This is a genomic window from Arthrobacter sp. ISL-48, from assembly GCF_018613805.1.
Taxonomy (GTDB): Bacteria; Actinomycetota; Actinomycetes; order Actinomycetales; family Micrococcaceae; genus Arthrobacter.
Map to the genome: position 1 here is coordinate 914,799 of NZ_JAGGPL010000003.1, position 112,965 is coordinate 1,027,763.

General features: G+C 62.6%; 117 protein-coding genes, 1 tRNA gene and 2 pseudogenes (2 of these 120 running past the window's edge). 43 read left to right on the forward strand and 77 right to left on the reverse strand.

Annotated features, from left to right (window positions below; all coding sequences use genetic code 11):
- The 14 genes from J7E83_RS08040 to J7E83_RS08105 form a co-directional block, all read left to right on the forward strand.
- Positions 1-572 carry the 3' portion of an RcpC/CpaB family pilus assembly protein gene (locus J7E83_RS08040; RefSeq protein ID WP_214960667.1) on the forward strand. 115 nt of this gene lie to the left of the window's left edge, so the window shows 572 of its 687 coding nt (coding positions 116-687); its start codon lies beyond the left edge, outside the window; it ends in the stop codon at positions 570-572.
- Entirely contained in the window at positions 569-1,774 is a 1,206-nt protein-coding gene (locus J7E83_RS08045; protein WP_214960669.1) for an AAA family ATPase, read from the forward strand. The genes J7E83_RS08040 and J7E83_RS08045 overlap by 4 nt, the downstream gene beginning before the upstream one ends.
- Positions 1,771-3,255: a CpaF family protein gene (locus J7E83_RS08050; protein ID WP_311379606.1), complete on the forward strand. Its 1,485-nt coding sequence runs from the start codon at positions 1,771-1,773 to the stop codon at positions 3,253-3,255. Before J7E83_RS08045 ends, J7E83_RS08050 begins: the two co-directional genes overlap by 4 nt.
- Before the next feature lie 2 nt (positions 3,256-3,257).
- Positions 3,258-4,208, forward strand: coding sequence for a type II secretion system F family protein (locus J7E83_RS08055; RefSeq protein ID WP_214960673.1), 951 nt, complete (start codon positions 3,258-3,260; stop codon positions 4,206-4,208).
- A 12-nt stretch (positions 4,209-4,220) separates the two neighbouring features.
- Entirely contained in the window at positions 4,221-5,096 is an 876-nt protein-coding gene (locus J7E83_RS08060; protein ID WP_214960675.1) for a type II secretion system F family protein, read from the forward strand.
- A 289-nt stretch (positions 5,097-5,385) separates the two neighbouring features.
- Positions 5,386-5,595, forward strand: a complete 210-nt coding sequence (locus tag J7E83_RS08065; RefSeq protein ID WP_214960677.1) for a Flp family type IVb pilin — start codon at positions 5,386-5,388, stop codon at positions 5,593-5,595.
- 120 nt (positions 5,596-5,715) lie between these two features.
- Positions 5,716-6,105, forward strand: coding sequence for a TadE/TadG family type IV pilus assembly protein (locus tag J7E83_RS08070; RefSeq protein WP_214960679.1), 390 nt, complete (start codon positions 5,716-5,718; stop codon positions 6,103-6,105).
- The gene (locus J7E83_RS08075) at positions 6,093-7,064 is read left to right on the forward strand and encodes a pilus assembly protein TadG-related protein (RefSeq protein ID WP_214960681.1); all 972 of its coding nucleotides are present in this window, start codon (positions 6,093-6,095) and stop codon (positions 7,062-7,064) included. The genes J7E83_RS08070 and J7E83_RS08075 overlap by 13 nt, the downstream gene beginning before the upstream one ends.
- A gap of 27 nt (positions 7,065-7,091) precedes the next feature.
- The gene (locus J7E83_RS08080) at positions 7,092-7,859 is read left to right on the forward strand and encodes an RcpC/CpaB family pilus assembly protein (RefSeq protein ID WP_214960683.1); all 768 of its coding nucleotides are present in this window, start codon (positions 7,092-7,094) and stop codon (positions 7,857-7,859) included.
- Positions 7,856-9,049 carry an AAA family ATPase gene (locus J7E83_RS08085; protein ID WP_214960685.1) on the forward strand — a complete coding sequence of 398 codons (1,194 nt, stop codon included), beginning with the start codon at positions 7,856-7,858 and terminating at the stop codon, positions 9,047-9,049. The genes J7E83_RS08080 and J7E83_RS08085 overlap by 4 nt, the downstream gene beginning before the upstream one ends.
- Positions 9,050-9,220: 171 nt before the next feature.
- On the forward strand, positions 9,221-10,576 hold the full coding sequence (locus J7E83_RS08090) for a CpaF family protein (RefSeq protein ID WP_396020523.1): 1,356 nt from the start codon (positions 9,221-9,223) through the stop codon (positions 10,574-10,576).
- A gap of 10 nt (positions 10,577-10,586) precedes the next feature.
- Positions 10,587-11,516 (forward strand): type II secretion system F family protein, encoded by a 930-nt coding sequence (locus J7E83_RS08095; protein ID WP_214960689.1) that lies wholly within the window; start codon positions 10,587-10,589, stop codon positions 11,514-11,516.
- A 7-nt stretch (positions 11,517-11,523) separates the two neighbouring features.
- Complete coding sequence (locus tag J7E83_RS08100; RefSeq protein ID WP_214960691.1) at positions 11,524-12,408, forward strand: type II secretion system F family protein; 885 nt, start codon at positions 11,524-11,526, stop codon at positions 12,406-12,408.
- An 89-nt stretch (positions 12,409-12,497) separates the two neighbouring features.
- Positions 12,498-12,998 carry an Hpt domain-containing protein gene (locus J7E83_RS08105; RefSeq protein WP_251043489.1) on the forward strand — a complete coding sequence of 167 codons (501 nt, stop codon included), beginning with the start codon at positions 12,498-12,500 and terminating at the stop codon, positions 12,996-12,998.
- Positions 12,999-13,010: 12 nt separating this feature from the next.
- Here the strand turns inward: J7E83_RS08105 and J7E83_RS08110 are convergent, their stop codons facing one another.
- Positions 13,011-13,799, reverse strand: a complete 789-nt coding sequence (locus tag J7E83_RS08110; RefSeq protein WP_214960692.1) for a response regulator transcription factor — start codon at positions 13,797-13,799, stop codon at positions 13,011-13,013.
- 407 nt (positions 13,800-14,206) lie between these two features.
- On the opposite strand from J7E83_RS08110, the gene J7E83_RS08115 reads away from it, so the two are divergent.
- Positions 14,207-15,766, forward strand: a complete 1,560-nt coding sequence (locus J7E83_RS08115; RefSeq protein WP_251043490.1) for a cell wall metabolism sensor histidine kinase WalK — start codon at positions 14,207-14,209, stop codon at positions 15,764-15,766.
- A gap of 8 nt (positions 15,767-15,774) precedes the next feature.
- Here J7E83_RS08115 and J7E83_RS08120 read toward each other — a convergent pair whose 3' ends face one another.
- The 9 genes from J7E83_RS08120 to J7E83_RS08160 form a co-directional block, all read right to left on the reverse strand.
- Positions 15,775-16,068, reverse strand: a complete 294-nt coding sequence (locus tag J7E83_RS08120; RefSeq protein WP_214960694.1) for a DUF4287 domain-containing protein — start codon at positions 16,066-16,068, stop codon at positions 15,775-15,777.
- 131 nt (positions 16,069-16,199) lie between these two features.
- A complete protein-coding gene (locus tag J7E83_RS08125; protein WP_214960696.1) occupies positions 16,200-17,042 on the reverse strand; it encodes a tRNA pseudouridine(38-40) synthase TruA in 843 nt (280 codons plus the stop codon).
- A gap of 80 nt (positions 17,043-17,122) precedes the next feature.
- Complete coding sequence (gene rplQ, locus J7E83_RS08130) at positions 17,123-17,743, reverse strand: 50S ribosomal protein L17 (RefSeq protein ID WP_214960698.1); 621 nt, start codon at positions 17,741-17,743, stop codon at positions 17,123-17,125.
- A 72-nt stretch (positions 17,744-17,815) separates the two neighbouring features.
- Positions 17,816-18,826 (reverse strand): DNA-directed RNA polymerase subunit alpha, encoded by a 1,011-nt coding sequence (locus tag J7E83_RS08135; RefSeq protein WP_131131310.1) that lies wholly within the window; start codon positions 18,824-18,826, stop codon positions 17,816-17,818.
- Positions 18,827-18,958: 132 nt separating this feature from the next.
- Positions 18,959-19,360, reverse strand: a complete 402-nt coding sequence (gene rpsK, locus J7E83_RS08140; RefSeq protein ID WP_018769149.1) for a 30S ribosomal protein S11 — start codon at positions 19,358-19,360, stop codon at positions 18,959-18,961.
- Positions 19,361-19,465: 105 nt separating this feature from the next.
- A complete protein-coding gene (gene rpsM / locus J7E83_RS08145; protein ID WP_214960700.1) occupies positions 19,466-19,840 on the reverse strand; it encodes a 30S ribosomal protein S13 in 375 nt (124 codons plus the stop codon).
- 175 nt (positions 19,841-20,015) lie between these two features.
- Positions 20,016-20,129: a 50S ribosomal protein L36 gene (gene rpmJ, locus J7E83_RS08150; protein ID WP_009358722.1), complete on the reverse strand. Its 114-nt coding sequence runs from the start codon at positions 20,127-20,129 to the stop codon at positions 20,016-20,018.
- Positions 20,130-20,198: 69 nt separating this feature from the next.
- Positions 20,199-20,420 (reverse strand): translation initiation factor IF-1, encoded by a 222-nt coding sequence (gene infA, locus J7E83_RS08155; RefSeq protein WP_009358723.1) that lies wholly within the window; start codon positions 20,418-20,420, stop codon positions 20,199-20,201.
- Between the two features lie 169 nt (positions 20,421-20,589).
- A complete protein-coding gene (locus tag J7E83_RS08160) occupies positions 20,590-21,531 on the reverse strand; it encodes a P1 family peptidase (RefSeq protein ID WP_214960702.1) in 942 nt (313 codons plus the stop codon).
- 217 nt (positions 21,532-21,748) lie between these two features.
- Here J7E83_RS08160 and J7E83_RS08165 point away from each other — a divergent pair, with 217 nt between their 5' ends.
- Genes J7E83_RS08165 through J7E83_RS08175 form a run of 3 tightly spaced genes read left to right on the forward strand, consistent with a single transcriptional unit; the run spans position 21,749 to position 25,026 of the window.
- The gene (locus J7E83_RS08165) at positions 21,749-22,708 is read left to right on the forward strand and encodes a carbohydrate ABC transporter permease (RefSeq protein WP_214960704.1); all 960 of its coding nucleotides are present in this window, start codon (positions 21,749-21,751) and stop codon (positions 22,706-22,708) included.
- Positions 22,705-23,625, forward strand: coding sequence for a carbohydrate ABC transporter permease (locus tag J7E83_RS08170; protein WP_214960705.1), 921 nt, complete (start codon positions 22,705-22,707; stop codon positions 23,623-23,625). The genes J7E83_RS08165 and J7E83_RS08170 overlap by 4 nt, the downstream gene beginning before the upstream one ends.
- Before the next feature lie 51 nt (positions 23,626-23,676).
- A complete protein-coding gene (locus tag J7E83_RS08175) occupies positions 23,677-25,026 on the forward strand; it encodes an ABC transporter substrate-binding protein (RefSeq protein ID WP_214960707.1) in 1,350 nt (449 codons plus the stop codon).
- Between the two features lie 90 nt (positions 25,027-25,116).
- Here J7E83_RS08175 and map read toward each other — a convergent pair whose 3' ends face one another.
- The 23 genes from map to rpsJ all read right to left on the reverse strand — a co-directional run bounded on the left by map (position 25,117) and on the right by rpsJ (position 38,129).
- Entirely contained in the window at positions 25,117-25,944 is an 828-nt protein-coding gene (map, locus tag J7E83_RS08180) for a type I methionyl aminopeptidase (RefSeq protein ID WP_214960709.1), read from the reverse strand.
- 71 nt (positions 25,945-26,015) lie between these two features.
- Positions 26,016-26,585: an adenylate kinase gene (locus tag J7E83_RS08185; protein ID WP_214961106.1), complete on the reverse strand. Its 570-nt coding sequence runs from the start codon at positions 26,583-26,585 to the stop codon at positions 26,016-26,018.
- A gap of 5 nt (positions 26,586-26,590) precedes the next feature.
- Positions 26,591-27,901 carry a preprotein translocase subunit SecY gene (gene secY / locus J7E83_RS08190; RefSeq protein ID WP_214960711.1) on the reverse strand — a complete coding sequence of 437 codons (1,311 nt, stop codon included), beginning with the start codon at positions 27,899-27,901 and terminating at the stop codon, positions 26,591-26,593.
- Between the two features lie 183 nt (positions 27,902-28,084).
- Positions 28,085-28,579 carry a 50S ribosomal protein L15 gene (gene rplO / locus J7E83_RS08195; protein WP_214960713.1) on the reverse strand — a complete coding sequence of 165 codons (495 nt, stop codon included), beginning with the start codon at positions 28,577-28,579 and terminating at the stop codon, positions 28,085-28,087.
- Positions 28,580-28,786 (reverse strand): 50S ribosomal protein L30, encoded by a 207-nt coding sequence (rpmD, locus tag J7E83_RS08200; RefSeq protein WP_056626615.1) that lies wholly within the window; start codon positions 28,784-28,786, stop codon positions 28,580-28,582. It abuts the gene before it with no gap.
- A 2-nt stretch (positions 28,787-28,788) separates the two neighbouring features.
- Positions 28,789-29,517, reverse strand: coding sequence for a 30S ribosomal protein S5 (gene rpsE / locus J7E83_RS08205; protein ID WP_214960715.1), 729 nt, complete (start codon positions 29,515-29,517; stop codon positions 28,789-28,791).
- A complete protein-coding gene (gene rplR, locus J7E83_RS08210; RefSeq protein WP_214960717.1) occupies positions 29,514-29,897 on the reverse strand; it encodes a 50S ribosomal protein L18 in 384 nt (127 codons plus the stop codon). The genes rpsE and rplR overlap by 4 nt, the downstream gene beginning before the upstream one ends.
- Before the next feature lie 2 nt (positions 29,898-29,899).
- Positions 29,900-30,436 carry a 50S ribosomal protein L6 gene (rplF, locus tag J7E83_RS08215; protein ID WP_214960719.1) on the reverse strand — a complete coding sequence of 179 codons (537 nt, stop codon included), beginning with the start codon at positions 30,434-30,436 and terminating at the stop codon, positions 29,900-29,902.
- A gap of 18 nt (positions 30,437-30,454) precedes the next feature.
- A complete protein-coding gene (gene rpsH / locus J7E83_RS08220; protein ID WP_018773673.1) occupies positions 30,455-30,853 on the reverse strand; it encodes a 30S ribosomal protein S8 in 399 nt (132 codons plus the stop codon).
- A gap of 93 nt (positions 30,854-30,946) precedes the next feature.
- On the reverse strand, positions 30,947-31,528 hold the full coding sequence (rplE, locus tag J7E83_RS08225; protein WP_050684389.1) for a 50S ribosomal protein L5: 582 nt from the start codon (positions 31,526-31,528) through the stop codon (positions 30,947-30,949).
- Complete coding sequence (gene rplX / locus J7E83_RS08230; RefSeq protein WP_066436866.1) at positions 31,528-31,887, reverse strand: 50S ribosomal protein L24; 360 nt, start codon at positions 31,885-31,887, stop codon at positions 31,528-31,530. Before rplX ends, rplE begins: the two co-directional genes overlap by 1 nt.
- 3 nt (positions 31,888-31,890) lie before the next feature.
- Positions 31,891-32,259, reverse strand: a complete 369-nt coding sequence (gene rplN / locus J7E83_RS08235; protein WP_024366126.1) for a 50S ribosomal protein L14 — start codon at positions 32,257-32,259, stop codon at positions 31,891-31,893.
- A gap of 508 nt (positions 32,260-32,767) precedes the next feature.
- Positions 32,768-33,079, reverse strand: a complete 312-nt coding sequence (gene rpsQ / locus J7E83_RS08240; RefSeq protein WP_311379609.1) for a 30S ribosomal protein S17 — start codon at positions 33,077-33,079, stop codon at positions 32,768-32,770.
- Entirely contained in the window at positions 33,076-33,405 is a 330-nt protein-coding gene (gene rpmC, locus J7E83_RS21385; RefSeq protein ID WP_214960721.1) for a 50S ribosomal protein L29, read from the reverse strand. Before rpmC ends, rpsQ begins: the two co-directional genes overlap by 4 nt.
- A gap of 2 nt (positions 33,406-33,407) precedes the next feature.
- Positions 33,408-33,824, reverse strand: a complete 417-nt coding sequence (gene rplP, locus J7E83_RS08250; protein WP_013601829.1) for a 50S ribosomal protein L16 — start codon at positions 33,822-33,824, stop codon at positions 33,408-33,410.
- Positions 33,825-34,655: a 30S ribosomal protein S3 gene (gene rpsC, locus J7E83_RS08255; protein ID WP_214960723.1), complete on the reverse strand. Its 831-nt coding sequence runs from the start codon at positions 34,653-34,655 to the stop codon at positions 33,825-33,827.
- The gene (gene rplV / locus J7E83_RS08260) at positions 34,656-35,021 is read right to left on the reverse strand and encodes a 50S ribosomal protein L22 (RefSeq protein ID WP_003803798.1); all 366 of its coding nucleotides are present in this window, start codon (positions 35,019-35,021) and stop codon (positions 34,656-34,658) included.
- 38 nt (positions 35,022-35,059) lie between these two features.
- Complete coding sequence (gene rpsS / locus J7E83_RS08265) at positions 35,060-35,341, reverse strand: 30S ribosomal protein S19 (protein ID WP_003803803.1); 282 nt, start codon at positions 35,339-35,341, stop codon at positions 35,060-35,062.
- Between the two features lie 12 nt (positions 35,342-35,353).
- Positions 35,354-36,193 (reverse strand): 50S ribosomal protein L2, encoded by an 840-nt coding sequence (gene rplB, locus J7E83_RS08270; protein ID WP_214960725.1) that lies wholly within the window; start codon positions 36,191-36,193, stop codon positions 35,354-35,356.
- 29 nt (positions 36,194-36,222) lie between these two features.
- On the reverse strand, positions 36,223-36,528 hold the full coding sequence (rplW, locus tag J7E83_RS08275; RefSeq protein ID WP_066293292.1) for a 50S ribosomal protein L23: 306 nt from the start codon (positions 36,526-36,528) through the stop codon (positions 36,223-36,225).
- The gene (gene rplD, locus J7E83_RS08280) at positions 36,525-37,148 is read right to left on the reverse strand and encodes a 50S ribosomal protein L4 (RefSeq protein WP_190987323.1); all 624 of its coding nucleotides are present in this window, start codon (positions 37,146-37,148) and stop codon (positions 36,525-36,527) included. The genes rplW and rplD overlap by 4 nt, the downstream gene beginning before the upstream one ends.
- 4 nt (positions 37,149-37,152) lie before the next feature.
- Positions 37,153-37,803, reverse strand: coding sequence for a 50S ribosomal protein L3 (gene rplC / locus J7E83_RS08285; protein ID WP_214960727.1), 651 nt, complete (start codon positions 37,801-37,803; stop codon positions 37,153-37,155).
- 17 nt (positions 37,804-37,820) lie between these two features.
- Positions 37,821-38,129 carry a 30S ribosomal protein S10 gene (rpsJ, locus tag J7E83_RS08290; protein ID WP_003803825.1) on the reverse strand — a complete coding sequence of 103 codons (309 nt, stop codon included), beginning with the start codon at positions 38,127-38,129 and terminating at the stop codon, positions 37,821-37,823.
- A gap of 422 nt (positions 38,130-38,551) precedes the next feature.
- Here rpsJ and J7E83_RS08295 point away from each other — a divergent pair, with 422 nt between their 5' ends.
- Positions 38,552-39,988, forward strand: coding sequence for a GH1 family beta-glucosidase (locus tag J7E83_RS08295; RefSeq protein ID WP_214960728.1), 1,437 nt, complete (start codon positions 38,552-38,554; stop codon positions 39,986-39,988).
- A 33-nt stretch (positions 39,989-40,021) separates the two neighbouring features.
- Here the strand turns inward: J7E83_RS08295 and J7E83_RS21390 are convergent, their stop codons facing one another.
- The 8 genes from J7E83_RS21390 to rpoB form a co-directional block, all read right to left on the reverse strand.
- On the reverse strand, positions 40,022-40,147 hold the full coding sequence (locus J7E83_RS21390) for a hypothetical protein (protein ID WP_285289314.1): 126 nt from the start codon (positions 40,145-40,147) through the stop codon (positions 40,022-40,024).
- A gap of 1,561 nt (positions 40,148-41,708) precedes the next feature.
- Entirely contained in the window at positions 41,709-44,351 is a 2,643-nt protein-coding gene (locus J7E83_RS08300; RefSeq protein ID WP_214960731.1) for a hypothetical protein, read from the reverse strand.
- Positions 44,352-44,516: 165 nt separating this feature from the next.
- A complete protein-coding gene (gene tuf, locus J7E83_RS08305; protein ID WP_050684398.1) occupies positions 44,517-45,707 on the reverse strand; it encodes an elongation factor Tu in 1,191 nt (396 codons plus the stop codon).
- Between the two features lie 265 nt (positions 45,708-45,972).
- Positions 45,973-48,087 carry an elongation factor G gene (gene fusA, locus J7E83_RS08310; protein WP_214960733.1) on the reverse strand — a complete coding sequence of 705 codons (2,115 nt, stop codon included), beginning with the start codon at positions 48,085-48,087 and terminating at the stop codon, positions 45,973-45,975.
- Between the two features lie 69 nt (positions 48,088-48,156).
- Positions 48,157-48,627 (reverse strand): 30S ribosomal protein S7, encoded by a 471-nt coding sequence (gene rpsG / locus J7E83_RS08315; protein ID WP_214960735.1) that lies wholly within the window; start codon positions 48,625-48,627, stop codon positions 48,157-48,159.
- Between the two features lies 1 nt (position 48,628).
- Entirely contained in the window at positions 48,629-49,003 is a 375-nt protein-coding gene (rpsL, locus tag J7E83_RS08320; RefSeq protein ID WP_018773658.1) for a 30S ribosomal protein S12, read from the reverse strand.
- 405 nt (positions 49,004-49,408) lie between these two features.
- Positions 49,409-53,308: a DNA-directed RNA polymerase subunit beta' gene (locus tag J7E83_RS08325; RefSeq protein ID WP_214960737.1), complete on the reverse strand. Its 3,900-nt coding sequence runs from the start codon at positions 53,306-53,308 to the stop codon at positions 49,409-49,411.
- Positions 53,309-53,428: 120 nt separating this feature from the next.
- Positions 53,429-56,938 (reverse strand): DNA-directed RNA polymerase subunit beta, encoded by a 3,510-nt coding sequence (gene rpoB, locus J7E83_RS08330; RefSeq protein WP_214960739.1) that lies wholly within the window; start codon positions 56,936-56,938, stop codon positions 53,429-53,431.
- Positions 56,939-57,390: 452 nt separating this feature from the next.
- Between rpoB and J7E83_RS08335 the strand changes: the two genes are divergently transcribed.
- Entirely contained in the window at positions 57,391-58,590 is a 1,200-nt protein-coding gene (locus tag J7E83_RS08335) for an acetyl-CoA C-acetyltransferase (protein WP_214960741.1), read from the forward strand.
- Entirely contained in the window at positions 58,590-59,087 is a 498-nt protein-coding gene (locus J7E83_RS08340) for an aminoacyl-tRNA deacylase (RefSeq protein ID WP_214960743.1), read from the forward strand. The genes J7E83_RS08335 and J7E83_RS08340 overlap by 1 nt, the downstream gene beginning before the upstream one ends.
- Positions 59,088-59,139: 52 nt before the next feature.
- On the opposite strand, the gene rplL is transcribed toward J7E83_RS08340, so the two are convergent.
- From rplL to J7E83_RS08385, 9 genes are all read right to left on the reverse strand, one after another.
- A complete protein-coding gene (gene rplL / locus J7E83_RS08345; protein WP_214960745.1) occupies positions 59,140-59,517 on the reverse strand; it encodes a 50S ribosomal protein L7/L12 in 378 nt (125 codons plus the stop codon).
- A gap of 77 nt (positions 59,518-59,594) precedes the next feature.
- Positions 59,595-60,209, reverse strand: coding sequence for a 50S ribosomal protein L10 (rplJ, locus tag J7E83_RS08350; protein WP_214960747.1), 615 nt, complete (start codon positions 60,207-60,209; stop codon positions 59,595-59,597).
- Between the two features lie 297 nt (positions 60,210-60,506).
- Positions 60,507-61,625 (reverse strand): GNAT family N-acetyltransferase, encoded by a 1,119-nt coding sequence (locus tag J7E83_RS08355; RefSeq protein ID WP_214960749.1) that lies wholly within the window; start codon positions 61,623-61,625, stop codon positions 60,507-60,509.
- An 8-nt stretch (positions 61,626-61,633) separates the two neighbouring features.
- The gene (locus tag J7E83_RS08360) at positions 61,634-62,761 is read right to left on the reverse strand and encodes a GNAT family N-acetyltransferase (protein ID WP_214960751.1); all 1,128 of its coding nucleotides are present in this window, start codon (positions 62,759-62,761) and stop codon (positions 61,634-61,636) included.
- Positions 62,762-62,927: 166 nt separating this feature from the next.
- The gene (gene rplA / locus J7E83_RS08365) at positions 62,928-63,635 is read right to left on the reverse strand and encodes a 50S ribosomal protein L1 (protein ID WP_214960753.1); all 708 of its coding nucleotides are present in this window, start codon (positions 63,633-63,635) and stop codon (positions 62,928-62,930) included.
- 202 nt (positions 63,636-63,837) lie between these two features.
- Positions 63,838-64,269, reverse strand: coding sequence for a 50S ribosomal protein L11 (gene rplK / locus J7E83_RS08370; protein WP_190987336.1), 432 nt, complete (start codon positions 64,267-64,269; stop codon positions 63,838-63,840).
- Positions 64,270-64,397: 128 nt separating this feature from the next.
- Positions 64,398-65,234, reverse strand: a complete 837-nt coding sequence (gene nusG, locus J7E83_RS08375) for a transcription termination/antitermination protein NusG (RefSeq protein WP_214960755.1) — start codon at positions 65,232-65,234, stop codon at positions 64,398-64,400.
- A gap of 116 nt (positions 65,235-65,350) precedes the next feature.
- Complete coding sequence (secE, locus tag J7E83_RS08380) at positions 65,351-65,635, reverse strand: preprotein translocase subunit SecE (RefSeq protein ID WP_214960757.1); 285 nt, start codon at positions 65,633-65,635, stop codon at positions 65,351-65,353.
- Positions 65,636-65,716: 81 nt separating this feature from the next.
- A tRNA-Trp gene (locus tag J7E83_RS08385) sits at positions 65,717-65,789 on the reverse strand.
- Between the two features lie 272 nt (positions 65,790-66,061).
- On the opposite strand from J7E83_RS08385, the gene J7E83_RS08390 reads away from it, so the two are divergent.
- Positions 66,062-67,279, forward strand: coding sequence for a pyridoxal phosphate-dependent aminotransferase (locus J7E83_RS08390; protein WP_214960760.1), 1,218 nt, complete (start codon positions 66,062-66,064; stop codon positions 67,277-67,279).
- Between the two features lie 199 nt (positions 67,280-67,478).
- Here J7E83_RS08390 and J7E83_RS08395 read toward each other — a convergent pair whose 3' ends face one another.
- Both J7E83_RS08395 and J7E83_RS08400 read right to left on the reverse strand, forming a co-directional pair.
- Positions 67,479-68,168 (reverse strand): response regulator transcription factor, encoded by a 690-nt coding sequence (locus J7E83_RS08395; RefSeq protein ID WP_214960762.1) that lies wholly within the window; start codon positions 68,166-68,168, stop codon positions 67,479-67,481.
- Positions 68,165-69,580: an ATP-binding protein gene (locus J7E83_RS08400; RefSeq protein WP_214960765.1), complete on the reverse strand. Its 1,416-nt coding sequence runs from the start codon at positions 69,578-69,580 to the stop codon at positions 68,165-68,167. Before J7E83_RS08400 ends, J7E83_RS08395 begins: the two co-directional genes overlap by 4 nt.
- A 124-nt stretch (positions 69,581-69,704) precedes the next feature.
- Between J7E83_RS08400 and J7E83_RS08405 the strand changes: the two genes are divergently transcribed.
- The 5 genes from J7E83_RS08405 to J7E83_RS08425 all read left to right on the forward strand — a co-directional run bounded on the left by J7E83_RS08405 (position 69,705) and on the right by J7E83_RS08425 (position 73,789).
- Positions 69,705-71,252 (forward strand): PspC domain-containing protein, encoded by a 1,548-nt coding sequence (locus tag J7E83_RS08405; protein ID WP_214960767.1) that lies wholly within the window; start codon positions 69,705-69,707, stop codon positions 71,250-71,252.
- Positions 71,253-71,301: 49 nt separating this feature from the next.
- Positions 71,302-71,538, forward strand: coding sequence for a hypothetical protein (locus J7E83_RS08410; RefSeq protein ID WP_214961110.1), 237 nt, complete (start codon positions 71,302-71,304; stop codon positions 71,536-71,538).
- Between the two features lie 3 nt (positions 71,539-71,541).
- Positions 71,542-71,799: a PspC domain-containing protein gene (locus J7E83_RS08415; RefSeq protein WP_214960769.1), complete on the forward strand. Its 258-nt coding sequence runs from the start codon at positions 71,542-71,544 to the stop codon at positions 71,797-71,799.
- A gap of 220 nt (positions 71,800-72,019) precedes the next feature.
- Positions 72,020-73,045 carry an ATP-dependent 6-phosphofructokinase gene (locus tag J7E83_RS08420; protein WP_214960771.1) on the forward strand — a complete coding sequence of 342 codons (1,026 nt, stop codon included), beginning with the start codon at positions 72,020-72,022 and terminating at the stop codon, positions 73,043-73,045.
- 27 nt (positions 73,046-73,072) lie between these two features.
- On the forward strand, positions 73,073-73,789 hold the full coding sequence (locus J7E83_RS08425; protein WP_214960773.1) for a GNAT family N-acetyltransferase: 717 nt from the start codon (positions 73,073-73,075) through the stop codon (positions 73,787-73,789).
- Here J7E83_RS08425 and J7E83_RS08430 read toward each other — a convergent pair.
- The 6 genes from J7E83_RS08430 to J7E83_RS08455 all read right to left on the reverse strand — a co-directional run bounded on the left by J7E83_RS08430 (position 73,777) and on the right by J7E83_RS08455 (position 79,264).
- Entirely contained in the window at positions 73,777-75,285 is a 1,509-nt protein-coding gene (locus J7E83_RS08430) for a DHA2 family efflux MFS transporter permease subunit (RefSeq protein ID WP_214960775.1), read from the reverse strand. The two genes, J7E83_RS08425 and J7E83_RS08430, sit on opposite strands and share 13 nt — an antisense overlap.
- 94 nt (positions 75,286-75,379) lie before the next feature.
- Positions 75,380-75,808, reverse strand: coding sequence for an ankyrin repeat domain-containing protein (locus J7E83_RS08435; RefSeq protein WP_214960777.1), 429 nt, complete (start codon positions 75,806-75,808; stop codon positions 75,380-75,382).
- A complete protein-coding gene (locus J7E83_RS08440; protein ID WP_214960779.1) occupies positions 75,805-76,890 on the reverse strand; it encodes a folate-binding protein YgfZ in 1,086 nt (361 codons plus the stop codon). Before J7E83_RS08440 ends, J7E83_RS08435 begins: the two co-directional genes overlap by 4 nt.
- 22 nt (positions 76,891-76,912) lie before the next feature.
- Positions 76,913-77,635 (reverse strand): flavodoxin family protein, encoded by a 723-nt coding sequence (locus J7E83_RS08445; RefSeq protein WP_214960781.1) that lies wholly within the window; start codon positions 77,633-77,635, stop codon positions 76,913-76,915.
- A gap of 81 nt (positions 77,636-77,716) precedes the next feature.
- On the reverse strand, positions 77,717-78,328 hold the full coding sequence (locus J7E83_RS08450) for an FABP family protein (RefSeq protein ID WP_214960783.1): 612 nt from the start codon (positions 78,326-78,328) through the stop codon (positions 77,717-77,719).
- A gap of 168 nt (positions 78,329-78,496) precedes the next feature.
- Complete coding sequence (locus tag J7E83_RS08455) at positions 78,497-79,264, reverse strand: permease (RefSeq protein ID WP_214960785.1); 768 nt, start codon at positions 79,262-79,264, stop codon at positions 78,497-78,499.
- A 350-nt stretch (positions 79,265-79,614) separates the two neighbouring features.
- Here J7E83_RS08455 and J7E83_RS08460 point away from each other — a divergent pair, with 350 nt between their 5' ends.
- Together J7E83_RS08460 and mshD are read left to right on the forward strand one after the other, a co-directional pair.
- Positions 79,615-80,313 carry a response regulator transcription factor gene (locus J7E83_RS08460; protein WP_214960787.1) on the forward strand — a complete coding sequence of 233 codons (699 nt, stop codon included), beginning with the start codon at positions 79,615-79,617 and terminating at the stop codon, positions 80,311-80,313.
- 294 nt (positions 80,314-80,607) lie between these two features.
- A complete protein-coding gene (gene mshD, locus J7E83_RS08465) occupies positions 80,608-81,591 on the forward strand; it encodes a mycothiol synthase (protein ID WP_214960789.1) in 984 nt (327 codons plus the stop codon).
- A 36-nt stretch (positions 81,592-81,627) separates the two neighbouring features.
- On the opposite strand, the gene J7E83_RS08470 is transcribed toward mshD, so the two are convergent.
- Positions 81,628-82,086 (reverse strand): T6SS immunity protein Tdi1 domain-containing protein, encoded by a 459-nt coding sequence (locus J7E83_RS08470; RefSeq protein WP_214960790.1) that lies wholly within the window; start codon positions 82,084-82,086, stop codon positions 81,628-81,630.
- A gap of 93 nt (positions 82,087-82,179) precedes the next feature.
- On the reverse strand, positions 82,180-83,013 hold the full coding sequence (locus tag J7E83_RS08475; protein WP_214960792.1) for a hypothetical protein: 834 nt from the start codon (positions 83,011-83,013) through the stop codon (positions 82,180-82,182).
- A gap of 237 nt (positions 83,014-83,250) precedes the next feature.
- On the opposite strand from J7E83_RS08475, the gene J7E83_RS08480 reads away from it, so the two are divergent.
- The 11 genes from J7E83_RS08480 (at position 83,251) to asd (ending at position 93,879) form a co-directional block, all read left to right on the forward strand.
- On the forward strand, positions 83,251-85,500 hold the full coding sequence (locus J7E83_RS08480) for an RNA degradosome polyphosphate kinase (RefSeq protein ID WP_214960794.1): 2,250 nt from the start codon (positions 83,251-83,253) through the stop codon (positions 85,498-85,500).
- Positions 85,501-85,510: 10 nt separating this feature from the next.
- A complete protein-coding gene (locus tag J7E83_RS08485) occupies positions 85,511-86,479 on the forward strand; it encodes an NUDIX hydrolase (protein ID WP_214960796.1) in 969 nt (322 codons plus the stop codon).
- Between the two features lie 80 nt (positions 86,480-86,559).
- Complete coding sequence (locus J7E83_RS08490; protein WP_311379611.1) at positions 86,560-88,209, forward strand: hypothetical protein; 1,650 nt, start codon at positions 86,560-86,562, stop codon at positions 88,207-88,209.
- A complete protein-coding gene (locus J7E83_RS08495; protein WP_214960798.1) occupies positions 88,206-88,655 on the forward strand; it encodes a GntR family transcriptional regulator in 450 nt (149 codons plus the stop codon). Before J7E83_RS08490 ends, J7E83_RS08495 begins: the two co-directional genes overlap by 4 nt.
- Positions 88,633-89,436 carry a thymidylate synthase gene (locus J7E83_RS08500; protein ID WP_214960800.1) on the forward strand — a complete coding sequence of 268 codons (804 nt, stop codon included), beginning with the start codon at positions 88,633-88,635 and terminating at the stop codon, positions 89,434-89,436. The genes J7E83_RS08495 and J7E83_RS08500 overlap by 23 nt, the downstream gene beginning before the upstream one ends.
- Positions 89,433-90,017, forward strand: a complete 585-nt coding sequence (locus J7E83_RS08505) for a dihydrofolate reductase (protein WP_214960802.1) — start codon at positions 89,433-89,435, stop codon at positions 90,015-90,017. Before J7E83_RS08500 ends, J7E83_RS08505 begins: the two co-directional genes overlap by 4 nt.
- A gap of 1 nt (position 90,018) precedes the next feature.
- Entirely contained in the window at positions 90,019-90,237 is a 219-nt protein-coding gene (locus J7E83_RS08510) for an NF038396 family protein (RefSeq protein WP_214960804.1), read from the forward strand.
- Between the two features lie 255 nt (positions 90,238-90,492).
- The gene (locus J7E83_RS08515; RefSeq protein WP_311379612.1) at positions 90,493-91,443 is read left to right on the forward strand and encodes a hypothetical protein; all 951 of its coding nucleotides are present in this window, start codon (positions 90,493-90,495) and stop codon (positions 91,441-91,443) included.
- Between the two features lie 19 nt (positions 91,444-91,462).
- Positions 91,463-92,125 (forward strand): hypothetical protein, encoded by a 663-nt coding sequence (locus J7E83_RS08520; RefSeq protein ID WP_214960806.1) that lies wholly within the window; start codon positions 91,463-91,465, stop codon positions 92,123-92,125.
- A 1-nt stretch (position 92,126) separates the two neighbouring features.
- Positions 92,127-92,549 (forward strand): hypothetical protein, encoded by a 423-nt coding sequence (locus J7E83_RS08525; RefSeq protein WP_214960808.1) that lies wholly within the window; start codon positions 92,127-92,129, stop codon positions 92,547-92,549.
- Positions 92,550-92,748: 199 nt separating this feature from the next.
- Positions 92,749-93,879 (forward strand): aspartate-semialdehyde dehydrogenase, encoded by a 1,131-nt coding sequence (gene asd, locus J7E83_RS08530; protein ID WP_214960810.1) that lies wholly within the window; start codon positions 92,749-92,751, stop codon positions 93,877-93,879.
- Positions 93,880-93,982: 103 nt separating this feature from the next.
- Here the strand turns inward: asd and J7E83_RS08535 are convergent, their stop codons facing one another.
- Complete coding sequence (locus J7E83_RS08535) at positions 93,983-95,089, reverse strand: winged helix DNA-binding domain-containing protein (protein WP_214960812.1); 1,107 nt, start codon at positions 95,087-95,089, stop codon at positions 93,983-93,985.
- Between the two features lie 97 nt (positions 95,090-95,186).
- Between J7E83_RS08535 and J7E83_RS08540 the strand changes: the two genes are divergently transcribed.
- The gene (locus tag J7E83_RS08540; protein ID WP_214960814.1) at positions 95,187-95,672 is read left to right on the forward strand and encodes a hypothetical protein; all 486 of its coding nucleotides are present in this window, start codon (positions 95,187-95,189) and stop codon (positions 95,670-95,672) included.
- On the opposite strand, the gene J7E83_RS08545 is transcribed toward J7E83_RS08540, so the two are convergent.
- From J7E83_RS08545 to J7E83_RS08570, 6 genes are read right to left on the reverse strand one after another with little or no spacing between them, the layout of a single operon-like run.
- Complete coding sequence (locus tag J7E83_RS08545; protein WP_214960816.1) at positions 95,669-96,736, reverse strand: UDP-N-acetylmuramate dehydrogenase; 1,068 nt, start codon at positions 96,734-96,736, stop codon at positions 95,669-95,671. The two genes, J7E83_RS08540 and J7E83_RS08545, sit on opposite strands and share 4 nt — an antisense overlap.
- A gap of 10 nt (positions 96,737-96,746) precedes the next feature.
- Positions 96,747-97,184, reverse strand: a complete 438-nt coding sequence (locus J7E83_RS08550; RefSeq protein ID WP_214960817.1) for a MaoC family dehydratase — start codon at positions 97,182-97,184, stop codon at positions 96,747-96,749.
- A gap of 2 nt (positions 97,185-97,186) precedes the next feature.
- Entirely contained in the window at positions 97,187-97,654 is a 468-nt protein-coding gene (locus J7E83_RS08555) for a MaoC family dehydratase N-terminal domain-containing protein (protein ID WP_214960819.1), read from the reverse strand.
- Between the two features lie 44 nt (positions 97,655-97,698).
- The gene (locus tag J7E83_RS08560) at positions 97,699-97,923 is read right to left on the reverse strand and encodes a DUF3188 domain-containing protein (protein WP_214960821.1); all 225 of its coding nucleotides are present in this window, start codon (positions 97,921-97,923) and stop codon (positions 97,699-97,701) included.
- 22 nt (positions 97,924-97,945) lie between these two features.
- Entirely contained in the window at positions 97,946-98,887 is a 942-nt protein-coding gene (locus J7E83_RS08565; protein WP_214960823.1) for a DUF2797 domain-containing protein, read from the reverse strand.
- Between the two features lie 41 nt (positions 98,888-98,928).
- Positions 98,929-99,792: a CoA ester lyase gene (locus J7E83_RS08570; RefSeq protein ID WP_214960825.1), complete on the reverse strand. Its 864-nt coding sequence runs from the start codon at positions 99,790-99,792 to the stop codon at positions 98,929-98,931.
- 332 nt (positions 99,793-100,124) lie between these two features.
- Here J7E83_RS08570 and J7E83_RS08575 point away from each other — a divergent pair, with 332 nt between their 5' ends.
- Positions 100,125-101,150: an ABC transporter substrate-binding protein gene (locus tag J7E83_RS08575; protein WP_214960827.1), complete on the forward strand. Its 1,026-nt coding sequence runs from the start codon at positions 100,125-100,127 to the stop codon at positions 101,148-101,150.
- A gap of 87 nt (positions 101,151-101,237) precedes the next feature.
- On the opposite strand, the gene J7E83_RS08580 is transcribed toward J7E83_RS08575, so the two are convergent.
- The 7 genes and pseudogenes from J7E83_RS08580 to pulA all read right to left on the reverse strand — a co-directional run bounded on the left by J7E83_RS08580 (position 101,238) and on the right by pulA (position 110,173).
- Positions 101,238-102,959, reverse strand: a complete 1,722-nt coding sequence (locus tag J7E83_RS08580) for a glycoside hydrolase family 13 protein (RefSeq protein WP_214960829.1) — start codon at positions 102,957-102,959, stop codon at positions 101,238-101,240.
- A 51-nt stretch (positions 102,960-103,010) separates the two neighbouring features.
- Positions 103,011-103,247, reverse strand: a pseudogene (locus J7E83_RS08585) (carbohydrate ABC transporter permease); the annotation flags it as partial.
- 54 nt (positions 103,248-103,301) lie between these two features.
- Positions 103,302-104,198, reverse strand: coding sequence for a carbohydrate ABC transporter permease (locus J7E83_RS08590; RefSeq protein WP_214960831.1), 897 nt, complete (start codon positions 104,196-104,198; stop codon positions 103,302-103,304).
- Positions 104,195-105,133, reverse strand: a complete 939-nt coding sequence (locus J7E83_RS08595) for a carbohydrate ABC transporter permease (RefSeq protein ID WP_214960832.1) — start codon at positions 105,131-105,133, stop codon at positions 104,195-104,197. Before J7E83_RS08595 ends, J7E83_RS08590 begins: the two co-directional genes overlap by 4 nt.
- On the reverse strand, positions 105,130-106,455 hold the full coding sequence (locus J7E83_RS08600; RefSeq protein ID WP_214960835.1) for an ABC transporter substrate-binding protein: 1,326 nt from the start codon (positions 106,453-106,455) through the stop codon (positions 105,130-105,132). Before J7E83_RS08600 ends, J7E83_RS08595 begins: the two co-directional genes overlap by 4 nt.
- Positions 106,456-106,965: 510 nt before the next feature.
- A complete protein-coding gene (locus J7E83_RS21395) occupies positions 106,966-107,091 on the reverse strand; it encodes a hypothetical protein (RefSeq protein ID WP_285289315.1) in 126 nt (41 codons plus the stop codon).
- Positions 107,092-107,239: 148 nt separating this feature from the next.
- Positions 107,240-110,173, reverse strand: a complete 2,934-nt coding sequence (pulA, locus tag J7E83_RS08605; RefSeq protein WP_311379613.1) for a pullulanase-type alpha-1,6-glucosidase — start codon at positions 110,171-110,173, stop codon at positions 107,240-107,242.
- Between the two features lie 309 nt (positions 110,174-110,482).
- Here pulA and J7E83_RS08610 point away from each other — a divergent pair, with 309 nt between their 5' ends.
- Positions 110,483-111,727, forward strand: coding sequence for an ROK family protein (locus tag J7E83_RS08610; RefSeq protein WP_214960837.1), 1,245 nt, complete (start codon positions 110,483-110,485; stop codon positions 111,725-111,727).
- A gap of 84 nt (positions 111,728-111,811) precedes the next feature.
- Here the strand turns inward: J7E83_RS08610 and J7E83_RS08615 are convergent.
- The 3 genes and pseudogenes from J7E83_RS08615 to J7E83_RS08625 all read right to left on the reverse strand — a co-directional run.
- Positions 111,812-111,919: pseudogene (locus tag J7E83_RS08615) on the reverse strand (transposase); the annotation flags it as partial.
- 100 nt (positions 111,920-112,019) lie between these two features.
- Positions 112,020-112,679 (reverse strand): SDR family oxidoreductase, encoded by a 660-nt coding sequence (locus tag J7E83_RS08620; RefSeq protein ID WP_214960838.1) that lies wholly within the window; start codon positions 112,677-112,679, stop codon positions 112,020-112,022.
- Between the two features lie 72 nt (positions 112,680-112,751).
- Positions 112,752-112,965, reverse strand: partial view of a dihydrofolate reductase family protein gene (locus J7E83_RS08625; protein ID WP_214960840.1) — the final stretch only. It continues 344 nt past the right edge of the window; only the last 214 of its 558 coding nucleotides appear in the window; its start codon lies beyond the right edge, outside the window; the stop codon is at positions 112,752-112,754.

A 112,965-nucleotide genomic window follows, 5' to 3' on the forward strand; every position in this document is an offset into this window, starting at 1 on the left:
TCACTGAGGGCACAGTCAGCAACCTGGCCGATCTGGGTTCGAAAGTTACTGCTGTCGCGCTGGTTCCGGGCGAGCAACTCCTTTCCAGCAGGATGGTGGACGCGGATTCGTTCCTGGGGCCCTCACGGGTCGCGGTCCCAAGCGGTATGCAGGAGATTTCGATAAAACTGCCCATCGATCGGGTCGTTGGCGGAAAGATCAATGCTGGCGACACCGTGGGGGTCTTTATCTCGCTGCAAGAATCCTCTACCAGCGGAGCAGTAGACGTTGCAACAAAAGCTCAAGGTACACAACTTACGTTCCACAAAGTCCTGGTCACGGCCGCCCAATTCAGCAACGGCACCCCAGCACAGCCCGACGCTGCCCAGCAAGGGCAAGCTCAGGCCTCACTCAATTCCAGCAATAGCAACCAAAATGACGGCACCTACCTGGTCACAGTCGCCCGAAACTCAGTCGACGCCGAGCGGCTGGTGTACGGAATCGAATTCGGCAAAATCTACCTATCCAAGGAACCGGCCGAAGCAACCGAAGGAACTGCCGGCGTTGTAGACAAGACGAGGGTGTTCCGATGAGCCGCTTTGTTCTAATCACACCGAACTCCGATTTTGAACGCCGTGTCCGGATGGCCACCGCCGGCATGCCGGGGTCCCTCCACTACTTCCAAGCGGATTACCTTCCGGCTGGCCCCGAGGAGGTCCTGAAGCAACTCGTCGGGGAGCCTCCGGAAGTCTTCATCCTCGGTCCAGGACTGCCGGAAGATGATGCCCTGAAGTTTGCCGCTGTCATGGATCTCCAATACCCGGAAATAAGCATGATTCTGGTGGCCGGGGAATCTTCCGACATCGCCATCCATGCAATGCGGGCAGGTGTAAGGGATCTCCTTGATCCCTCGGCGGAAGCGGACCACATCCGCATCATCGTGGAACGGGCTAGCCTGGCGGCAGCGGGCCGTCGCCGCGGCCTGGCGCCGAGCAGCTCTGAGCACCATGAGCACGCCGACGGCGGTCGTATCATCGCAGTCATTTCCCCCAAGGGCGGCGTGGGCAAGACCACTGTGGCGACCAACATCGCTATCGGCCTGGGTCAGTTCTCCCCTATGGGCGTAGTCATCGTGGATCTCGATCTACAGTTTGGCGATGTTGCAAGTGGCCTCATGCTGGATCCTGAACACACCATCACGGATGCCGTGGTGGGCGCAGCAAGCCAGGATTCCATGGTCCTCAAGACCTACCTCAGTGTGCACCCGGCAGGAATCTATGCCCTGTGCGCTCCACGGAACCCGGTGGAAATGGACAGGATCAGCGGCGAGAACATCACACACCTGCTGAACCAGCTTAAGCAGGAGTTCCAGTACATCGTCGTTGACACAGCACCGGGTCTCGGCGAGCACGTTCTGGCAACGTTGGACCTGGCTTCTGACGCGGTCTGGATCTGCGGTATGGATATCCCCAGCATCCGGGGCCTTCGCACAGGAAGCCAGATCCTAGCCGAACTGAACCTGCTGCCGGAGCGCCGTCACGTGGTGCTCAATATGGCTGACCGACGGAGCGGCCTCACCCTGCAGGACGTCGAAGCCACGATCGGAGCGCCAGTCGACGTCGTGTTGCCTCGGTCACGCAACCTTCCGTTTGCCACCAATAAGGGCGTACCTGTCCTTCAGGAGGGCAGTCGGGACCCGGCCGCCAAAGGACTTCGGCAGCTAGTAGACCGTTTCAAACCCAATTGGGAAGCCAGACCACATAAGAAATTGCACCGAAGGGCGGTAGTACAGTGAATCTCTCTCGCAGGCTCGATCAAGTGCGCGGCACGGACTCACCGCCGCCCCTCACCGAGGTCGTGCCACAAAATCCATTCACGGCATCGAGTGCCCCGTCCGAGCCGGCGACCCTTGGGCGGATCCACGAAGCCAAGGCGGCCGAGAGCGCCAGTGCCGCGGACCTCGTGGTACTGACCCAGACGGCTGCAGCATCCAGTGGTGCCCTAGGTGCCCTTAAGGAGCGTGCCAGCCAGGCACTCTATGAACGCCTTGGCGCGCGCATCACCGATTCCTCCCTTGAAGAGGCGGAGCTGCATCAATACGTCAAGGACGAACTCAAGATCGTGGTCGACGAGGAGCAGGTGCCGCTCACCACGTCCGAGCGTCAGCGGCTGATCCGCGAGATCATCGACGACGTCCTGGGCCACGGACCCATCCAGCGTTTTCTCGATGATCCGACAGTCACCGAAGTTATGGTCAACCGCTTCGACCAGGTGTACGTGGAACGCGATGGCATGCTCTTCATGACCGACACCAAGTTCGCTTCTGACGACGCATTGCGTCGCGTCATCGAGAGGATCGTTTCGAAAGTCGGACGACGGATTGATGAATCGTCGCCGCTGGTGGACGCCCGCCTAGCCGACGGGTCCCGCGTCAACGCCATTATTCCCCCGCTGGCCGTCAACGGGCCTGCCCTCACCATCCGGAAGTTCGGACGGGAGGCATTGACTGTGCAGAAATTGATTGCGTACGGCAGCCTGTCCCCGGATATGGCCGAACTACTTCACGCCTGCGTGCTGGCCCGGATGAACATCATCGTCTCGGGCGGCACAGGTACAGGAAAAACCACTCTCCTCAATGCGCTCTCTTCCTTTATCCCGGACTCTGACCGCATCGTGACGATCGAAGACGCCGTTGAGCTCCAACTGCAGCAGGACCATGTCGTCAGGCTCGAGAGCCGGCCGCCGAATATCGAAGGCAAGGGCGAAGTCGCTATCCGCGACCTCGTCCGGAACTCCCTCCGCATGCGTCCTGACCGCATCGTCGTCGGCGAGGTACGCGGCGGAGAATGTCTTGACATGCTCCAGGCGATGAATACCGGCCACGACGGATCACTGTCTACCGTCCACGCCAACTCCCCCAGGGACGCAATCGCCCGCCTGGAAACGCTTGTACTTATGGCCGGTATGGACATTCCACTCCGGGCCGTGCGGGAGCAGGTGGCCTCGGCCGTGAACCTCATCGTCCATATCTCCAGGCTCAGGGACGGTACCCGCCGCGTCACCCACATCACGGAAGTCCAAGGGATGGAAGGTGACATCGTCACCCTGCAGGATGCGTTCGTCTTCGATTACTCGGCGGGTGTGGACGCCAACGGGCGCTTCCTTGGTAAGCCGATACCCACCGGAGTGAGGCCTCGGTTCACCGACAGGTTTGTCGAGCTGGGTATCAAGATCTCACCCCATGTGTTCGGGGCCCAGCCAGTCAGGGGGCGGTAGCAATGCCCACCGACGTGCCTGCCAGCATACTGGTCATTGGACTGTTCCTGGTCTACCTTTCCGTTGGCCTTTTGCTCGGAGTGGTCTTCAAGGGCAAGGCGGGTGTCCCACTCTCACGGCGGCGCCCTGATTCCATCCACTATTCCTCCGGCCTGACCAGACTGACAGACCAAGCAGTGGGCGCGCTGAATAGGGGTATCAAGAAAAGGCCAACAAGCTTCCTCAGCCGTGTAAAGCTTGAACAGGCGGGTCTCAACAAAGAGCCAGGCGACTATCTCCTGATCGCCGGGGCAGCAACCTTGGTGGCGGCCGTGACGGGCTTCTTCCTGGGTGGCCTTGGGATCAGTATCCTGTTCTTACTGCTGGCCCCCTTCGTGCTCTACCTTGCACTGAACAAGCTTATTGCGCGGCGCCGCCGGAAGTTCGACGAGCAAGTCCCGGACACCCTCCAGATGTTTTCGGGTGGCCTCCGGGCCGGTCACAGCCTTCTGCGGGCAATAGACGCGGCGGCCCAGGAAAACGAGGCGCCCATGGCCGAGGAGTTGAGCCGAATACTCAATGAGACCAGGATCGGCCGCGACTTGGGGGAGTCCTTGGCGGATGTCTCCCTCAGGACTGCCAGCGAGGACTTTTACTGGATTGCTCAGGCCATCGAGATTCACCGCGAGGTGGGCGGAGACCTTGCTGAAGTCCTGGATCATGTGGGTGAAACCATAAGGGATAGAAACCAGGTTCGCGGCCAGGTGCGTGCCCTGAGCGCAGAGGGCAGAATATCGGCTCTGGTCCTGATGGCGCTGCCGATCCTCATGTTCATCGGTTTGGTGCTCTTCAACCCCCTCTACGCCAAGGTCTTCACGACTACTGTCGCCGGCTTTGCCATGCTGGGTGCAGCCGCGGTTCTTATGTCCGTGGGTGGGCTTTGGCTCAGCCGAATCATCAAGCCCAAATACTAGGAGGTGGAAGAGATGCAACCCATCGCACTGGCAGCAATCCTGGCCATCATAGTTCCGATTTCAGGCATGATTTGGCTGGCATTCACGAGCGACCGTGCAGGACTCCGCAACATACAAACCAACCTCGGCAGGCGGCAAAGCCAGGCCGGACAGTCATTAAGCGTCAATCAGCAGGTCGCCGCACTATCCCGCCGCCTCACACCGCACAGCTATGAGGCATGGCTGGACAAGCAGTTGGCGGGTGCGGGGAGGCCCAAGCAATGGCCACTGGCCCGAATCATCATGGTCAAACCAATGCTGGCGTTCGGGGGAGCCATCTTAGGCATCCTCATTTTCCTCCTTGCTCCGTCGGCGGGCCGGTTCATGCTTTGCCTGGGTATTGCGGCCCTTTGCTACTTCGTTCCCGACATCCTTATCCGGAACCGCGCGCAGAAACGCCGTGAGGAAATCAGGATGGAGCTTCCCAACGCGCTTGATCAGATGTTAATCTCCGTTCAGGCCGGCCTCGGATTCGAGACCGCAATGGGACGCGCAGGTGAGAACGGCCGTGGCCCGCTCGCGGACGAGCTGATCAGGACGTTGCAGGACATCCAGGTTGGCCGGTCACGGAAGGAGGCCTACCTTGCGCTCTCCGACCGGGTAGACGTCCCTGACGTGCGCAGCTTTATCCGGGCTGTTGTCCAGGCGGACGCCTACGGCATTGCAATCGCTGGTGTCCTGAAGATGCAAGCCAAGGATATGCGAATCAAGCGACGCCAGCGGGCGGAAGAACATGCGATGAAGATGCCGGTCAAGATGCTGTTTCCATTGATCTTCTTCATTTTGCCGACTCTATTCATCGTGTTGCTGGGGCCCGCCGTGCTCCAGATCATGGCCGCTTTCTCCTAGAAGAACCTCCCGCACTTCATCAGCACTCCTCCACCGCGCCGAACGGCGCCCCAAAGACCGGACCCCCTCGGCACCCAGAACCGAGGGGGTCCGCTTGCGTGTCCGCTAGTCCCGATTTCCAAGATTGAGCGCAGGATTCGCGAAGCGAAAGCGCAGGAAATCCGCAGGCGAGGAAGGTTTAGCACAGGATGCTGCAAGTTCCGGTCAACGCTCCGTCAAGCGTTGCTATTTTCTTTTCAGAGCCGGTGCAGGACCAGCTCCCTCCCCTCAACTCGCTCAGGAGTCTCAAATGCTTTCTCTCTACACCAACCTCGCAGTCCGCCTCCGCCTTGACGAAGAGGGCGCCACCGCCGTCGAATACGGCATCATGGTCGGCCTCATCGCCGTCGTGATTATCGTCGCCGTTACTCTCCTCGGAGGCACATTGCACGAGACCTTCATGGGCGTCTCTTGCAAGATCAGCGGCAAGACATGGACGGCCGGCGACGTCTGCAATTAGTAAGGGCACCGACTGTCACACCCAGATGTGTCCCGTACATCAACCATGCAAGCGGCGGCGGCGATCAGGCCGCCGCCACCCTGCTGTCGCGCACCATTGACCTGACGGAAGGCAGCACCCATGTCCAGGGCATCCGAACGCGGGGCCGTTGCGGTCGAGTTTGCGATTGTGGCTCCCGTCCTGGTCATGCTGCTGCTGGGCATCATGGAGTTTGGCCGCGCCTACAATGCCCAAGCTTCGCTTTCGGCCGCAGCCCGTGAAGCTGTTCGGGTTATGGCTATCACAGGCAAAACGGCAGACGCCACGAACATAGCTAAAAGCGCGGCCTCATCTTTGAGTCCCGGCTTGCAGGGGACAGATATGCATTTCGGTACACCGTGTCCAACAACGATTCCCCCCGGGACAAGCCCGCAGACCACCCTCACCATCACCTACAACCTGTCCACCATTACGGGAATTGCCGGCCCGTTCACCCTGACCGGCGCAGGAGCCATGCTATGCGTGGGCTAGGGAGCAATCGATTTAAGTACGACGGGGAGGGCGGCGCGGTAAGTGTGATTGTTGCCTTGATGCTGGTTGCCTTGCTTGGGTTTGGAGCCATAGCTGTGGACGCGGGCATGCTCTACTCGGAACGCACGCAGCTTCGAAACGGGGCCGACGCTGCAGCTCTGGCGATCGCTCAAACGTGCGCCAAGAGCGCCAGCGATCCGGACTGCTCCGTCAGCTCATCCTTGGCGGCAGGGTTCGCCAACGGCAACGCCAATGACGGCCTCAGCAACATCAAATCTACGGTGCTGGACAAGACCAACCGCACCGTGACCGTCACTGTTGGCGCCCAGGAATCCGGCCACACTCCCAATCAGGTGTCGCTCTTCTTCGCCCGCGTTTTTGGCCTGAAGACCACCGAGGTCAATGCGAGCTCCACCGTTAAGTGGGGCACGCCATCCAAGGGCCCGGTCATCCTCCCGCTCGCCATTGCCCACTGCAAATTGAATATTCTGCCGGGCGGTACGTCAGGCACCGAGCAGGTACTCGAGCAGACGGTGAACGGTTGCGTTGGGATGCCCGGCGGATTTGGATGGATCACCACAACGGGAACACAATGCACGATCACTATGACGGCAGGCCTCTCCAACATTCCAGGAATCTGGTTCGCCAGTGACCCCGGCGCCAGCGCGCCGACAGGGTGCTCTGCTGCAGACTTCACCCAGATGAACGATAAGACCGTTCTCCTGCCCTTGTATGACCTTGCTACGGGAGTTGGCTCCGCCGGCAAGTACTACGTCAAAGGATTCGCAGCATTTCACGTCACGGGCTACCACTTCGCGAGTAACAGCTGGTCCAGGGGCGGGACCGTCGCCAACAAAACGATCCGAGGCTATTTCGTAAAGTTCGTCTCCCTGTCCGAAGCCTTCGAACTCGGAACTGCCCCGGACTACGGTACGTCCGTTGTCCGTCTTGCCCCGTAGTCAAACCCATAGATTCAGGAGCAGTCAGTGAAGTCACGAATGTTGGCTGGAGTGGTGGCAGTGCTGCTGGCCCTCGTGGGTGCGGTCATCATCGTCACGTACGCCCAAGGCGCGGATCAGCGGGCGGTCAAGAATTTGGACCCGGTCGACGTTCTGGTGGTCAAAACTGCCGTACCGGCCGGAACCCCGGTGGAAGCCATGAAGGCATCAGTGGCCGTGGAGCAGTTGCCGGGCACCGCCGTCGGGAAGACCGCGCTCAAAACGCTTGACGATGCTACCGGCAAAGTGGCCGCCGTGGACCTGATCCCCGGTGAGCAGTTGGTGACCGAGCGACTTGTTGCACCCGAAGACCTCAAGACCTCAGGCTCGGTCAACGTGCCTGCAGGCCTCCAGGAAGTGTCCTTCCAGCTCGAGCCGCAGCGCGTCATCGGCGGCCGGTTGGAGGCCGGAGACCACGTTGGCGTCTTCATTTCCATGACTTCCGGCGGCCTTGAGTCCAAGCCCGGTGAAACCACGCAGCTTTCAATTCACAAAGTCCTGGTGACAGCAGTCCAGCGTGCCCCGGAAGGCGCAGCCGCCAAGCCGGCACCGTCCGCGAGCGCCGAAGCCGAGGCCGATCCGCGCGACGTCAATCTGCCGACGGGGTCGCTGATGATCACCGTGGCAGTCAACGACGTCAACGCGGACAAGGTTGTCTTCGCCTCCGAGTTCGCCAGTATCTGGCTGAGCAAGGAACCACTGGACGCGCAGGACAGCGGACCCAAAATCATGCAGAAGCAGGATCTTTACAAATGAGCCGCTTCGTCCTTATCACGCCCGACGCCGACTTTGACGGCCGTCTTCGCCAGGCCGTTGCCGGCGGTCTTCAGGGCGGCGTGCAGACTTTCTTCACAGCGGTACTGCCAGCCAGCCCTCACGAGCTCTTTGCTTCGCTGGACCAGGAACAGCCAGAAATCCTCATCCTAGGCCCCGAAGTACCGGTGGAGGATGGGCTGCGGCTGGCGACAGTGCTGAATGTCCAGTTTCCGGAACTCAGCGTTATCCTGGTCGGCCATCCGGACCCCGAAGTCCTCCTTCACGCAATGAGGGCCGGCATTCGGGACATGCTCGCCCCCGAGTCTGATCCCGCTCAGATCCGTGTGCTGTTGCAGCGCACCATCCAGTCCTTCCCGAGACGCCCCGTTCAGTCACCTTCGCTGGCGGCCGAATCCAACAAGGGACTGCTTATAGGAGTCTTCTCGCCCAAGGGCGGGGTGGGAAAGACCACCATCGCCACGAACATCGCCATTGGACTCGGCAAGATCGCACCTATGGGGGTAGTGATCGTGGACCTCGACCTGCAATTTGGCGACGTAGCGTCCGGGCTTTACCTCAACCCGGAGCACACAGTCACAGACGCTGTCTCCCCTGCCGCAAGCCAGGACTCCCTGGTCCTGAAGGCTTTCCTCACTGTCCACCCGGGCGGCATTTACGCACTGTGCGCTCCGCTTAGCCCGATCGACGCCGACGACATCACCCCGGATCAGGTCAGCCGCCTGCTCGAACAACTCTCAGTGCAATTCCAGTACGTTGTGGTGGACACGGCTCCCGGCCTGCCCGAGATCGGCCTCGCAGCCATGGAGCGCTGCACCGATGTGGTCTGGGTCAGCGCGATGGACATTCCAAGCGTCCGGGGCCTGCGTTCGGGCCTGGACATCCTCCGGCGCCTGGACATCCTCCCCGAAACCCGGCACGTGGTCCTGAACATGGCTGAATCCAAGTCCGGACTGACAGTCCAGGACATCGAGTCGACTATCGGCGCGCCTGTGGACGTGAGCATCCCGCGTTCCCGTGCCGTTGCGTTCTCCACGAACCGAGGCATCCCTGTCCTGCAGGAGCCGGTCAGGGACCCGGCGGTCAAAGGATTCAACCAGCTAGTAAACCGGTTCAACCCCGCCTGGAGGGCCAGGGCTCAAAAGAAACTTCACCGAAGGGTGGTTGTCTAAATGAAACTTTCAGAGCGCATCATGGCCGCCGAATCACGAACCCTGCCGGGAAACCATCCCGCTCCCGTGACGCCCCCGTTCCCCACCGATAGCAGGCGGACAGATGTCCGGAGGAGTGAGTCCCGGATGGCAGGACTCCAGACCCCTGCCCAGCGGCCGGCGTCGAACGGCATGGTTCCGGCGGCCGACATCGTCGTAGCCGAGCCGTCTGAGGAGGCCCGGCCGAAAGCCCAGCAGCCCGTGGACGCCTTTGCCGCAATGAAGGAGCGCGCCGCCACAGCCTTGTTCGAACGGATGGGAGCCCGCTTCAGCGACTCCGCGATCACCGAACACGAGCTCAGGACTTCTGCCCGCGAGGAACTTACACGCATCATCGATACGGAACAGGTGCCATTGTCTGCCGAGGAGCGGACGCGTCTGGTGCAGGATATCGCAGACGACGTGCTCGGTTACGGCCCATTGCAGCGTCTGCTAGACGATCCTGCGGTGACCGAGATCATGGTGAACCGCATGGACCAGATCTACGTAGAGCGCAAGGGACAGCTCACCCTTACCGATTCCCGTTTCAGCTCGGAGGAGCACCTGCGGAAGGTCATCGAACGCATTGTGTCGAAAGTGGGCCGCCGTATTGATGAGTCCTCTCCCCTGGTGGATGCCCGTCTGGAAGACGGCTCCCGGGTCAATGCCGTGATTCCGCCACTAGCCGTGGGTGGCTCTTCGCTCACCATCCGAAAGTTCAGCAAGGTGCCGCTGACCGTGCGCAACCTCATTGACTTCGGGACGCTGACTCCGGAAATGGCCGAACTCCTCAATGCCTGCGTCAAGGCCAAGCTCAATATCATCGTCTCGGGCGGTACCGGAACGGGAAAGACCACTCTGCTGAATGTGCTCTCATCCTTCCTTCCGGCCAATGAGCGCATTGTCACGATTGAAGACGCTGTAGAACTCCAGATCCAGCAGGAGCATGTGGTGAGGCTGGAAAGCCGCCCTCCCAACACAGAGGGCAAGGGCGAGGTGACCATCAGGGAGCTCCTCAGAAATTCGCTCCGTATGCGCCCCGACCGGATCGTTGTTGGAGAAGTCCGTGGCGGTGAGTCACTGGACATGCTCCAAGCCATGAACACCGGCCATGACGGGTCACTTTCCACCGTGCACTCCAACTCGCCGCGCGACGCCGTGGCCCGCCTTGAGACCCTGGTACTCATGGCGGGGATGGACCTGCCGCTGCGGGCCATCCGCGAGCAAATTGCGTCCGCGGTGAACCTCATCATCCAAATCTCACGGTTGCGCGACGGCACCCGCCGGATTACCCACGTCACGGAAGTCCAGGGCATGGAAGGCGATATCGTCACACTCCAGGATGCGTTTGTTTTCGACTACTCCGCCGGCGTGGATCAGCACGGGCGGTTCCTCGGTCGGCCAGTGGCAACGGGTATCCGTCCCCGCTTTATCGACCGCTTCGAGGACCTGGGTATCCATGTTTCGCCCGGAGTCTTCGCCACCCCCACCGGTGCGGGAACAGGCTAGGAAGCCTGCCATGCTGACATTCGGAGCCCTCCTCCTTTTCCTGGCAGCCATCCTGCTGGGTGTGGCCCTGGTGATGCCACGGGCACCTCAGATTGCGGTGGACCGCCGGCGCCCATACGAGTCGGAACCGCCGTCGCACCTGACGCGCCTGACGGGATCCACGGTCCGGGCCGTCGACCGGTTCATCGATTCGGGGAATGCCCGCCTGTTTAGCCGTGATGCGCTGGAAAACGCAGGAGTCAGGCTCAGCCAGGCGGAGTTCATCGTCCTGGTCATCGCCGGTGCCGTCGTGGGTGCCCTTCTGGGGCTGGTCATCGGCCTCCCTGTCCTTTCTGTCTTTCTCGTTGTCCTTGCGCCGTTCGCCGGGCATCTGGTCCTGTCCTTCCTGTCGGGGAAGCGGCGGTCCAAGTTCGATCAGCAACTAGGCGATACCCTGCAGTTGCTGGCCGGAGGCCTACGCGCCGGCCACAGCATCCTGAGGGCCATTGAGGCAGCAGCTGCCGAATCGCAAAGCCCGACGTCGGAAGAGATGCGGCGCGTAATCACGGAAACCAGCCTCGGACGCGATCTGCTGGCCTCATTAACCAATACGTCTGAACGCATGAAGAGCGAGGATTTCGTCTGGATCGCCCAGGCCATCCAGATCAACCGCGAAGTCGGCGGCAACCTCGCTGACGTCCTTGACCAAGTCAACGAAACGATCCGCGAACGAGCCGAAATCAAGGGCCATATCAAGGCCCTTGCCGCAGAAGGGAAATTTTCCGCCTACATCCTGATCGCCATGCCGATCGGTATTGTGCTCATGCTTCTGGCCGTGAATCCCGGCTACATGGATGCGATGTTCACTGATCCGCTGGGCTGGATCATGATCGGCGCGTCCATGGTCATGATGACCATTGGCAGCCTCTGGATGCGCAAAATTATCGATCTGAAGTTCTGAGGCCGCCATGAATCCATTCGTCCTTTCCTCTCTCCTGCTAGTGTGCGTTCCGATCGGCTATCTTGCCTGGTCAGCCCTCTCTGTCGACCGCAAGGCCCGAACGGCGACCCTGGAAATCCTGAACCGTGGCGGGCGCCCGGTTGAAGTGGTCGACAAGAGACAGACAGGCCTCCTGGACAGCATCGGCTATCGACTGACTCCGCCAGCGTATGTCCGGAAACTGGACAAGCTGCTCTCGCTGGCCGGCCGTCCCGGAGGGTGGCCCCTGGGTCGGATCCTGGCAGCGAAGCCCGTCCTCGGCCTGGTGGGAGCTTCACTGGGCCTGCTCATCGCCACGAGCAGCCCTCAACCCATCCTCAAACTCGCTGGTATTTTCGTCCTCTTCCTCGGCTACTTCATCCCGGATCTGCTCCTGTACAGCAAAGGACTGGAACGCCAGAAAGTCATCCAGTTGGAACTGGCCAACACCTTGGACCAAATGCTCATCTCGGTAGAGGCCGGGCTGGGCTTCGAGGGCGCCATGGCCCGGGCGGGAGCGAACGGCAGGGGGCCTCTGGCCGAGGAACTGGTGCGGACGCTGCAGGACATGCACGTCGGGCGGAGCCGGCGGGAATCCTATCTGGCACTCGCCCAACGGACCAACCTCCCTGAACTCCGCAGCTTCGTTCAGGCCATTGTCCAGGCAGATACCTACGGCATAGCAATCAGCAGGGTCCTCAGGGTTCAGGCAAAGGTGATGCGCGTGAAGCGGCGCCAGCGAGCCGAGGAAAAGGCCATGAAGCTTCCCGTGATGATCCTTTTCCCTCTGCTGTTCTTCATTTTTCCTGTGCTCTTTATCGCGATTCTCGGGCCGGCGGTAATCCACGCCGTTGCATCGTTCAGCGCCCAATAAGAAAGAGCCGGTCCGCGAAATCCCGCAAGATTTCCACAGGATTTTCCTAAAGCTAACTTTTGAAAACAATTGGGAAGTACCCTTGAACAATGAGCATCCCACAGCCTGGCCCCAGCGGTGGAGGTGTCCCCGCGGACAACTCCCCAGCAGGGTCGCGTGCCAATGCGGATGGTGGAATGTTCCATGAGACAGATGAACTTATCCCCCTGGTTGATGCCAGCATTCTTCAGGACTTGGAGCAGGAGCTGAACGGATCAGAACTCGCTGTCCGTTTTGCCCAGGATTATGCCGCGTTATGGGAGTTGCGTTACACCCGGCTGGCAGCCGCGGTGCAGAGCCAGGACCGGGCAGCTGCCCTTGACGCGATCATCAGCTTGAAGATTACGTCCAAGATGATTGGTGGCCTTCGCCTGGCACGGCTGGCGGAGACTCTGGAGACCGTGATTCGCCAAGGCGATTTCGGCCGAGGCCAGGAACTTATGGAACGCGTTGCAGATCACGGCGACCGGACAGTCGAGGAGCTCCAGGTCAGCTACATTCATCCTGAGGAACGGCTAGGTAAGGAGCCGGACGCACCCCCGGGGTGCTAGCTGCACATGCTACTAGCCCTGGGGATCCGATTTTTGCGGCGCCAGCCGATATCCGACCCCCCGAACCGTCTGAAGCCAACGTGGGGACAACGGGTCCTCCTGAAGCTTTCGCCGGAGGTTACCGATGTGAACTTCCACCGCCCGCTCATCGGCGTCACTGATGTAGGTGTCATCGTCGTAGAACTCGCCGCGGACTGCACGGACCAGATCAGCCCTGGTAGAGACCGCGCCTCGGCCCTTCAGTAGTTGGTGCAAGAGATCAAATTCGCTTCGGGTGAGCTGCAGTTGTTCGCCGCGAACCACCACCGAACGGGTCCGGGAATCAAGCATGAGTCCGTTGTGCCGCAGCACGCCGGCATCCGCTGGCGGCGCGGGGAACCCGGCAGGTGCCGCCCACGCTGCAGGAACCTGCAGCTGTCGACTGACCTCATGACGGGGCCTGCGCATCATGGCCGCCAGCCTTGCCCGGAGCTCCCGGGGCCTAAACGGCTTCGCAATGTAGTCGTCGGCACCCGCATTCAGCGCTGAGAGCAGATCCGGCTCCTCGGTCCTCCCAGTCAACATCACCACGTAGGCATCACTGAAATAGCGGATCCGCCGGAGCACCTCAAACCCGTCAATGTCGGGAAGGCCTATGTCCAGAGTAACGACGTTTGCCTGCTTATCCCGTACAATCTCAACGCCTTCCCGCCCGCCCACCGCAGTGTGGACTTCAAAACCCGCCTGACTCAGCACACCCTCCAGGAGGTTGCGGATGTCGGCGTCATCTTCGATGACTACTGCTACTCCGAGATCGTTCATGTGGTACCCCTACGCCAGGTGAAAATGCCCCCATTAGCCCAGCGCCAATGCCATCTCCACTCCAACTGTCTCTACGCTACAAGCAAGGATGACAGATGACACGTGTTTTCTCCTTTGATCTGCCAAAGTTGTTATCTCCTTTGATCGGCCAAAGTCAATTATCATGACAGCAGGTGTACATTGGGGACCATGAGGGGGGAGCACTGTGCGCTTCATTACATTCATTAAATCGCTCGGTTATTGGCCGCGGACGGAATTCGGTTCACCTACGAAGCTGGGCCGCAGGCATGGCTGAGCGGCTGGTTGATCGGCTTTCTGCGCGTGGAATGGGCCAGTTTTTCGGGGGGCACAATCTTCGCGCCCAAGTGACGCTGTGCCAACTACCGCTGACGTTGATCGTTACTGCAATGGCCATAGCAACTCCCTTTGCATGGCCCACCCTGTTGGAAAGTCCCTTGTATATCGCCGGAATTGTCCTCCACGGTGTTTTGTTCGTGGCAGGCTTCCTCATCCCTTGGGATCGTTTCAGTCCGAGGTCCTACCTGGTCATCCCCTTGCTGGACCTGCTGGCCATAGGGCTTTCGCGCAATGGAGCCACGCCGCTTCTCGCGGGACTAACGACACTTGCGATCTTTCCGATCATCTGGCTCTCCGCATCAGGAATGCTGTCCCGTACCAGCATGGTTTTAAGTATTGCTGGGCCGCTTCTGATCATGATCCCATCGCTGTGGGGCAGGTTCCCTAACCTCACGCCTTCAGAAACTACTACCTTCGCCCTTTTCCCGCTCATGACGCTGGCAGTCTGCCTAGCAATACGTTTCGCGAGCGTGAACATGAGGACCCAGCAGCGGCAGTTGCAGAAAAAGGACGAGGAGTTGATCAGACTGTTGGCATCCAGCCGCGAACGGGAAAAGTTGCTGGCGACGGTCCTGGACGCCACCGACGTGGCGATTGCCGCCGTCGACCGTTCCGGGCACTACCTGGTGGCGAATAGCCGGCAGCGCATCTTCCGCCGGGCCACCGGAGCCGCGGACTCGACGCCCGGCAAAGGACACCAGCTCATTTTCGGGCAAGACAGGCAGACCCTCCTGCCGCCGGAGAAGAGACCTATCAGCAGGGCCATCGCCGGTGAGTCCTTCGCCGACTACCTCGTCTGGGCGGGCGAGGAACCCTCCCAGCGGGCGTTCTCCACCGCCGCACGTCCGCTGATCAGCGAGGACGGCCACCTGACCGGCGCCGTGGTGGTCTACAGCGACGTGACAGGCTGGGTGGAGGCGCTGGCCGCCAACGAGGAGCTCATTTCCAACGTCTCACACGAGTTTAAGACACCCCTGAACTCCATCCTGGGCAACGTGGACCTGGTGCTGGAAGACATTGCCTCCCTGTCCCCACTTTCCGCGCAGCGCCTTGAAGTGGTGCAGCGTAATTCTGAGAGGCTCCTGGCCCTGGTATCGGACCTGACTTTCTCGGCTTCGTCAGCACTCAAGGTTTATCCGAAGCAGACGGACCTGGCGAGCCTTGTCGCGACCAGCATCGGCTCTGCGCGGGCCCAGGCGGACCAGTCCGCCATCTCGTTCGTTGCGGATGTTCCTTCGCCGCTATGGGCCTACGCCGATCCGCTGAGGATCGGCCAGGCGCTGGACAACCTGGTCTCGAATGCCATCAAGTACTCCCCCGAGGGTGGCGTAGTGAGCATCAGTGCTCAGGGAACCGCTGACTGGATCCAGTTACGGGTAAAGGACACGGGGATGGGAATGAGCCCCGAAGATTCCGCAAGAGTCTTCAAAAGGTTCTTCCGCACTGAATCGGCCCGTGATGCAGCCATCACTGGCGCAGGCTTGGGGCTGTCCATCACCAAAACCATCATTGAACGCCACGGCGGCGACATCTCTTGTGAAAGCCGCCCCGGGGAGGGCACCACTTTCACCCTGACGCTGCCGGCAGAGGGGCCTCCCCCATCGTTTTAGGCAGACCCTTACGCGAGAGGCTTTGTGGCCTTGCCGTCGAGCCAGAGGACGTTCGACGAGTCGCTGTGCGTTCCCCCGGTTCCGACATGCTTGCGGTCAATTTTCGGGCCCTTTTTGATGACATGGACGAGCGCCATGGCGTGCCCACGGCCGAGCCCGTAGTCTTCCGTCAACCAATCAACAATGGTTCCGGCTTTGGTGGCCGGGTCATCAAAGCCCCGCTTCCGCGCCTGGTCAACAAGTTCTCTCGGGGTGAGACCTGTCTTGTCCTCAGCGGCGTCAAGATATGCCTGGAATGACATTGTGTACCTTTCAGTGTTCAGCCGGTCGTCTGTTCGCCTGGCTCCCGCCAAATGTCCGGCAGTGCCTGCAGCCTAACCCTTACACAAGGGCTGAATCATGTCAGGACAATGCACGCCGGGACACCATTGAACTACTCCCGTACCGCCCGCGTCAGCTCGGCCCGCGCCAGCATCTCGCCCTCGGAAGGGTAGGCCACTTCCTCAAGTACCAGCGGGTGCGGCGCGGCGAGGATGGACTTGGCGTCCCGCTTCTTCGCCAGGAGCCGCTCGTGGAGCCAGCCCGGCTCCTCAATGCCCTCGCCCACGTACAGGGCCGAGCCAACCAGTGCCCGGACCATGTTGTGGCAGAAGGCGTCTGCCTGGACAGTGGCCACAATGACGCCATCCTCCCCGCGTGCAAACTCAAAACGCTGGAGCTCCCGGATGGTGGTGGCCCCTTCCCGAGGCTTGCAGAAGGACAGGAAATTCTGCAGGCCCAGCAGGTGTGAGGCCCCTTCGTTGAGAAGATCCACGTCCAGCGGATTCTTGTGCCACAGCGTGAAATAGCGCTCCAACGGATCCCAGAGGGCGGGACCGTCGGCGATCCGATAGCTGTAACGCCGCCACAGCGCGGAGAACCTGGCATCAAACCCCTCCGGGGCCACACTGACGAGATGAACCTCGATAGCCCCCGTCAGGTCACCGAGCCCCCGGCTGAGGGCCCCGCGCAGCCTGCGCAGCAGCGCGGCGGCGGGATCCAGTTCCACTCCCCTGTTGAGCCCCAGCCACTCGACCTGCGTCAGGTCAAGGTGGACCACTTGGCCCCGTGCGTGCACACCGGCGTCTGTTCGCCCTGCCACGGTGACCCGGACGGGCCTGCGGACCAGCAGCTCCAATGCTGCCTCCAGGACGCCCTGGACCGTACGCCGTCCCGGCTGCAGGGCCCACCCGCTGAAAGGGCCGCCGTCGTACGACAAATCAAGCCGGATACGCAAAAACCCGCCACCCCCCTGTAACGGGGGCCGCGGGTTTTTGGTCGTTCATAGACTCAAGTCTATGCGAAGGAATCAGCGAACTACTTCGCGTCCTTTTCCTCGGCAGCAGGCTCTTCAGCAGCTTCCTCGGCGGCAGGAGCCTCTTCGGTCGCGGCCTCGGCCTCGGGAGCCTCAACGGCTTCTTCAGCAGCAGGAGCCTCTACAACCTCGGCCTCGGGAGCTTCTTCAGCAGAAGTTTCCTCGGCAGCAGCCGGAGCGGCAGCTTCCTTCTTGTCGGCTGTCTTGTCCGCATCGCGTTTCGCAGCGGAAGTAGCCTCGGCTACAACGGCCTGCTTGGCGGAAACCGGCTCGAGGACCAGCTCGATGACAGCCATGGGAGCGTTGTCGCCCTTGCGGTTGCCGATCTTGGTGATGCGGGTGTAGCCACCGTCGCGGTTCTCCACTGCCTGTGCAATGTCGGTGAACAGCTCGTGGACGACGCCCTTGTTGCTGATCAGGCCGAGCACACGACGGCGGGAAGCCAGGTCGCCGCGCTTGGCGAAAGTCACCAGACGCTCTGCGTACGGCTTCAGGCGCTTGGCCTTGGTCACCGTGGTGGTGATCCGCTTGTGCTCGAACAGTGCTGCTGCCAGGTTCGCGAGCATAAGACGCTCGTGAGCCGGGCCGCCTCCGAGGCGCGGACCCTTAGTGGGGGTAGGCATAATTGTTTCTCCTCATATGGAAGCCGTGGGCCGGTCACACCATGGTGTCCGGCCCAACGGCCAAGATCTGTTTTAGAGTTCGTCGTCGCCGAAGGCGGCGTCGTCCTCTTCAATTGCTGCGGCGCGTGCTGCGAGGTCAAAACCGGGAGGCGAGTCCTTGAGGGACAGGCCCAGTTCAACCAGCTTTGCCTTGACCTCGTCAATGGACTTCGCACCGAAGTTACGGATGTCCATCAGGTCGGCCTCGGAGCGGGCTACGAGTTCACCCACGGTGTGGATGCCCTCACGCTTGAGGCAGTTGTAGGAACGGACGGTGAGGTCCAGATCCTCGATCGGCAGGGCCATGTCAGCTGCAAGGGCAGCATCAGTCGGCGACGGGCCAATCTCGATACCTTCAGCTGCGGTGTTCAGCTCGCGGGCCAGACCGAACAGTTCCACCAGGGTGGTACCTGCCGAAGCAACGGCATCGCGCGGGGCGATGGCCTGCTTGGTCTCGACGTCGACAATCAGCTTGTCGAAGTCGGTGCGCTGCTCAACACGGGTTGCTTCCACGCGGAAAGTAACCTTCAGTACCGGCGAGTAGATCGAGTCGACCGGGATACGGCCGATCTCGGAGTCGCCGGACTTGTTCTGAGCTGCCGAAACGTAGCCGCGGCCGCGTTCGATGGTCAGTTCGAGTTCGAACTTGCCCTTCGAGTTCAGCGTGGCAATGTGCAGATCCGGGTTGTGGAATTCGACGCCGGCCGGCGGAGCGATGTCCGCGGCGGTGACGACTCCCGGGCCCTGCTTACGCAGGTAGGCAACAACCGGCTCGTCGTGCTCGGAGGAAACCGACAGGCTCTTGATGTTCAGGATGATCTCAGTGACATCTTCCTTGACACCCGGAACCGTGGTGAACTCGTGCAGCACGCCATCGATCCGGATGCTGGTTACGGCAGCACCGGGGATGGATGAGAGCAGGGTACGGCGGAGGGAGTTTCCGAGGGTGTAGCCGAAGCCCGGTTCCAGCGGTTCAATGATGAAACGCGAACGGTTTTCGGAGACTACCTCTTCGGAGAGGGTGGGGCGCTGTGCAATGAGCACTTAGGTTTCCTTTCGGCGAGCATCCGCTATATGACGCAACACAGGTGGTGGAAATTCGGTCTGAAGACTTAACGCGGCTGGGCTTGCCCGGACCATCGACGGTCCGGGCAAGCTCCTGCAGCGGGAAAGGCCTTAGACGCGGCGGCGCTTCGGCGGACGGCAGCCGTTGTGCGCTGCGGGGGTGACGTCCTGGATGGAGCCAACCTCCAGGCCAGCGGCCTGCAGCGAGCGGATTGCGGTCTCGCGTCCGGAACCCGGTCCCTTGACGAAAACGTCAACCTTGCGCATGCCGTGCTCCTGCGCACGCTTGGCAGCAGCTTCGGCAGCCATCTGGGCTGCGAACGGGGTGGACTTACGTGAGCCCTTGAAGCCAACCTCACCTGAGGAAGCCCAAGAGATAACAGCGCCGTTCGGGTCCGTGATGGAAACGATCGTGTTGTTAAAAGTGCTCTTGATGTGCGCCTGGCCCAGCGCGATATTCTTCTTGTCCTTCTTACGCGGCTTGCGAACCGCGCCACGAGTCTTCGGGGGCATTTTTTCTCCTACAGAAAGTTATTGGGGGAAGGCCGTTGGATGGGCCCACACTTGCAGGGTTCCTTGAAATCGCGCCAGCGATTTTAGGGAGCAAGTGGGGAGGATTTAACGGGCCTTCTTCTTGCCTGCAACGGTACGCTTCGGGCCCTTGCGGGTACGCGCGTTCGTCTTCGTACGCTGTCCGCGTACGGGCAGGCCCTTGCGATGGCGAATACCTTCGTAGCTGCCGATTTCAACCTTGCGGCGGATATCAGCTGCTACTTCGCGGCGAAGGTCACCCTCAACCTTGTAGTTGCCTTCAATGTAGTCACGCAGCTCAACCAGCTGGTTATCAGTGAGGTCCTTGACGCGGACGTCAGCGCTGATGCCAGTGGCAGCCAGGGTTTCGTGTGCACGGGTCTTACCCACGCCGTAGATGTAAGTAAGCGCAATTTCCAACCGCTTTTCGCGGGGGATGTCTACGCCAGCGAGACGAGCCATAGTGGCAGTACTCCTTGAATAAACCGGAGGTCGTAGGCAGTACACCCGCACGTTCTGTGCGGCCCCAGCCTCCGACCGGGGGTTAGCTGTCCGGGCTCATACGTCCCAATTCAGCTTGTGCTGCCTTTATTTACTTGCGTGGGTTAGCAACCCAGGATTTCCTTCAGGAAGGAAATTAGCCCTGGCGCTGCTTGTGGCGCGGGTTCTCGCAGATCACCATGACCCGGCCATTACGGCGGATCACTTTGCACTTTTCGCAGATCTGCTTGACGCTCGGCTTGACCTTCATGGCGTTCCTTTGCGTGTGGCAGTTGGTCAACTGAAGCGACTGTTCCTAAAGCAGCAGCCGCCCAGCAATTTACTTGTAGCGGTAGACGATACGACCCCGGGTGAGGTCATATGGGCTCAGTTCCACCACTACCCGGTCCTCAGGAAGGATCCTGATGTAGTGCTGGCGCATCTTCCCTGAGATGTGTGCCAGAACGATGTGCTTGTTGGTGAGCTCAACGCGAAACATCGCGTTAGGCAGCGCCTCAGTCACAACGCCCTCGATCTCAATGACCCCGTCCTTCTTGGCCATACCCTCCGCTAACTGTTGTTGCCGCAGCCCTCCGGATTGCACCGGGCATGGCCACGAACATTTTGTGATTGATTGATCGTCAACAGCTGGACCACAAATGGGCGTGGCAGGGCAGACAACCAACAAGCAACACTACGCCACTTCGGCGTGAATGTTAAATCCAGCCATGTTAGCGCAATGATCCCCCGACCGCACCATATTCCCCGGCCGGAGTTGAAACCGCTTCTGCGCTTGACACCCCATCAAGGATGGCCAGGCGTACGACGTCGGCTGCCGCACTCTGCAGGGTAATAAGGCTCACTTGCCGGGCAGCTTCGGTGCTGCGGTCCAGATCAAGGGCGCGCGTCGCCAAGCAGAAAACGGTATCCCCGTCGGCCAACGTGTGGCTCGGATTTAGGGACCGCGCGATCCCAGCTTGAGCCGCCGAAGCCGTTCGCTTGCACTCGGTCTTGTCCAGGACAGCGTTGGTTGCGACAACAACGAGGGTTGTGTTCAGCGGTGGAGCGTCTGCTCCGGTGCCCGACACCCCCGGTTCCGGAGTACCGAACGGGAGACCGAGTGCATTGACCACGGCCAGCGCCCCGACCACCACGCCGTTATCGAGGGTGAGCGAGGCGGTGCCGACGCCACCTTTGTATGTTCTGCCGATGACCGCCCCGGTTCCGGCGCCCACGTTGCCGCGTCCGACGTCGTGCCGGTCCTCCTGGGCGGCGGCAGCAGCGGCTGCCTCGTAACCCATGCCGGCGTCGGGACGGGCGGTGAAGTCGCCTCCCCGGCCCAGGTCGAAGATGGCCGCAGCCGGAACGATTGGCACCACGCCGCCGGGGACAGCGAAGCCCCTGCCGTTTTCCTCGCACCAGCGCTGGACGCCATGAGCGGTCACCAGGCCGTAGGCACTGCCCCCGGTGAGAACCACGGCGTCCACGGCTGACGTGAGTGTGCTGGGTTCCAAGGCATCGGTCTCGTGGGTCGCGGGCCCTCCCCCGCCGACGTCGACCGACCCGACGGTGCCCTGCGGGGGAAGCACCACCGTCACGCCGCTCAGCCAGCCACCGTCTGTCTTCTGCTGGTGGCCCACACGGATTCCCGGCACATCGGTAATGGTTCCCATAGGCTCCATTGTGCTCTTTCCATGCGCACCTCTGCCGCATGGACGAACTTTGTGCAAGACTGCATGCCATACAGCATTAACGGGCGATGAAGCCTTGGGTAACAGTCCTCTGACAAGGGCTTTTACGGGTTTCGGCTACCCGACGGTCTGGTCAACTAGAGGCTGGACCCCGACCATGGCCAGCCACAAGCAGGCTCCGAACCCGTGAGAGACCCGCATGACCCGTCAGCTCGCCCCCCGACCCTCCGCCAGGCCTATAAGGCCCGCCGGACGGGCAGCCAAAGTTGCGCACCGGCGATGGACCGCAAGGACTCGCCGGGACTTCTTTGTTTTCCTTGCCATGGCATTACCCAACCTGGTGCTGATTGCCGTCTTCACTTATAGGCCGCTCTTCAGCAACATGTACTACTCGACGCTGGACTGGACCCTGGGTTCCCCGACGGCGACGGTGGTGGGCGTGAACAACTACATCATCTTTTTTGGCAGCAATGACGCACCGAAAGTCCTCGGCACCACGGCAATCTTCACCGTGGTGACGGTTGGCGGCTCCATGGTCCTGGGCCTGCTGATCGCCCTGGCCATGAACGCGAAGGTCCGCGGAACCACGTTTGCCCGGTCCGCAGTCTTTGCCCCATATGTGCTCTCCGGCGTCGGCGTGGGCCTGGTCTGGCTGTTCATCTTTGACCCTGGCTACGGCGTCCTCGCCTGGCTGCTGCGGGGCATCGGGCAACAAAGCCCGCAGTGGATCAACGATCCCCAGCTTTCCCTGGTGATGGTGATCATTGTCTACGTCTGGAAGAACCTTGGCTACTGTGCAGTGGTGTACCTGGCCGGGCTGCAGTCCCTCCCTCAGGACATCATGGAAGCTGCGTCGCTGGACGGGGCCAACGGTTTTCGACGCTTTTTCAGCGTTTCGCTGCCGCTCCTGTCCCCCACCACGTTTTTCCTCCTGATCACCACCATGCTCAGCTCACTGCAGGCCTTCGACCTGATCCGGATCATGACGCCGCTGGGCACCGGTACCAGCACCCTGATCTACGAGGCCTATCTTCAGGCGTTCGGCGCCTACAACAGGGCCGGTTACTCTGCAGCCATCTCGGTGGTCCTGTTCGCAATTCTTTTGGTCATCACCGTACTGCAGCTGCGGTTCGTGGAACGGAAGGTGCACTACTCATGAGCTCGCTGTCCCCGGTCAGCCCCGACCCTTCCATTCCCGCAGTCCCCAGGCCGGAACCAGTCCTGACCCGTGACCGCCCGTTATCCCGCCGGAACCTCATCCAAACCGTTGCCGGGGGCTACCTGCCCCTGATCGTGGCCACACTGGTTGTGTTCCTGCCGCTGCTGTGGATGGTCCTCAGCTCGTTCAAGCAGTCCGGCGAGATCGTCACCACGGACCTGAAGGTCCTGCCCGAGAGCCTGAACCTGCAGAACTACAGGACCGCCATGACCACTGTGCCGTTCGGGCAATTTTTCCTCAACAGCACCATCGTTACCCTGGTCGGGGCAAGCGTGAAGGTGCTGCTCGCAATCCTCACGGCCTATGCGTTGGTTTTTGTCAGGTTCCCGTTCCGGAACTTGATCTTCATGCTGATCCTGGTGGCCCTGATGGTACCGCCGCAGGTGTCCATCCTGCCCAACTTCATCCTGATCGCCGGGATCGGCGGAAAGAACACCCTGTGGGGCATCATCCTGCCGGGCCTGGGCACCGCGTTCGGTACATTCCTGCTGCGCCAGCACTTCCTCACACTTCCTAATTCGATCCTGGAGTCGGCTGAAGTGGACGGTGCCGGGCACTGGCGCCGCCTCTGGCGCATTGTGGTGCCCATTTCGGTGCCGTCCATCGCCACTGTGGCCCTGGTGACCATCGTCTCGGAGTGGAACGACTACATCTGGCCCCTGATCATCACAGACCGGCCGGAGACCATGACCCTTCCCGTAGGGCTGACCCTGCTCCAGAACAACGAAAGCAACGCCGCCGGCTGGGGGGTCCTCATGGCCGGGGCTGTCTTGGTTATCGTCCCGATCCTGATTGTCTTCGCGGCCCTGCAGCGTTACATCGTTGCTGGCCTCACCCAAGGCAGCGTGACGGGCTAAGCGCCGTCCGCCGTCGTGCACCCCACAAGGTAACAAACGAAAGGACCTGTCATGAGACTGAATCTGGACCGGAGACACTTCCTGGGACTCGCGGGCGCAACAGCCTCCGCAGCAGCCCTGGCAGCGTGCAGCGGACCCTCAACGAGCGGCGGGGGCCAAGCGACCACAGAAGCGGCCGACATTGATTTCAGCGGTGTCAAGCCGGCCGCCAAAATTGACTTCTGGTCGAGCCACCCCGGCCAGTCCCAGGACGTGGAGAAAAGCCTGATCGACAAATTCCACGCCCAGAACCCGGACATCAAGGTCAACCTGGTCACGGCTGGCGCCAACTACGAAGAGATCGCCCAGAAGTTCCAAACTGCGCAGGCGGCGAAGTCCGGCCTCCCGGGTGTTGTAGTGCTGTCTGACGTGTGGTGGTTCCGGTACTACATCAACGGCAGCATCATTCCGGTGGACAGCCTGACCAAGCAGCTGGACATGAAGATGGACGACTTCCAGCAGTCCCTGATCGATGACTACAAGTACGGCAACAAACACTGGGCACTCCCCTACGGCCGGTCCACGCCCCTGTTCTACTACAACAAGGACCACTTCGCCGCTGCTGGGCTGCCGGACCGGGCCCCTAAAACCTGGGACGAGTTCGGTGAGTGGGCGCCCAAACTGAAGGCCAGCTCCGGCGCACAATACGCCTACATCTATCCCGCCCTCGCCGGGTACGCCGGCTGGACGCTGCAGAACAACCTGTGGGGCTGGGGCGGCGGCTGGTCCAAGGACTTTGATATCACCTGCGACTCGGCTGAATCCGTGGCGGCACTCCAGTGGGCCCAGGACTCCATCTACAAGAATGGATGGGCCGGCGTTTCCTCCAAGGAGGCTGCGGACGACTTCTCCGCGGGGCTGACGTCGAGCACCATCTCCTCGACCGGTTCCCTGCTGGGTGTCCTGAAGTCAGCGAAATTCAATGTGGGCGTGGGCTTCCTGCCGGGAGGACCCAAGGCGCAGACCAACGTCTGCCCCACCGGCGGCGCGGGCCTGGGCATCCCGAGCGGGATCACCAAGGAGGAACAACTGGCGGCGGGCACCTTCCTGAAATTCATCACGCAACCCGAGAGCACCGCCGAGTTCTCGGCCGCCACCGGCTATATGCCCACGCGGAAATCGGCGGATATGAAGGCGGTGCTGGCCAAGACGCCCCAGATTCAAACGGCCATGGACCAACTGGCCGTTACGAAAGTCCAGGACAACGCACGCGTGTTCCTGCCGGGAGCCGACCAGGAAATGGCAAAGTCCGCGGCCAAGATCCTCACCCAGCAGGCTGACGTCAAGTCGACCCTGACGGATTTGAAGACCACGCTGCAGGGCGTTTACGAAAGGGACGTCAAGCCCAAGCTGAAGGCCTGACCCTCCCGACCCTCATCAACTCACCCAACTGGGTAACGCTATCTGTCGTTTTGGAGGTTCAGAGGACAAGATAGCGCCACCCAGTTGGGGCTACGGGATGGGGACGGGAACGACTCCGAGCGGCACCAGGTGCTCAGCGCCGCCGTCGGGGGCGGACAGGACCCAGATGCCCTTTTCATGGACCGCCACGGAATGCTCCCACTGGCACGAGCGCTGACCATCCGTGGTCACCACGGTCCAGTCGTCGTCGAGGACGGCGGTCTCAATGCTGCCGCGGACCAGCATGGGTTCGATCGCAAGGCACAGGCCGGCACGGAGTTTGGGCCCGCGGTGGTTGATGCGATAGTTGAGCACATCCGGTGCCATGTGCATTTCGGAGCCGATGCCGTGGCCCACGTAGTCCTCCAGAATGCCCAGCGATTTCCCCGGCACGGAGGACACGTAGTCATCGATGGCCGCGCCGATGTCACCCAGGTGGCTTCCCTTGGCCAGCGCTGCGATGCCCCGCCACATCGCTGCCCGGGTGACGTCAGAGAGCCGCTGGTCCTCAGGGTCAGCCTCCCCCACGATGACCGTGCGTGCAGAGTCGGAGTGCCAGCCGTCCACAATCGCACCGCCGTCGATTGAGATGATGTCGCCGTCCCTGAGGACCCGGCCGCCGGGGATGCCGTGCACCACCTCCTCGTTCACCGAGGTGCAGATGGTGGCCGGGAAGCCGTGATAACCCAGGAAGTTCGACTTGGCGCCGGCTTCATTGAGCACGGCGGCAAACACATCGTCGAGGTGCTTAGTGGTCACTCCGGGAACAGCCGCGGAGACGGCGGCATCCAAGGCACGGCTCAGGACAAGGCCTGCCTCGTGCATGGTGCGCATCTGGGCGTTTGTCTTGTATTCGATACGGGGCTGGCCGAAAGCCATGGTGTGTCCTCTCAATGGCTGAGGCTCCTCCCGGAAACCGGGAGGAGCCTCGAATAAACTCTGCGCCTGGATCAGGCTGCCTGCGCCGCCTTGATGGCCTGCATCACGCGGTCGGTGACTTCGTCGATGGCACCGATGCCGTCAACCTTGGTCAAGATGCCGCGCTCGGCGTACTTGGCCACAACGGCCTCGGTCTGCTCGTGGTAAAGGTCCAGCCGGTGGCGGATGACGGCTTCGTTGTCGTCGCTCCGGCCTGTTTCCTTGGCACGGCCAAGCAGGCGGGTAACGAGTTCCTCGTCGTCGGCGGTCAACTGCAGGACGACGTCGAGCTTCTCTTCGCCCTGGGCGAGAATCTCATCGAGGTAGTCCACCTGCGCTGTGGTGCGGGGGTAGCCGTCCAGGAGGAAGCCGCTCAGGACGTCGGACTCGCTGAGGCGGTCCCGGACCATTTTGTTGGTGACGCTGTCCGGGACGAAGTCTCCATTGTCCATGTACTTCTTGGCTTCGATGCCAAGGGGCGTCTCGCCCTTCACATTGGCGCGGAAGATGTCACCGGTGGAGATCGCAACAACGCCGAGGCGCTCCGAAATGCGTTCCGCCTGTGTTCCTTTGCCCGAGCCGGGTGGCCCAATAATCAACATTCTCGTCATCGCAAAAGCCCTTCGTAGTGACGTTGCTGTAGCTGCGCATCAATCTGCTTGACGGTCTCCAGGCCCACGCCCACCATGATCAGGATCGAGGTGCCACCGAACGGGAAGTTCTGGTTCGCCTGGATCAGTACCAGGGCCACCAGCGGAATCAGGGCCACGAAACCCAGATACATAGCACCTGGCAGGGTAATCCGGGAGAGCACGTATTGCAGGTAGTCCGCTGTCGGCTTACCGGCACGGATGCCTGGAATGAAACCGCCGTACTTCTTCATGTTGTCCGAGACCTCTTCAGGGTTGAAGGTGATCGCGACGTAGAAGTAGGTGAAGAAAACGATCATGACGAAGTACAACACCATGTAGATGGGGTGGTCGCCCTTGGTCAGGTTGTTGTTGATCCACTCAACCCAGGGCTGGACAGCTTCGCCCGCCTTCGGCTGGTTGAACTGTGAAATCAGGCCCGGCAGGTACAGCATCGAAGAAGCGAAGATCACTGGGACCACGCCGGCCATGTTCACCTTGATGGGAATGTACGTGCTGGTCCCCCCGACGGTGCGGCGGCCGATCATCCGCTTCGCGTACTGTACGGGGACGCGCCGCTGGGACTGTTCCACGAACACCACCAGGGCGACCGTCAACAGGCCGATGACGAGCACCAGGAAGAAGGTCCCCGGACCCTGGGTCTTCCAGATGGCGCCGAGGGACGTGGGGAAGCCGGCAGCGATCGACGTGAAGATGAGCAGCGACATGCCGTTGCCCACGCCCTTTTCGGTGACAAGCTCGCCCATCCACATGATCAGGCCGGTACCAGCAGTCAGCGTGATGATGATCAGGATGGTGGTGACGATGGTGTTATCGGGAATGATCGGGAGGTTACAGCCCGGCAGCAGCTGACCTGAACGGGCCAGCGAAACCAAAGTCGTCGCGTTGAGCAGGCCCAGGGCAATGGTGAGGTACCGCGTGTACTGGGTGAGCTTGGACTGACCCGACGCACCTTCCTCATACAACTGCTGGAACCGGGGAATTACCACCCGGAGCAGCTGCACGATGATGCTGGCCGTGATGTACGGCATGATGCCCAGGGCGAAGATGGACACCTGAAGCAATGCACCGCCGCTGAACAGGTTGACGAGCTGGTATAGCCCGCCTGCGGTCTGACCGTTCTGCAAGCATTGCTGGACATTCTGGTAGTTCACACCAGGCGAGGGGATAAAGGCACCCAAGCGGAAGATTGTGATGATTCCCAGCGTGAACAACAACTTGCGTCGCAGATCAGGCGTGCGAAAGGCCCGGCCAAATGCGCTAAGCAAGCGTCCTCCTGTGTTGTGAATAAGAGTGGTGTGATGGGAGTCAATAAATCCCAACAACCGAGTCTAACGGGTGTATGCGCAATGCGGACAATCCATTGGCTCCCGCGAATGGAAAAACTCCCGACGTGCGGGGCCGAGGCCCCACACATCGGGAGTTCAACAACGGGCGTCAGCCCACCGGCTCTAGAGAGCGGTGGTGCTTCCGCCTGCTGCGGCGATCTTTTCAGCGGCGCTGGCCGAGAATGCGTGGACCGTGACGTCAACCTTGACGGTGATGTCGCCGGTGCCAAGCACCTTCACGGGCTGGTTCTTGCGAACGGCACCCTTTTCGACCAGGTTCTCCACGGTGACTGCGCCACCTTCCGGGAACAGCTCGTTGAGCTTGTCCAGGTTTACCACCTGGAACTCCACCCGGAACGGGTTCTTGAAGCCGCGCAGCTTCGGCAGGCGCATGTGCAGCGGCAACTGGCCGCCGGCAAAGCCAGCCTTGATCTGGTAGCGGGCCTTCGTACCCTTGGTACCGCGACCGGCGGTCTTACCCTTGGAACCTTCACCACGACCAACGCGGGTCTTGGCGGTCTTGGCACCCGGGGCGGGACGCAGGTGGTGAACCTTCAGGGCGTTCTGCTTCTCAGCAGCGGCGCTCTGTGCCTTTTCGGCGGTGTTCTTCTCTGCCATTTACTTCGCCTCCTCTACCTTTACCAGGTGCGGAACCGTGTTGAGCATTCCCACGGTCACGGCGTCGGCGGTGCGGACAACGGTGTGTCCGATCCGCTTCAGGCCGAGGGACCGAAGGGTGTCGCGCTGGTTCTGCTTGCCGCCAATGGCGGACTTGATCTGAGTGATCTCCAACTGGGCGTCGGAGGGAATCAGGTTCTTAGCCATCCTTAGACACCCACCTTCTGGTTCAGGAGAGCCTTCACCATTGCCGGCGGAGCAACCTCGTCCAGCGGCAGGCCGCGGCGTGCTGCCACTGCTGCCGGCTCTTCGAGGCGCTTCAGGGCGTCAACAGTCGCGTGAACGATGTTGATGGCGTTGGAGGAACCGAGCGACTTGGAGAGGATGTCGTGGATTCCCACGCACTCCAGTACTGCACGGACCGGACCACCGGCGATAACACCGGTACCGGCGGAAGCCGGACGCAGCATAACGACGCCGGCAGCAGCCTCACCCTGAACACGGTGCGGGATGGTGTTGCCAATACGGGGAACGCGGAAGAAGGACTTCTTAGCCTCTTCAACGCCCTTCGCAATGGCGGCGGGAACTTCCTTAGCCTTGCCATAGCCAACGCCGACCATACCGTTGCCGTCACCAACGACGACCAGGGCGGTGAAGCTGAAGCGACGACCACCCTTGACCACCTTGGAAACGCGGTTGATGGTAACGACACGCTCTATGAACTGGCTCTTCTCGGCTTCACGGCCGCCATCGCGGCCGCCACGGCCACCACGGTCGCCACGGCCCTGGCCACGGTCGCCACGCTCGCCGCGACGAGCGCCACCACGGCGGTCGTCGGCAGCAGCGGGGGCAGTGGTCTCAGTGGCCGAAGCAGCTACGGCTTCAGTCGCCTTCTGATCTGCAGACACAGTGTCCTTTTCCTTGTTTGCTTCCGTCACAGTGACAGCCCACCTTCACGTGCACCGTTAGCGACGGCGGCAATGCGGCCGTGGTACTTGTTACCACCGCGGTCGAAGACAACAGCTTCGACGCCGGCAGCCTTCGCACGCTCGGCAACGAGCTCGCCAACACGCTTGGCCTTGGCAGTCTTGTCACCATCGAATGCACGAAGGTCGGCTTCCAGTGTGGACGCGCTCGCTACGGTGAGGCCCTTGGTGTCATCGACAACCTGGACGAATACGTGGCGTGCGGAGCGGTTGACGACCAGACGAGGACGTACAGCCGTTCCGGAGATGCGCTTGCGGATACGAAGCTGGCGGCGGCTGCGCGAAGCAGACTTGCTCTTGTTCGTACGCTTCTTATTGATTGAGATGGCCATGGTTACTTACCAGCCTTTCCGACCTTGCGGCGGATGACTTCGCCGGCGTAACGGATGCCCTTGCCCTTATAGGGGTCCGGCTTCCGCAGCTTGCGAATGTTGGCAGCAACCTCGCCGACCTGCTGCTTGTTGATTCCTGAAACAGAGAGCTTGGTCGGGGTCTCAACTGCAAAGGTGATGCCGTCCGGTGCGGAGACATTTACCGGGTGGCTGAAGCCGAGAGCGAACTCAAGGTCAGATCCCTTGGCCTGAACGCGGTAACCAGTACCAACGATTTCAAGCTTCTTCTCGTAGCCCTTGGTAACGCCCTCGATCATGTTGGAGATCAGGGTGCGGGTCAGGCCGTGGAGTGAACGGGAGGCGCGCTCGTCGTTCGGGCGGGCGACAGTCAGGGTGTCTGCGTCCAGGGAAACCTCGATCGGGCTGGCCACAGTGTGGTTCAGCTCGCCTTTGGAACCCTTGACGCTGACGACAGAGCCGTCAACCTTGACCTCAACGCCGGCAGGAACGGTGATGGGGAGACGTCCAATACGTGACATTATTCTCTTCCTTTCCCGTTACCAGACGTAAGCGAGGACTTCGCCGCCCACGCCCTTCTTGCCGGCCTGCTTGTCAGTCAGGAGGCCGGAAGAGGTGGACAGGATTGCGACACCCAGGCCACCGAGCACGTGCGGCAGGTTGGTGGACTTTGCGTAAACGCGCAGTCCCGGCTTGGAAATACGACGAACGCCAGCGATGGAACGCTCGCGGTTCGGACCGAACTTGAGCTCGAGGGTCAGCTTCTTGCCAACCTCAGCGTCTTCTTCTTTCCAGGAGGCTATGTAACCTTCGGCCTTCAGGATGTCGGCAACGCGTGCCTTGAGCTTGCTGTACGGCATGGTCACGGAATCGTGGTATGCCGAGTTTGCATTGCGCAGACGCGTAAGCATATCTGCGACAGGATCTGTCATAGTCATTTGGGCTCTTGCCCTTCCTCATAACGGTTTCCTCGGTCCGGCTCCGGCAGAAATCTGCGCGGGCTGCACCGAAGGACCTGTTACGTAGTTAGATTAGTCTTCGGCCTTGAACGGGAAACCAAGCGCCTTCAGCAGCGCGCGGCCTTCGTCATCGGTCTTGGCAGTGGTGACAACCGTGATGTCCATGCCGCGGACGCGGTCGATGGAATCCTGGTCGATTTCGTGGAACATAACCTGCTCGGTCAGACCGAAGGTGTAGTTGCCGTTGCCGTCGAACTGCTTGCCACTGAGGCCGCGGAAGTCGCGGATACGGGGCAGAGCCAGTGTGACCAGACGATCCAGGAATTCCCACATGCGGTCTCCACGCAGGGTAGCGTGTGCGCCGATGGGCATGCCTTCGCGCAGTTTGAACTGTGCAATCGACTTGCGGGCCTTGGTTACCTGCGGCTTCTGGCCGGTGATCAGGGTCAGATCGCGGACAGCGCCGTCGATCAGCTTGGAGTCCTTGGCGGCATCTCCAACACCCATGTTAACAACGACCTTCACCAGGCGGGGAACCTGGTTGACGTTCTCGTACTTGAATTCCTCAACGAGCGTGCTCTTGATGGAATCGGCGTACTTGGTCTTCAGACGAGGAACGATCTTCGTTGCCGGAGTCTCGAGAGTCTCAGTCATTAGATGTCCTTCCCGGAGCTCTTGGCCACGCGTACACGCACTTCACGCTTCACGCCATCGCGCTCAACGGTCTCGGTGCGGAAACCGACGCGGGTGGGCTTCTTGGTGGACGGGTCAACCAGAGCCACGTTGGAGATGTGGATCGAAGCTTCGACAACCTCGATGCCACCGGTCTTGGTGCCGCGCTGCGACTGACCGACCTTGGTGTGCTTGGTTACGCGGTTGATGCCCTCGACCAGCACGCGGTTGGTCTCCGGGAATACGCGCAGAACCTTGCCCTGCTTGCCACGGTCACCGCCGCGCTCAGCCTTGGCGCCAGTGATGACCTGAACGAGGTCACCCTTTTTGATCTTAGCCATGGACTAGAGCACCTCCGGAGCCAGAGAAACGATCTTCATGAACTTCTTGTCACGGAGTTCACGACCAACCGGTCCGAAGATGCGGGTACCGCGGGGGTCACCGTCAGCCTTCAGGATCACAGCTGCGTTCTCGTCAAACTTGATGTAGGAACCATCCGCACGGCGGCGTTCCTTCTTGGTACGGACGATGACTGCCTTAACAACATCGCCCTTCTTTACGTTGCCGCCCGGGATTGCATCCTTGACGGTAGCGACGATGACGTCGCCAATGCCTGCGTAGCGACGGCCAGATCCACCGAGAACGCGAATGGTAAGGATTTCCTTAGCACCCGTGTTGTCGGCGACCTTGAGTCGCGACTCCTGCTGAATCACTATTTACTCCTTGCGTCGCGCTGGTTCTCAGACCGAAAATCTTCCTACGGAATGAGCCTTGCGGAACGGTTGATCGGGGTGTCTCTTGACCTGCCTGGATTTTGCCAGACCAGGCCTAAACGCCCATGCCAAAAACATTTGCTTCCCAGGCTGATCCAGACGGTGCTGGAGCGCAAGGGGGCACTATGCCGTGGCACGATTGTTTACGAGGTAGATGACAGCGCACGAACGGCGCCATACAAACTCAATATCCTAGCACAGTCCGCGTCATCGCCCATATCACAGAGCCGGCACTGTCCCGCAACCCACGACGGCGTCACGCACCGCAGCCTTTTGGCCCGCCTGGGGCGCCACTCCCCCGTAAATCCAGGCCGCCGACGTCGTACGGACCCCAAAACGCTGCTCCCCGTGACGCGCGACCACCCGCTCCCCTATAAACGCGGAAACCCCCGCTCCCAAAGGGAACAGGGGTTTCCGGCGCAGCGCCTGAGAAAGCGGGCTGCAGGTGTTACTTGGCCTTCTCGAGGATCTCCACGAGCCGCCAGTTCTTGGTGGCAGACAGCGGGCGGGTCTCGGCGATGAGCACGAGGTCGCCGATGCCGGCGGTGTTCTGCTCGTCGTGGGCCTTGACCTTCGAGGTGCGGCGGATGACCTTGCCGTACAGAGCGTGCTTCACGCGGTCTTCAACCTGAACAACGATGGTCTTTTCCATCTTGTCAGAGACAACGTAGCCGCGACGCGTCTTACGGTAACCGCGCTGCTCAGCCGTAGCTGCCGCAGCAGAAACAGTTTCCGTCACGTTCTCGTCCTTTTCACTCACTTGGCGTCCTCCTCGGTCTCAACCGTTTCAGCCTTGTCGGCCTTCTTGGTTGCTGACTTCTTGGACTTCTTTTCTTCCTTGGCTTCCACAACCGGTGCGGCAACCTCGGCACGAATGCCCAGCTCGCGCTCACGGAGAACGGTGTAGATGCGTGCGATGTCCTTCTTTACCGCGCGCAGACGACCGTGGTTCTCCAGCTGACCGGTGGCGGACTGGAAACGCAGGTTGAACAGCTCTTCCTTAGCCTTGCGGAGTTCTTCAACGAGACGCTCGTTGTCGAAACCGTCCAGCTGTGCGGATGCAAGTTCCTTGGATCCTACTGCCATTTCTATTCACCACCTTCGCGACGCAGAATGCGTGCTTTCAACGGGAGCTTGTGGATTGCCAGGCGCAGGGCCTCGCGGGCTACCGATTCTTCGACGCCGGAGATCTCAAAGAGAACCCGGCCCGGCTTGACGTTAGCGACCCACCATTCCGGCGAACCCTTACCGGAACCCATGCGGGTTTCGGCAGGCTTCTTCGTGAGGGGACGGTCCGGGTAGATGTTGATCCAGACCTTACCGCCACGCTTGATGTGGCGGGTCATCGCGATACGTGCAGACTCGATCTGACGGTTGGTGACGTATGCCGGGCTCAGAGCCTGGATGCCGTACTCACCGAAGGAGACCTTGGTGCCGCCCGTAGCAGCGCCGGAACGACCCGGGTGGTGCTGCTTACGGTGCTTGACTCGACGTGGGATAAGCATTTAAGCCTGTCCTCCTTCTACTGCAGCAGCAGCCTCAACTGCCGGAGCCTCGGCAGCAGGAGCTGCTTCGGCGGCCGGACGGTCGGTACGACGGCGGCGGTCACCACGGTCAGCGCCACCCGGGCGGCCCGGACGGTCGCTGGCACCGCGGCCACGGGACGGAGCAGCAGCTGCCTGCTGTGCCAGTTCCTTGGCGGTGACGTCACCCTTGTAGATCCAGACCTTCACGCCGATGCGGCCGAAGGTGGTCTTGGCCTCGTAGAAGCCGTAGTCGATGTTCGCACGGAGGGTGTGCAGGGGCACACGGCCTTCGCGGTAGAACTCCGAGCGGGACATTTCGGCGCCGCCCAGTCGACCGGAGCAAGCAATACGGATGCCCTTGGCACCTGCACGCTGTGCGGACTGCATGGCTTTCTTCATCGCACGGCGGAAAGCCACGCGGGAAGTCAGCTGCTCAGCAACGCCCTGGGCAACAAGCTGTGCTTCCATCTCGGGGTTCTTGACCTCGAGGATGTTCAGCTGGACCTGCTTGCCCGTGAGCTTTTCGAGCTCGCCGCGGATGCGGTCTGCTTCTGCTCCGCGGCGGCCGATGACGATGCCGGGACGTGCCGTGTGGATGTCCACGCGGACACGGTCACGGGTGCGCTCGATCTCGACCTTGGCGATACCGGCGCGCTCCATGCCAACAGACATCAGCTGGCGGATGCGGATGTCTTCGCGAACGAAGTCCTTGTACCGCTGTCCGGCCTTGGTGCTGTCAGCGAACCAGTGCGATACGTGATCGGTGGTAATGCCGAGTCGGAACCCGTGCGGGTTTACTTTCTGTCCCACTTAGCGAGCCTCCTCTTTCTCCGGGGTAGCGACTACCACGGTGATGTGGCTGGTGCGCTTCTTGATCTGAAATGCACGACCCTGGGCGCGCGGCTGGAACCGCTTCATGGTCGGGCCTTCATCAACAAACGCTTCGCTGATGATGAGGTCACCTTCGTCAAACGCCACGCCGTCGCGGTCCGCGAGGACCCGGGCGTTGGAGATTGCCGACTGTACTACCTTGAATACCGGCTCCGAAGCTGCCTGGGGGGCAAACTTCAGAATTGCCAGAGCCTCATTCGCTTGCTTACCACGAACAAGGTTGACGACGCGCCGGGCCTTCATAGGCGTTACGCGGATGTGACGCGCAATTGCCTTGGCTTCCATTGCTTTCCTTCTCTCGTCTTTGACGTAAGTGCAGGCGCCTAGCGGCGCTTGCCCTTACGGTCGTCCTTGACATGGCCGCGGAATGTCCGCGTGGGAGCGAATTCGCCGAGCTTGTGCCCGACCATCGACTCGGTGACAAACACCGGAATGTGCTTGCGTCCGTCGTGCACGGCGATCGTGTGCCCGAGCATGTCGGGGATGATCATCGAGCGGCGGGACCAGGTCTTGATGACGTTCTTGGTGCCCTTTTCGTTTTCCCTGGCTACCTTCACAAAGAGGTGCTGGTCAACGAAAGGACCTTTTTTCAGGCTGCGTGGCATGTGTCCAGGCTCCTATCGCTTGTTCTTGCCAGTACGACGGCGACGAACAATAAGCTTGTCGCTCTCTTTGTTGGGACGCCGGGTGCGGCCTTCCCGCTTACCGTTCGGGTTGACGGGGTGACGTCCACCGGACGTCTTACCCTCGCCACCACCGTGCGGGTGGTCAACCGGGTTCATCGCGACACCACGGACGGTCGGGCGGACGCCCTTCCAGCGCATGCGGCCGGCCTTACCCCAGTTGATGTTCGACTGCTCGGCGTTGCCGACCTCGCCGATGGTTGCGCGGCAGCGCACATCAACGTTGCGGATTTCGCCGGAAGGCAGACGCAGCTGGGCGAACCGGCCTTCCTTGGCTACGAGCTGGATCGATGCGCCGGCGGAGCGGCCCATCTTGGCGCCGCCACCCGGACGCAGTTCAACTGCGTGGATAACGGTACCTACCGGGATGTTGCGCAGGGGCAGGTTGTTGCCAGGCTTGATGTCAGCGTTGGCACCTGCCTCTACGAAGTCACCCTGGGACAGCTTGTTCGGGGCGATGATGTAACGCTTGGTGCCATCAACGTAGTGCAGGAGGGCGATGCGAGCCGTGCGGTTCGGATCGTACTCAATTTCGGCAACGCGGGCGTTGACGCCGTCTTTGTCGTGGCGACGGAAGTCGATCAGACGGTACTGGCGCTTGTGTCCACCACCCTTGTGACGGGTCGTGATCTTGCCGGTGTTGTTACGGCCGCCCTTTTTGGGCAGCGGACGTACCAACGACTTTTCCGGCGTCGACCGCGTGATTTCGGTGAAGTCCGCTACGCTCGAGCCACGACGGCCCGGGGTAGTCGGCTTGTATTTACGGATTCCCATAATTTATTTCCTCGTTAAAGTGGTCTCCGCTACGCGAGCGGACCGCCGAAGATGTCGATAGTGCCTTCTTTGAGGGTGACAATCGCACGCTTGGTGTTCTTGCGGGTACCCCATCCGAATTTGGTGCGCTTGCGCTTACCGGCACGGTTGATGGTGTTGATCGAGTCGACCTTGACGGAGAAGATTTTCTCCACGGCCAGCTTGATCTCGGTCTTGTTCGAGCGGGGGTCCACCAGGAAGGTGTACTTGCCCTCATCGATCAGGCCGTAGCTCTTTTCCGAGACGACGGGTGCAAGCACGACGTCGCGCGGGTCTTTGATGGTGGCTGCACTCACTTGGCATCCTCCTCGTTCTTTGCCACTGCCTTGTCAGCAACGAATGCTTCGTAGGCAGCCTTGGTGAAGACAACGTCGTCAGAGACGAGAACGTCGTAGGTGTTCAGCTGGTCTGCGTACAGAACGTGAACACCGGCGAGGTTGCGCACGGACAGTGCTGCAACATCGTTGGCGCGCTCGATGACAACCAGCAGGTTCTTGCGCTCGGAAACTCCGCGCAGCGTTGCCAGTGCGGTCTTGACGGACGGCTTGGTGCCCTCCACCAGTTCGGCAACAACGTGGATGCGTCCGTTGCGGGCCCGGTCAGACAGTGCGCCGCGAAGTGCAGCAGCAATCATCTTCTTGGGGGTGCGCTGGCTGTAGTCACGCGGTGTGGGACCGTGGACAACGCCACCACCGGTCATGTGAGGAGCACGGATTGAACCCTGACGGGCGCGGCCGGTGCCCTTCTGCTTGAACGGCTTGCGACCTGCACCGGAAACTTCGGCGCGGGTCTTGGTCTTGTGGGTACCCTGGCGAGCAGCAGCGAGCTGGGCAACGACGACCTGGTGCAGCAGCGGCACGTTGGTCTGAACGTCGAAGATCTCTGCAGGCAGGTCAACCTTGACAGTGCTAGTCATTTAACTAGGCTCCCTTCACGGCGGTGCGTACGAGTACGACCTGGCCGCGGGCGCCGGGAACGGCACCCTTGATCAGGAGCAGCGACTTCTCGACGTCAACCGCGTGAACGGTGAGGTTCAGCGTGGTGTGACGAACGGCGCCCATGCGGCCGGCCATTTTCATGCCCTTGAAGACGCGGCTCGGGGTGGATGCGCCACCGATTGAACCGGGCTTACGGTGGTTCTTGTGGGCACCGTGGGAAGCTCCAACGCCGTGGAAGCCGTGACGCTTCATAACGCCGGCGAAGCCCTTACCCTTGGTGGTGCCGATGACGTCGATCTTCTGGCCGGCTTCAAAGAGCTCAACAGACAGCTCCTGGCCCAGCTCGTAAGAATCAGCATCTGCAGTGCGCAGTTCGACGACGTGGCGGCGAGGCGTGACGCCTGCCTTTTCAAAGTGACCAGCCAGCGGCTTGGTGACCTTGCGGGGATCGATCTGGCCGTAGCCGATCTGTACAGCGACGTAGCCATCAGCGTCTGCGTTGCGCAGCTGGGTGATGACGTTCGAATCTGCCTGGACCACAGTGACGGGGATGAGCTTGTTGTTCTCGTCCCAGACCTGGGTCATGCCGAGCTTCGTGCCCAGCAGGCCCTTTACGTTACGGGTTGCGGTCATAGTCTCTCAGCACCTCCCTACAGCTTGATTTCGATGTTCACGTCGGCCGGCAGGTCGAGGCGCATGAGCGAGTCGACGGCCTTAGGCGTGGGATCGATGATGTCGATAAGACGCTTGTGCGTGCGCATTTCAAAGTGCTCGCGGCTGTCCTTGTACTTGTGCGGAGAGCGGATTACGCAGTAGACGTTCTTCTCCGTAGGCAGCGGCACGGGGCCAACTACCGTTGCGCCTGCGCGCGTGACCGTCTCAACGATCTTCCGTGCTGAAACGTCAATGACCTCGTGGTCGTATGACTTCAGCCGGATGCGGATTTTTTGTCCCGCCATGTCGCCTGACTCTCTTTCAGTTAGTGCTGCTCCAGTTAGGGCTGCTCTGTTTACTTGCGTGTTGCATGTGGCTGCCGAAGCATTTGAAGTCTGAACTACCACCCGCCGCACAAACTGAATCCGGAAGAATCCGGGTTCCTCACCTTGCCGGCGTAACCGACCCCCGCGGTCGGGCGTGTCGCGCTTGGCACGCATACAAATCCGCAGTTCCATGGGGGTGGGTTATGTTTGGTCTTCCACTTGGACCCTGACACCCGGCATTATCCGGATCGGGACGCGAAGAAGCGCTTGAACAACTCATCTAGTATGCCGGAAATTGTCCATAGAAGCGAATCAGCCCATCCGTCAGGACCCAGCTTTTCGCCGCAGTCCTCCCGCCCCGGGTCATTGCCTTCGGCAACTTCCGAATGGATGATAGGAAAATGACGGTGGAGAATGCTGTTTCCATACGCGACCTCGCCGGCCGCCTGCCGCCCTCGTTCACCTTGGGCGTCGCCTCCGCGGCCTTTCAGATCGAAGGCGCCCTGGCCGCGGGTGGCCGTGGCCCTTCCGGCTGGGACGCCTTCGCTGAAAAGCCTGGTGTCATCGTGGACGGGCACTCACCTGCGGTGGCCTGCGACCACTACAACCGCTTCGCGGAAGACGTGGCACTCATGCGTGACCTCGGTGTGGATTCGTACCGGTTTTCCATCTCCTGGCCACGGATCCAGCCCGACGGCCGCGGCTCCTTCAATGAACAGGGCCTGGCCTTCTACGATCGCCTGATCGATCAGCTCCTTGCGGCCGGCATCTCCCCCATGGCCACCCTGTACCACTGGGACACACCGCTTCCGTTGGAGCACGACGGCGGCTGGATGAACCGTGCCACCGCTGAGCGCTTCGCGGAGTACTGCGCCGCTGCCGGCCGGCGATTCGGCGACCGGGTAGCGCAGTGGGTCACCCTCAACGAACCAGCCTCGGTGGTGCTGAACGGCTACGCGCTCGGTGTCCATGCACCAGGCCGGGACCTGCTGTTCAATTCCTTGCCCGCAGTTCACCATCAACTGCTTGCCCACGGGCTGGCCGTCCAGGCACTGCGCAGTGAAGGCGTGGCTGGCGGGATCGGCGTGACCAACCTGCACTCCCCCGTCCGGCCGGCAACCGGAAAGCTCATGGACAAGCTCATTGCCGGCGTGTTCGACCTGATGCTAAACCGGATCTACGCTGACCCGATCCTCCTGGGGCACTACCCGCGCCCGCCCCTGATCGCCAGGCCCTGGTTCCGTGCCCTGGGCAAAATCTCCGAAGCCGACCTGCGAACCATCCACCAGCCTTTGGACTTCTACGGGCTCAACTACTACTACCCCACGAAAGTGGCCGCCGGCAGGGGGCCGGCTGAGAGCCCCACGGGACCTGCGGAAGCCATGGTCCGGGTCCCATTCCATCAGGAGACCTTCCCGGAGTACAGCACCACCGGGTTCGGCTGGCCCGTGGCTCCCGAACACCTTGGCATCCTGCTACGGGAGCTGAAGGACCGCTACCGGGATTCCCTGCCCCCGTTGTACATCACGGAAAGCGGCGCCAGTTTTCCGGAACCCGACCATGTGACCGGCCCTATCCAGGACGATAACCGGATCAGCTTCATCGCGGGGCATTTGCGGCATGCCCTGGAGGCCACAGCCCCCGGCGGCATTGCCCATGACGTTGACCTGCGCGGCTATTACGTCTGGACGCTGCTGGACAATTTCGAATGGGCAGCGGGTTATTCACAGCGTTTCGGGCTGGTCCACGTCGACTTTGACAGCCTGGAGCGGACGCCCAAGGAGTCCTATTACTGGTACCAGGCCTTGGGGCGGGCCCGTAGGAAATCGGCTGGGTAGGGCCGGGTAAGCCCGGTTAAGCGGTCTTGCGGGTCATTGGTTCTTGTTTGCGCGGTTGATGCGCTTGGCGCGGTCAATCTCGTTCCGGAAATTCTTCTTGGCCCAGAACACTCCGGCAACCACGGCAACCACAACAATTAGAAAAATAAGCCATCCCATGATGAACTCCTCTCGATGCTGGCAACAGTATCAGGACCGGTTGAACGGTTCACGGTCCACGGCCTCATGCGGCGCTGGCTGCTCTGGTCCGGTTTCATCCAGCGGCTGCTCCGTGGCTGTCCCACGGTTCAGGCGCCACACAGCGACGATGATGAGTCCGACGGCGATGAGTGCCAGCAGCGCAAAAGTGTACTGCCGCATCGCCCACAGGATGCAGGCCGCCACCCCCGCGGCTCCCCACCAGACAAACAGCCGTTCTCCCAGGCCAAGCCCCGCCAGGAGGAGCGCCGCGAGAAGCACCAGCACCCACAGCTGCTGCCCGCCCGTGCCGCCGAAGACCACGGCAAGGCCGCTCAGCGATAGCAGGCCTGCTGCAGCCCCCACCATCAGCCTTCCGGCCACGTGATGGCCCGCCGCGTAGCGCAACGCGCCGAGGCCGGCGGCCAGGAGCACGTACCACTGGACCACCCAGAAAGGATCGGGAAGGGCAGAGGACAGGCCGTAGTAGACGAACGGCTGGTCCAGCTCAAAAATGGCAGCCCGCTGGACAGCCGCAGTCAGCGCCAGTGCGCCAACTTCCGCGACGATCCGCCGGGCCTTCGGCGGCGCTTCGAGATAGGAGACACCGGCGGCGGCTCCGAGCAGGGCCGCGGCGACCCAGGACGTCGCGTCGTGCCGGACCCCGGCCAGCGCGACCAGGCTGAAGCCCAGGAACGCCGCCCCGGCCAGCGACCAACGACGCACCAGGTCCCCTTGCAACGCCCGGCTCCGGTACAGCCGTGCGGCATAGTGTGCGGTGGCGGCAAGCCCGCCTCCGGTCAGCCATGGCAGGAATTCGCCCCACGAGCCGGGGACATCCTGCACAAATTCCCCAGCCAGGACTATGGAGCTACCGAGACCCGCCGCAGCTGCTGGCGGATAGAAGAGCGGCTGCCCCTCCACGTGGGAGCCTGTGAAACACACGGCGGCGAGGACCAGCACGGCTGCGCCCAGGACCCAGTCCGCCGCCCACGGTGAAACGAGCGCCCCCGCGAGGGTGAAGGACACTGCACTGACCAGCCACAGCCAATGCTCGATGTCCCCAACAGGAACATTCCGGCTGCGCCGCAACACCCCGGCAACAACCGCGAGGAGTGCCACGGACAGCAGCACCGCAGGAGTGCCCGTACCGTCCAGGACCGGTGAGCCGAGGAACGTTCCACCGAATGTGAAGAGTGGGCCCAGCGAAAGCACGCCGAACAGCGTTGCGTAAACGGCGAAGTACAGGGCGCCGCGGGCGCCGAAGAACCTCCTGGCCACAAGTGCGGAGACAAGCAGCAGGAACAATTCCAGAAGCACCACCCAGCGGCCGCCGTCGTCGTCCTGCCCCCAGACCCGAGCAGGAACTGTCCGCATCACGTACGCCAGCGGCAGCAGCGCCTGTCCCGCCAGCGTGATCCAGACAGCGGCCTGCTGGAAGGGGACTTTGGCGAGCCGTGACCGCATGGCCCAGCGGACCGCGTGCTGGACGGCAAGGACGAACGCAAACGTTACGGAAACGGCCGTTGGTGAGGCGGTGATGTCATAGCTCAGCACCAGGGCAAGGCCTGCCGTAAGTACCCGGGCCGCGACGAAGTACCAGCCCTTGCGCGCGGCCTGTGGCTCGGCCAGCACCATCACGGCACAAAAGACAGCGAAGACCGCCAGCACCAGTTCGACCTCGGCCAAGTCCCCGCCGCTGAGGGCCAGCAGGGCGCCGAAGGCCACGGGCGCGATCCAAACGGATCCTGCCTCCGCGCGGAGAACATACCCCGAGGCTGCCGCACCTAGCGCCGCTGCCACCGCAGCATACGTTCCCTGCCATTCCGCGACCCCCAGCGGAGCCAGAACCGCGCAGCCCGCCAGCTGCAGCAGCAGCACAGCACTGGCGTCGGCCAGGATCCCCTTCGGAGCCCGCCCGCGCGCGGCCGCCGCCAAGGGGAAGACAAGCTGAAGGGCCAACACCGTGATCAGCACCGTGGCCGGGAGAAGCACCTCTCCCCGCGATGACGGTTGGTCCGCCGTCCTGCTGCAACTGATTAAAGGCAGTCAAGGCCAGGACCGTGGCCGTTCCCCGGCCCAGCCACCAATAGGCCCATCGATGCTGCCTCAGCGGCAGGCGCGCGGCGGTGGAAAACAGGTAGCCTGCCGCCAGCAGCAGCGCGACGTTCCCTGCACCTTGGGACACGGCCTGGAAAGCGACCGGAATAGCCACCGCTGAGACCCCCAGCGGCAGGGCTTCCCACACGGTGGCGTGCCAGTCCGAGCTGGAGGCCGGCCGTGGCAGCAGCAGCCAACCGATCGCCAACGCGGCGAGCACCTGGGCGAGGAGCGCGAGTCCCGTCAATCCGTTGCCCGGAGTGGTGTCCAGGAACGGCAAACCGATCAAGGAGACGGCTGAGGCGACGGCGAAGCCTGCCAAGCTGACCTCCGGTGCCATCATCCTGACGCCCGAGCGCTGCAACAACGCAGTCAGCAGCTGCTGGCACACCAGCGCCACGAGCAGCCCGAAAAGCGCAGCCGCCGTCCGCCCCTCGCTATCGCCAACGACAGCAGCCACCGTCACGGGAACGGTCAGCGTGGCCGCCACCCGCGCTCCCAGGAGCATCTGCTGCCGCGGCACACCTGTCCCAAGGAACCCACGGTACGCCCAGAACGCGGAGCCAAGCAGCAGCATTCCGACCAAGGGCCAGGCCCCCATGGAATTGCCCACCATGGCGGCCAGGGCCAAGGCGGCCACCGGCGCCCATTCGGCCTTCCCCGTCAGCCTGAAAGCCACCGCCAGGCCAGTGATCACCGCCAGCAGAACCGGCACCCACAGCGCCACAGTACCGGCTGCTTCGACGCCGGCACTTCGGTAGACCCCGGTCAAAATACTCTGGACCGCAAATGCCATCGTTGCAACCAGCTGGGCCCCGAACGTCATCAAAGCGTCGAGCCGCCAGCGATTCCCAGCGTCTGCACGTACACTGCCTGCCCCAGGCTCCGGCCGGACGCGCACTGGAAACCAGCCGCCGAGCCGTCCCTGCGAGAAAGCCACAGCCGCGGCCTGGGCGCCAAAGAGGGCGGCCCCCGCCAAGAGGGCATCGACCGCACGTCCGGTCAGATGCCACACCTCGACGGCGGCAGCCACCGTCAACGAGATCCTCGCGGCATAGAAGTTGAGTAACCGAAGCGGGCCCGGTGCGGCCGCCACCAACGCAAAATACGATCCGCACAAGCAGATGATGAGGGCATACTCGGATTTGTCGAGCAGCAGCGGCACACACGTCGCAGCGATGGCGACGGCGGGAACCGCCCACGGGTGGAAGACCATCAGCGGTCTGACGTAGACCGGAGGCAGCCAGCCTGGACGGCCCAGAGCCAGCGCCGTCAGCAGCACTGCCAGCCCGATCAACGCCGCGAAGTACCAGACAAGCGGACCGCCCAGGACGGACACGCCAGACCATGCTGTGGAGACAAGGAAGGTGAGGGAAAGATACACCAGCACGCGGCTCTCGAGCCGAACGGCCGCGGTCACATAAGCCGCAGTCCCAACCAGCGACGTGATGAGCCATGCAGCAGGGCCATCGTGGAGCGCGAAGTTGTAGAGGGCAAGGCCCGCGACGGGAACCAGGGCAAGCCCGGTGCCGGCGAACGCAACAGCGGCCGGCCTCAGCCTGGGGACCCTGGCATGGAGGACAAACCCCGCCCCGTAGAACATCGAGGTAACTGCGCAGACCGCCGCGAACCGGAACACCGGCGGGAGGTTCGTTCCAATGAAGAGTGCCCCCGCCGCCACCAGCAGCAGGCTTGCCACATACAGTGTGATGTTGATGTTCTGGCGGTCCCGCTTCTCCCGCCGGGCCTGGCGCTCCGCTGGCGTCTCCGCCTCAAATCTCGAAGCCTGCCAGACCGGATTCGGCGACGATGGCACGGAAGAGGATGCCGCCGTCGTCCGTGGAGCGACCGGCAGGACGGGCACCTGGGTCCAAGCCGGGGTAGGGAACGCTAACGGTGCCTCCGAGGGCGGGAGCGCTGAGGGTGCGGCTGCTGGACCACCGGCCGGACGGCCAGCAACGGGACCAGCCGCAGGGCCGGCTTTTACTGCCGCCGCGGGTTCTGACGTTCCAAGCCTGGCCATGGCATCGAGCCAGCCTTGAAGGTGACCTGCGCGGTAACCGGCTTTGTACGACTCGTCCGTCATGATGCAACCTCTTTCGCGCAATCGGGAGCGCTACAATTAATCCATTGAGTGGATTAATTGTAGCAAAGAACAGCCCCGCTGCACCAGCAGCGGGGCTGTTCCGGAGCTCACGTCCGGCCGTCAGACGGCCAGCGATCGCAGATCTAGACGCAGATCAGCAAGTGACTACTTGTTGATCTTGGTGACGCGTCCTGAACCAACGGTGCGGCCGCCTTCGCGGATAGCGAAGCCGAGGCCCTCTTCCATGGCGATGGGCTGGATGAGCGCAACGGTCATCTCAGTGTTGTCGCCAGGCATAACCATTTCCGTGCCTTCCGGCAGGGTGATAACGCCGGTTACGTCCGTGGTGCGGAAGTAGAACTGCGGGCGGTAGTTGGAGTAGAACGGGTTGTGACGTCCGCCTTCGTCCTTGGAGAGGATGTAGACGTTGGCCTCGAAGTCGGTGTGCGGGGTGATGGAACCCGGCTTGACGACAACCTGGCCACGCTCTACGTCATCGCGCTTCAGACCGCGGAGCAGGAGGCCACAGTTCTCGCCGGCCCATGCTTCGTCGAGCTGCTTGTGGAACATCTCGATACCGGTAACCGTGGTCTTCTGGACCGGGCGGATGCCGACGATCTCGACCTCGGAGTTGATGGCGAGGGTTCCACGCTCGGCGCGGCCCGTTACAACGGTGCCACGGCCGGTGATCGTGAAGACGTCTTCGATCGGCATCAGGAACGGCTTGTCACGGTCACGTACGGGGTCCGGAACGGACTCGTCAACGGCTTCCATGAGGTCCTCAACGGACTTGACCCAAACGGGGTCGCCTTCGAGGGCCTTCAGGCCGGAAACGCGAACAACAGGAGCGTCGTCGCCATCGAAGCCCTGAGCGCTGAGCAGCTCACGAACTTCCATTTCAACGAGGTCCAGAAGCTCTTCGTCGTCAACCATGTCCGACTTGTTCAGCGCAACCAGCAGGTAGGGAACGCCAACCTGGCGGGCGAGCAGAACGTGCTCGCGGGTCTGAGCCATCGGGCCGTCAGTGGCGGCAACCACGAGGATTGCACCGTCCATCTGCGCAGCACCGGTGATCATGTTCTTGATGTAGTCAGCGTGACCCGGAGCGTCTACGTGTGCGTAGTGGCGCTTCTCGGTCTGGTACTCAACGTGGGAGATGTTGATGGTAATGCCGCGCTGACGCTCTTCGGGAGCAGAGTCAATAGACGCGAAGTCGCGCTGCTCGTTGAGAGTCGGGTACTTGTCGTACAGCACCTTGGAAATGGCGGCCGTCAGCGTCGTCTTACCGTGGTCAACGTGACCAATGGTGCCGATGTTGACGTGCGGCTTAGTCCGCTCGAACTTTGCCTTTGCCACAGGTTCCTCCTAGAACGTTTTCAAATGACTTACCTTCCGGCCGCGCTTGTCGCGGCAGAAACTCAGGCAAGTCTACTTGGGGGGCTTTGGATTGGTGAAATTGCAGATTCAGGAACTAATACTAGTGCCTCGAGCCTGTTCGTGCTGATGGCCGGGGCCCGGCTTGACCGGACTGCATCTAACCGGAACCCCGGCCACCTGCACCAGGTGTGCTTCCGTCAGACGGAAGCGCACCCGAGTTTGTTAGCAGTGAAAGTCCGAAGGACTATTCGCCGCGGTTCTTCTGGATGATCTCGTCGGCAAATGCCTTCGGGACCTCGGCGTAGCTGTGGAACGTCATGGAGTACACAGCGCGGCCCTGGGTCTTTGAGCGCAGGTCACCGATGTAGCCGAACATGCCGGACAGCGGGACGTGCGCACGGATGACCTTGACACCCTGTGCATCTTCCATGGACTGCATCTGGCCACGGCGGGAGTTGAGGTCACCGATTACTTCACCCATGTATTCCTCAGGGGTGCGGACCTCGACATCCATCAGCGGTTCGAGCAGGACGGGGTTCGCCTTGCGTGCGGCTTCCTTGAAAGCCATACGGCCGGCAATCTTGAACGCCATTTCCGAAGAGTCAACGTCGTGGTAGGCGCCGTCAATCAGCGTTGCTTTGATGCCGACAACCGGGTAACCGGCCAGGACGCCGTCGTTAAGCGCATCCTGGATACCGGCGTCAACCGACGGGATGTATTCGCGCGGAATACGGCCACCGGTCACCTTGTTCTCGAACTCGTACAGCTCGCCTTCGGACGTGTCCAGCGGCCCGATGGCAATCTGGATCTTTGCGAACTGGCCCGAACCACCGGTCTGCTTCTTGTGCGTGTAGTCGTGACGCGCAACAACGTTCTTGATGGTTTCGCGGTAAGCGACCTGCGGCTTGCCGACGTTTGCCTCAACCTTGAATTCGCGGCGCATGCGGTCCACCAGGATGTCCAGGTGGAGCTCGCCCATGCCGGCGATGATGGTCTGGCCAGTGTCTTCGTTGAGGGACACCTGGAAGGTGGGGTCCTCGGCGGAGAGCTTCTGGATGGCCGTGGAAAGCTTCTCCTGGTCACCCTTGGTGTTCGGTTCGATGGCAACCGAGATCACAGGCTCCGGGAAGCTCATGGACTCGAGGACGATCTGGTTGCTGGAGTCACACAGGGTATCGCCCGTGGTGGTGTCCTTCAGACCGATGGCTGCATAGATGTGGCCTGCGGTAGCGCCGTCAACCGGCATTTCCTTGTTGGCGTGCATCTGGAACAGCTTGCCGATGCGCTCCTTCTTGCCCTTGGTGGAGTTGACCACCTGCGCGCCTGCTTCCACGTGACCGGAGTACACGCGGATGAAGGTGAGCTGGCCGAAGAACGGGTGCGTGGCAATCTTGAACGCCAGAGCCGAGAACGGCTCTTCGGAAGACGGCTTGCGCGTCAGTTCCTTCTCTTCGTCGCGGGGATCGTGACCGATCATCGGCGGGACGTCGAGCGGGTTCGGCAGGTAGTCAACGACAGCGTCAAGCATCGGCTGGACACCACGGTTCTTGAAGGCAGAGCCACAGAACACCGGGTACAGCTCGGAATTGATCGTCATCTTGCGGATGCCGGCCTTGAGCTCGTCGATCGAAATTTCTTCGCCTTCGAGGTACTTCTCCATGAGTTCTTCGGAAGCCTCAGCAACGGCCTCGACGAGGGCTGCGCGGTATTCCTCAGCCTTCTCCTTGAGGTCAGCCGGGATCTCCTGGACCTCGTACTTGGCACCCATGGTGACGTCACCCTTGGAGTCGCCAGGCCAGACCAGCGCACGCATGTAGAGCAGGTCGACGACGCCGATGAAGTCGTTCTCGGCGCCGATCGGGAGCTGCATGACGAGCGGCTTGGCGCCGAGGCGGCTGATGATGGTATCTACGGTGAAGTAGAAGTCAGCACCCAGCTTGTCCATCTTGTTCACGAAGCAGATACGCGGAACGTTGTACTTATCGGCCTGGCGCCACACGGTCTCGGACTGCGGCTCGACGCCTTCCTTGCCGTCGAACACGGCAACAGCGCCGTCGAGGACGCGCAGGGAGCGCTCAACCTCAACAGTGAAGTCCACGTGGCCGGGGGTGTCGATGATGTTGATCTGGTTGTTTTCCCAGAAGCAGGTCACGGCGGCAGACGTGATGGTGATGCCGCGTTCCTTTTCCTGTTCCATCCAGTCGGTGGTCGAAGCGCCGTCGTGCGTTTCGCCAATCTTGTGGTTCACACCTGTGTAGAACAGGATGCGCTCGGTGGTGGTGGTCTTGCCGGCGTCAATGTGGGCCATGATGCCGATGTTGCGGACCTTACTAAGGTCGGTAAGCACGTCCTGTGCCACGGTGTCTCCCTTTCGGATGGACTACGCGTTCGCCGCCGGCTCGATCGAGCCGGCGGCGTCCGGGAAGTATTACCAGCGGTAGTGTGCGAAGGCCTTGTTGGACTCGGCCATCTTGTGGGTGTCTTCGCGACGCTTCACAGCGGCGCCGAGACCGTTGGAGGCATCCAGGATCTCGTTGCGGAGGCGCTCAGTCATGGTCTTCTCGCGGCGGGCCTTGGAGTAACCAACGAGCCAGCGAAGGGCCAGCGCAGTTGCGCGGCCCGGCTTGACCTCAACCGGAACCTGGTAGGTGGCGCCACCAACGCGGCGGGACTTCACCTCGAGGCTCGGCTTGATGTTCTCCATGGCCTTCTTCAGGGCAGCAACCGGGTCTCCACCGGACTTTTCCTGTGCACCGGCAAGGGCACCGTAAACGATGCGCTCCGCGGTGGACTTCTTGCCGTCGACCAGCACCTTGTTGATCAGCTGGGTGACCAGCGGGGACCCGTAAACGGGATCAATGACTAGCGGCCGCTTCGGGGCCGGACCCTTGCGAGGCATATTACTTCTTCTCCATCTTTGCGCCGTAGCGGCTGCGGGCCTGCTTACGGTTCTTGACGCCCTGGGTATCGAGGGCGCCACGGACGATCTTGTAGCGGACACCTGGGAGGTCCTTCACACGACCACCGCGGACGAGCACAATGGAGTGCTCCTGCAGGTTGTGGCCTACACCGGGGATGTAAGCGGTGACTTCAATGCCACCGTTGAGGCGCACACGCGCCACCTTACGCAGAGCCGAGTTCGGCTTCTTCGGGGTGGTGGTGTACACGCGGGTGCAGACACCGCGGCGCATGGGGCTGCCGTTCAGCGCGGGGGCCTTGGTCTTCTTGACCTTAGGCGTGCGGCCCTTGCGGACCAGCTGGTTAATCGTAGGCACTCTCGTGTTCTCCGTTGGTTTGATCTCTACCGGCGCATCGCGGCGTCAACCGTCACTGCACCGATTTGGCGTTGTTCCTGCAGCCTCGATGTCTAGGATCGAACTTAGGCGTGCAAAAGCGTGGCATTCGTTGCGCACCTAGCCCGCAACCCGGAAACAAGCTCACACCCAACATCATGAGAACAAAACCAAAATGATGCTGCGGCGGCCTTCATCCACTGCCACACAAACAATTACCAAAATTCTAGCACGGCTTGATCCTGCGGGTTAATTGGGTGTATACGAAAGGCCCCGCCTCCCCTCCGCCAGAAACTCAGGCAGAGGGGGAACGGGGCCGTCCTAAGGGCAGGGCGGTCGGGTCCCTACGTGGCGCGGAACGCGACACGAAAGGGTCCGCCGTGCCAGTTACCGGAAGTCGTTGCCGAGATCGTAGTCATCCAGCGGGATGGCGTGGAACTCGGGAGCTCCGTCGCCGCCCAGGGTGTCGTACGAGAAGTCACTGAATGCGCTGGGGCCGGTGAACAGGTTGGCCTTTGCTTCCTCAGTGGGCTCCACGGTGACCTCGGTGTAGCGCGGGAGACCCGTGCCGGCCGGGATCAGCTTACCGATGATGACGTTCTCCTTGAGGCCGAGCAGCGGATCGCTCTTGCCTTCCATGGCCGCCTGCGTCAGGACGCGGGTGGTCTCCTGGAAGGAAGCTGCCGACAGCCAGGACTCGGTGGCCAGGGACGCCTTGGTGATGCCCATGAGCTCAGGACGTCCGGAAGCCGGAGTCTTGCCCTCGGACACAACACGGCGGTTGGCATCCTCGAAGCGGCTGCGCTCGGCGAGCTCGCCGGGCAGCAGATCCGATTCGCCGGACTCGATGACCGTGACGCGGCGCAGCATCTGGCGGACGATAACCTCGACGTGCTTGTCGTGGATACCGATGCCCTGGCTGCGGTACACGCCCTGGACCTCGTCCACCAGGAACTTCTGCGCGGCACGGGGACCCATGATGCGCAGAACCTGCTTGGGATCCACGGGACCGTTGATGAGCTTCTGGCCCACTGTGACGTGCTCGCCATCCTCGATGAGGAGGCGCGAACGGCGCAGTACCGGGTAAGCGATCTCTTCGGACCCGTCATCGGGGGTGATGACCAGTCGCATCTGGCGCTCGGACTCTTCGATGGTGATGCGGCCGGCTGCTTCAGCAATCGGTGCAACACCCTTCGGGGTACGGGCTTCGAAGAGCTCCTGGATACGGGGCAGACCCTGGGTGATGTCGTCGCCACCGCTGGCGGAAACAGCACCACCGGTGTGGAACGTACGCATGGTCAGCTGGGTACCGGGCTCACCGATGGACTGTGCGGCGATGATGCCCACTGCCTCACCAATGTCCACGGTCTTGCCCGTTGCCAGTGAACGGCCGTAGCACAGGGCACAGGTGCCGACGCTGGACTCACAGGTGAGTACAGAGCGGACCTTGACCTCGGTGATGCCGGCCGCGAACAGTTCCGCGATGACGACGTCGCCGCAGTCAGTGCCGCCGGCAGCAAGGACATTGCCCTTGGAGTCCACGACATCAACGGCGAGCGTACGGGCGTAGGCGCTGTTCTCGACGTTCTCATCCAGGACCAGCTCACCGTTGGCGTCAGCGACGGCGATAGCCGTCACCAGGCCGCGCTCGGTACCGCAGTCCTCTTCGCGGACGATGACGTCCTGCGACACGTCCACCAGACGACGGGTCAGGTAACCCGAGTTGGCGGTACGCAGCGCGGTGTCAGCCAGGCCCTTACGGGCACCGTGGGTGGCGATGAAGTATTCCAGCACCGACAGGCCCTCACGGTAGGAGGACTTGATGGGACGCGGGATGATCTCACCCTTAGGGTTGGCCACCAGGCCACGGATACCCGCAATCTGGCGGACCTGCATCCAGTTACCACGTGCACCGGAGGACACCATGCGGTTGATGGTGTTCATCGGAGAGAGGCTGTCACGCATCGCCTGGGCGATTTCGTTCGTTGCCTTGTTCCAGATCTCGATCAGTTCCTGGCGACGCTCGTCGTCGTCGATCAGGCCCTTGTCGTACTGGCCCTGGATCTTGGCCGCCATGGTTTCATAACCGGCCAGGATTGCCGGCTTGTCCTTGGGAACTTCGATGTCAGAGATGGCAACGGTGACGCCTGAACGGGTTGCCCAGTAGAAACCGGCATCCTTCAGGTTGTCCAGCGTTGCTGCCGTAACCACCTTCGGGTAGCGCTCGGCAAGGTCATTGACGATCCGGGACAGTTCACCCTTGTCAGCAACATCCTCAACCCACGGGTAATCCTCGGGCAGGGTCTCGTTGAAGAGGACCTGGCCAAGCGAGGTCTCAACGAGCGCGGTCTGGCCCGGCTCCCAGCCCTCCGGAGCTTCCCAGCCTGCGTAAGGAACGAAGCCGTCAAGCCGGATCCTGACCTTGGAGTTAAGGTGCAGCTCGTGCAGGTCGTAGGCCATGATGGCTTCCGAAACCGAGCCGAAGACGCGGCCTTCGCCAGCTGAACCGACACGCTTGGTGGTCAGGTGGTAGAGGCCGATGATCATATCCTGCGAGGGCAGGGTGACCGGGCGTCCATCGGAGGGCTTCAGGATGTTGTTCGAGGACAGCATCAGGATGCGTGCCTCAGCCTGGGCCTCGGGGCTCAGCGGCAGGTGCACTGCCATCTGGTCGCCGTCGAAGTCAGCGTTGAAGGCGCCACAAACCAGCGGGTGAAGCTGGATTGCCTTGCCTTCAACAAGCTGCGGCTCGAACGCCTGGATGCCGAGGCGGTGCAGGGTAGGTGCACGGTTCAGCAGCACCGGGTGTTCGGTGATGATTTCCTCGAGCACGTCCCAGACCTGCGGACGGTAGCGCTCGACCATGCGCTTGGCCGACTTGATGTTCTGCGCGTGGTTGAGGTCAACCAGGCGCTTCATCACGAACGGCTTGAAGAGCTCCAGCGCCATCTGCTTGGGCAGGCCGCACTGGTGCAGCTTCAGCTGCGGGCCGACGACGATGACCGAACGGCCGGAGTAGTCAACGCGCTTGCCGAGGAGGTTCTGGCGGAAACGGCCCTGCTTGCCCTTGAGCATGTCGCTCAGGGACTTCAGGGGACGGTTGCCCGGTCCGGTGACCGGACGGCCGCGGCGGCCGTTGTCGAAGAGGCTGTCAACAGCTTCCTGAAGCATGCGCTTCTCGTTGTTGACGATGATCTCCGGAGCACCGAGATCAAGCAGTCGCTTGAGGCGGTTGTTGCGGTTGATCACGCGGCGGTAGAGGTCGTTGAGGTCGGAGGTCGCGAAGCGGCCACCGTCCAGCTGGACCATCGGGCGCAGTTCCGGCGGGATCACCGGGACGGCGTCCAGCACCATGCCGAGCGGGCTGTTGTTGGTGGTCAGGAACGCGTTGACCACCTTGAGGCGCTTCAGGGCACGGGTCTTGCGCTGTCCCTTGCCGTTGGCGATGATGTCGCGCAGCAGGTCCGACTCGGCCTGCATGTCAAAGCTCTCAAGACGCTTCTTGATTGCTTCGGCACCCATGGAGCCTTCGAAGTACATGCCGTAGCGGTCGCGAAGCTCGCGGTACAGGCCTTCGTCACCTTCAAGGTCAGCGACCTTGAGGTTCTTGAAGCGGTCCCAGACCTGCTCGAGGCGCTCGATCTCGGCGTCGGCGCGCTTGCGCACGTTGGCCATCTGACGGTCAGCGGAGTCGCGGGCCTTCTTCTTGTCGGCAGCCTTGGCACCTTCACCCTCGAGGCGTGCAATCTCGTTTTCGAGGTCGCGTGCGATCGTGGCGATGTCGGAGTCGCGGTTATCGATCAGCTGCTTCTTCTCGATGTCGTGCTCAACCTGCAGGTTGGGCAGTTCCTCGTGGCGGCTGTCGGCGTCGACGCTGGTGATCATGTAGGCAGCGAAGTAGATGACCTTTTCGAGGTCCTTCGGTGCCAGGTCAAGGAGGTAGCCAAGGCGTGACGGAACACCCTTGAAGTACCAGATGTGCGTGACCGGAGCGGCCAGCTCGATGTGGCCCATGCGCTCACGGCGGACCTTCGCACGGGTGACTTCAACGCCACACCGCTCGCAGATGATGCCCTTGAAGCGCACGCGCTTGTACTTGCCGCAGTAGCATTCCCAGTCCCGGGACGGGCCGAAGATCTTCTCGCAGAAGAGTCCGTCCTTCTCGGGCTTGAGCGTGCGGTAGTTGATGGTTTCCGGCTTCTTAACCTCGCCGTAAGACCAGCCACGGATGTCTTCCGCGGTGGCGAGGCCGATCTGCATGAGGCCGAAGGAGGATTCGCTGGACATATGGTCCCTGTTCTCTCTTGTTCTCTAAATTCTGAAGTCTTGGGTTACGGGAAGAGGGAGGTGAGGCCCCGGGAAAGGCAGCGCGGCGGGGCCGCGCGCCTTTCCCGGGACGCCCGCCTGCTAAACCTCTTCTACGGAACTTGGCTCTGCACGAGACAGATCGATGCCCAGTTCTTCCGCAGCCGTGAAGACTGCGTCATCAGAGTCACGCATTTCAATTGTGGTTCCGTCCGTGGAAAGCACTTCCACGTTCAGGCACAGCGACTGCATTTCCTTGATCAAGACCTTGAAGGACTCAGGAACGCCCGGCTCGGGGATGTTCTCGCCCTTGACGATTGCTTCGTAGACCTTCACACGACCGTGGATATCATCCGACTTGATCGTGAGGAGCTCCTGGAGCGTGTAGGCGGCGCCATAAGCTTCGAGCGCCCACACTTCCATTTCACCGAAGCGCTGGCCACCGAACTGTGCCTTACCACCCAGCGGCTGCTGCGTGATCATGGAGTACGGGCCGGTGGAGCGGGCGTGGATCTTGTCGTCCACCAGGTGGTGGAGCTTCAGGATGTACATGTAGCCGACCGAGATCGGATCCGGGAACGGCTCGCCGGAGCGGCCGTCGAAGAGGCGGGTCTTGCCTGAGGAGTTGATCAGGCGGTCGCCGTCGCGCGTCACGTTGGTGGAGTCGAGCAGACCGGTGATTTCTTCTTCACGGGCGCCATCGAACACCGGCGTTGCAACAGTGGTCTGGCCACTTTCGCGCGGCAGGTTCGGCAGCTGCTTGACCCACTCGGGCTCGCCTTCGATCTTCCAGCCGGTCTTGGCAACCCAGCCGAGGTGCGTTTCGAGCACCTGGCCGACGTTCATACGGCCCGGAACACCCAGCGGGTTCAGGACAATATCAACGGGGGTACCGTCGGCAAGGAAGGGCATGTCCTCGATCGGAAGGATCTTGGAGATGACACCCTTGTTGCCGTGGCGGCCGGCGAGCTTGTCGCCGTCGGTGATCTTGCGCTTGGCGGCCACGTAGACGCGGACCAGCTGGTTCACGCCCGGGGGCAGTTCGTCGTCGTTGTCGCGGTCGAAGACGCGGACACCGATGACGGTGCCGGACTCGCCGTGCGGAACCTTCAGGGAGGTGTCGCGCACTTCGCGGGACTTCTCACCGAAGATGGCGCGCAGCAGGCGCTCTTCCGGGGTCAGCTCGGTTTCACCCTTCGGGGTGACCTTTCCGACCAGGATGTCGCCGGCTTCAACCTCGGCACCAATGTGGATGATGCCGCGCTCGTCCAGGCCCGCAAGGACTTCCTCGGACACGTTGGGGATGTCACGGGTGATTTCCTCGGCACCAAGCTTGGTGTCGCGGGCATCGATCTCGTGCTCCTCGATGTGGATGGAGGAGAGAACGTCCTCGGCAACAATGCGCTGCGAGAGGATGATGGCGTCCTCGAAGTTGTGACCTTCCCATGACATGAACGCCACCAGCAGGTTCTTGCCGAGGGCGAGTTCGCCCTGGTCCGTTGCCGGACCGTCGGCGATAATGCCGCCGACCTCAAGGCGCTGGCCTTCATTCACCAGGACACGGTGGTTGTAGCAGTTGCCCTGGTTGGAACGGGCGAACTTGTTGATGCGGTAGTTGGTTTCCGTGCCGTCATCGTTGAGCATGATGACCAGTTCAGCGGAGACCTCGGTCACCACACCTGCCTTCTTGGCGATGACAACGTCACCGGCGTCGACTGCAGCCGCGCGCTCCATACCGGTGCCCACGAACGGAGCCTCGGAACGGACCAGCGGCACAGCCTGGCGCTGCATGTTGGCACCCATGAGTGCACGGTTAGCATCGTCGTGCTCCAGGAACGGGATCAGGGCGGTAGCCACGGACACCATCTGGCGCGGGGAAACGTCCATGAACTCGACGTCGGCGGCGGGAACCAGCACGGGCTCGCCTCCACCACCGCGGGCGCGGACCAGGACAGTCTCTTCGGCGAACTTCTTGTTCTCATCCAGCGGAGCGTTGGCCTGTGCGATCAGGACCTCTGCCTCGTCGTCGGCCGTGAGGTACTGGACCTCATCCGATACAACGCCTTCGGACACGAGACGGTAAGGCGTCTCGATGAAGCCGAACGGGTTGATGCGGCCGTAGGATGCCAGCGAACCGATCAGACCGATGTTCGGGCCTTCAGGGGTTTCGATGGGGCACATACGTCCGTAGTGGGACGGGTGAACGTCTCGGACTTCCATGCCTGCACGGTCACGGGACAGACCACCCGGGCCAAGGGCCGACAGGCGGCGCTTGTGGGTCAGGCCCGAGAGCGGGTTGTTCTGGTCCATGAACTGGGACAGCTGGGACGTTCCGAAGAACTCCTTGATGGCTGCGACCACGGGGCGGATGTTGATCAGGGTCTGAGGCGTGATTGCCTCGACGTCCTGGGTAGTCATACGCTCGCGGACAACGCGCTCCATACGGGACAGGCCGGTGCGGACCTGGTTCTCGATGAGCTCGCCAACGGCGCGGATTCGGCGGTTGCCGAAGTGGTCGATGTCATCGATCTCGACGCGCAGCTCGTGGTCCTGGCCGTCGCGCTTGCCCGTGAGGGTCTTCTCGCCGGCGTGCAACGCAACCAGGAACTTGATCATGGCGACGATGTCTTCAACGTGCAGGACCGACGCTTCCTTGTCGCCAAGGGAGCGGTCGATGCCAAGCTTGCGGTTGATCTTGTAACGGCCGACCTTGGCCAGATCGTAGCGCTTGGAGTTGAAGTACAGGTTGTCCAGCAGGGACTGGGCAGCCTCGACGGTGGGCGGCTCGCCCGGTCGCAGCTTCCGGTAGATGTCCAGCAAAGCGTCTTCGCGGGTCTCGGTGGCATCCTTCTCCAGCGTGGCGCGCATGGAGTCGTACTGGCCGAACTCTTCGAGGATCTGGCCTTCGGTCCAGCCCAGGGCCTTCAGCAGCACCGTGACGGACTGCTTGCGCTTGCGGTCGAGGCGGACGCCGACCTGGTCGCGCTTGTCGATCTCAAGCTCGAACCATGCACCGCGGGACGGGATGATCTTGGCAGTGAAGATGTCCTTGTCGCTGGTCTTGTCGGCGGTGCGCTCGAAATAAGCGCCCGGGGAACGGACCAGCTGGGAGACGACGACACGCTCGGTGCCGTTGACGACGAAGGTGCCCTTCTCGGTCATCAGCGGGAAGTCGCCCATGAACACGGTCTGCTGCTTGATTTCGCCCGTGTTGTTGTTCATGAACTCGGCCTTGACGTACAGCGGAGCCGAGTACGTTGCGTCCCGGTCCTTGCACTCGGCCATGGTGTACTTCGGGTCAGCGAACTCCGGATCGGAGAAGCTCAGGGACATGGTGCCCTGGAAGTCCTCGATCGGGGAGATCTCTTCGAAAATGTCCGAGAGACCTGACGTGGTGGCGACGCTGAGATCGTTTTCTTCGACGGCCTTCGCTACGCGTGCCTGCCAGCGTTCGTTTCCGACCAGCCAGTCGAAGCTGTCCGTCTGCAGGGCAAGAAGATTCGGAACGTCAAGAGGTTCGTGAATCTTTGCGAATGAGAGCCGGCGAGTGGCACCATCAGTGCTGTCGGCGGTGTTAGCGGTTTCGTTATTAGAGGTGCTCGAGGCGACCAAGAGGGATCCTTCCACAGACCTTCAGGCGTTTTCAGATCTCCCCCGCTGTGCACCCTGCAGAATGACTCCGCAGTGCTACCATCCGGTTCCGCTATATGACCCGGGGCCCGCGCTGCCCATAGTGTGACGTTGTTGACGGCACGTTGATGGTCAGCTGCTAGGCAAAGCCCACCGCTATATGAAGGCTGAAGGTAAACAGGGAAGACGCAAATATCTACGATACGGCAAAATAGCGCACCTGTCTACCCCACATCGGGCCTGATTGCAAGCACGTATATTGGCCGTTGGTTTGAAGCGTCTGCCCGCCGGTTTTCCCTCTGCACTCCGGGGCGCTGTTGGAGACAGCAGAGCGGATCGGCGGAATTAGCGGTGCCGCTCAAACGTTTGGATGGTTAGGTGATGAGGCTCACGATAGCCTTGGCCTACATCATTTCAGATCGGAAGAGACAACAATGGGCAACTCCGCAGACAACACTGACGTTGTCATCCTTGCAGCAGCGCGCACCCCGCAGGGCCGCCTCAACGGGCAACTGGCGAGCTTCACCGCCGTCGAACTCGGTGCCCACGCCATCAAGGCCGCCCTTCAAGCCAGCGGCGTGGAAGCCGACCGCGTTGATGCGGTCATCATGGGCCAGGTGCTTCAGGCCGGTGCCGGCCAGAACCCAGCCCGCCAGAGCGCCATCGGCGCCGGTATCGGCTGGAACGTCCCCACCGTCACCATCAACAAGGTGTGCCTCTCCGGGCTGACCGCCGTCATTGATGCCGCGCGCATGATCCGCAGCGGAGACGCCACTGTGGTGGTGGCCGGCGGCCAGGAATCAATGACCCGCGCGCCCCACCTGCTGCCCGGCTCGCGGCAAGGCTGGACGTATGGCGCCATCCAAGCCCTGGACGTAGCCGCGCACGACGGCCTGACCGACGCGTTCGACGGCCAGTCCATGGGCCTGTCCACCGAAACTAAGAACCTCACCCTGGGCATTGACCGGACGTCGCAGGACAACGTGGCGGCGCACTCGCACCAGCGCGCCGCCCTCGCTGCCAAGAACGGCGTTTTCGACGACGAGATCGCCCCGATCAACGTCATTCAGCGCAAGGGCGATCCCCTGGTGGTCTCCTCCGATGAAGGAGTCCGTCCGAACACGTCCGTGGAAACACTCGCGGGGCTGCGGGCCGCCTTTGTCAGCGACGGAACCATCACCGCTGGGAACTCCTCCCCCCTGTCCGACGGCGCCGCCGCACTGGTGCTGACCACGCGCGCTTTCGCTGAGGATAACGACCTCGAATACTTGGCGGTCGTGGGGAAACCTGGCCAGGTGGCCGGCCCGGACAACTCCCTTCACTCCCAGCCTTCAAACGCCATCAAGGAGGCCCTGGCGAGGGCTGGCTGGAGCGTAGCCGACCTGGACTTCATCGAAATCAACGAAGCTTTCGGCTCTGTTGCCGTGCAGTCCCTGAGGGACCTCGACTATCCCTTGGAGAAGTGCAACCTCCACGGTGGAGCGATTGCGCTTGGCCACCCCATTGGCGCTTCCGGTGCCAGACTTGCCCTGCACGCCGCGCACGAACTTAAACGGCGCGGCAAGGGCAAAGCCGCGGTTTCACTCTGCGGAGGCGGCGGCCAGGGCGAAGCCCTCCTGCTGTACCGGGACTGATGGCGGGGATGCCTGCAGACGGTACGGTCGGCGTCGGCCGGGAGCGTTTCCTCGCCGACGCCAGCGCACGCGGCCTGGACGTCCAGATCGTGCAGCGCCTCGCCGCCAAGAGCCTGGAGGAAGCCGCCAGCATCCTGGGCATCACGCCAGCCGACATCGTCAAGTCGCTGGTGGTCAAGCACAAGGACGGCAGCTTCCTGTTCGCCCTCATACCGGGCGACCGCCAGATCTCCTGGCCCAAGCTCAGGTCTTTGGTGGGCGTCAACAAACTCTCGCTGCCGCCGGCCGATGTCGCGCTGGACGCTACGGGTTATGAACGCGGAACCATCACCCCGCTGGGCAGCACCAATCCCTGGCCGGTGTATGCGGATGCCACAATCACCGGGCGCCGGATCTCGATGGGCGCCGGGGAACACGGCTACAGCGCGTTTGTCGACGCCGATGCCCTGACCGCGGCCCTGGATGCTGTGGTGGCTGACATCAGCGAACCCGGTTGACGCAGGAAGCCCCGCCCACCGAAGTGGACGGGGCTTCCAAAAAAGCAGCGAGCTACTTGAGGGTAACGCGTGCGCCGGCTTCTTCGAGCTGTGCAACAGCCTTTTCGGCTGCTTCCTTGGTGACGCCTTCGAGGACGGCCTTGGGAGCGCTGTCAACCAGGTCCTTGGCTTCCTTGAGGCCCAGGGAAGTGATTGCACGTACTTCCTTGATCACTGCGATCTTCTTGTCGCCAGCAGCTTCAAGAACGACGTCGAATTCGGTCTGCTCTGCTTCTTCTTCAGCAGCGCCGCCGCCGGCGGGGCCGGCAACTGCAACAGCAGCTGCGGTAACTTCGAAGGTCTCTTCGAAGAGCTTGACGAACTCGGAGAGCTCGATGATGGTCAGTTCCTTGAAAGCTTCAATGAGCTCTTCGTTGGTGAGCTTCGCCATGGTGTGGCGTCCTTCCTATAGTGGTGCTCGGCGGCCGGAGCCATTGCCTTCACACCGGAGTCTGGTTTGAAAGAGAATTACTTCTCTTCGGGGGCTGCTGCGTCGGCCGGAGCTTCGGCCTCTGCTGCTGCGTCTGCTGCGGGAGCTTCTGCTTCGGCTGCGGGGGCTTCTTCAGCGGCGGGCGCTTCGGCTGCTGCCGGTGCACCGTTCTCTTCTTCAAGCTTGAGGCGCAGCGCGTCGATGATGCGTACAGCGGCGGCGGCAGGAGCCTTGAGGATGCCTGCAACCTTGGCGAGCTGAAGCTCGCGGGACTCGAGTGCTGCCAGGGCAGCGACTTCGCTTGCGTTCAGTGCCTTGCCCTCGAAGTAACCGGTCTTGATAACCAGCTGCTTGTTGGTCTTGGCAAAATCCGTCAGGCTCTTGGCAGCGGCAACTGCGTCACCCTTGATGAACGCGATCGCAGTGGGGCCGGCAAGCTGGTCGTTGAATGCTTCGACACCAGCTTCCTTGGCTGCAATGGCGGTCAGGGTGTTCTTTACGACCGAGAACTTGGTGTCCTGGCCGAGAGAGACACGCAGCTGCTTGAGCTGTGCAACGGTGAGCCCACGGTATTCGGTCAGGACAGCGGCGTTCGATTCCTTGAAATCGTTAGTGATCTCAGCTACTGCTGAAACCTTGCTAGGCGTTGCCATAACCCTCCTTCCGGGGATAGTGCCGGTGATTCCCGGTCCCCGCTCAACAGAGCTAAAACGAAAAAACGCCCCGCGCAGATGCACGGGGCTTGTCTCGACGCGGTTCAGAACCGCGGAGCTTTGCTTCGTTCACCTGCGCCGGCCGCCCTATGTTCAGGGTCCTTCGTCCGGAGATCCACTGGCTCTCCCGGCGCGACTGCAGAGGTGAGTCTTGCTTGGGAGAGTGGATTTCCAACAACCGACGGTCTTTGGTCATCCCAGCTTACGGGGTGGGCCGCCGGTCCGCCAAATCGGGCCCTAGCTGGTGCTGGATCCGAGGTGGGGCAGTTCCTTCTGCCAGATACCCGTGACGCCTGCCGTGGTGAAGCCAAGTTGCTGGTTTACGGTCAGGAGGTACCGGTTCTCTGGTGCGTTCCAGGTGTAGATGACCCGCGCATCGGGGAACTGCTCCGTCAGGCGTTCCATATTGGCCACCTTGATGAGCAGGCCCAGCTTGTTCCCCCGGTGCTCCTGCAGCACGAGAGTGTCGTCCTGGAAGACGACATCGGCGCGGTGCGCCAGGACACTGATGGTGGTCAGGCCCACGAGCGCACCCGTCGCCAGATGCTCAACTGCCGTGACCACAGTCCGCCGACCCTGCGCAATGGTGGCCTCTTCCGCCTCACGGAGAATGCCGCCGTCGAACACCATGTCCTGCTCAACGGGGGTTCCAAGCGAGGGGTCGACGTCGGCGCCCGCCTGGTTCTCCAGCGCGGCCACTGCTTCCAGCCACTGATCCGGGCAGCGGTCCGTCCAATGATGCAGGCGGTAACGGCCGTTGTTGGCTTCATCGGCCTCGGCCTGAAGATCGGCCACGAGTTTGGTGTCCAGCGGCAGCACGCACGAGCTGAACTGTTCGATGTGCTGCAGCGTGTATCCGGTCTTGCGGGCAAATTCGACTTCCCGGCTGGCGAGGGGCACAAATCCCTGCCCCGAACCGGGAACCAGCTGGGCCTTCTCGAACTCGTGAAGTGAAGCCCCTGGGTGGTTGGTGTCCACCAGGATCATCGTGCGGCCCTCGCCCCGTGCCATATGTTCTGCCGCGAGGAGCAACTTCCGGCCCACTCCCTGCCGCTGGAACTCCGGAAGGATATCCAGCGTGAATTCCGCAAGGTCCAGGTTATCCGTGAGCGGAAGGGCGATGTCCACGGTCCCGACGATCTCGCCATTGACCTTGGCCACGAGGATGATCTGGCGTTCATACGGGTCCGCCAGTTCGAGGAGCTTTTCAAGCGGCCCATACGCCAGATCATCGCTTCCCCAGGTCTGCATCCGCACCTTGCGTCCCACCTCCACGGCGGCGAGGAAGTCCGCTGCGTCCGCCGTCTCCAGGGAATCCGGGATCCAAAGCTGCTCGATCTGTACGTTTCTTGCCATAAGGGGCATCATCCCAGCCGTTTCTGCCACTCACCTTCATAGCCAGCAGGCTTGAATCCAAGCGAAATATTTATCGCCAGCATATGCTGGTTTTCGCTGGCGTTCCATGTAAGTACCGACCTCGCGGCGGGCCAGCGCTGCTGGGCGGCACGGAGATTCGCCACCTTGATCAGGGTTCCCAAGCGGCGGCCCCGGTGCGCGGCGGATACCAGGGTATCCTGCTGCGTGATGGCTGCGGGCACGCCCGCCCGCCAGTTCAGGACCGTGTAGGCCACCAGCTCCCCCGTGGTCCGGTGCATGGCCGCAGTAACAACGGTTTGCACACCACTGCGGGTGAGGGTCTGCTCCTCCTGGCGTACCCTGCCCTGATCCCAGTCCTCGGCTTCCCAGTCCATCCCCGCCACGGGCACGTCGGTGCTCATCCGGCGCTTCAACACGGCGTACTCCGTCAGGAACTCCTCCGGGCAGGTGTCGGCCCAGCCAACGAGCATGTACTCTTTCGCGCGCGCCGAGGCCTCAGTTTCCAATGCGGCAAGGTGCTCGGGCGATACCGGCAGGGACAGCCGGCTAGATCTCTCGACTTGCTCGAGTTCATACCCGGCGCTGGCAGCAAAGGCGACGACGGCCGCTTCTGCGGGAAGTCCGCCCGCCCCTGATTTCGCCGGCAGCAGTCGCCCAGCGCCCTCCACTTGCTCCACGGGTAGCTCGCAGTAAGCATCAAGGGAGGTACGGCCGCGCCCGCGCGCAACGGCTTCGGCGTGCTCAAGCAAGCTGCGCCCCCAGCCCTGCCTGCGCTGGTGGGGCGCCACCAGGACATCGATTCCTGCCGTGCCGGTGTTTTCGCGCAAAGGCAGCGTCACCGAGCACGTGCCCACCGTTTTCTGGCCCACCCGTGCCAGGAAAAGCACCCGCTCCTCGTACTCGCTGCCCCGCCAATATTCGACGCTCTCCGGCTCTGTTGGGCAGCGGTCAAGGTTGCCCCATTTCTCCAGTTCGTGGGCCTCGCGCAAGGCGTAGCATTCCCGGAAGTCGCCGAAACTCCCTGTTCCGGCAGCAGCAAGCCCCCTCCCGCCGTCGGATGTTCCGCCGTCGAACGCGGGGGGAATGGCGACGGCGGTAATCTCCAGAGCGCGCATGTCTCCTCGTCGACTCCCCCAGCCCTCCACCCTCCCAGCCTAGCGATCGGAACGATTTAGTCGAGCACCCGGGACACAAGCAAAAAGGACCGTCCGGCGCAATGCCGGACGGTCCTCGTGCGCCGGACGGATCCGGCAACTGGAACTGGAACTGGAACTGGAGGAATTAGACCTCGGTCAGAACCTTGGTGACGTTGGGGTCAACGGAGATTCCGGGACCGAAGGTGGTGGCCACGGTGGCCTTCTGGATGTAGCGGCCCTTGGAAGCGGACGGCTTCAGGCGAAGCACCTCTTCCAGTGCTGCTGCGTAGTTCTCGGCCAGCTTGACGACGTCGAACGAGACCTTGCCAATGATGAAGTGCAGGTTGGAGTGCTTGTCGACGCGGAAGTCGATCTTGCCGCCCTTGATGTCGTTGACAGCCTTGGCGACGTCTGCCGTGACCGTGCCCGTCTTCGGGTTCGGCATCAGGTTACGCGGACCCAGGACCTTACCGAGCCGGCCAACCTTGCCCATGAGGTCAGGGGTGGCAACGGCTGCGTCGAAGTCAGTCCAGCCGCCCTGGATCTTTTCGATCAGGTCATCGGAGCCAACGAAGTCGGCGCCGGCAGCGATTGCTGCCTCAGCCTTGTCGCCCGTTGCGAAAACCAGGACGCGGGACACCTTGCCGGTGCCGTGCGGAAGGTTAACCGTGCCGCGGACCATCTGGTCGGCCTTGCGAGGGTCAACACCCAGGCGGAAGGCGACCTCAACGGTTGCGTCGAACTTGGACGGGTTGGTGTCCTTGGCGAGCGTTACTGCCTCGAACGGTGCGTAGAACTTCTCCGCGTCGATCTTGGCGGCTGCTGCCTCATATGCTTTGCTGCGCTTTGCCATGCTGCTTATTCTCCTTGTGCAGTTGTGGTCTGCGGACCGCGCTGGGCCCTGCCACAGTTGGTCATCCGGTTGGTTGTCCGGTGATGTATCCGGACGGGACTGCCAACATTTCAATGTTTCGGTGGTGCCGGTTGCCCGGCGGTGCCGCCCGTCGTCGTCTTCGGTTTCCCGATTCCGGCGCCGCAGCAGCGGTGAGGGCCAATTAGCCTTCGACGGTGATACCCATGGAGCGGGCGGTGCCGGCGATGATCTTTGCTGCGCCTTCAAGGCTCGTGGCGTTGAGGTCTTCCATCTTGGTGGAGGCGATCTCGTTGACCTGGGCCTGGGTCAGCTTGGCAACCTTGACGGTGTGCGGCGTGGGTGAACCCTTGGCAACGCCTGCAGCCTTCTTGATGAGCTCTGCAGCCGGCGGGGTCTTGGTGATGAACGTGAATGAACGGTCTTCGTAAACCGTGATTTCCACGGGGATAACGTTTCCGCGCTGGGCTTCTGTGGCAGCGTTGTACGCCTTGCAGAATTCCATGATGTTGACACCGTGCTGGCCAAGCGCAGGACCGATCGGCGGAGCCGGGTTAGCGGCACCTGCCTGGATCTGCAGCTTGATGAGGCCGGTGACCTTCTTCTTGGGAGCCAATGTAGGGTCCTTCTCTCAATAACGTCCTGGGACACAGGAGCGTGCCTCAGGTTTTTGGCCGCCATGGCGAGGCGGCCGGCCGTCCCGGATCTGCTAAGCGGGCAGTTCCGGGCCGAATTCCAGGGGAATCAGATCTTGGTGACCTGGTTGAATGCCAGGGTGACCGGGGTTTCGCGTTCGAAGATGGAGACCAGCACCACGAGGGTCTGGGATTCCACCTTGATCTCGGAAATCGTGGCGGGGAGGGTCTCGAACGGGCCCTCCTTGACGATGACGGACTCGCCGACTTCGAAGTCGACGTCAACCGGGGCCTGGTTCTGTTTGTTGACCGGCTTGCCCTTCTCGGCCTGCTCTTCTTCGAAGACCGGGGCAAGCATGGAGAACACTTCGTCCAGGCGCAAAGGCACAGGGTTGTGGGCGTTGCCCACGAAGCCGGTGACCCCCGGCGTGTGGCGGACTGCGCCCCAGGAGGCATCCGTCAGGTCCATCCGGACCAGCACGTAGCCGGGGATGCGGACGCGGTTGATGACCTTCCGCTGAGCGTTCTTGATCTCAACGACCTCTTCCATCGGCACCTGGATTTCGAAGATGTAATCTTCCATGTCCAGGGTCTGGATGCGGGTCTCGAGGTTCGCCTTCACACGGTTTTCGTACCCGGCGTAGGAGTGGATGACGTACCAGTCACCCTCCTGGCGGCGCAGCTTGCCCTTGAACTCCTCAGCCGGATCGACGTCGGCCTTGGCGGCCGCGGCGGCGAGGGCGTCTGCCTCTTCGGAGTCAGCATCAGCGGCGTCTGGCTCTGACGCGTCGGTGTCGTTTACCTCGGACGCGTCGGTGTCGTCGGAATCGGCGTCGGCGGATTCGGGCGCAGCGGAATCAACCTCAGACTCTTCACCGGCTTCTGCCGTGACGTCCGTGGACTCTTCCAGCTCAGTCTCGGTTACCTCGAGCTCCTGCTCAGACACTTGGTCTCCTGCTTCCTCATTGCCTAACATGCCTATTTAAATGGCTCAACTCCGCACGCCCCGTGGATCCCTTCCGGTTTAGCGGACAGAGACCACGCAGCCTGCGGACGGTCGCCTTATCGGTCCGTGGGGGCGATGCCGCCGAAGACCCAGCTGACAGCGGTTCCGAAACCGATGTCCAGCAGGCTGACGATGACCATCATGATGGCCACGAACACCAGCACCACGAGCGTGTAATTAATCAGTTCCTTGCGGGTTGGTGCAACAACCTTTTTCAGTTCGCCGATGATCTGGCGGACGAAAAGTGCAATGCGAGCGAAGAGGCTTGCCTTGGCGGCCTTCTTAGCTGGGCGGCCCTTGGAGCTGCTGGCAGCTGTTTCGGTCACCTGGTCCTCACTCATCTGTGCAATGTTGGATTACCCGGTCCTGATCAGAACCATGGTTGCTGCGCTTGCCCCGGCATTTCGCTGGGACAGCTTGCGCAGGGCAGACAGGACTCGAACCTGCAACCTGCGGTTTTGGAGACCGCTGCGCTACCAATTGCGCCACTACCCTATGGATCGAAAACCATTCCTTGCCGAACTTGCCAGCTTCCACTGGGGCGCACGCCATCATCCGTGTTTTCAACACCGGAGAACCAGTCTACGCAACAACTTCGCCTACGTCGAACCAGCCTCGTTCCGGGCCGTCCGTTCCACCTGCATACGCAATCTGACCTGCAGTCACATCCATGCCGGCAACCCGAACGATCCGCTGAACAGCATAGAGTAGATCACGTCGAATTCCACCATTCAGCCAACGAGCTGCAAGCGAAGAACGGACCTGCCATGTCTGCCGCCCGCGTTTCCCAGCGCATATCCGCTATTGCCGAATCCGCAACCCTGGCCGTTGATGCCAAGGCCAAGGCGCTTAAGGCAGCAGGACGGCCGGTTATTGGTTTCGGCGCGGGTGAGCCGGACTTCCCCACCCCGGACTACATCGTCCAGGCGGCCATTGACGCTGCCAGCCAGCCCAAATACCACCGGTACTCCCCGGCCGGAGGCCTGCCGGAGCTCAAGAAGGCCATTGCTGACAAGACACTCCGGGACTCCGGCTACGCCGTTGAGGCCTCCCAGGTGCTGGTGACCAACGGCGGCAAGCAGGCCGTCTACAACACGTTCGCCACCCTGCTGGATCCGGGCGACGAAGTGATTGTCCCCACCCCGTTCTGGACGACGTATCCGGAGGCCATCCGGCTCGCCGGCGGCGTCCCTGTGGAGGTCTTCGCGGGTCCGGAACAGGAGTACCTGGTTACCGTGGACCAGCTGGAAGCAGCCGTCACGGACAAGACCAAGATCCTGCTGTTCGTCTCGCCGTCCAACCCCACGGGCGCTGTGTACTCCCCGGAGCAGGTGGCAGAGATCGGCAAATGGGCCGCTGCCAGGGGTCTGTGGGTGGTCACCGACGAGATCTACGAGCACCTGACCTACGACGGCGTCCCGTTCACGTCCATCGCCACAGCCGCCCCGGAACTGGGCGACAAGGTGGTGATCCTGAACGGCGTGGCCAAGACCTACGCCATGACCGGCTGGCGGGTGGGCTGGATGATCGGCCCGGCCGACGTCATCAAGGCGGCCACCAACCTCCAGTCACACGCAACGTCCAACGTCTCCAACATCCCGCAGGTAGCAGCCCTCGCCGCCGTCTCCGGCCCGCTGACCGCCGTCGACGAAATGAAGGTTGCGTTCGACCGCCGCCGCAAGGCGATCGTTGCCGGACTCAATGCGATTCCTGGCGTCGAATGCCCGACGCCGAAGGGCGCCTTCTACGTGTACGCGGATGTCCGCGCGCTGCTGGGCAAGGAGTTCCCGACGGCGAACGGCACCTCAACGCCGTCGACTTCCGCTGAGCTGGCCACCTTGATCCTGGACGAGGTCGAAGTGGCTGTGGTGCCGGGCGAGGCGTTCGGCCCGTCGGGCTACCTGCGTCTCTCCTACGCCCTGGGCGACGACGACCTGGCCACCGGTGTTGCCAGGCTTCAGGACTTCCTGGGCAAGGCGCAATAACCAACGCTCTCTCACCTTACGCACGCCTTTCCCCAACGCTCTCTCACTTTTCGCAACAAAAACCTGAACGCTCGCTCACTCTGTGAGTGAGCGTTTTGGTTTAAGCCCGGGATGTGAGAGAGCGTTTGGAATTAGGCCGCAGGAAGTGAGAGAGGGTTGGGCGAAAGGCTGCAGGATGTGAGAGAGCGTCTGGGAGGGGTTAGAGGAGGCGGCGCTCCGCTGCCCACTTGGTGAGCTCGTGCCTGCTTGAGAGCTGGAGTTTCCGCAGCACCGCGGAAACGTGGGTCTCCACGGTCTTGATGCTGATGAAGAGCTCTTTGGCCACTTCCTTGTAGCTGTACCCGCGGGCGATCAGGCGCATGACCTCAAGCTCGCGGGCGGAGAGCCGGTCCAGCTCGTCGCCGGCGATGTCTGCCGGGGCCGTTCCAAAGGCGTCCAGGACAAACCCTGCGAGCCGGGGTGAAAAGACGGCGTCACCGCCGGCCACCCGGAACACGGCGTCCGTGATTTCGGCCCCGGAGATGGTCTTGGTGACATAGCCCCGGGCCCCGGCACGGATGACCGCCACCACGTCCTCGGCGGCATCCGAAACGCTGAGCGCCAGGAACTTGGTGGTGGCCAGGAGCGCCGCCGAACCCGCGATCACTTCCCGGCCGCCGCCACCCAGTCCGCCCGGCAGGTGAACGTCCAGGAGCACCACTTCCGGACGTTCCTGCGCGATCACACCGATGGCCTGTTCCACGGTGGCGGCTTCGCCCACCACCTGGATACTGGCGTCCAGGTCCGCCTTGAGGCCCGAGCGGAAAATGGCGTGGTCATCCACAATCACCACCCGGACAGGTGCCCTGGGTGGGATCGGGCCTGTTGGGGCCCCGGGCACGTTGTTCATGGCTTCCCTTCCGCATTGTCCATGTTTATTGCTGGCAGTCCAAGCCGCACCTCGGTTCCGTCGGGGGTGCTGACGATCGATGCAGTACCGCCGTGCCGCTTCATCCTGCCGATGATTGACTCCCTCACGCCCAGCCTGTCCTCGGGTACATTGCCGAGCTCGAAGCCAGGACCGCGGTCCTTGATGAAAACTTCGGCGCGGCCGCCGGAGACCTCCAGGTATACCGAAACGGTACCGCCGCCATGCCGGGAGGCGTTGAGCATGGCTTCCCGTCCCGCTTGGACCAACGCCTCGTGCCCCTCGGTCATGGCGGTATCCCCCACGCTGACCACCTCGACGGCGTTGCCCAGGAGATCTTCCACCTCCGCGGCCGTTGCCTTGATCCGGTCCGAGAGTTGTCCGGCGTCCCTGCTTGGATCCTGGAACAGCCAATTGCGGAGTTCGCGTTCCTGCGCCCGGGCCAGCCGGACCACATCGTGCTCGTTGCCGGCCCCGCGCTGGATCAGGGCGAGGGTCTGCAGCACGGAGTCGTGGAGGTGGGCTGCGATCTCGGCCCGTTCGGTCTCGCGGATCCTGCCTGCACGTTCGGATTCGAGGTCACGCCAGAACTTCAAGGCCCACGGGAGAAGCACGAGCACCACTCCGCCCAGGACCGCCACCGACGCCAGCAGTGCAAGCCAGGTTTGCTCCCACGAACCGGAACCGGACACCATCACCAGCACGCCCGCCACCACCAGCGCCAGCCCGGCCGCGAGCCGCGCCCAGCCGCCGGCCTGGTCGGCCTTGGTTTTGTCCACCAGCCCCGCACGCCGCGTCTCGTCGAGCTGCATCCACGCGATGGACGCCCCGCCCAGCACAGCCGCTGCCGGGATCAGGGTGCCAAGAGGCACATCGACCCCCATGAGCTGGGCGATCAGGATGCCGGCGACCAGGAGAAGTCCGGCCCCCAGGAGGATCTCCTTGCCGTACCGCAGGCCGCGGGCCCTGAACCAGGGCGGACGGGCAACCGCGGCGTAGATGGCCCCGGGCAAGGCGTCGACAGAACCGGGCGCACCGCCGGCGGCAGCACCGGCGTCGGGATGTCCCCACCGCGGGGGACCAGCGGCAGTGCCGGGCGCTTGCGGAAAGGGGGCACCGGCCTGCGTTCCGGGCGGTGGCTGGCTCACCGCCGGAGCAATTGGCGACGCCGGGCGCCGGGCGTTGCGACGGGCGCTTTCGTCAGCGGTGGGAACCATAATCCAAAGCCAGGCGTAAAACGCAAGGCCAGCCCCGCCGGCGAGCGAGCCCAGGACCATGCCGATCCGGATGTTCCTGACCGGCCAGCCCAAATGTGCCGCAAGGCCGGCACATACTCCGGCGATAAGGCGATCGCTGCTGCGCACCAGCGGCGGGCGGACGGGGACGGTTGTCATGACTCAATCCAAACACGGATCAGGGTTGCCCGGACTGGTTTCCGGCGCTAACCGGGGGTATCTCAGGGGCCGCTCAGGGTGTCCCCCAATAGGGCGCGGCCATCTCAACCGGCAGGATCGAAGTATGAACTCGCAGACACCTACCCCCGACGATGGCAACCCGACCGAACCACTCCCTCAACCGGGAACGGAACAATCCACCGAACCGGTGCAGCCACATCCACCGTCCTCACCACAGGATGCACCGCAGGACTCCCAGCCGGAAGCACCGCAAGGGTCCTTCGGACAGAACGCAGGACAGAACGCAGGCCAGAACGCAGGTGCATACGCCGGGCAGTATCCCGGCCAGTATCCGAGCGCCACAATGCCCGGCCAGTCACAGGATTTCTTCACCTGGATCCGGAGCCACGGCATCCAGCGCGGCCCCGACCGCTGGATCGGCGGTGTCTCCAGCGGCATCGCCCACCGGATGGGAATCGACCCGCTGATCGTCCGCGGCATCTTCATTGTCCTGACCCTCTTCGCCGGAATCGGCGTCCTGCTCTACGGCCTGGCCTGGGCTTTCCTCCCGGAACCTGACGGACGAATCCACGTGCAGGAAGCTGGCGCCGGCCGCTGGTCCAGCGGCATGACAGGTGCACTCGTCACCACAATATTGGGGCTCACCGGCCTCGGCGGCGGATTCTGGGGCTGGAGCCACAACGGGTTCGGCGGCTTCCTGTGGACCATCTTCTGGGTTGGCGGCGCCATCTACCTGCTCTATTACCTGACCCAACGCAGCAAGGCCCGGAACAGGGCCCCGATGAACGGCACACCGCAACCTGCAGGTTCCGGCACGAACTCCGCGTTCGCCGCAGCCTACCCCGGGACTCCTTACACCTCTCCCTACTCGGCACCTACCGCCAGCTCATCGGGAAACGCGCCCTCTGCACCCGCACCGCCTTCCGGTCCCAACCCGCCCTTCGGCGGCGGACCCTACAGCGGAGGTCAGTACGGCGGCGGATACCAGCCACCCCAGGGCCCGGTCCGGGCCCCCAAGGTCCGGCCGGGCGGTCCTGGCACCCCGGCTGTGGCCATCACAGCGGGAGCCGCACTCCTCGTGGGCGGCGGGCTCAAAGCCCTCGACGCCGGTAACCTGATCAACCTCGGTGACTCGCCCAATGCGATCGTTTGGGCCAGCGCAGCAGCTGTCCTGGGCCTGGGCATCCTCCTCGCCGGAGTTCGTGGCCGGACCTCGGGAATCCTGGGCTTCTTCGCCATCGTGGCCCTGGTGATCGGCGGAATCTTCAACGTGGTGGGCAACGGCGACCGCGGACGCTTCCAGCAAGTTGACTGGACTCCGGCGAGCCTCGAACAGGCCAGAGACGGATTCTCCGTCACCGCCGGCCGTGGAACCATTGACCTCACGGCCCTGGAAAGAACTGCTCCATTGAGTTCCGACGTCGTCATCCCCCTGGACATCACGGCGAGCAACGTCACCGTTGTCATCCCTGACACCGTCCCCGTGGACATCAAGGCCGACATGACCCTGGGCAACCTCAGCGAAGGCGCCAACCACCGCGGCGGCATCTCCACCCGGGAAAGCAGCTACAACACCGACAAGCCAGGCAGCCACTTGGTCATCAAGATCGACGGCACCGTCAGCAACGTCACCATCAAGGAAGGAAACTGACATGAGCAACGTAGATCCGGCACGGGATTCACATCCAGCGGAAACCCCGATGGCGGAACCCGATGGCTCTGTCCGACCTGCCACGGCCAGGGTGGGAACCGTCGTCTGGGGCCTGATAGTCATGGCACTTGCCGCCCTGATCATCATCGCCCAGCTCGGTATCGTGACCCTGAACGGCACATATGTGCTGATCGGGCTCATGATCGGCGCCGGCGTCGCACTGGTGCTGGGCGGCCTGCTCTCGGCCCGGAAACGTGACAACGAGCCAACAACAGGGAAGTCTTGACCCATGGACAAGTTTTTCAGCATCGTCAGGGGCTTCGGCCTGCAACGCGGTCCCCAGCGCTGGCTGGGCGGCGTATGCGGAGGCATCGCCGCCAAGCTCAACGTGGATGTTGCCTTCGTGCGGATCGCATTCCTGCTCTTCTGCCTCCTGCCCGGCCCGGCCGTAGTCTTCTACCTGGCCGCGTGGCTGGTCCTGCCGGACCAGCGGAACACCATCCCGCTCCAGACCTTCCTCGACAGACGGTCCATCAACGGATCCTGACGCCAGCCCGCGGGCCCCTGCTCTCTCGAGTGGGGGCCCTTGGCATGTCCCCTGTTGCTGTGGCGGCCAAGGGGCAGAAGGAACGGCAGCCGGACACTGCAATGGAGCGGGAGCCCTTTGTAACCGGTTTGTGTCGTAACCCACACTCACCACTACAATCTAGGTGAGCTCAGCGTGGCGCTCTGCCTGTACACCTTCACACCAGGATTTGAGCCGAGACATGAAAATTGGAATTCTCACCAGCGGTGGCGACTGCCCCGGACTAAACGCCGTTATCCGCGGAGCGGTCCTTAAAGGCATCGCCATCCACGGACACGAATTCGTGGGGTTCCTTGACGGCTGGCGCGGTGTCGTTGAAGGTGACGTCATCGACATTCCCCGCACCATGGTCCGGGGCATCGCCAAGCAGGGCGGCACCATCCTGGGCACGTCCCGTACCAACCCCTTCGAAAACGGCGGCGGACCGGAGGTCATCAAGGCCCACATGGAGCGCTTGGGCATCGACGCCATCATCGCCATCGGCGGCGAAGGTACGCTGGCCGCGGCTAAGCGCCTCACTGACGCCGGGCTAAAGATCGTGGGTGTCCCAAAGACCGTTGACAACGATCTGGACGCCACGGACTACACGTTCGGTTTCGACACTGCAGTGCAGATCGCCACGGAGGCAATCGACCGACTGCGGACCACCGGCGAATCCCACCACCGTTGCATGATCGCCGAGGTTATGGGGCGCCATGTGGGCTGGATCGCCCTCCACGCCGGTATGGCCGCCGGAGCCCACGCCATCCTGATTCCGGAGCAGAAAGTCAGCATCGACCAGATCACCGAGTGGGTGAAGGAAGCCCATGACCGAGGCCGCGCACCCCTGGTGGTGGTTGCGGAGGGCTTTGTCCCGGACCATATGGAAACACCCCACTCCGAGCGCGGCATGGATACCTTCGGCCGCCCGCGGCTGGGCGGCATCGCTGACCAGCTCGCCCCTGAGCTGGAGGCCCGTACCGGTATCGAGACCCGCGCCACCATCCTCGGCCACATCCAGCGCGGCGGAGTCCCTTCGGCGTTTGACCGCGTTCTGGCAACCCGGTTGGGCATGGCCGCCATCGACTCGGTGGTGGAAGGTTACTGGGGCACCATGGTGGCCCTCAAGGGCACGGACATTGAACACGTGGGCTTCCAGGAAGCCCTCGGCAAACTGAAGACGGTGCCGCAGAACCGCTATGACGAAGCAGCGGTCCTGTTCGGCTGAGCCGCCCTCCAGCCCTAGGCTGGTGACATGACACTTGACCCCGGCTCCGCCGCAATCATCCAGCTCGCCTGGGCCAGGCGCCTGGGGCTCGACGACGATGCCTTCGCAACGTCGCTCAAATCGGGCAAGCGGATTGTCAGGGCCGACGACTCCGTAAGAACCGTAGAGTTCGTGAGGCTGTTCGGGAGTTCCGCCCTGGTGGGTCCCCAGTGGGTGGCGGACGCGGCCGCTGGAATTCCGGACGAAGAGATGGCACAGCATGTCACCCTGCTGACTCTCACCCGTTCCCATGGCGGCCACGGGCTGGGAGCCGCCGCACTCTTTTTCGCCGACGATCTGCCCCTCGGGCAGCCTGCCGGAGAGCTGACCGTATCCCACGGCAATCCGGAGGCCATCGAGCTTGAGGGCCTGTGCCCTCCCGACGACGTGAACGAAGTGGGGCTCTCAGACCTGGAGAACCGCTACACCCTCATCCACGAGGTGGATGGCCGCCGGGTCCCCGTGGCCTGCGGCGCCTGCACAGAATGGGAAGGGCTCCTGGGCCACCTGGGCGTACTCGTGGACCCCGAATGGCGGCGCAGTGGTCTCGGTTCCTTGGCGGCGTCGATCGCAGCGCACGAGGCGCTGGCCGCCGGGCTCACCCTGCAATGGCGCGCCGACGTCAGCAACACCGGCGCCCTGGCGCTGGGACGGAAGCTGGGCCTGGCCACGGGCGGCATCCAGACCAGCGTTCACCTCGGCTGACTCGCGCTCCGGGACTCGGCGGCAGGCGCTCCACTCCATCCCGTCACTGCTTTGGGCTTGGCGAAGAACAGGGCCACGGCGGCCCCGAGCAGGATCACAGCTGCCGGAAGCAGGATCGACTGGCCCATCGCCGTCGCGAACCCGTCATGCAGCGCTGCCGGCAGGGAACCGCCGAACGACACCGGGCTGGCGCCGCCGGAGGCTCCAGGAGCCGCCGGAAGTTCGGCTGCTAGCCGTGACTGGATCAGGACGGCGATGGCGGCGCTGCCCAGAACGGCGCCGATCTGCCGGGTGGTGTTGTAGACGCCGGACCCCGCCCCGGCCTGCCGCGGCGGAAGGTTCCGCGTGGCAGTGGTACTCAGCGGTGCCCAGATACCGGCGTTCGCGAAGCCGAGCACGGCGCTGGGCAGCAGGAACAACCAGATCGGCGTGTCCGGATGCATCAGGGCCGAATTCCAGAACAGCGCCACGGCCATAAGCAGCAGCCCGCCGGACGTGATGTATTTGGGATTCACGCGGTCGATGATCTTGCCCACGACAGGCGCGAGCCCGCCGGAGATAAGGGCCATGGGCACCATCATGAGCGCCGACTGCGTGGGGGTCAGGCCGCGGACGATCTGGTAGTAGAAGATCAGCGGGAGGCTGAAGGCCGTGACGGTAAAGCCCACGGTGGTGATGCCGATGTTGGCGAGGGAGAAGTTGCGGTCCTTAAAAAGGGACAGCGGGAGCAGGGGCTCGCCCTTGTTGATCCGCTGCCACACGACGAAGATGGCGAGGACGGCGATCCCGGCGATGATGAGTCCCCACACCGTGATGGGCCCGGTGATGGTGCCCCAGTTGTAGGTCTCGCCTTCCTGGATGCCGAATACCAGCAGGAAGAGTCCGACGGCGCTGAGCAGCACGCCGGGAATGTCGAACTTGTGCGGGTGGGTACTCAGGGCGGGCACGAAGCGCAGGGCCAGGATGAAACCCACGATGCCCACCGGCACGTTGATGAAGAAGATCCATTCCCAGCCGAGCCAGTCGACCAGGACGCCGCCGAGGATCGGGCCCACCAGCGTGGCGACGCCGGCCGTGGCGCCCCAGATGCCCATGGCCGCGCCGCGCCGGTCCGGAGGGAAGATCCGGGTGATGACCGCCATGGTTTGTGGTGTCATCATCGCCGCACCGAAGCCCTGGAGGACGCGGGCCGCGATGAGTGTCTGGACGTCGCCGGAAAGGCCGCACCAGAGCGAAGCAGCGGTGAAGACCACCAGCCCGGTCAAATAGAGCTTCTTCGGGCCGAAGCGGTCGCCAAGCCGGCCGGTGATGAGCAACGGGACGGCGTAGGCGAGCAGGTAGGCGCTGGTCACCCAGATCACCGAGTTGATGTCAGCCTGGAGGCCTTCCATGATTCTGGGGTTCGCCACCGAGACAATCGTGGTGTCGATAAGGATCATGAAGAAGCCGATCACCAGCGACCAGAGGGCAGGCCACGGTCTTGCAACGTTTTCCATCGGTATCCTTGCGTCTTGTGGGCTGCCGGCTGGCCGGTGCCTGCTCCGCCGGCTGGAGCGGTTTATCCGGACGGGTTACTGTCTGACGCGCAGGTTAAGGCCCGAGCATGTCAAGGATTTCGGTGCGGGCAAACATCTGTGCCGCCGCGCGCGCGGAAGGCGAACCGGCGTCAGGATCGGCACCCGCGTCCAGCAGTACGCGCGCAACGTCCGTATAGCCTTTGAAGGCCGCCCCGGCAAGGGGGGTCTGGCCGCGGTCGTTGGCCGCGTTCGCGTCTCCCCCGTGCTTAACAATCAGCTGCACGGTCTCAGCATGGCCATGGTACGCAGCCAGGATCAGCAGGGAATCGCCCGCAGCGTTGGTCATGCCTGCAGGTGCCCCGGCAGCCAGGTAGCCCAGCAGCAGGCCGGTATCGCCTTCCCTTGCAGCCTGGAACAGCGTGTGGGCGAGGGCGACGGCCTCGTCGTCGGGTTTGTCGGCGATGTGGTGGCCGGCGTGCGGCGGCAAGCCTGGTTCAGTCATGCGCGGGTCCCTCTCAGGAATCCGGTCTGGCGGCCCACCACCTGGCCGGCGTCGGGAGCAACGATCACTTCCTGGGCCGCGATGTATGGTTCATCGCCATCCATGACGGTAAGTACTTCATCGGGACCCACGGAGCGCTTGATGAGCGCCAGCGCAACAGGACCCATCTCGTAGTGCTGGGCCACGGAGGTCACCATGCCCACTTTGCGCTCTCCGAGCAGTACCTGGCTGCCCGGCTCTGGCATGGTGTGCTGCGAACCATCCAGCTGGAGGAACACGAGACGCCGTGGCGGGTGGCCTAGGTTGTGCACCCGCGCGATGGTTTCCTGGCCCTTGTAGCAGCCTTTGGTCAGGTGCACCGCGGTTCGCAGGAGGTCGAGTTCATGCGGAATGGTTTTGTCGTCGGTCTCCGCTCCGAGCCGCGGACGCCACGCGGCGATGCGGAGGGCTTCAGCGGCCAGGACGCCGGCCAGGGGGCGGTCCCCCACCGTCTCGGCCAGGTCTGCTGCCGGCACCAGGTACTCGACCCATGGCCGGTCCAGCCCGGGATGGTCAGTTTCAGCCACCACCGAGTACGCGTAGCCGCCGGCACCAACGTGGGGCCAGGGATCCCGCCACGCAAGCATCGACGACCATTCCTCAACGGCCTTGGTAGCGCCGAGCACGGCCCACTCTGCCGAGACGTCCGTGATCTCGACGCGCAGCATGAACTTCATTTTGTTCAGCCACTCTGCCAGTGGCGCCGCTTCGGCGGCCTCGAGGATCAGCCAGGTGGTCCCGCCGTCGTCAACCACCCGCGCGTCAAATTCAATCCGCCCCTGGATGCTCAGAAGGAGCAGCTCGCTTGATTCTCCAGGCTGCAGGTCCGTGACGTGCTGCGAGGAGAGCGTGTTCAGCCAGCTCAGCCGATCCGGCCCGGTTACTGTGACCACACCTCGGTGGGAAAGATCGACGACGGCGGTACCTGCGGCCAGCGCGCGCTGCTCACGCAGGGGTTCACCGTAGTGGGAGGCGACGCCGGCGTCCGCGCCGGCTGCCTCAACGGCGCCGGGGCGCGACAGCAGTGGGCTGTGAATAGTCATATGTACTAGAAGTCCTTGATGGTCAGCGGTATTCCGGGTTTTCGAAATCGAATCGTGTGCCGGCCTTCCATTCTTCCGGAAGGTTGCCATAGGCAGGTATTCCGCCGGCGTCCTTGAGCAAGCGCGCCAGATGCAACACGTTCCAGGTCATGAACGTGGTGTTCCGGTTCGTGAAGTCAGACTGCGGGCCGCCTGAACCTTCGTCCAGGTAACTGGGGCCGGGACCCACCGGTCCGATCCAGCCGGCGTCGGCCTGGGGCGGGATGCTGAAGCCGATGTGCTGCAGGCTGTAGAGGACGTTCATGGAGCAGTGCTTGATGCCGTCTTCGTTGCCGGTGATAAGGCAACCGCCCACCTTCGGATAGAACGCCCACTGCCCCTTGTCGTTCAGTTCCCCTGAATGGGCGTAAAGGCGCTCAATCAGTTTCTTGGTCTGGGAGGAGTTGTCCCCCAGCCAGATCGGACCGGCCACCACTACGATGTCCGCTTCCTGCACCGCCGGGTAAAGCCCTGGCCAGGCATCCGTAAGCCAGCCGTGTTCCGTCATGTCCGGATAAACGCCGCTCGCGATGTCGTGGTCAACAGTCCTGATGACCCTGACGCTGACCCCCTGCTTCTCCATGATGAGGCGGCTGATGCTGATCAGGCCGTCCGTGTTGCTGGGTTCTGGGGATTTCTTGAGCGTGCCGTTGAAGAAGAGGGCTTTGAGGTCGCTGTAGTCCGTGGACTTCCGTGATGCATCCATGGCCATGCTCCCTTGGTTCACTCAGGCGCCGGTGAAGCGTTGAAAGCCCAGTCTACTGACGGTTTGGGCACACGCCGGAGGTCAGACGATCTTTTTCAGGAAGGCTGACGCGTGCGCCTCGAGTCCCTTGCCCTGCGTCGTTCCGCCGGCGGCCACGTCCCAGCGCCACAGGAGGTTGCCGTCCACCAGCCCGAAGATCCGGGTGGCGGCGCTGTAGTCCTTGGAATGACTGCCGCGCATCACCATGTCTGTGGTGAGCTGGATCTGCGGCCCCTTGATCTGCCCGTAGTACAGCTCCGAGATCCCGCCGGGGTGGGAAATGGATACAGAGATGTCGAAGCCGCCATCCTTGTTCCGCAGGGCCTCAACCTCGTCGGCGCTTTTGAGGGCCGGGACGATGTCCGCGGGGACCAGGCCGGGACCACCGTCGGCATCCAGTTGTTTGCGCTCGAGCGCCCAAAACCCGGTCTCGACGGTAAGCGGCCGAAGGAGGGTGCCGTCGTCGTCGGTCAACCAGCTTTCCGCGCGGTATTGCAGGTACGGCAGCCCGTTGTGCGTGAACGAAACGTGCTGGAAGAAGTGCTCCGAATCCTCGTCCCCGCTGCCGAGCCGGCCGCGGCCTTCCCACTCACCAATGAGCCAGGAAAGCGGAACAAGTTCTGGGGTCAGGTCTGTTGGAATCTCAATCGGCACAGCAATTACCTCGGAAAACGGCTAGCTCCGGAAAGGGTCTACTTCTGGCCTTTAAACAGGCGGTAGACCACAAAGCCGGCGAACCAGGCCATGGACAGGCTGGCGATGCCGAGCAGGACAAGGAAGAAAATTTCAAATGCAAGTACGGACATGATGCCATCCTAACGCTTAGTAGATGAGTAATTTGTCTATGAAGTAGGCCAGTGAACCTACCGCGGAAACGGGCGCCAGGCCCATACTAAGGGCCGCCGGGAGATTCAAGGGACCGCCCCGGAGCGTTACCAGCCGGCGGAAACTGACCAGCACCGCCCCCACCACCACTCCGAAGAGCGCCGCAGGCAGGACCGCGATATTCGAGAAGATTATGCCTGCCAGTGGACCGGCAAGTCCTGCGAGCACGATGCCCAGCGGTGCGACGATGCTGTCGGGCCAGCGGATCAGGCCGGCCAGCAGGGCTACCGCGGCACTGATCGCAGCCACCAGGAGCATTTCCCGGACGCCGTTAAACCGGTCTCCGGCAATCCAGCCTGCACCAAGGCAGGAAAGCAGCACACCGGCGCAACAGCCCAGGGTGGACTCCAGCCGCTGCGCCTGGCCCGTGCCGCGGATCAGCTGCACCACGAAGACGGCCATCATTCCCAGGGCAATGAAGGCGGGAGTCCAGTCAAGGAAACCGGGAGCCGGGACGAAGCCGGCAGCCAGCGCCGATCCTGCGCCCGGAAGGCCGATAACGGCGGCCAGCGTCTTTTTCGCCGGGATCCGGAGGAAGTGTGGCCAGCCGATGCCTACGGCGAGTGCCACAAGAACTGCGACGGCGGTCAATGCCTCCCGCGAGCTGTAGGCGCCGGCAATGATGGCAGCCAGCCCCGCCACCCCGAAGACCCCGATGGTCCACGAGCCCAGCGAACGTACGGGAGTCTGCAGCTCCGCGGTCATACGGAACCCGGCTCTGGCGTGCCCGGCTTCGACTCTGCACTCAATTCGCTGCATTCCATTCTGGCGGCGGTCCTGGCAAGGCGGCTGCGCCCTCCAAGGCAGGGCTTTGTGCCCACTGGCTCAATCCTGCCTTATGTGACCGGGATATGTCGCAAAACGAACCGCTGGATGCACCACATCCATAGCTGCGGGGCGCCCATTGGGTATACTCGAAGCTCAGCTACGCTTCCTGTTTCGGTTGCCGGCCGGATATCTCCATCAACGGCCCAGACCGCAGCAGTAAGACAGTACCGGCCGGTGAGAACCCGGTTCAGTCGCCCAAAGATGCGCGGACGCCCCTTGGAGGAATAATGTCGCACATCCTGTTACTGACGAACAGCACCGGATCATCGGTGGACATCCTGCCTGCCTTGGAACTCCTGAACCACCGCGTACACATCCTCGCCGCGGAGCCCACGGCCCTCCTTGAGACGGATCCTTGCGACATCGTGCTCCTGGATGCCCGTAAGGACCTGGTTGGCGCACGGTCCCTGACCCAGCTGTTGAAGGCCACCGGCCTGAGCGCCCCGTTGGTGCTTATCCTTACTGAAGGCGGCATGGCTGCCGTTTCGTCAGCCTGGGCAGTGGATGACATCGTGCTCGATTCCGCGGGGCCTGCCGAGGTGGAGGCCCGGATCCGGCTGTCCGTGGCACGGGCCGTGCCGGACAAAGAGGACGTCCCCACGGAAATCCGTGCTGCCGGCGTCGTCATCGATGAAGCGAGCTACACGGCCCGCGTCAACGGCGCAGCACTGAACCTCACTTTCAAGGAATTCGAGCTCCTGAAGTATCTGGCCCAGCACCCGGGACGCGTCTTCACGCGCCAGCAGTTGCTCACCGAGGTGTGGGGCTATGACTATTACGGCGGCACCCGGACCGTGGACGTCCACGTCCGCCGCCTGCGTGCCAAGCTCGGCGCAGATCACGAGAACCTGATCAGCACGGTCCGCAACGTGGGCTACCGCCTCACGCTGGTGCGGCAGCAGGAGGACGAACTGACCGAGGCCTGAGGCCGGTTGCCGGCTCTGAGGAAGTACGGCTCTTTTCGAAAAGACAGCAGAACACAAAAGCAACAGCCCCGGACCAATTGAACTGGTCCGGGGCTGTTGCTGTCTGTGGTGGAGGACATACGGGTCGAACGTATCGAGGCCACCCCACTGGTGGATCCCCCTCGCATCCGGCGTCATTCTGCTGGGTTCTTCTGAATTCAGCCGTGTTCCACCGGACGAGATAACGACTATACGTGTCTGCCGGGCGCCCATCAAATCGGCGCACCATCCGGCCCGGACGTATAGCCTAGCTTCATGAGTCCTGCGCACCCGGAGAAATGGCCCGTCCTCGTTGTCAGGGGCGGGCTGGACGACCAACTGATGAAGGACTGCAGGGCCCTCCTCGCTGCGGCCGAGGAATCGGACGGCAACCCCTCCCTGTCAGAGCAGACGGTCGTGACCCTGCGCGCCGGGGATTCGGCAGAGCACTCCCTCCTGACTCTGGCCCTGTACGCGCCGGACGAGGACTCCGACCCTTCCTCCGGCCAGGACCTGGCCGGGTTCGCAGTGGTGGTTGAGGAGCCGGACGGGAGCGGCCTGTTGGAAATTGCCGTCCATCCCAGCTATCGCAACCAAGGCGTGGCGGACCGGCTCGTAGGTGCCCTGAAATCCAACCGGGGCCTGGACGGGCTTAAGGCCTGGTCCCACGGGAACCACGAAGCCGCGGCGGAACTCGCCGCCAGGTACGGTTATGGCCCCGTGCGGGAACTGTGGAAGATGAGGCTGACCACCGCTACAGCAACTCTTCCCGACGCCGCCCTTCCAGACGGGGTGACGCTCCGCGCCTTTGTGCCGGGCCAGGATGAGGACGCCTGGCTCACCGCTAACCGCGCTGCCTTTGCCCACCACCCCGAGCAGGGTTCGATGACGCGGGCCGATCTGGATGCCCGGATGGCGGAGGATTGGTTTGATCCCGCAGGCTTCCTCCTGGCAGTGGACGGCGACGGGAAGTTGCTGGGCTTCCACTGGACAAAGGTCCATCCGCGGCACGGTGACCACCCTGCGATCGGCGAGGTATACGCGGTGGGCGTGGCACCGGCAGCGCAGGGCATGGGCCTGGGCAAAGCCCTGACCGTGGCCGGCATCAAGTATCTCCATGACCTGGGCCTCCAGGCCGTCATGCTCTACACCGACGCCGGCAACGCGCCGGCCGTGTCACTGTACCGGGGCCTCGGGTTCACCCGGTGGGACGTGGATGTCATGTACGCTCCAGTGGCTGCGGGTCAGTCCAACCACTGACGCGTGTCCCGGCAGCCGCGGTTCTGGTTTGACGGGTTACGACAGAGAGATGCCGCTTACTGGAGTGCCGGGCGGGAGCGTCAGAACTTGTTTACGGATTTGTCCGGCAATGTCCAGGGCCACGACGAAGTCACTGACCTCGATATTGCTGACCTCTGTTGCACCTCCCAGCACGGGCGGAACGCGGAAGCTGTAGACCTCCCCCTCGCCTGGTTGCAGACCAGAGCTCTCAGCTTGTCCAGCCAAACTGATCATCAAATACTCATCCTGCCCTGAACGTGAATTCAGTTCAGCGTTCAGCTCATCCTGAGTCGACCACTGATGGTTCAGTTCACCCGCAAGCACATCAAGGAACCAGAAGCCGTTGTCCGCCTGAAAAAAGACGTCACCGAAGGGTGAAGTGAAGAGAGGGCTTTTGCCAGCGAAGTCCAGAAACGACCACGACTCGAGGGCAGCAGCATAAAGAGCAGGTGGGAATCGACGGATGGGCTCCATATGGCGACATTAGCGGAGGCGCCGTGAGCTTCGACGGAACACGCCCACAAACGAGTGCTGTCGACGCACGATGACGCGACCGAATCCACCCGTTCAACGAGGTGAGGCAGGATTCCTGTGTGCTTGAGGGTGGGCCCGGAGTTCGACGATCCGTTCTACATCGGATCCATCAGCGAGACTGCCTTCAACCGAGAGCAACGACAGCAGCTGCAGCGGACGCTGAGCTTCCGCCGCAGCCTGCATCTTGTGGTGACCATCGAGTAGAAAATGACTAATACCCCAGTGGGCGTAGTAGTCGGTGCCGTTGTCCATCGCCGGCTGACAAACGTCAAGAATCGACACAGCCACGGCCGTGAGCTCAGACGAGCCTAAGAGTTTCTGGGCGTACGCTTTCACCCGATCGGCGTCATTCCAGGTAGGAGGCACCATCGGGACGACGAACTCGAATGCGTGCGCCGACGGATCGACCGGTGCCTGCCACGTACGGTAATACGGCGCTTGCGGATACTCGGGGAGACCCCAGAATCCTGACACGCCCCAGGTATCGACCTGTTCCTCGCTGAAGTAATCTCCTTTACGGCCCGGATACACCAACTCGGGCTGAACTCTTAGAAGCATGGGAACGTAGGATCCACCGGGCAGAAGTGCAGTGAACGCATCGAGCACACCGTCATCGATTCTGTCGATGCCCGAGTTTAGGATCTGCTGCATTTCTGGAAGCGATAATCTCTCGTTTGCACCTTCCAGACGTTTGAACAGCAGCGGGCAGGTTCCGCACCACCAAGAGAGTTCAAATGCGGGGTCCGACCCCTGCCACAGCAGGCGTCGTCCGGCCCCCTGACCATCCGATCGTTTTTCTTCACCGAACCGCAGCACTAAAGATTCGGACTCACTGACGAGCCGCGTCGTACCGGTTTCCAACAACATGATCGGGAGTCTAGCCTCCATACACCTCAAGACAGGCCCGAACGCGATGTTCCGCTAAGCTGCCTGTCTTCCCAATGCACAAGCTCCCTGAGCGCTGGCAGCATGTCCTCAGCTCGTTTGCCTTGTTGACACACATAGGAGCATCCAGGACTCCGCCGCGCTGAATGATTGTAAGGTTGAAACAGAACCGCGTCGGCCGAGAGCGCCAGCACCAAGCGCCAGGTAAGAGGAGAGACCATGAAACCGGAACCCGCTGGAACAGTCACGTCCGAAGGTGCTGCAGCTCCGGTTCGCGCCCGCTTCGGTTCATCAGAAGTCCCCGCCTCCCGTGCGACGCAGGACCGGATCGACATCCCTGAGTTTGCACCCAATCTGGAGCCCGAAGGGGACATCCGGCCGGACCGGTTCCTCGACCGTGAACTCAGCTGGCTCGCCTTCAACTCCCGCGTGCTGGAACTTGCCGAGGATTCGACCCTCCACCTGCTCGAGCGGGTCAGCTTCCTCTCCATCTTCGCCTCCAACCTGGATGAGTTCTTTATGGTCCGCGTTGCCGGGCTTAAGCGCCGCATCGCCACCGGGCTGGCCGTGCCGTCGCCCGCAGGCCTCAGCCCGGTTGAAGTCCTGGAAAAGATCGGCGAGGAAGCCCACCGCCTCCAGCAGCGCCACGCCCAGATCTTCTCGGAACAGCTCCGGCCCGCATTGGCCTATGAGCACATCCACCTCATGCACTGGGACGAGCTCGATGACGCCGCCAAACAGCAGCTCAGTGCCATGTTCGCCGAGAAGGTCTTCCCCATCCTGACCCCGTTGGCCGTTGACCCCGCGCACCCGTTCCCTTATATTTCAGGCCTTTCCCTGAACCTGGCAGTGGTGGTCCGCAACCCGGTAAGCGATAAGGAACTCTTTGCACGTGTAAAGGTGCCTGACCAGCTGCCACGCCTGATTTCCATCGACGGTCCCCGGGCAGGCGCCGTGGCCGGGCGGGTGGCCCGCTTCATCGCGCTGGAGGAAGTCATCGCCGTCCACTTGGACAAGCTCTTCGCCGGCATGGAAGTCCTGGAACATCACATCTTCCGGGTCACGCGGAACGAGGACGTCGAGGTGGAAGAGGACGACGCCGAGAACCTGCTGCAGGCGCTGGAGAAGGAACTCCTGCGCCGCCGGTTCGGTCCTCCAGTGCGGCTCGAGGTCACCCACGACATCAATCCCAATATCCGGGCCCTGCTGATCCGCGAACTCGGGGTGGAGGAGTCCGAGGTCTACTCGGTGCCCGCGCCCCTGGATCTCCGCGGGCTGTCAGTCATCGCGGCCATTGACCGTGCAGACCTGCATTACCCAAAGCATGTGCCTCACACTTCCCGGTACCTCAACGAGTCCGAGACGTCCAAGGCCGCAAACGTCTTCGCTGCCATGCGCCGGCGCGACATTCTGCTCCACCACCCCTACGACTCTTTCTCCACCTCCGTGCAGGCGTTCCTGGAGCAGGCAGCCTCGGACCCGAAGGTCCAGGCCATCAAGCAGACCCTGTACCGGACCTCAGGGGACTCCCCCATCGTTGACGCCCTGATCGACGCTGCGGAGGCAGGCAAGCAGGTCCTGGCACTGGTGGAGATCAAGGCGCGGTTTGATGAGCAGGCCAACATTTCGTGGGCCCGCAAGCTAGAGCAGGCCGGCGTCCATGTTGTCTACGGAATCGTCGGCCTGAAGACACACTGCAAACTTTCCCTGGTGGTCAGGCAGGAAGTGGACGGGCTGCGCCGCTATTGCCACATCGGCACAGGCAACTACCATCCCAGGACTGCCCGGTACTACGAGGACCTGGGCCTGCTCACGGCTAACGAGCAGGTTGGTGAGGATCTGTCCAAGCTTTTCAACCAGCTCTCCGGCTACGCGCCCAAGTCAACGTTCAAACGGCTCCTGGTGGCACCCCGGTCCGTCCGGTCCGGGCTCATCGACCGGATCGAGACCGAAATCCGCAATGCCCGGGCGGGACTGTCCGCCCGGGTGCAGATCAAGGTGAACTCCATGGTGGATGAGGCAATCATCGACTCGCTGTACCGTGCATCCCAGGCCGGGGTAAAGGTGGACGTCATTGTCCGCGGCATCTGCTCGCTGCGCCCGGGTGTGCCAGGCCTCAGCGACAACATCACAGTGCGCTCGGTGCTGGGCCGCTTCCTGGAACACTCCCGTGTGTTCGCCTTCGCCAACGCTGGCGATCCGGTGGTGTACATCGGCTCGGCCGACATGATGCACCGCAACCTGGACCGCCGGGTTGAGGCGCTGGTGCAGCTGGCCAACCCCGACGACGTCACGTATGTCCTGGACCTGCTCCGCCGCTACATGGACCCGGAGACAGCCAGCTGGCATCTGGACAACCAGGGCATCTGGACTCGGCATCACATCGCCGATGACGGCACCCGCCTTGAAGATGTTCAGTCCTGGCTGCTCGCATCGCGGTCGCGCCAGCGCACCTTGAGCCGGCGATAGGACTGACGCATTGTCAAGCGATGCACTCGTAGCGGACCAGACAGACCATCCAGGGGAACCGGTAGCGGTCATCGCCGCGGGAGCCCTGCCATGGCGGGTCAACAAGGACCAGCTTGAGGTCCTGCTCATCCACAGGCCGCGGTATGACGACTGGTCCTGGCCCAAGGGCAAGATCGACGCCGGCGAGACCATTCCGGAATGCGCCGTGCGTGAAGTGCAGGAGGAGATCGGGCTCACCGCGCAGCTTGGCATCCCCCTTCCGCCCATCCACTACCACGTGGCTTCGGGACTGAAAGTGGTGCATTACTGGGCGGTCCAGGTCAACGGAGCACGGCTTGTCCCTGACGGCAAGGAAGTGGACAGTGTTATGTGGTGCGCCCCGGACAAGGCAGCGTCCCTGCTCTCCAATCCCTCCGACGTCGTTCCGCTGGAGTACCTGGGGACGGCCCACGAACGCGGTGAATTGAGCACCTGGCCGCTGGTCCTGGTGCGCCATGCCAAGGCCAAGCCCCGGTCCTCCTGGACCAAAGCCGAAGGCGAGCGGCCCTTGGCCGCCACGGGAATCCGGCAGGCGAAGGCGGTGGGGCGGCTGCTGCAGGTGTGGCGACCGCTGCGCGTGGTAAGCAGCCCGTGGCTGCGGTGTGTGGCCACAGTCATGCCCTACGTCAACGCCTCAGGGGCGAAGGTCAAGCTTGCGGACAACCTAACGGAGCACAAGCATGCCAGGAATCCCAAGAAGACCGCTGCGGTAGTCGAGTCCCTCTTCGACAAACAGCGCGCCGTGGCCGTCTGCACCCACCGCCCGGCACTCCCCACGGTGATGGACCAGCTGGCCAGGCACATGCCAGCCCAGCTACGCGAGATCCTGCCGTCCTCGCAGCCGTACCTGTCGCCCGGAGAGATGCTCGTATGCCATGTGGCACCAGGGGCCAAGAACCGGATCGTGGCGGTAGAGCAGTTCAAACCGTTCGAGGATTAGCAACTGAGCCCGGCCCTGCTTGACCCGGGAAACTTTGTATCATGTACTTAGTACATTGATGCGCAGTCTTGGGGGATGAAGTGCTTGATATCAGTGGTTTTGACGTGATCTTCCAGCATGTAGCGCCCATGGTCCTGCTGTGGCCTTTCCTCCTGGCCGCCGGCGTGTATGTCCTGCTCCGCTGGGTGATCTCGGCCCCGGAAGGCGGAACGTCCAAAGTTACTGTCTCCCAACATGCCCTCTGGGTAGGGGTAATCGGCTGGCTGGGCAGCTCCCTGCAGCAGGCCTCGAACGCAGGGATCCTCCCCGTGAATGCGGGCTCTGCCGCAGTGGCCACACCCGGGGCCATTCTCACGGTACTCGCCTGGCCCATCCTGGGATGCCTCGCGGTGCATGCAATCGGACAGCTCAGCTATCCCGGTCCCCGCCTGCCTCGCCGGATGGCCACCCTTGACGTCCGGCGGGTACTCGACTTCCTCCCGCGGCCCCTGGCGTGGACCGTTGCCGCTATTTTCCTGGCATCGGCTGTCCAGATCGCCTGGGTGGCAACTCTTCAGGGATTCGATCCAGTCCCCTCCACCGCTGTGGAGGTACATCCCCGAGATTCCACTGGCGCGGGACGCGCCGGGCGCATTCCGGGCATTGACCTGGCCGCCTACCTGGGCGCCGGGCTGATGGTGCTGGCGATCGGTACGGGCCTTGTCCTCATGCTCATTGCCAAGCGCCGCCAACTGGAAGCACTGGACGCCGGCGAGAACGATCTGCTGCGTACCATCGCGATGAACAGGCTGCTGCGCACCGTGGCCACCATCGCGGCGGGACTGGCCGCCATTGCCGGGAACTTCGCAGCATGGCCAGATCCCTCTGGCCCCACGAACGGCTGGTTCAATCCTGCCGGCCTTGGTTCACTGGCTGTACTGCTGGCTATGTGGTGGTGGGTCCCACCCAAGCTTGCCGGCAGACAGGTTGGCCGCAAGGGGCGCACCCTTCCCGCTTCGGCAGCTGCCACGCAGCCCGCCACCAGGCTCTCCGTCTCGCTGGGCGCGGCCCTCAGCCTTGCCCCGGTGATACCCGCCATTGCAGGCTTCTTCTTTCCTGGCGTGCTCTTTTGGGGACAGCCGGCATGGTTCGCGGCATTGACGGCGGCGGCGGTACTTGCCGTCATCGCTGCCGGGGAGCTTCTGATGCACCGCAACCACGGGTCCCTCCACGAACCGAGGACGTGGCCGCAGCAGCCGGTCAGCCCGGCGCTGCTAACCACAACCGTCATCACACTCACTCTCCTCGCCGCGGTGGCCTTGGTTACCGCGGCAGGTGAAGCGATGCTGGCCGCTCCGCCCAGCTGGACCACAACGGTACTGGCTACCAGCACTGTCGTGATCCTTTCGTCGCTGCCGCTTGCCGCTGCCCGCTTCCGGCGTGGCATCACGGCGGTTGTCCCCGGCTTGGATGCGGCGCTCCGCGCGATCACAGTGCACCGGGTGGTCCGCACCCTGGCAGCCTGCTTCGCCGTCCAGGCGGGCTTGCTGCTCATCACGGCCAGCCGTGCGTGGCTACCGATCCTTGGACTGCCGCTGGAAGCGGGGCTATCCCCCTGGCAGCCTTCGGTCACCGCGGGCGCGCTGGTTGCCACAGCAGGAGTGGTCATTGCCGTTATTCCCGTCAGGGGCTTTGCACGCACTCCGGCCTCCCCCCGACAGCGCAAAGCCGAAACCGAAACCGTGCAGTGAACGCCGGAATCTCGGTCGATCTACGGTCAGCGACACCGCCGTACGAGCAGATCCGCTCGCAGATCAGCTCTTTGATCGCAATAGGCGCCCTGACCCCCGGCAGCCGCCTGCCCACTGTCCGCAGCCTTGCCGCCGATCTTGGCATTGCCGCCGGCACTGTGGCCCGGGCCTATAAGGAACTGGAGGCGTCAGGCTCCATTGAATCCCGACGGCGGCTGGGCACAGTGGTTTCCCCCGGCAGCCGAGGCGGGCCCGGCGGCCGGGACGCCGTTCCGGAATCGGTCACAACCGCCGTCGGCCTCCTGGTCAGCGCCAGCCGCGATGCAGGGTTGAGTGACGAACTCCTGCTCGACCTGGTACGCGGAAAACTCAGAAAGGCTGACCCTCCACGGAACCAGGGCCCAGGCAAAGTAGACTTTAGCCGTGAGCATCCCAACGCCTTATGAAGACCTCCTGCGCGACGTCATGGCGCACGGCACACACAAGTCCGACCGCACGGGAACGGGTACCACCAGTGTGTTCGGCCGCCAGTTGCGCTTTGACCTTGGCGGGAGTTTCCCGTTGATCACCACCAAGCGCGTCCATTTCAAGTCGGTCGCTGTAGAGCTTCTATGGTTCCTGCGGGGCGAATCCAATGTGAAGTGGATGCAGGACCAGGGCGTGACCATCTGGAATGAATGGGCGGACGCAGAGGGCGAACTTGGGCCGGTGTACGGCGTCCAGTGGCGCAGCTGGCCAACCCCCGAAGGCGGCCACATTGACCAAATCGCGGAGTTGGTGGAGAACCTCAAATCCAACCCCGACTCACGCCGCCATATCGTGTCCGCCTGGAATGTCTCGGAACTTAAAGACATGGCACTGCCGCCGTGCCACGCGTTCTTCCAGTTCTACGTTGCGGACGGCAAACTCTCCTGCCAGCTCTACCAACGCAGCGCCGACATGTTCCTGGGTGTGCCCTTCAACATCGCGTCGTACGCCCTGCTTACCTGCATGATCGCGCAGCAGGTGGGACTGGAGCCCGGAGAGTTCGTCTGGACAGGAGGCGACGTGCACATCTACGAGAACCACATGGACCAGGTCCTCAAGCAACTGGACCGGGAGCCGTACGAATACCCGCAGCTCAAGATCACCCGCAAGCCGTCGTCGATCTTTGACTACACGCTGGAAGACTTTGAGGTGGTGGGCTACCGGCACCACCCCACGATTAAGGCCCCGATCGCCGTATGAGCACCGAAAACACTGCAGATCCCCAGTCCTTTGCCCAGGAGATCGCGGATTCCGTCTCCGGGGTGGGCCTTGTCTGGGCCCAGACCGCTAACGGCGTCATTGGCAAGGACGGCGATATGCCGTGGCACCTGCCGGAGGATTTAAAGCACTTCAACCAATTGACCATGGGTCATCCCGTGATCATGGGCCGCAAGACATGGCTGTCCTTCCCGGACAAGTACCGTCCCCTGCCCGGCAGAACCAACATCGTCATCACCCGTCAGAAAAACTGGGCGGAGACACCCGAGGCGGTAGGCGCCGTCGTGGTTCCCTCCCTGGACGATGCCCTCCTCGAATCCCAGTTCGTGGACGGCGGCGAGACCGTGTGGATCCTCGGCGGAGGAGAGGTCTTCCGGCAGTCCACCGACCTTGCCAGTGTTGCAGTGGTGACCACCATTGACGTGGAGGCCGACGGCGACACGTTCGCGCCCGAGCTTGGCGAAACGTGGGAGGCGGCGGCCTCAGTTCCCCCCGACGGCTGGCTGACTGCCGCCAACGGAACGCGGTACAGGTTCACCAAATGGATACGGACGGAGGGCTGACATGCTGAAGAAGCCGGAAACCCTCTTTGTCCTCGGCTACATGCTGTTGCCGTTGCTCGCCCTGCTGTCCGCAATCGTTGGCCTGACCATGATCCTGGGCGGCAACAAAATCGCTGGCATCATCGTGCTCGTTGTGGTGACGCAGGTCTTCGCCTTCGGTGCCTTCTTTGCGCTCCGGGCCCGCAAGAGCGCCGTCATGGAGGAAATGGACCGCCGTTAGTCGCTTCGCGCACGGGGATGTTCCAGGGGTCCTTAGAAATGGCGGAAGACATGGTTGACAGGAAAGTCTTGGCGGAGGGGCGGTGTTCTGTCGTCTGACGGCACGCTCTTTGACCCCAGCCGCTTCAACGTGCGCGCAGATCAGCTAACAACCATGGGCAGTCCAGCCCATCGCAGCCCTCCCGTGCATCTATTAGAGTTGTGCTGGCAGCCTGACGGATGGCTGCAGCCTGAATATTTTGGGGGGACATTGCTTGTGGCAGGAAACTTGTGGGGCGCGGACGTTGCCCAGCTGAGGACTCTCGCGCAGCAGCTTGGCAAGGTTTCGGACAGCCTGCTCCAGCAGTCGTCGCAGCTCAGCAACCAGATCAACAACAACCCTTCATGGAAGGGGCAGGACGCCGCCAAATTCCGCTCGGACTGGAATGGCACGCATCGAGCGCTGATCCAGCAGACGGCGTCCGCGCTCAAACAGCAGTCCAAAAGGCTGCTGGAGAACGCCAATGAGCAGGAGAAGGCGAGCCACTCCGGCGGCGGACCGGGTGTCTCCGCGGGAGTTCCTGAAAGTGGCGGCCCGGCTGGCTCCGGGCAACCGCGAATCGATCCATGGGGACCGGACTGGCTGGCAGATCCTGACTCGCCGTTCCGCGACGGCTGGGACATTTACAGCCTGACGAAGGCATTTCCCAACCTGCGTGCCGGCCTCTTTGACATCGGCGCGATGCTCCATAAGTCGCGCATCGGCGATTTCATGGACCCCGCGGCATGGCGCGCGTTCCAGAATTCAAACGAATTCAGCAAGTTCTTCAACATGTCCAACAGCTTGTTCGAGGGAAAATTTCACGAAGTACTGAATCTGGCCGACGACACCAAGGCCTTCAAAGTCATCGATGGGTTCAGCAAGGGACTGGGCGTTATTGGTGTCGGCCTGGACGGCCTCGACGCCTACAACAACTTCCAGGAGGGCGATTACGGTTCGGCCGCCTATTCAACCACGAAGGCACTCCTGGGTGCTGGATCCTTCCTGCCGCCTCCTGCCGGCACGGCTTGCATGGTGGCCAGCGGCGCACTTGCCCTCTACGACAACGTCCCTGTCATCCACGACTCCGTCAACTATGTCGGCGGCAAGATCGCCGATGGAGCGGAGGCCGTCGGTGATGCAGTCAGCGACGGCGCCGAAGCCGTCGGCGACTTTTTTGGCTTCTGAGAACTGAGGAGAAAATCGAGTGACTGAATCTATGACTTCCGCTCCATCCACTGCCGAACATGTGTACCCGGACGCCTTTGGCTTTGGCTTCGCGGAATTGCTGGTCCTCCTGAACCTCAGGCGGGGCCCCGAAGCCACAGCGTCCGCGGAGGCGCTGCGGCTCGGGAAAGAACTCGACGATGCTTCGCTGATGTCCGCGGGGGCTTCCTCGCTGGTGGCCAGGGGAGCCGCCAAGGCCGCCCTCGGCGGCGAACTCTCCGTTGCCGGTCCGGTGGCAGCGGTCACGGCCGCGCTGACGCAGGCCACCAAGCGTGTCCAGATCAACCTCCTGACCGCCGATTCGGTGGACAACGTCCTGTCCGTCGAGTCCCCGGAGTACAGCATATTTCTGCAACCCAGGGCCTATCTCAGCTGGTTCGCCATGGCACAGCGTCCAGATGTGAGCCCGGCAGAGGCCAACCTTTACATTGTCCGCAAGCACCTTGAGGACAACCCGGCGGGCGGTGCCACAATGCGGCTGCTGGAGGATCCCACGAATCAGCAACTGCTCATCAAGCGGACCGGCGAAAGCTGGACGGTAGGGTACGGAGCGCTCGACGGGCCATCCCAGGCCATCCAGGAATTGAACGGCCTCAGCGAACCCCAGGTGCTGGATCACATCCGAACCATCCGACAGGACTAGCGTGCAGTCCGGAACAACCAGCGGCGACAGCGCTAGCCACGACAACCAGGTCCGTGCCTTCCATAACGAAGCCGTGGCGCGGGGCGAGAAGCGTGTCTTGTGCCGCACCACGGATGGACGGCTCTACAGCTATGCCCGCGATGAGATCGGCGTGGTGACCGCCAGTTCCCACCCCACGGTCCGGTCTGCCGGCGGCCTGATTGCAATGGCAGTTTTCTTCGCGGCCCTGGCCGTGTTTTCGATTATGCTCGTGGCCGCTCCCACCGGCAGGGGCCAGGATCCAATGTGGGGGGCCCTTGTTTTGACTGCTGCGGGCGTCGGCGGTGTCGTGTATTCCGCCCGCTTGGCCGCCAAAGCCTACAAGGCCAAACGCGTCCGTGCAGAACGCGGCATACCGGAGCCCACCTCACGGCAATTCGACTGACCGGGCTCGCCAACGTCGCGGTGGTCACCACCATCGACGAAGAGGCCGACGGCAGCGGCGGCGCGCCGCGGTGTCCCGGAGCCAGGCTTCTGAGGCGTCTTGCGGCGGTGCGTTCCGGCGTCGCATACTCCGGACGTCGTACATTCGCGGGTGACGTAACCGACTGCGCCCAGCGCATTCCAAAGTCTAAACTGGACGAATGACTACAGCAGCTAATCCGTCCGTTGGACTGGTCGGTTGGCGTGGCATGGTCGGTTCCGTCCTGATGCAGCGCATGCAGGACGAGGGCGACTTCGCCAACATCAACCCGGTATTTTTCTCCACCTCAAACGCGGGAGGTGCCGCCCCGACGTTTGCAGAGGGGGCTGGCAAGCTCGAGGATGCGTTCGACGTCGACACTTTGGCGAAGCTGCCTATTATTGTCACCGCCCAGGGCGGCGACTACACCAAGCGCGTCCACACCGAGCTGCGCAGCCGAGGCTGGGACGGCCTCTGGATCGACGCTGCCTCCACTCTGCGCATGAACGATGACTCGATCATCGTGCTGGACCCGATTAACCGCGATGTCATCGACAAGGGCTTGATCAACGGCACCAGGGACTTTATCGGCGGCAACTGCACGGTCTCCTGCATGCTGATGGGTCTGGGCGGCCTGTTCAAGAACAACCTGGTCGAATGGGGCACCTCCATGACGTACCAGGCTGCCTCCGGCGGCGGCGCCCGGCACATGCGCGAGCTGCTCAGTCAGTTCGGCACGCTCAACTCCCAGGTCAGCACGGAACTGGACGACCCGGCGTCGGCCATCCTGGACATCGACCGCAAGGTCCTGGCCCACCAGCGCACGGACATCGACGCCACCCAGTTCGGCGTGCCGCTGGCCGGGTCCCTGATCCCCTGGATCGACGCGGACCTGGGTAATGGCCAGTCCAAGGAGGAGTGGAAGGCCGGGGTCGAGACCAACAAGATCCTGGGCACCTCGGAGGAGAACCACGTCATCATGGACGGCCTGTGCATCCGTATCGGCGCCATGCGCTCACACTCCCAGGCCCTCACCCTGAAGCTCCGCGAGGACCTTTCCGTGGCCGAGATCGAGAAGATCGTGGCCGAGGACAACGAGTGGGCCAAGGTGATTCCGAACACCAAGGAAGCCTCCATGGCGGGACTGACCCCCGTGGCCGCATCGGGCACGCTGGACATCCCGGTGGGCCGTATCCGGAAGCTCGAAATGGGCCCCGAGTACGTCAGCGCCTTCACCGTAGGCGACCAGCTCCTTTGGGGCGCTGCGGAGCCGCTTCGGCGCATGCTCAACATCGCGACAGGGACCCTGTAGCCTGCCTATTGCCTAACGACGGCCCTGCCCCGCACGAACGGTGTCGACCAGCACCGCTCCTGCGGGGCAGGGCCGCTCGCCAGGGCGAGAGGCTTCTTTGCGCTCAGCGGTCCAGGAACGTCAGATACTGTGCGGCGGCCTTGTTGAATGCTGCCTGGGCACCCGGGCCAAGGGGCTTGTTGTCATCAAAGAGTTCAGGCTCGACGGCGCTGCCCCGGCCGTTGCCCTGGCGTGCCCACGTTCCGATCACCTCTCCCCCGACGACCAGTGTCTTCTTGAAGACGCCGTTGCCGCCCGGGACGATCTTCCCGGCGTGCTCGGGTGCCAGGACCAGGCTCCGGTCCGTGTAGCCAAGCACAAACTCATCAAAGCCGGGGAGGAGGTGGACTGATCGCTGGCCGGGGACACCGGCGTCGAGCAGTGACGCGGTTCCGGGTGACACCCAGTAGCTCGTGTCCTCGAAGCTAAGTTCAATGAGCTGGCCGCGGATTTCCTCGAAGACGGCCCGGACCTCGGTGAGGGGGACCTGTGTCCACCAGGCGAAATCGCGGAGCGTAGCCGGGCCATGGCTCGTGAAGTAACGCAGCATGAACTCGGCGATGGCTTCCTGCCGGTCCAGGCCACGGGAGACGGGGATCCAGTCGTCGAACGCCACAAGCAGTTGCTGGTTGGCTGCCAGCGGCCCCTGGACCAGCCAAGCATTGCGGCACAGGGTTCCCAGAATATGGATGCCCCGCTGCCCGCTTGTCGACTGCCCGGCAGCGTCAAAGACCGAAAAGAGCTCAGTCCGGCTGACGGGACCTTCACCGGCAATCCGCTCCAGGGCAATATCGCGGCACTTCTCAATGTCGGAACGGGTGATGTCCAGTTCCCTGTGCCTTCCCGCTATCCCCCTGCTGAGGCGGTCGTTGGTAATCTCCAGCATCCAGCGCAGGTCTTCGGGCGCCACGAGGTGAAGAGTGCCGCGCATCGGCCACGAGCGGACCACGCTGCCGGCGTCGATCGCGGCCCGGACGTCACCCACACCGGCCCCCGGAACCCGCACACCGACGGCCCATAACGCTGCCTGCAGATCCTGCGCCTGCATGGCCGTCATCCACCGAACTGCATCGGCCGCCGAGCCGAACCCGCTTCCGACCAGCCGTTGGGAGGCCAGCCGCAGCCGACCCATGATTTTGCGCGTCATCCGGTTTCCGGCTGTTATCGCCATGCCCTCATCCTAGGGTCACGGCCTGACAACCGCAGCCAGGAGTTCGCCGCTTCCGACCGGGTCCGGAAGCAGAGAGCACTGACGCTAGGGTAGAACCATGACTTTGGGGAGTTTGTGGCAGTTGTTCGCGCGCGAAACAAAAGGATGGATGGTCGGCGGAACTCTTTCGGTCCTGGTGGGAGTTGCCGCTGGACTGCTCGCCGTCGCCGGATTCCAGGCCGATGACACATCCGAGCTATGGCTGCTGCTGCCCTCCCTGATATTCAGCCTGGGCGGAGGCTACGCCGTCCTGTTTCCGGGTGTCCGAGTCAGCCGCAACAGGCTCCGGATCATCCGCGACTGGCGGCGGCACCCGGGCGGCGGCCGGATCCTTTGGATCCTTTCCCAGGCCATCGCCGTCATCGGTCTCCTGACCTGCATTTTGGCGGGTCCCACCAGTCCGTCCCTGCCGGGGCTTTTGGTCTGGCTCTTTATGGGCCCCTACTTGGCCCTCCTCGGCTGGGCCTCGGCCGTCCTGGGAATGGCAGCGAACGTGCGGCTGATCGACGGCGACGCCGCCGACGTCAACGCCATTTCCCGCTAAAGCTCCAGCCCGATAAGCAGCGGTTCCGGATGCAGTTCGATGCCAAAGCGTTCGACGACGCCGGCACGCACCGCACGTGCGATGGCCACCATGTCCTCGGCGCTGGCGGAGCCGCGGTTGGTGATAGCAAGTGTGTGCTTGGTGGAGAGTGAGGCCCGTCCACCGGAAACACTGTTTTCCGACAGGCCAAAACCCTTGCCGAACCCGGCATTATCGATCAGCCAGGCTGCGGAAAGCTTCAGCAGGCCATCTTGACCGGCAGGATACCGCGGCGCAGAATCCGGCAGTCCGGCCGCCACCTCTGCAGGGACGATGGGGTTGGTGAAGAACGAACCGGTGGAATACGTGTCCCTGTCGGCCGGGTTCAGCACCATGCCTTTGGAAGCCCGCAGCCGCAGCACTTCCCGGCGGACATCGTTCGAATACGCCCGCTTGCCGGGCTCCACACCCAGTGCACGCGCCAGCTCCGCATAACGAATAGGCGCACTCATCCGGCCGAGGGGCAGCTGGAACTCAACCGTGAGCACCACGTAGCGGGGGGACCCGTTCACGGTGGTCTGCTTGAGGATGGAGTCCCGGTAGCCGAACTTCAGCTCCGAGTTGGTGAAGGTCTTCACGGCGTTCCGCGAGCGGTCCCAGGTCCGCACCACGGCGATGGTCTGGGAAACATCAGAGCCGTAGGCGCCCACATTCTGCACCGGCGTCGCTCCGGTGGCACCCGGGATACCGGCGAGGGCCTCTATGCCGGACCACGCATGCAGCACTGCGTGCTCCACGAGGGCGTCCCAGTTGTGTCCGGCCTGGACCACCACTGCCACCCCGCCGCAAGAGTCCTCGGCGTTGACCGTGAACCCTTCTGAGGAGATCCTGACTACCGTTCCGGGGAACCCGTCGTCGGATATCAGGAGGTTGGAGCCGCCGCCGATGATCAGCAGCGGCTCCCCCGCTGTATCGGCTGAGCGGACTGCCTCGATGATTTCAGCCTCGGTCCTGGCCTCGATGAACCCGCTGGCCGGGCCCCCGACGGCGGCAGTGGTCAGGGCGGAGAGCAATGTCCGGGTCACCTGTTCACCCTCAGGACAGCCTGACGACTGCCTGGGCCTTCATCAGCACCTTCTGCCCGGCTGAGACGACGGTCAGGTCGACACGGGCGGTGCCGGCATCGGGGTCGACCTTTCCGACAGCGCCGCTGACTTCGATGGTGGCCCCGGGTTGACCGGTGCCGGTGGTGTCGGCCACCAGGATCGGTTTGGTGAAGCGGGTCTGGAAGTCGACGACGGCGGCAGGGTCGCCTGCCCAGTCAGTCACCAGTTGTACGGCGGCTCCCATGGTGAACATGCCATGCGCGATGACGCCGGGAAGTTCCACGCCGGTGGCGAAGGCCTCGTTCCAGTGGATGGGGTTGAAGTCACCGGAGGCGCCCGCATACTTCACCAGGTCCGTGCGGGTGACCTCGATGGTGCGGCTGCCAATGTCCTGGCCGGCGGTGAGTTCGTCGAAGCTGGGGCTCATGGTTACTGTCCCTCTCCCCGGACCAGGATGGATGATGTGGTGGTGGCGACGCTCTGGCGGTCCCCGCCGTCGTTCCCTGTCAGGGCGAAGATTTCCGAACGCGTGGTAATCATGGCCCCACCGCCCATGGCGCGGACGCCGTCCACGTGCAGCTCGGCCACCAGCCGGTCGCCGGCGAAAATCGGACGGTGGTGGGTGAAGCGCTGGTCCGCGTGGACTACCCGGGAGAAATCGATACCGGAATCCGGATCCTCGATCAGCTGGGCATCGGCCCGCTGGGCGATGATGATGGCAAACGTGGGCGGAGCCACGAGGTCGCTGTGTCCCAGGGCCTTGGCGGCCTCGACCTCAAAATGGGCCGGGTGGGTGGCCTTGACCGCGCGAGCAAACTCGCGGATTTTCTCACGGCCGACGTCGTACACCTCTGCGGCAGGGTAGCTGCGGCCCTGCAGGTCCGGATTGATAGTCATGGCCTCAAGCCTATCGTTCCGCCACCGGCCACCTGGCAATCCGGCTACTTGCGGAGGGTCTTCCGGACCTGGCGGCCACGGTACCCGAAGCCCACCAGGTGCAGGATGAGCCCCAGCCCGATCACCGGCAGTGATGCAGTGACCAGGCCCTGGTTCTGTGCAGTGTTGCCCGCAATATTGATGGCAATTCCGGCGGCGATGAGGCCCATGGCAGTGAAAACCAGGACTTTATAGGAAGTGGGCGCGGTGGCCCAGAATTCATTCAGCACCCTGACAGTCTACCGAGCCTGTTCAGAACAGGGATTCCTGCACAGCCGGCACCTCCGAGGCGAAGTCACCCAGGACAATCGGCCGGGCGGCCAGCCGGCCGAGGTTCACCACAAACTGTGCGTCGGTGCCAGGAAGGGCGGCAAGCGCGTTTGGACCGCAGAGAGCAGCAACGCGGAATCCGTGCTGGCCGGCGTCCAGGTCGTGTGGATAGGCATGCCGGGCAGCCGGCGCGCAGAGGGCAGCAGCCTGGGCCGGCCGGACCCACTCTTCTTCGATAACATCGAAGCCGCCGACGCCGGCCTGCCCCAGTGATGCCCGGACCTTGGCAGCAAGCCCGCCATTGATGGCGTCCAGTTCCGGCCCCGGCCGCGGCTCAGTCAGGGCCTGGGCCTTAGCCGCCGACCGGACCCGCTGCGCGAGCCCGGTTTCCCGGCTGACCATGTCCTCAAGGATCCGCACCACCCGGCCGTCCTCCGCCCTGGCCACATACCTGGCCACCACGGCTCCCTGTTCTGCCAGCCGGTTCCATTTTCTGAGGTTTGAGGCGGTGCCTACCTTGCTGGCGCCACTCGCAAAAGTGGCAACGTACAGCCAGTGTTCCTGCATGAGGTAGGTTCGCAGCCCGTCCGGGACGCGGCCGCCCCGATGGAAATCGTGGATAAGCCGGGAATCGTCCAGGACAAGGCACCGTTCGCATTGCTTGCCCCTGGTCGCCTGAGCCCTGGCGGGGCAGAGAACGTGTTCACGCTTGGAAGCTGAGAAAACCTTGTGATGCCCCAGGCAGAACCTGCCGCCTGCCGCGAGGCGGAATCCGAGGCTTGATCCGGGGCCGAGGCTGATATCCCTGAGCGCTCCTGAAGGCGGCTGGAGCCGTAAAACCGGGCTGCCGCCGTCGTGCCCGCGGGTCCGGGCCGGCGCACCATCCCAAAAGACCCCGTGGACCAGATAGCTGCTATCGGTCACGGGGTCTCCTGTGCTGCTCTGCAAAAAAAGGGGTTCAGGCGCTACAGCGCCGGCTGCACCCCAAAGGCTACCGCGAGCTTCATGATCTTCTCGGCGCGGCCCAGGCGGGGAAGGTCCGAGCCGTCACGGATGACGCGGCCGTTGGCTTCGAAATCGGCCATGAAGTCCGTGGCCCAGGCAACGTCAGACGGCGTGGGACTGATCACTTCATTGATGACGGGAGTCTGGTCAATGGCCAGGCACAGCTTGCCGGTCATGCCCATCATCACGGTGATGCCGGTCTGCTCGCGCAGGATGGGATGGCTGGTGCCGACCGTGGGGCCGTCGATGGGACCGGGCAGGTTGCCCACCCGGCTGGCGACAACGAGCTTGGCCCGCGGGTACGCCATTGCCTCCGGGGTTGCGGCCATGCCGGTATCGCGGCGGAAATCACCCGAGCCAAAGGCCAGGCGGAACGCGCCCTGGGCTTTGGCGATGTTGTTGGCTTCCTCGATGCCGAGGGCGGATTCCACCAGCGGGATGACCGGCGTTTTGCCGTCCATCCGGTGGTAGCTCTCGGTCACCTGGTCAGCGGATTCGGTCTTGGCCAGCATCACGCCGAGAAGTCCGGGCGTTCCACGCAGTCCGGCAAGGTCGTCCGCCCAGAACGAGCTGGTGGCATCGTTGATCCTCACCCAGGCCTTGCCCCCGCGGGAAAGCCAGTCCACCACGTTGCCGCGGGCGTGGTCCTTCTGCGACGGGTCCACAGCGTCTTCGATGTCCAGGATGATCGAGTCGGCGCGCGAGACGGCCGACTGGTCAAACAGCTCTGTTTTCATCGCGTTAACCAGAAGCCACGAGCGGGCGATTTCTGCGGGGATATGGCGTTCGGGCCGAACTGTCTCGGTGGCGGCGGTAGTGGTCATACATCTACCGTATCTGCCCGGCCCGCGCCAAGGCGAAGAAATGTCCGTTCTAGTGAGGATCAATACGAACAAAACCGGATGTGACCGGGCGCAGAGTGCTGGCGCCAAGACAGATGCAGGTTCATGTGCCGCACCCCGGTGACCCATTTCGGGGTCGTGAACCCGCGTTACCCGGAATGGCGCGCTGTTTCCTGCGGTTTCTTCCCGTTTCCTGCCATTTCCCAGCGTTACCCCGCGGCTTTTCCCTGCCCGGGCGGATGCGCTTACATCGATTCCAACGTCCAGCCGATCCGGACGGAACCCCAACAAACCGACCCCAGGAAAGAACCTCCATGAAACTGCACGTTCCCCTCATAAGCCTCGCGGCCGCCGTCGTACTTTCGCTGACGGTCTCCGGCTGCGGCGGAACAGCCGCGGGCGGTGAGGGAGCCCCCAATGGGTCAGCGACCGAGGTGAAGGAACTCCGTTACCAGGGCTGGGCCAACCAGGTAACCCTTCCCGAGCTTGCCGAGGACCTTGGATACTTCGGCGACGTGAAGCTGACCTGGGTTGGCAACACCATCAGCGGTCCGCAGGATATCCAGTCAGCCGCCACCGGGCAGACAGACTTCGGCGGAGCGTTCGCCGGAGCCGTGGTGAAGTTGGTGGAAGCCGGCGCGCCGGTTAAGGCCGTCATCAATTACTACGGCGAAGACGAGAAGACCTTCAACGGCTTCTACGTCAAAGCGGACAGCCCGATCAAGACGGCCCGGGACTTCATCGGCAAGAAAGTCGCCGTTAATACGCTCGGGGCACACTCCGATGCGGTGATCAACAGCTACCTCCAGCAGAACGGACTGGACGAAGAGGAAACCAAGCAGGTCCAGCTGGTGGTGGTGCCGCCCAACGACACCGAAGAGGCCATCCGGCGCGGCCAGGTGGATGCAGGTGTCCTGGGCGGGGTCCTGCAGGACAAGGCCGTAGCCGCCGGCGGCCTGCGTTCGGTCTTCAACGACTACTCGCTGTTCGGAACGTTCGCCGGCGGCCCCTACGTCCTCCGCGACGACTTCATCGCCAAGAACCCCAACACCACCAGGACGTTCACCACCGGGGTTGCCAAGGCCATCGAGTGGGAACGGAACACTCCCCGCGACGAAGTGATCGCCCGGTTCACCAAGATCCTCAATGAGCGCGGCCGCAACGAGGACCCCGCTGCCCTGCAGTACTGGAAGAGCGTGGGAGTTCCATCCAAGGGCGAGATTAAGGACGTGGACTTCACCCGCTGGGAAGGATGGCTGAAGGACAGCGGAATTATCAAGGACCAAATCGATCCCAAGAAGCTCTACACGAACGAATTCAACGGGGTGCTAAATCCGTAAGAAGAGCAACTGAACAACGGCGGGTCCGGGGAGTTCGCCCGTACCCGCCGTTGCTGCTTCAAAGAGTTTTCGCTGATGTGCCGCCGGTCACGGTGTGCCGCGAAGCCACGCGGTGCTGTTCGCCGGCAGCTTGCCGTCTTCCAATGCAGCGCTGCTGACCAGGACGGTCCCCGCGGGGAGTTCGACGGCGGTGTTCCCGAAGTTGGTCACGGACTGCCAGCCGCCGGGACGGCTGAAGTGCAGGACCTCCGGATTGCCCGTCTCGTTCCATTCCAGTTCCTCCGCAGCCTGCAGTTCGCGGCGCAGCTTCAGCGCGGAACGGTACAGCTCCAGGCAGGAGCCGTCGGTGCCGTCCTGTGCCTCCAATGCATACTTGCTGAACCAGTCCGGCTGTGGCAGGTGGGCGCCGCCGTCACCGAAGCCGAAGGAGGTCCCTTCAACCTTCCACGGCAGCGGCACGCGGCAGCCGTCTCGACCGATTTCGACGCCCCTGTTGCGGAAGTACGACGGGTCCTGGCGCTCGGATTCAGGAATCTCGGCTACCTCCTGGAGGCCCAGTTCCTCGCCCTGGTACAGGTAGGCGGAACCGGGCAAGGCAAGCATCAGCAGGGTGGCGGCACGGGCCCGGCGCTCCCCGAGTTCCACGTCCAGTTCCTCCTTGGGACCGCCGGCCAGCAGCCAGTCCTTGCCGTCCTGGCCCTTGGCGTGCTTGTTGCCCTTGGAAGCGTTCGGCAGGCCGTAGCGGGTGGCGTGACGGACGACGTCGTGGTTGGAGAAAACCCACGTGGAGGACGCGCCTGTGGCCTTCGCTTCGCCCAGGTTGCGGGTGATGATTTCGTGGAACTCCTCGGCGTCGAAGTCGGCCTGCAGGAGATCGAAGTTGAAAGCCTGGCCCAGGCCTCCGGGGCTGGCATAGCGCGCGCGCCGGGTGGCATGCACCCAGGCTTCGGCGACGGCGGTGCGCGGCGGGTTGTACTCGTTGAAGACGGCGCGCCACTCGGCGTAGATCTCGTGGACCTCATCCCGGTCCCAGAAGGGGTGGGAGCCGTCGTCGAATCCGTCCGTACCGGTGTTGGCCTCGGTCAGCTCAAGCTTGGACAGCAACGGTTCGGTGAGGTCCTTCGTCAGGGCATGCGCAACGTCCACGCGGAAGCCGTCCACGCCGCGGTCCGACCAGAAGCGCAGGGTCTTGAGGAAGTCGTCGCGGATTTCCCGGTTGGCCCAGTTAAGGTCCGGCTGCTCCTTGGCGAAGATGTGCATGTACCACTGGCCGGGCGTGCCATCCGGTTCGGTGATGCGCTCCCAGGCCGGGCCGCCGAACACGGAGTCCCAGTCCGACGGCGGAAACTCGCCGTTCGGGCCCTTGCCGTCCCGGAAGATGTAGCGGTCCCGGGCGGCAGAGCCCTTCGGTGACGCGAGTGCCTCCCTGAACCATTCGTGCCGGTTCGAGGAGTGGTTGGGGACGATGTCTGCAATGAGCTTGATGCCGGCGGCATGCAGCGCGCTGGACATCTCGTCGAAGTCCTCCAGCGTCCCAAGCTTGGGGTCGACGTCGCGGTAGTCATCGACGTCGTAACCTCCGTCGGCGAGCGCCGAAGGATAGAACGGACTCAGCCAGACGGCGTCGATCCCCAACGACGCCAGGTACGGGACCTTGGCCGTGATGCCCTTGATGTCACCCAGCCCGTCGCCGTTGGAGTCGGAGAAACTGCGCGGGTAGATCTGGTAGACGGAAGCCTGGCGCCACCAGTTGGGATCGGCAAGGCGGTCTGAATTGGACAGGGTTGCCAGCGTGGCAGTGGTGGACAAGGGATGATCCTTTTCTTCTTGTTGGAGTTGTTGCCGGGTGGATTGTTGGGACTACTTGACTGCACCGCGCATGACTCCGGACAGTACCCAACGCTGGGCCAGGATGTAAACCACCAGCGTTGGTGCCATGGCCATAAGGTACGACGCGAAAGCGAGGCTGTAGTTGGTGTTGAATTCGCCCTGGAAGAGCATCTGCACCACAGGAAGGGTCTGCAGGGCCGGGTCCGCGATCATCATCTGTGGCAGCAGGAAGTCATTCCATGAACCCAGGAAGGCGAAGATGCCCACCATGGTGGATGAGTGTGGTTCCTGACGCCGTAATCCGGGTCCTCGGTGCGGTTGTTAGGATTTGGATCCGGAGAGGGCGATGCCATCGACGATCTGGCGTTGGGCGATGCCGAACATGATCAGCAACGGTGCTGCCGCCAGGGTGGTAGCGGCCATGAGGGCGGTCCAGTCAGCGCCGTACTGGCCCTTGAACTGGTTCACCAGCAGCGGGAGTGTGAAGTTCGCGTCGCTGTTGAGGAAGATCAGCGGGCCGAAGAAGTTGTTCCACTGCCCCAGGAAAGTGAAGATTCCCAGCGCGGTGAGCGGGGTGCGCAGCAGCGGCAGGATCATGGTGGTGAAGATCCGGAAGCGGCTCGCACCGTCCAGTTCGGCTGCCTCCTCAAGCTCCTTCGGGATGCCTTTAACGTACTGGCGCAGGAGGAACACTCCGAAAGCGTTGAAGAGTGCGGCAGGTACGATCAGTGCTGCGTGGGTGTCGACCCAGCCGAGCCATCCCATGATGATGTAGAGCGGGATGATGGTCAGCTGGGCCGGAACCATCATTGTCGCCAGGAACACCATGAACAGGGGCTTGCTTCCGCGGAATTCGATTCGGGCAAAGGCGTAAGCGGCCATGCATGAGGTGAGCAGGGAAACCGCGGTGACGGTTACTGCAATGTAGGTACTGTTCCAGAAACCGCGAATGAAGTCGGCACCTGCGAAGGCTTTCTCATAACCCTCCGTGGTCCATTGGAGCGGGAACAAGGCCGGGGGCTGCGCAAAGATCTCGGTCAGCGGTTTGAATGAAGACAGCAGCATCCAGAGGAATGGCAGGGCCATGAGGATTGCGCAGGCAGCCAGTACCCCGTGAAGGATGGTCCGGCCAGCGATACGCCGCGGGTGCAACCCCCGGCGCTTCGGATCCTCGCTCGCGCTCCGGCGGCTGTTTCGGATAGTGGTGGAAGTGCTCATTCTGCGTAGTGGACCCATCTCTTTTGGACTGCCAGCTGCAGAGCGGTAATGCCGAGCAGGGACAGCAGGAGCAGGAATGCCAAGGCGGATGCCTGGCCGAAATTAAACTCGCGGAAGGCGATCTGGACGATTTCGTACACAATCGTGCGGGCCGCCTCAGGAGCGTTGCTGTCCATGAAGACGTAGATGTAATCGAAGATCTGGAATGAACCGATGATCGAGGTGATCGAGAGGAACAGGATGGTAGGGGACAGCAGCGGAATAGTGACGTGCACAAGCTTCTGCCACCCGCTGCAGCCGTCCAGCTCGGCCGCTTCCAGGAAGGAAGAGCCGATGCTCTGCAGTCCTGCCATGAACATCACCAGCTGGTAGCCCAGGCCTTGCCAGATTGCCACGATAGCGAAGGCTGGGATGACGAAATTGGGGTCCTGCAGCCAGTCCGGGGACTGAATGCCAATGCTGCGCAAAGCGTTGCTGACCGGGCTGATCTCCGAGTTAAACAGCCACAACCAGATCGCAGCAACCGCCACCGAAGACGTGACCAAGGGTGCCACGAGACAAAGCCGGTAGACCGAAAGCATTTTGCCTGCCTTCTGCATCAGCAGGGCAAAGACAAAGCTTGAAATCATCAGGCCCGGCACCTGCAGCGCCGTAAACCATACCGTGTTCAGGACCGAGCGCTGGATCCGCGGGTTAGACAGCACCTCGGCGAAGTTCCCGAACCCGGCAAACGCCGCGGTACCGAAGCCATCCCAGTCGCTGAAGGCCAACACCAGTGCAAACACCAACGGTCCGACCATGAAGGCGGCCAGCCCGACTAGTTGCGGCGACAGAAAGACCAGCGCGGCGATTGTGTCCTTGCGTCGTCGCGACATACCGCGTCTAGAGGACTGGGCAACCCGTGCCTGCGCGGGGGCGGCGGTCAGCGTGCTCACTTCGTCGACTCCACCAGCCGGGTGACCGCAGAGCTGAAAGACGCCGCCGTCGTCGAGGAATCCTTGAACAGCTTGTCGACCAGAAGGGGCAGTTCAGTCGCGGTTTTCGAATTGCCGACGAAAGCACGGGGAATGGCGTATCCGTTGGCCACAACATCGTTGAACCACTGGCCGTGCACCGGCACGCCGCCCTCTGTGGCGATCTCGTCCAGTCCCTTGATTGATGGCACGGCGTTACCGCCACCGGAGAGCCGGAATTTCTGACCGTCGCGGCTGACGTAGTTGCCGATCAGCTCTAGGCCTTTTTCTCGGTTTTTGGCCTTGGTATTGAGGGCAATGGCCGCCGCAGCGACCGGTACCGGCACGATGTCCTTGCCCGAGGACGAGGGGACAGGGGCGATGTCATAACCGAATTTGACCTCCTTCAGCGTCGGCAGGGCCCAACGGCCGACATTGTTTAAGGCGAGTTGGCCGGCAAGGAAAAGGGCGTCCCCGCTTTGGCCCTTAGGCAGGGAACCTGCATAGGTGACGTTGCCGGACCTGAACTGTTCAAGCAGCCATTCCAGTCCCTCCTGGGCCTTGGGATCGTCGGCAAAAACCAGCTTGCCGGACTCGTCGATCAATTGACCACCGGACATGGTAGTGGCCCAGCACCAGTTGAACCACCAGTTGGACAGGATCAGCCCCTTCTTGCCGGAAGCGCGGACCTTGCCCAGCAGATCCTCCAGCGCGTCCGGAGTCCAAGTTCCTGCCTCGAAAAGCTGTGAGGGATCCTGGGACACCCCTGCGGCGGAGAGAACGTCCTTGTTGAACCAGAGCACAGAAGGATTGCAATCCACCGGGATGCCGAAAATCCCGGCGCTGCCATCGGCAGGCTTGCACCACTGGTACAGATCCTCCGGGAAGTCGTCAAGCTTGATGGGGGCATTCCCGCCGTTGAGGTATTCGGTCAAGTCCGAGATTTGCTTGGCATCAATCATTTTGGCCATATCGGCATCGCCCACGTAGAAGGCATCGGGGGCAGCACCGCCCGCAAGCTGTGAGAGCATCTTGGCCTGATAGTCGCCGACGACGGCCTGAAAGTTGACTTTGGCGTTGATTTTCTTGCCGAGCTCGGTGGCGAACTGCTTATAGCGTTCATCCTCGCCGGGGTTGGCCCATGCTGCCCAGGAAACACTACCTCCGGTGCCGGATCCGCCGGAGGTGGGACCGCCACCGCAGGCCGCCAGTGCCGGGGCGGCTGCCAGGCCCAGCGCACCCAACATACCGGTCCGCAACACGGCACGGCGGTCAACAGAACGTGAGAAGAGGGAGTCAGACATCGATGTCATTCCTTTCGCTAGGCGGTGGCCAACGGGCAGGCCAAACCGCGAAGCATTTTATATTTTTAGTAAATTTAGTGCCCGTCAAAAGCATGAGGTGAGGCAGGCCACAAAGTCAAGGCTTCGAGGGGTTAAGACTTCTAGATGAAGTTCGGGCCCGAAAATAGGGGCCAGACCTCAAGAGGTGCCCATTCAGGACAGAGGGGAAGCCAGGGAATGGCTGAGGCCGTGCCATGGGGCAAGAGGCTGCCACAGCCCATCCACGGCTGTGCGTCTCGGTAGTTCAGAACCGGCGGCTTTATGGCAAAATTCGCCCAGCCTGATTGCCTGGGTGCGACGCTCTGCATCCTGTAGGGGGTTCTTCTGGTCGCCGCAGCGACCAAAACATTCTCGAGTTCCGCCAACATGTGCATCGCTAGCGGCGGCGGGACGCAACCGTCCTTCCCTTGGCGCCTGGTGCGGGGTATCTATGGGCTGGTAGTGGCGGGCTGGTGATGTGAATATGACCGGTCATGTCTCGTCGTGTTCTCTTACCCAGCCATAAGGGACCTCTGCGGTGATGGCGACGGTGAAGTGTGCGGGCGAGTGCCTGGTGACAAGCACCCCTCCGCTCCGTTCCCTTGTCGCCATGCTCATGACGGTGTCGATCGCTCATTAAGCCGGACGTCCACGTCCCTCTTGGTGCAGGTCTCGGCCGAGATACGGATAACCAGTTGCATATGAGTGTTTCCCTTTTCACTACAGGGGCAAGGGGCCGGCAGAGCGACTCTGCCGGCCCTTGCGTTTACTTGGCTTGGAAGACGGTTACGGTGCGGGCGGGGACGGTGAATGAACCGCTGGCGGGATCATAGGCTGCCGTCTTCACAATCGGGTCAGTGCCCGAGGCCTGGACCGGGTGAAGGCTGTACCTCGCGCCCGCTGTGCCCGGAACGGTCTGGGTAGCCGGCTTGTCCGAGGCATTGAAGATGACGACCATGCCCTTGACGTCCTTGTCGACGTCAGAGCCCACGGTGTCGTCCAGTCGCATCACCACAACCCCGGGAGCCTGGTCTGGGCCGGCCGAGGGGAAGGAGAGCTTTTGTTGGATGAGTTTGGCGTCCCCAAGGTGGAACAGCAGAGAGCTCCTGCGGATTTCGAGCAGCTCTTCGGCGCGCTCACGAGCGGCGGCGATATGTACCGGCTGCGGGACCAGCTTCGGGTCTGCAAGCAGGGGCTTCATGTAGGGATATTTGTCCCTGTTGTCGCGCTCAGGCGGTAGGCCCCGGGCGAACCCGTTCGTGGTACCGGTGTGATCCAGCACGTTGAACCAGTCACCGGAGTCGTAGCTGTTTCGGTCCAGGGACTTGCTGCGCAGGTTTTCTGCGCCTGCTTGCCAGAACGATACGCCTTGGCCGAAGGCCGTGGTGCTCAGGGCGAGGGTGTTCATCCGGATGCGATCCTCCATGGAGGTTCTCTGGGGAAGCTTCAGCGTCAGTGCGTCGAAGAGGGTCTCATTGTCGTGCGCGTCAACGTAGGTGATCGCTTCAGAGGGGTCCGCCGTGTACCCGGCGGGCTTGCCCCCATAGACGACGTCCGAGCCCTTTACGGTGACCCCGGTTCGGTCAATGAATGAGTAGTCCTTGAGGTTTCCGGTGAGGCCGACTTTGAGCTGGTCCTGGGCGAGCAGGAGCGTGGCCCGCTGTTCCTGCGGGCTTCCGTTGGCCGGGGACAGATTCGGATCGGTAAAGAGCCCGGAGGCGAAGCCCTGGATGCGCGGGTCCTCGTCAAAGGGGGTACCTCCGCGGACGGCGTCGCGTTGCCGGTCGTTGAAGGTGCCGATTCCCGTGCCGGCCATGTTCTGCTGAGTGGCCTGGACGAAGCGTGCGCCGTTAGCGACTTCCCCGAAATCCCAGCCTTCCCCGTAGAGGTAGATGTTCTTTCCGTCCACTCCGTCGCGCTGGAGTGTCAGCATGTCCAGAGCTGCCCTGACATCGAGGAGGTTCTGCTTGGTGTGGTGTCCCATCAGGTCAAAGCGGAATCCGTCCAGTTTGTATGTCTTGGCCAGCGTGACGAGGGAATCGACCGTGAGCTTGCCCATCATGGTGTTTTCCGTTGCAGTGTTGGCGCAGCAGGTTGAAGTCTCCACGGCGCCGGTGGTCGGGTTGAGCCTGTGGTAGTAGCCCGGGACGATGCGGTCCAGGTTATGGGAGGAGTTCTGTCCGGCGCCGGAAGTGTGGTTGTAGACGACATCCTGGATCACGCGGGCCCCTGCTTTGTTTAGCCCTGCGACCATTTCACGGAATTCGAGGGTTCGGACGGCGCCCTCGGGATTGGTGGCGTAGGACCCCTCCGGGGTTGTGTAGTGCAGTGGGTCATAACCCCAGTTGAACCCGTCCTTGGCGGCAACGGCGCCTACGCAGGCCTGCTGTTCTTCACTGGCTGGGGGAAGGGCCGGCAGATCACAGTGCGGTTCCTGTTGCAGCTCGCGACGTTCATCGATGGTGGCCATGTCATTCACCGGGAGAAGGTGGACGGCGTTGATGCCAGACTTGGTCATTTCCTGCAGGTGGTGCATGCCGTCACTGTCTTGGTGAGTGAAAGCCTTATAGGTTCCACGGTCCGAGGACGGCACGGTCTTGTCTGCGATAGAAAAGTCACGGACGTGCAGTTCGTAGATCGAGAGGTCCTCGGGTTTTTCGACGACAGGCTTGGCGATGTTTTCCCAGTCGGCGGGAGCCAAGGCCGGGTCGCCCAGATTCACGAGGAAACTGCGTTCGGAGTTCGTTGACAATCCCACACTGTAAGGATCGGTGACGAAGTTCTTCTCGACTTTGCCTGTCTCGGGGACGAAAACTTCCACTTCGAAGAGATAGTAGTCACCCTTCCATCCCTTGTCGCCTAGGACTGACCAGACGCCGTCTCGGCCGTCTTTCATAGGGACGCTGGCTTTGGGCTCCCCGCCGGATCCGTTGGCGTAGACCTGGAGTGTCACGTTGCGCGCGGTGGGCGCCCAAAGGGACAGCTCCGGCCGATCGCTCTTCCAGCGCAGCCCGAGGTCCTGCTTTGCAGCCGAGGCATACACCTCATCCAGGACCCCGGGGATCTGAAGGCCGGTCGTTGCGACGGTTTTGCCTGCCGCGTCCTGGGCAGACAGAATTAGCTGGCCCTTGAGAAGTTCCCGCGCTTCCCGTGCTGCGTCCGCGTGCAGTTTCATTACCGTGGACCCGGCCAGGTGCGGATATTTCGCAGCCAACGCGCCGTCAAGTCCCCCAGGCTGGAGGCTAAGCGGCTTGGCCTTTCCGCCGCGTATGTTCCCGTCCGAGACTGTAAGGCCGCCGTTTGCGGCAGTGTAGAGCGCGAATGAAGTCGCCTGGGCCGGGTCAAGTCCCTTCCACGCAATCGTGTCCGACGTGAGCCAGTGTCCTGCAGAGGGACCGCCCAAGGACTCAGGCAAGTCGTCACTTAAACGGTGCGTGCTGTGGTCGTAAGTGAACGTCACCGGTCCTCCCGGTGCCTGGACCGGGATGTTCGCACCACCGGCAATTCCATCCGCACCATAGTTCTCTGCCCAGGAGTCGTTTAGGGCAGCCTTGACTTCATAACTTCCGGCCGGAACGTCGAAGGTCGCTTGGTAAATACCTTCCGTGCCCGGGACAGGCTGAAGCCGTGTAGCCGCACATTCCAGCTGCCATTCCCCTGCACACCCCAGTTCATCCTGAAGCGACCCGACAAGAGTCACGGAGCTTGGCAACTCTGTATGCGCCGCAATCGCAGGTAGAGCCATACCGGCGAGAGCGGCGGGAATGCTGGTGCCGATAGCCAAAGCCGATAACAGCGCTTTCCGCCTGCGGCCGCTCATCGAGACTTGTTGGATCAACGTTGACCTCCTGACCAAGCCCACACTGGGGCCCGGAAGATGTGAGTAAGGGGAACCGTAATGACTACGCGACTCCTCCAAGGGGAGTCCAGGAAACAGTCCGATTTAATTCCGGACCAAAATTTAGTCCTTCAAGTATTATGTGCATAACTCAGAGAGAGGTCAATACCCATGTCTTCTGTGATCTCAACAGCCGGGCCTCAACTGCTGCGCAGAGCAAGCGCCAGTGCGGTTCTGGACTTCATCCGAGCTTCGCGTGCAGTGACAGTTACTGAGGTCATGCAGGCAACTGGACTCGCACGGGCCACCGCCATATCGGTGTGCGAGGAGCTGATGGAACGCGGTTGGATCAGGGAACTGGAGAACCAGCGCGCCTTCGGCGAGTACCAGAAAGGCCGGCCGGCCCGCCGGTTCGAGCTCAACGAAAGTGCCGGTTACGTCATGGGCGTGGACGTGGGAATCGCAAAGGCCACTGCCGTGGTATCAAACCTCCGGGGGGAAACTGTCGGAAGGTCCAGTCAACCATTCCCCGGCGTCCAAATCAGGGCCGAGGAGCGCATCCCCGGCCAGATGACTGCCGAGGAACGTCTTGCCGTCATCGATCGGACGGCGATGACGGCCCTTCAAAACGCAGGTGTTTCTGCCGACAAGGTGCTTACTGTGAGCGTGGGAATCGCAGCACCTGTTGACCGAAACGGTGAGGTGTTGGCCACCCAACGCTTCTGGGAGCTTTTTGATGTAGACATCAAAGCCGCTTTTCAGGACCTCCACGGCTGGACCGTGATGCTGGAAAACGATGCAAACCTTGCTGCCTTGGGTGAACGCTGGCGCGGCGCCTCTGCCGGCGTGGACGACGTCGTGGTGATCCTCTCCAGCGAACGCTTCGGTTCGGGAGTCATCGACGGCGGGCGACTCCTGCACGGCAGTCACGGCGGTGCCGGCGAGTTGGCGTTCCTGAAGCAGGTCGAAGGTGTAGGCGATACCTTCGGTATCGCCCTCATGGCCAGAACATGGGCCATTGAAGCCCTGGCAGGCAAAGCCAAGACATCCCTACGAACGCATGCCCAGGAGGGCGTCGAAGCCGAACATGTTTTCGCCGCAGCGGCGGATGGGGACGATGTGGCCGTAAAAATCCTGGACCGTCTCGCGGACAGGATGGCCAGGGTCATCGGAGCGGTGGCCACCATCTTCAACCCGGAACTGGTCGTTATCGGCGGCGCCGTGGCTAAGTCCGCCGGGGTGCTGCTTGAGCCCATCGCCGAGCGACTGAAAGAATTTACGGCGACCCCGCCGCGGATCGCCGTTTCTCCGCTAGAAGATTCGATAGTTGCTGTAGGTGCCACGAGGAGCGCCTTGGACTATGTGGAGAAAAACAGCCTGGACCTTGTGCTGCGCACTCAGGAGATAGCTGATTAAGATGCGAATCATGTCAGGGCTGCGCTGAGGGAGCCGAGGGTATCCTCCCACCGGGAGTGCATGAGCCTGGACGGGGGTGTTGCATGGCGTGCGGTGGTGCCAGGCCGCTTCGACGGGAAGCCGGCGGGCGTGGGTGTTTCCGGTTTTCGTGATCGAGCCCACGGACCTGGATGTGCCCGAGGAATGCTCACTGGCGACTCGATCGTGACCGTGGGCGCAGTCAGGTGTGCCCTGGACTACGTGGAGAATAACACCCTGGACCTGGAGTTGAAGGCCTGAACCTCCACCCCTGCTAGGTGAGCGGCTGCAGTGCCGCGGACACCGGCAGGGTGCCGTCACGGAATTCGATGGTCCTGCCTGCCGTTTCCGGCAGGTCCAGGACAGCAGCCGCCACAATCGCGGTATTGCTGCGGGAGGTCTCGCGGCTGCCCTCCCCCGGCGCGGGGTCGACGTCGATACGCCCGGTCCCGGGCTTGTCGGTCAGCGATCCGGGACCCAGGATGGTCCACGCCAGCGGGGTGCGGCGCAGGTATTCGTCGGCGGCCGCCTTGGCCTCCGCATAGGGATAAAAGCCGTTGTCCGGCGGCACCCCGTGATCCGGACGGGCTCCCAGGTAGGACACCATGATGTAACGCCCGACGCCGGCCTCGGCTGCCGCGTCCATCGACCGGATCGCGGCGTCCCGGTCCACGGCGTAGGTCCGCTCCGGGCTCCCGCCGCCTGCGCCGGCAGACCAGACCACGGCGTCGTGTCCCCGGATCGCATCGGCGATGGCCGCCGTCGTCGAGTTTTCAACGTCCAGTACCGACGGCGTCGCGCCGGTTGCCGCGACATCTCCGGCATGGTCCGGATTGCGGATAAAGGACGTGACGCTGTGGCCTTCCTCTGTAAGGAGGGCGGACAGGTGGAGGGCCACTTTGCCGTGGCCGCCGATGATTGCGATGCGGGTCATCGTTATATTCTGCCCCTCGCGGCCAGCCATGGGGTCATCTGTCGCCTGCATGCCTTATCCGTGCTGGCGGGGTCAGGAGAGGGTGCGGTAACGGAGGTAGACGACGCCGTTTCCGAACCGGTGGTCCTCGAGCAGTTCAAGCTTCAGGGCGAGGCCGTCCGGCAGGAACTGCGTGCCGCCTCCCACCACCACGGGGTTGATGAACAGCCGGCATTCGTCCACGAGCCCTGCCGAGAGGGCCGAGGCTGCGAGGTTGGCGCCTCCGATGCTGATCTCGCGGCTGCTG

What these genes read in the sequence shown, in the direction of transcription:
- rpmC (WP_214960721.1), bottom strand. Translation starts at nt 33,405, where the DNA reads ATGGCAGTAGGATCCAAGGAACTTGCATCCGCACAGCTGGACGGTTTC.
- rplC (WP_214960727.1), bottom strand. Translation starts at nt 37,803, where the DNA reads ATGACCGCAACCCGTAACGTAAAGGGCCTGCTGGGCACGAAGCTCGGC.
- J7E83_RS08480 (WP_214960794.1), top strand. Translation starts at nt 83,251, where the DNA reads ATGAAACCGGAACCCGCTGGAACAGTCACGTCCGAAGGTGCTGCAGCT.
- rplA (WP_214960753.1), bottom strand. Translation starts at nt 63,635, where the DNA reads ATGGCAAAGCGCAGCAAAGCATATGAGGCAGCAGCCGCCAAGATCGAC.
- J7E83_RS08575 (WP_214960827.1), top strand. Translation starts at nt 100,125, where the DNA reads ATGAAACTGCACGTTCCCCTCATAAGCCTCGCGGCCGCCGTCGTACTT.
- J7E83_RS21390 (WP_285289314.1), bottom strand. Translation starts at nt 40,147, where the DNA reads ATGGGATGGCTTATTTTTCTAATTGTTGTGGTTGCCGTGGTTGCCGGA.
- rplO (WP_214960713.1), bottom strand. Translation starts at nt 28,579, where the DNA reads ATGGCAGAGAAGAACACCGCCGAAAAGGCACAGAGCGCCGCTGCTGAG.
- map (WP_214960709.1), bottom strand. Translation starts at nt 25,944, where the DNA reads ATGGCTTTCGGCCAGCCCCGTATCGAATACAAGACAAACGCCCAGATG.
- J7E83_RS08535 (WP_214960812.1), bottom strand. Translation starts at nt 95,089, where the DNA reads ATGGCGATAACAGCCGGAAACCGGATGACGCGCAAAATCATGGGTCGG.
- J7E83_RS08295 (WP_214960728.1), top strand. Translation starts at nt 38,552, where the DNA reads ATGACGGTGGAGAATGCTGTTTCCATACGCGACCTCGCCGGCCGCCTG.
- J7E83_RS08570 (WP_214960825.1), bottom strand. Translation starts at nt 99,792, where the DNA reads ATGACCACTACCGCCGCCACCGAGACAGTTCGGCCCGAACGCCATATC.
- J7E83_RS08085 (WP_214960685.1), top strand. Translation starts at nt 7,856, where the DNA reads ATGAGCCGCTTCGTCCTTATCACGCCCGACGCCGACTTTGACGGCCGT.
- J7E83_RS08360 (WP_214960751.1), bottom strand. Translation starts at nt 62,761, where the DNA reads ATGCGCGCTCTGGAGATTACCGCCGTCGCCATTCCCCCCGCGTTCGAC.
- J7E83_RS08540 (WP_214960814.1), top strand. Translation starts at nt 95,187, where the DNA reads ATGACTTTGGGGAGTTTGTGGCAGTTGTTCGCGCGCGAAACAAAAGGA.
- J7E83_RS08390 (WP_214960760.1), top strand. Translation starts at nt 66,062, where the DNA reads ATGTCTGCCGCCCGCGTTTCCCAGCGCATATCCGCTATTGCCGAATCC.
- J7E83_RS08070 (WP_214960679.1), top strand. Translation starts at nt 5,716, where the DNA reads ATGTCCAGGGCATCCGAACGCGGGGCCGTTGCGGTCGAGTTTGCGATT.
- infA (WP_009358723.1), bottom strand. Translation starts at nt 20,420, where the DNA reads ATGGCCAAGAAGGACGGGGTCATTGAGATCGAGGGCGTTGTGACTGAG.
- J7E83_RS08415 (WP_214960769.1), top strand. Translation starts at nt 71,542, where the DNA reads ATGGACAAGTTTTTCAGCATCGTCAGGGGCTTCGGCCTGCAACGCGGT.
- rpsH (WP_018773673.1), bottom strand. Translation starts at nt 30,853, where the DNA reads ATGACTATGACAGATCCTGTCGCAGATATGCTTACGCGTCTGCGCAAT.
- rplV (WP_003803798.1), bottom strand. Translation starts at nt 35,021, where the DNA reads ATGGAAGCCAAGGCAATTGCGCGTCACATCCGCGTAACGCCTATGAAG.
- J7E83_RS08425 (WP_214960773.1), top strand. Translation starts at nt 73,073, where the DNA reads ATGACACTTGACCCCGGCTCCGCCGCAATCATCCAGCTCGCCTGGGCC.
- J7E83_RS08175 (WP_214960707.1), top strand. Translation starts at nt 23,677, where the DNA reads ATGAGACTGAATCTGGACCGGAGACACTTCCTGGGACTCGCGGGCGCA.
- J7E83_RS21395 (WP_285289315.1), bottom strand. Translation starts at nt 107,091, where the DNA reads ATGAGCATGGCGACAAGGGAACGGAGCGGAGGGGTGCTTGTCACCAGG.
- J7E83_RS08610 (WP_214960837.1), top strand. Translation starts at nt 110,483, where the DNA reads ATGTCTTCTGTGATCTCAACAGCCGGGCCTCAACTGCTGCGCAGAGCA.
- J7E83_RS08600 (WP_214960835.1), bottom strand. Translation starts at nt 106,455, where the DNA reads ATGTCTGACTCCCTCTTCTCACGTTCTGTTGACCGCCGTGCCGTGTTG.
- J7E83_RS08075 (WP_214960681.1), top strand. Translation starts at nt 6,093, where the DNA reads ATGCGTGGGCTAGGGAGCAATCGATTTAAGTACGACGGGGAGGGCGGC.
- J7E83_RS08160 (WP_214960702.1), bottom strand. Translation starts at nt 21,531, where the DNA reads ATGGGAACCATTACCGATGTGCCGGGAATCCGTGTGGGCCACCAGCAG.
- rpsJ (WP_003803825.1), bottom strand. Translation starts at nt 38,129, where the DNA reads ATGGCGGGACAAAAAATCCGCATCCGGCTGAAGTCATACGACCACGAG.
- J7E83_RS08435 (WP_214960777.1), bottom strand. Translation starts at nt 75,808, where the DNA reads ATGACTGAACCAGGCTTGCCGCCGCACGCCGGCCACCACATCGCCGAC.
- J7E83_RS08355 (WP_214960749.1), bottom strand. Translation starts at nt 61,625, where the DNA reads ATGGCAAGAAACGTACAGATCGAGCAGCTTTGGATCCCGGATTCCCTG.
- J7E83_RS08445 (WP_214960781.1), bottom strand. Translation starts at nt 77,635, where the DNA reads ATGGATGCATCACGGAAGTCCACGGACTACAGCGACCTCAAAGCCCTC.
- J7E83_RS08325 (WP_214960737.1), bottom strand. Translation starts at nt 53,308, where the DNA reads ATGTCCAGCGAATCCTCCTTCGGCCTCATGCAGATCGGCCTCGCCACC.
- J7E83_RS08430 (WP_214960775.1), bottom strand. Translation starts at nt 75,285, where the DNA reads ATGGAAAACGTTGCAAGACCGTGGCCTGCCCTCTGGTCGCTGGTGATC.
- J7E83_RS08405 (WP_214960767.1), top strand. Translation starts at nt 69,705, where the DNA reads ATGAACTCGCAGACACCTACCCCCGACGATGGCAACCCGACCGAACCA.
- J7E83_RS08505 (WP_214960802.1), top strand. Translation starts at nt 89,433, where the DNA reads ATGAGCACCGAAAACACTGCAGATCCCCAGTCCTTTGCCCAGGAGATC.
- J7E83_RS08120 (WP_214960694.1), bottom strand. Translation starts at nt 16,068, where the DNA reads ATGTCATTCCAGGCATATCTTGACGCCGCTGAGGACAAGACAGGTCTC.
- J7E83_RS08510 (WP_214960804.1), top strand. Translation starts at nt 90,019, where the DNA reads ATGCTGAAGAAGCCGGAAACCCTCTTTGTCCTCGGCTACATGCTGTTG.
- J7E83_RS08060 (WP_214960675.1), top strand. Translation starts at nt 4,221, where the DNA reads ATGCAACCCATCGCACTGGCAGCAATCCTGGCCATCATAGTTCCGATT.
- J7E83_RS08045 (WP_214960669.1), top strand. Translation starts at nt 569, where the DNA reads ATGAGCCGCTTTGTTCTAATCACACCGAACTCCGATTTTGAACGCCGT.
- rpmJ (WP_009358722.1), bottom strand. Translation starts at nt 20,129, where the DNA reads ATGAAGGTCAAGCCGAGCGTCAAGCAGATCTGCGAAAAGTGCAAAGTG.
- J7E83_RS08055 (WP_214960673.1), top strand. Translation starts at nt 3,258, where the DNA reads ATGCCCACCGACGTGCCTGCCAGCATACTGGTCATTGGACTGTTCCTG.
- J7E83_RS08100 (WP_214960691.1), top strand. Translation starts at nt 11,524, where the DNA reads ATGAATCCATTCGTCCTTTCCTCTCTCCTGCTAGTGTGCGTTCCGATC.
- J7E83_RS08420 (WP_214960771.1), top strand. Translation starts at nt 72,020, where the DNA reads ATGAAAATTGGAATTCTCACCAGCGGTGGCGACTGCCCCGGACTAAAC.
- rplF (WP_214960719.1), bottom strand. Translation starts at nt 30,436, where the DNA reads ATGTCACGTATTGGACGTCTCCCCATCACCGTTCCTGCCGGCGTTGAG.
- rplB (WP_214960725.1), bottom strand. Translation starts at nt 36,193, where the DNA reads ATGGGAATCCGTAAATACAAGCCGACTACCCCGGGCCGTCGTGGCTCG.
- J7E83_RS08455 (WP_214960785.1), bottom strand. Translation starts at nt 79,264, where the DNA reads ATGACCGCGGAGCTGCAGACTCCCGTACGTTCGCTGGGCTCGTGGACC.
- J7E83_RS08335 (WP_214960741.1), top strand. Translation starts at nt 57,391, where the DNA reads ATGGGCAACTCCGCAGACAACACTGACGTTGTCATCCTTGCAGCAGCG.
- J7E83_RS08065 (WP_214960677.1), top strand. Translation starts at nt 5,386, where the DNA reads ATGCTTTCTCTCTACACCAACCTCGCAGTCCGCCTCCGCCTTGACGAA.
- J7E83_RS08105 (WP_251043489.1), top strand. Translation starts at nt 12,498, where the DNA reads ATGAGCATCCCACAGCCTGGCCCCAGCGGTGGAGGTGTCCCCGCGGAC.
- J7E83_RS08550 (WP_214960817.1), bottom strand. Translation starts at nt 97,184, where the DNA reads ATGAGCCCCAGCTTCGACGAACTCACCGCCGGCCAGGACATTGGCAGC.
- rplX (WP_066436866.1), bottom strand. Translation starts at nt 31,887, where the DNA reads ATGGCTAAGATCAAAAAGGGTGACCTCGTTCAGGTCATCACTGGCGCC.
- rplL (WP_214960745.1), bottom strand. Translation starts at nt 59,517, where the DNA reads ATGGCGAAGCTCACCAACGAAGAGCTCATTGAAGCTTTCAAGGAACTG.
- J7E83_RS08590 (WP_214960831.1), bottom strand. Translation starts at nt 104,198, where the DNA reads ATGAGCACTTCCACCACTATCCGAAACAGCCGCCGGAGCGCGAGCGAG.
- J7E83_RS08115 (WP_251043490.1), top strand. Translation starts at nt 14,207, where the DNA reads ATGGCCATAGCAACTCCCTTTGCATGGCCCACCCTGTTGGAAAGTCCC.
- J7E83_RS08475 (WP_214960792.1), bottom strand. Translation starts at nt 83,013, where the DNA reads ATGTTGTTGGAAACCGGTACGACGCGGCTCGTCAGTGAGTCCGAATCT.
- J7E83_RS08165 (WP_214960704.1), top strand. Translation starts at nt 21,749, where the DNA reads ATGACCCGTCAGCTCGCCCCCCGACCCTCCGCCAGGCCTATAAGGCCC.
- secE (WP_214960757.1), bottom strand. Translation starts at nt 65,635, where the DNA reads ATGAGTGAGGACCAGGTGACCGAAACAGCTGCCAGCAGCTCCAAGGGC.
- J7E83_RS08090 (WP_396020523.1), top strand. Translation starts at nt 9,221, where the DNA reads ATGGTTCCGGCGGCCGACATCGTCGTAGCCGAGCCGTCTGAGGAGGCC.
- J7E83_RS08110 (WP_214960692.1), bottom strand. Translation starts at nt 13,799, where the DNA reads ATGAACGATCTCGGAGTAGCAGTAGTCATCGAAGATGACGCCGACATC.
- rpsM (WP_214960700.1), bottom strand. Translation starts at nt 19,840, where the DNA reads ATGGCTCGTCTCGCTGGCGTAGACATCCCCCGCGAAAAGCGGTTGGAA.
- asd (WP_214960810.1), top strand. Translation starts at nt 92,749, where the DNA reads ATGACTACAGCAGCTAATCCGTCCGTTGGACTGGTCGGTTGGCGTGGC.
- mshD (WP_214960789.1), top strand. Translation starts at nt 80,608, where the DNA reads ATGAGTCCTGCGCACCCGGAGAAATGGCCCGTCCTCGTTGTCAGGGGC.
- rpsS (WP_003803803.1), bottom strand. Translation starts at nt 35,341, where the DNA reads ATGCCACGCAGCCTGAAAAAAGGTCCTTTCGTTGACCAGCACCTCTTT.
- rplR (WP_214960717.1), bottom strand. Translation starts at nt 29,897, where the DNA reads ATGGCCATCTCAATCAATAAGAAGCGTACGAACAAGAGCAAGTCTGCT.
- J7E83_RS08410 (WP_214961110.1), top strand. Translation starts at nt 71,302, where the DNA reads ATGGCGGAACCCGATGGCTCTGTCCGACCTGCCACGGCCAGGGTGGGA.
- J7E83_RS08440 (WP_214960779.1), bottom strand. Translation starts at nt 76,890, where the DNA reads ATGACTATTCACAGCCCACTGCTGTCGCGCCCCGGCGCCGTTGAGGCA.
- J7E83_RS08470 (WP_214960790.1), bottom strand. Translation starts at nt 82,086, where the DNA reads ATGGAGCCCATCCGTCGATTCCCACCTGCTCTTTATGCTGCTGCCCTC.
- J7E83_RS08400 (WP_214960765.1), bottom strand. Translation starts at nt 69,580, where the DNA reads ATGACAACCGTCCCCGTCCGCCCGCCGCTGGTGCGCAGCAGCGATCGC.
- J7E83_RS08170 (WP_214960705.1), top strand. Translation starts at nt 22,705, where the DNA reads ATGAGCTCGCTGTCCCCGGTCAGCCCCGACCCTTCCATTCCCGCAGTC.
- J7E83_RS08185 (WP_214961106.1), bottom strand. Translation starts at nt 26,585, where the DNA reads ATGTTGATTATTGGGCCACCCGGCTCGGGCAAAGGAACACAGGCGGAA.
- J7E83_RS08095 (WP_214960689.1), top strand. Translation starts at nt 10,587, where the DNA reads ATGCTGACATTCGGAGCCCTCCTCCTTTTCCTGGCAGCCATCCTGCTG.
- rplD (WP_190987323.1), bottom strand. Translation starts at nt 37,148, where the DNA reads ATGACTAGCACTGTCAAGGTTGACCTGCCTGCAGAGATCTTCGACGTT.
- J7E83_RS08460 (WP_214960787.1), top strand. Translation starts at nt 79,615, where the DNA reads ATGTCGCACATCCTGTTACTGACGAACAGCACCGGATCATCGGTGGAC.
- J7E83_RS08300 (WP_214960731.1), bottom strand. Translation starts at nt 44,351, where the DNA reads ATGACGGACGAGTCGTACAAAGCCGGTTACCGCGCAGGTCACCTTCAA.
- rplE (WP_050684389.1), bottom strand. Translation starts at nt 31,528, where the DNA reads ATGACTGAGACTCTCGAGACTCCGGCAACGAAGATCGTTCCTCGTCTG.
- rpsK (WP_018769149.1), bottom strand. Translation starts at nt 19,360, where the DNA reads ATGCCCCCGAAGACTCGTGGCGCGGTTCGCAAGCCGCGTAAGAAGGAC.
- J7E83_RS08620 (WP_214960838.1), bottom strand. Translation starts at nt 112,679, where the DNA reads ATGACCCGCATCGCAATCATCGGCGGCCACGGCAAAGTGGCCCTCCAC.
- rplQ (WP_214960698.1), bottom strand. Translation starts at nt 17,743, where the DNA reads ATGCCTACCCCCACTAAGGGTCCGCGCCTCGGAGGCGGCCCGGCTCAC.
- rplJ (WP_214960747.1), bottom strand. Translation starts at nt 60,209, where the DNA reads ATGGCAACGCCTAGCAAGGTTTCAGCAGTAGCTGAGATCACTAACGAT.
- rpmD (WP_056626615.1), bottom strand. Translation starts at nt 28,786, where the DNA reads ATGGCTAAGAACCTGATTCCCTCCGACGCCCAGTTGGAGATCACTCAG.
- rpsG (WP_214960735.1), bottom strand. Translation starts at nt 48,627, where the DNA reads ATGCCTCGCAAGGGTCCGGCCCCGAAGCGGCCGCTAGTCATTGATCCC.
- J7E83_RS08340 (WP_214960743.1), top strand. Translation starts at nt 58,590, where the DNA reads ATGGCGGGGATGCCTGCAGACGGTACGGTCGGCGTCGGCCGGGAGCGT.
- rplP (WP_013601829.1), bottom strand. Translation starts at nt 33,824, where the DNA reads ATGCTTATCCCACGTCGAGTCAAGCACCGTAAGCAGCACCACCCGGGT.
- J7E83_RS08555 (WP_214960819.1), bottom strand. Translation starts at nt 97,654, where the DNA reads ATGACTATCAATCCGGACCTGCAGGGCCGCAGCTACCCTGCCGCAGAG.
- J7E83_RS08395 (WP_214960762.1), bottom strand. Translation starts at nt 68,168, where the DNA reads ATGAACAACGTGCCCGGGGCCCCAACAGGCCCGATCCCACCCAGGGCA.